The sequence below is a fragment of the Bradyrhizobium sp. 2TAF24 genome, assembly GCF_052115025.1.
Lineage (GTDB): Bacteria > Pseudomonadota > Alphaproteobacteria > Rhizobiales > Xanthobacteraceae > Bradyrhizobium_A.
Genome location: NZ_JBFRFW010000018.1, coordinates 1 through 112,616 on the forward strand (window position 1 = coordinate 1; position 112,616 = coordinate 112,616).

Here is a 112,616-nt window from a genome sequence, read left to right on the forward strand (position 1 = left end):
CAGCCGCGCTGAAAGCTCCGCCGCGTCCGCATTGATGAGCGACCGGAGATCACTCAAATTCTCGTCTAGGGTCTTGGTCGACGTCGGCATTCTTGATCTCTGCATCTGCGGATTTTTGAGCAGTTGGCCCCAAAAAGCGCTGATCGCGAGTAATGCCCGATTCTTTTGAAGCCGCAAGGATTATTGAGTTAACGAGAAGTTAATGGCTGCGTCTCGTGGAGGGGAATACTGACAGGGCCTCGCAACGAAGCGGCCAGAAAAGCATGCAGTTGTACGCTGACAACTTAACGGCAGCCCGAATCACTTCGCCCTTCCGGGGTAACATATTATCAACGCGCAAGTCTGGACGCACCAAACGAGGCCCGCAGGGCGTATCGAGGAGTTGTACGCTGACAACTGAGCGACAGTTGCTAGATGCCAAGGCGCACGGCTCGCCCCTGTCTGCGCTCAGCGTCATTGTAATAACTGGCCGCCTGTTGCACGGATCGATGCTGGGATTGCTGCATAGCCTCCGGCAAAGAAACACCGCGTTGCGCGGCTTCCGTCAGATACCCGGATCTCAGGCCGTGCGCGGAAAACTCCCTCGCATCGAGCCCCGACATTGCGCACCGCCGCTTGACGATCAGGTTGATCGACTGCGGCGTCAGCGCCCTCTCCTCGATCGCCTCCCAGCGATCGATCGCGCGGAAGATCGGCCCCTGGCTGACGTCCGCCCGCTCCAGCCATTCGCGCAGCGCCTCGACCGGCGGGCCGACCAGCAGCACCCTGCCCGCCTCGTCGTCGGCGTTGCCGGTCTTGGTGCGGCCGAGCTGGATCGCCACGCACGGCAACGTCTCGGATTTTGGGTCCTGTGGATCGAGCGGGACCGGTGCCTCGTCGCTGAGCTGCTCGACCCGCAACCGCGCCACCTCGCTGCGCCGACGCCCGCCGGAGGCGAAGGCGAGCAGCAGGATGGCTAGGTCGCGGGTGTCGGCCAGCCGATCCGACGAGCAGGTGGCGAGCAGGCGATCCAGAACATCCCGGGTCACGGCGCGCTTGCTTTTGCGCCGACGCGGTCGCGTGCTGGCTCGCACGGCCAGCCGGAGCGCCGAGCGCAGGCTCGGCGAGGCGAATGGACCCTCCTGCCCTTTCCACCGATGCAAAGTCCCCCAGCTTGCAAGCCGCCGTTTCACCGTCGAAGGCGCATGCGGGCCGGTGCTGCGCAGCATCTCGCTTTCGCGTAGCGCGGCCGCCGCGTCGGCCGGCATGCCGTGCTGCGGATCAGTCTCGCGCCTGGCCGGGTCCCAGAGGTGGTGCGCCACAAACTTCAGAGCCAGGCTTTCCGAGGCCGGCCATGGCAACGCGGCGCCGGTCGCGGCCAGGGCCCAGGCTTCAAGGTAGGCAAGGTCCGACGCCAGGGCCCGCAGGGTGTTCTCGCCCATGCCTTCCTGGGCGAGATGCTTGAGCGTCGCGACGTCATCGTCGGTCAGGAGCTCGGCGAGCCGGTCGCGCCGCTCCATCGGCAAGATCGCCGAGAGCGTGTCGAGTTGCAGCGCGCGCCGAGTTTCGAGATCGGAGATCAAGGCGCGGGAGGTGATGTCGTCCATCGGCGGTGCTCCGTCAGAAACCGTAAGTGCGATCCGCCCAGCGCAGCAGCACGCCGGCGTCGGGGTCGGGAAGCCGCACGCGCTGCGCCTTCAGGCCTTGCGCGATCGCCAGGCCGACATCGGGATCGACCCAGTGGCCGTGGGTCATCAGGAAGAACCAGCCGAAGGGCAAGCCGATCTCGCGGTCCACCGCCTCGATCCGCTCCATCAGCAGATGGACCGAGGCATCTGGCGTCATGAGAAGACGTTCTTTCGGCGGCCGCAACGGCCGGGGAATGAAGCCGACCTCACGCTCGCCCTTGTGGGTGTAATCCCGGATATCGAGTGCCCAGTGGGCAAAGACACGATGCGGCCTCGCGCTCGAGTCCTCCCAGTCCTGAAAGAACCGCAGCTCTCTCGGCACAAAGCCGAAATAGTCCGGGACCGCCTCCATGAAGGGCGTCTCGCGCGTTCCGCCCGGCCCGACCTCGCGGATGACGCGCCGCTCCAACTCGGGCCGTTTGGCCTCCCGCTTGCCGCGCTCGATGCGGTCGCAGCGGTCGAGAAAACTGCGGACGTGGACCACCGCCCCGCCGGCGCGGCCGAGGAGGCGATAGACCGGACCGGCGAGGCGATCCGAGTCGGGAAGCTGATCGGTGCGAGGCCAACTCGGATCGAGCAGTTCCTCTTCGCCCCAGGGTCGATAGTCCGGGTTGACGATCCGGCCGGCGCGCCATTCGATCTCGCGGCCGAGCGCGATCTGAACGTAGTCGGCAGCGCCCGGCCCGGTCGGCGCGGAGACGAAGGCGCTCGTGCCGCGCCATTCGGTGATCTGGAGATCGGTCTCCTTCAGGCGCTTCCAAACCGCGGACGCATCACCGTTTTCCTTGGCCAGTTCGGCCATCATCCACGGGCGCAATTCGCCAAGCCGTGTGCCGTCGGGACGAATCACCGATCGGGTGTCGCGCCAGTAATCGTCGTCGATCTGCGCGAAGCCAAATTCAAAGCCCGGGAAGGAAGCGGCGAGGGCAGGGAGCAGCGCCGCGTCGGCCGAGGCGGGGTCTAGCCCGGCCAAAACGGCTTCGAGCGACGCGGCATCGGGGAGGCGGGCAGGGGCGGTCATCCCGGCGTTCCTTCATCGGTCCAGGGGTTGAACAACGGCACGCCGAGGGGCGCAAAATCCTTGGTGTTGCGGGTCGCGAGCACGAGCTCACGGTCAAGCGCTGTGGCCGCGAAGAACCCATCCATCACGGAGAGCGCAAAGCCGCTCTGGCGGGCTTGCGCCATCAGATCGCCCCAGCGTTCGGCGATCGCGGGATCGATCGGCACGATCCGCCCCGCGAAGCGCGCTGGCAGATCTTCGGCGAGCCAGGCGGTCAGCGCCTCGCGACGCCGGCCGTCGTCCATCAGCGCGATGCCGCGCCGGAGCTCGGCGATCGACGCCACGCTGATGAAGGCGCGGTCCTCGTCGATCGTGTCGAGCCAGGCGAGCACCTTCGGGTCGGGCGCCGGCCGGCGAACCTCCGACAGCACGTTGGTGTCGAGCAGGACGTTCATAGATCGAGGTCGCGCGGCTGATCGCGGACCCGATCGAGGTCGAGCTCGGCGTCGCGCAACGGCGACGCCATCAGGAATTCGGCGAGCGAACCTTTGCGGACCGTCTTGCGCGCCCACTCCTCGGCCGAGACAATGACGACGCTCGGCTTGCCGTGGCGGGTGATGATCTGGGGATCGGTCTGGGCGCGCTCGATCACCTCGGACAGCCGTGCCTTGGCGCCGGCCACGGTCCAATGGCCCGAGGCGCCCGGGGACTTTTGGGACGTGGTCACGGTTGCCTCCTATGACTATAATGACTAATGTGACTATAAGCGGTGTCCGGGCGATTTTCAACGTAGCTGCGTGCAGAAATGGCGCGGTTCAACTGCTCCCGGAGCGTTGCTATTGTCAGCGACCGAAACGAGAGGCGCGTCATGGCCGAAACCGACAAGCAAAGGGCTCCCCCCATGCCCGAAGCCGGCGGACCACCCGACCAGAACCAGATGGCCGCCAGCCATCGCCGCGCCCTTCGCGCCGAGGATCTGAGCGCGGAGGAGGTCGCGGCGATCGAAGCCAGCGAGATGGAGCCCGGGTTCGAACATCTCGATGCCGAGCTCGACCAGGTTGGGATGTCGTTTGTCGATATTGCGCGCGACTTCGCCCGAAAACTTCGGGCGCGCGGCGATGCCGCCAGGGGACGGCCGGCCGACAAGGCGTTTCGGGACAGCCTGTTCGACGATTCCTGACCCCTATCGCACCCACAGGCGGAGCGCGGGCGCCGAAATCGACCGGAAGGGAAGGGAACAGTCTCTTGCGGAAGAAGGGAGGGCGCTGGCACGGGATGCGGTCTCTCGTCGATCTGAGCCTGGCTGAGGGCGTCAGGAGGCTTCCGGAGGCTGAGAATCGCTGATTTGCGGATTCACGTCCAACACTATCGATAAGAGGTAGTTATCGATAGTGACACACGTCGGGTGCCCCACCTCGCTATGACGGAAGTCAAGGCCATGATAGCTTCCGTATCGATGATTCCTGTTAAGGTTATCAAGCCCTTGCATTCCGGCTACCCGATCCCCGATCCGCTGCCGTGGGCAAAACTCGCCGGGCCGCTCGCCGCCGCCGAGGATTCCTTGGCGCGCCTCGACGAGCGTCTGGCAAAGAGCCCGATCCGCGACGGCTGGGTCGCGCGCACCCATTATACCGACGCCTGCGCCAGTCTGTGGCTCGCGGGCGAACTCGTCCACCTCGAAGATCTGGTTCTCCACGACGCCGGCATGGACGTCCGCACCCCGACCCACGAGCTGACCCGGGCTCGAACCGTGCTGCGAACGCGGCGCCGCATCGCCGGTGCCAAACCGGATTGGGCGCTGTCGCCGGCTGGCGTCGATGGCCTGCGCGGCGGGGGCGGGGAGGGCAACTGGAAAAGAAATGGATCTGTCGCTGGCGAGAATAGCGAACCCGCCGACGATGAAGAGTTCGTCGACACAGCTGCGGCCGATGCGCCCGACGCGCTGTTCGCGGACGCTTTCGCCGCCATCGACGCGGCGGTGGCGCGAACCGAGCGCACCCTCGCGGGAGAAACCCGGCGCCAGGGCGAGCGCGATCCGCTGGTCTACGATCTCGACTGGGATGAGGACGCCAGGATCGAGGATTGGCAGCGTGTCGTCGACCAGACTCGCAAATTGCCGCCGGCGCTGGCGGCGGCGATCACAGCCGATGCCTGGGACCGGATCGAACCGCTGCAGCACATGCCGTGGCTCGGGCGGTTGCTCGCCGCGGCGCTGCTGCGAGGACGCGGCAAAACCCGGACGCACCTGCCCTGCCTGCATGCCGGGCTGAAGACCATCCCGCGCGAACGCCGTCGATCGTCCGACCCGGCGTCGCGGCTCCTGATACAATTCGAAGCGATGACCGCGGCCGCCGACGCCGGCCTCAAGGATCATGATCGCTGGCTTAACCAGCGCACCCTGCTCGCCCGCAAGCTCGTCGGGCGCCGCACCACCTCAAAACTGCCGGCGCTGCTCGACTACATACTGGCCCGGCCCATTGCCTCCGCCGGCATGATCGCGGCGGAGCTGAAGATCACGCCGCGCGCCGCCCAGGACCTGGTGGCCGAACTCGGCCTGCGCGAGGCGACGGGGCGGGGACGCTATCGGGCATGGGGAATTCTCTGATAACCGCGTCCTGGCTGGACCAATCTTGTCCGAAATTTGTATAGGTATTTCGGACATCTGATTTGCAATCTGTCCGAAACAAGTATACAAGTTTCGGACATGAATAGTACCTCACCCGATCTGAAGACAGCCATGCTCGAGCGCATCCGTGCGGACGCGCCGCGCAGGGTCTGGACGCCCAGCGATTTCGTGGATCTCGGCTCGCGGGACGCCATCGATAAGGCATTGCAGCGGCTGACGAAGGCCGAAACCCTCAGGCGAATCGATCGCGGGCTCTACGATCAGCCTGGCTTCAACAAGCTCACCCAAAAACCCAACCCGCCCGATCCGCGCTCGGTCATCGACGCCGTTGGACGACGCGACCAAACGCGGATGCTTGTCGACGGCATGACCGCGGCGAACGATCTGGGCCTGACTGACGCCGTCCCGGCCAAAATCGTAGTGCATACCGACGCCCGTCGCCGCGCGATCAAGCTGGGTAACGTAACGATCACTTTTCGTCCGACCGCGGCCAGCAAGCTGTTCTGGGCCGGGCGACCGGCAATGCGCCTCGTCCAGGCGCTTCACTGGCTGCGCGATCTCTTGGTTCGTGAAGGCGAGAGCGATCAGGTCAAACGCAAGCTCGCCAAGCTTTTCGAGGATCCCACGACGGGGCCGTCGCTCAGAGCCGATCTCACTGCCGGTATGTCAGCGCTTCCGACATGGATGCGGGTGTTTCTCAAGTCGCTCATCGAAAGCGATCCCGGCGTTCGTCGGCACATCGACGATGACCGTAATGCTGATGCTGCTGACGATGCTGATCATGTGGGCGCAGATCATGATCGTCTTCGACAAAGAAGGAGGGACGGTGACGATGATCAGCATCACGCGGCCATCGCCCGACTGAAGCCGAAACCGCTCTCCACCCAGAAGAAACGAGCCGCCAAGCGCGGCGCAACCCGGAGGGCGAAGGCATGAACCCGGCTTTCGATGAGGTTCTCGCCGCCGGGTCCGACACGATGTTGAGCGCCTTCGATACGACGGCGCTACGCCTCGGCACGACATCACAGAATATCGAGAAGGACTTCTGGGTCTGCTGGACGCTGGATGCCTTGTTCAATGGCCTGAAAGAGGGAGGACCGCGCCTACTTTTCAAGGGCGGAACCTCCTTGTCCAAGGGGTTCGGTCTGATCAACCGCTTCTCCGAAGACATCGATGTCACGGTGTTTCGGGACGACATTGGCGAGCCGGCTACGATTGAGGAGCTTAACGCGCTGAGCGGGAACAAACGCCGCGCGCGCCTCGATGCGATCAAGGACGCCTGCCAAGCCTATATCCACGGCCCGCTGCGCGCTGAGTTGACCCTGATCCTACAGGACCGGCTCCAGGCCAGTGGCCTCGATGTGGGGTCGGCACGGGTTGAAACCGACGACGCCGATCCCGACGGACAGACCCTGCTGATCTGGTATCCCGCAGCGACGCCGCGATCGGATTACGTGCGGGCGGCGATCAAGATCGAGTCGGGCGCGAAATCCGCGCTCGACCCGAACAGCGAAGTGCCGATCAAACCCTATGTTGACGATGATCTACCGGCGCTCGATTTGACCGTCCCGGCCGTGCGCACGGTCGATCCCGAACGCACCTTCTGGGACAAGGTTGTCATCCTCCACGGGTTGCGACGCTGGTTCGACAAGCGCGGCGAACTGCGCGGGGGCGGCCAACGCGTGTCCCGTCATTACTATGACTTGCACCTGCTCGCCGGGGACCCGGTCGGCGAAGCCGCCATCGCCGAGACGGCGCTCGGCGCGGACTGCGTCGCGCACGCCCGGATGTTCTTCAATCGACCGGACTTCGATCTCGCGAGTGCTGCGCCGGGCTCGTTCGCGCTCGCCCCGCATGACGCGATGATCGAGCAGTTGCGCCTCGACTACAGGGCCATGCAAGGCATGATCTTCGGCGACCCGCCGGATTTCGAGGCCGTGCTCGACAGCATCAGCTCGCTCGAGACGCGCCTAAACGAGAACGGTGCGCGCGAAAGCGGGGCGGCGCAATGAAGCAGTTTGAGGGAGCTATCGGTACCGGCCAAGAGGTAGAGCGCACCGTCTGGGCGATGGGATAGTAGCACCGCTGCGCGAACGGACGCCTACCCGCTTGAGCGTGTGGTTCAGACGCTTGGCTGGAACGCAGAAACGGCCCCGCCTTTCGGCGGGGCCGTTGCCGTGGGGCGCTTAGTCCCGGTTCGGTCGGGACCAGATGAGCTGGAGGCCCTCCTGGCCTTCCACCTCGATCAGGGTGGCGTAGATCGGGGCCGGGAAGCTCGGGTCGTCCAGCTTGACCGAGAGATAGTCGCGCTCGGTGTCCTTCGCGGTCTTCTGCCAGGCCGCGCCCAGCTCGACATTACCGGCGAAGATGCGGAAGTGCGGACCCTTTTCGGAGGGGGTCTCGACACGGACCAGCTTGGCCTTGGCGTTGAGAGCGAGCGTGCGGACGGTGCCGGTGAAGCCGTTGCCGTTCGAGGTGAAGGTGCCGATGGTCGCCATTGTCGTGTCCTTTTCAGTTTCCCGGGCCGCGCCCACCGCGGCCTCGATGGCTGGCTACAGACCGGAGGCGATCGACCCGCACCCCGCAGGGGCCGGCACGCAGTAGAGGGCAGCCAGGCCACGACTTTCTTGATTTCCGCGAGGAATGGACGCGCCGCGGCCAGGGGAAGAAAGTCGTGGCCGGATGTCGCGGGGATAAGAGCGAGGCGGCGCAAAGCGACGACGGCCTTCGGTCAGACATGCCAAATCGAGGACGCCGTGGGCGAGTCTGATGAAACGGCCGGGTGACACGATAGCGACCTTCGGGGCCAGCGCGACGGACGCGCATTTCACCAACAGCGGACACTCCACAACGTTTCAAGCCCCGCTGGTCGAGACCTCGACCGAAAATGAACGACCGCGCCGCTTCTCCATCAGGCGTCAGGGCGCGGCCTATCAAACGAGACTGCGGATGGAAGCGACGTTCGCTCAATAGAACGACGACCCGCTAGCGCCGGAATGCGACCCCCGGGGAAGAAGTTCGGTAAGGCGGAGTATCAGGTCACGACAATTGACGGGAGGAAAACCCGGCGAGAACCGCCGAAGGACGAGGCCGGTTTACTGCACGCGTGAAGGTGGGAACGGATTCCCACCGCTGACCGCCAGCAGCGCTGATCAGATTCTCTCGAATGTTGCCCACCGATACGATGTAAACAAAAAACGGCAATACATTCGGCGATGTCAGCGAGGCAAGGTGATCCTAAACGACGGTCGGCTTCCAGCCGGTGTCTGCGAAGACCGCACAGTCGGGCATCGGATCGATGATGCCGTGCGCGGCCATGGGAGCGAGGGTTGTGGACTGGACGCCAGCGCCGGGCTGAGAACCCGCAACCTGATCGTGCTTCGAGTGGGCAGAGCTGTCGCACGTCGACAGGGATCGACTCGCTGTCTGCTCATCATGCAGCCTCCCCGACCTCGAACGCTTTCGGTTGCAGGCCGTGCAGGTAGGCGACGGCGCGCTGCGCATGCGCGGCGGCCGAGAAGATGAAGCGCTTCTCGTTTGACAAGACCTCAAGCCAGGACGCGAGGTAGCTCGCGTGATCCGGGCGAGGTTCTAGTTCGGGCACGACGCCGAGGTCCGCGCAAAGGAAGCAGCTCCCGAGTTCGGCGATCAGTTCCTCGCGCGCGCGTTCGCTACGATCCTTGCCGTAGCGGCTGAGATCTCGATTGACGCGGTGGGAAGGAGCGGTCCAGTGCACGTTATGCCGATATCGGCATAACGGTCATTATGCCGTAAGCTGGATTATGCCGCATGGCCGAGTTCGGCGGCTGCTGCGTCTGCTGTCGGCCATGCGGCAGTTCGGCATAATCAGAGCGCTTTGAAGAAGGCGAGTATGGGGTGGCAAGCTGCCCGACCGCTTCTGGGCGCCCAAGCCGGGAAAGCGGCCGTTCAGCAGGCTACTGTACTTTGACCGCAATGCGCCCCCTTTCCGGCCGTTCGACTGCCGCTTGCGGCGTCCCGAAAGCCGACATTGCTCACGGCGTAGCCAAGCGCAAGCCGATTACTTCGGCGTATATGTTCGAATCCCACCCGGTCCGCCACTTCAGTCCCTGAGTGGGCACTGAGTTCACGCCAGTTTTTCCGGTGAGCGCCTGGTGCAGCCGGGTCTTCGATCCCATGATCCTGACTTCGCCGTCCGCGACCTCGACGCGCTGGGCGAGCGCGCGCAGGTGGTCGCGGCGGTAGCCGCCGCCCTCGAGGCGGATGCGCTGGCGGGCGGTCTCGGCGAAGGCGCGGACCATCTGCGGGGAGATGGCCTTGGAGCCGGAGTTGTCGAGCATGGCCTGGGCGCGCTCCGCATCGGCCTTCGCCTGATCGCGGATCGCCATCAGGCCGTCGATGCGGTCTTTCAGGGCCGGATCGTCGATGTCGGCCACGCCCGCCTCGATGGCGTCGTAGAGGCGCTTCAGGCGCAGTTCCGATTCGGATGCACGCTTGTTCAGTTCGGCGATGTGCTCGCGCTGGCGCTCGCTTCGCTCCTGCCGCCGGTCAAGAACGCTGGACAGGATTGTTTCCAGCCTTTCGGGCTGGAGAAGCTGGCTTTCCAGATGGCTGGCGACCAAATCGTCCAGCTTGTCCATCGGCACGGCCATGCCCTCGCAGGCAGTCGGCCCCTGCCGTGCTCTCATGGAACAGGCGTAGTAGCGATAGCGTCCGCCCTTGCCGGTACGGATGGTCATCGCCCCGCCGCACTTCGCGCAATGGATCAGGCCGGTGAGCATGGTCGGGCCGCTGATGACGGCGGATGGCGTGACCTTGGGATGGCGGGCTTTCAAGAGCGCCTGCACCGTGTCGAACGTCTCGGGGTCGATGATCGGCGGGACCGGAACGGTCACGATTTCGGCGACGGGTTTCAGTTCCTTGGTCTTGCTGCGCTTGTTGAACTCGTGCTCGCCCATGTAGGTGCGGCGGGTCAGGATGCGGTGAACCTGGCCGATGCCCCAGCGCCCGCCGTCGCGGGTGAAGATGCGGCGGCTGTTGAGGTAGGAGACGATGTTCTTGACGCCCATCTGGCCGGTCGTGCCATCGCCTTCCAGCGCCAGCCGGTAGATCAACCGCACGGTGTCGGCGTGGAGCGGGTCGATCTCCAGCTTCTTCTTGGTCTTGGCCCCGCGCTGCTCGGCCGCGACGACGCGGTAGCCGATGGGGGGAAGCGACCCGTTCCAGAAGCCTTGGCGGGCGTTCTCCTTCAAGGCCCGCATGACGTGCTTGGCGTTTTCCCTGGACTGGTATTCGTCGAACAGGGCCATGATCTGTCGCATCATGACGTGCATGGGGTCGTCGCCCATTTCCTGCGTGATCGACACGAGCTTCACGCCGTTCTTCGCCAGCTTGCGGACATAGAACTCGAGCTCAAAGTGGTCGCGGAAGAACCGGCTGAACGAATGGACGATCACCACGTCGAACGGCGCGGGCTTCGACGTACCCGCCTCGATCATGCGCTGAAACTCGGGGCGGCGGTCGTTGGTCGCCGACGCGCCGGGCTCCACATAGGTCTCGACGAGCTGGTAGCCGCGCGAAGCGCAATAGGCTTCGCCCTGCCGCTTCTGGTCGGGGATGGAGACATCATGCTCGGCCTGCCGCGCCGTCGAAACGCGCAGGTAAAGGGCGGCGCGTTGGGGGATTGTCGAAGCGGTCATGCCTGGTCTCCTTCGGTAGCCGCCTCGTCAGGCGACAACACGGCGACACCGAACGGCAGGAAATGCTTCGTGTTGCGGGTGACGATGACGAGTTCATGTGCTGCGGCGATACCGGCAATCACGGCATCAGCCATGCCGGGGTCGTGACCGGCCGCAAGCGCCTTCGCCTCCAGCCGCCCGCCGATCGCGGCGGCCTGCGCGTCGACGCCAATAATCTTGTCGTCGTATGTGGAGACAAGGCCACTGAGCCATGCTTTCATACTCGCGGCCTTCGCCGTTGTCCCCTTGTGGTCGAGGAGCGCGATTCCCTTCTCGATCTCATGGATGGAGACGACCGACAGGAATAGCTGTCCATCGGCGTCCATGCGGTCCAGCCAGGTGAGGAAGTCAGCGGATGCCTCCGCCTTCGACGGCGCCAGCATGGAAACGACGTTGGTGTCGAGAAGAAAGCCGCTCAAAGCTCGACATCCCGCGATGGCCTGCGATTACGCGGGAACTCTCCGCCTGGGAACGTCCTGAGATAGCTGACAAGGCCCGCCCGTTTGCGCGTCAGCGCCTTGCGCGCGATCTCCGCCGCCTCGACCGAGACCAAGGCCGCGACAGGCTTGCCATGACGGGTGATGGTCACGATCTCTCCTTTGATGGCTTCATCAACTAGGCTGGAAAATCCAGCCTTGGCGTCTCTGAGGTTGATGGTCAGCATGTTGCGCCCTCACATATGTAGCTATATGTGACTACATGTAATCCATTGAAGGGCGGATTTCAACGCCGATTTCAAATCCCCGAGGTGTTAGCCCTCGGAGCCGAACAACTCGTCGAAGATGTCGCCGAACCATTGCTCGAACACCTCGATCTCGGCCTGCGTGACCGGAACAGGATGGGGCCAGTCGTCAGTGACGGTCCATGTGGACAGGTCATGTTTGGGTGGCCTGCCGGGGAACGGCCACGGGTAGCCCAATAGCGCTTCAAGCTGCTCCGATGCCGTGGGTGGCCTCACATGCGGGGAACGGGACACGATGCCCACCCCCTCATTATTCGTTTCGCCGTCGGTCATCGAAGCCGGCCTCGCCTTTCGGGCACCACGCCACGGGGTTGGCGACCCAGCGGTCGATGTCGGATTCCCTCCAACCAGCGCCGTTGACGCTGATCCTCAACTGGGCGGGGAACGTGCCCTCGGCGATCTTGCGGTAGATGGTGGACCGGGACAGGCCGGTCCGCGCGAGAACGGTTTTGAGGCGGACGATACGGTCTGGTGCGGGCATGGCTGCGCTGGCTCCTGCCGGTTGTTTCTGACGGCTTCCGGGACCAGACAGAGCGATGATTTATTGTTGTGCAATAGTGATTTAGGCGTCGTAGTACTGTGGCGTGGAGGCGGCGGAAAATAGGATAGTTCTACAGTCCGATACTCCGGCCTCTACCGAGGTCGATACCGTGGCTGAAGGCGAGTTCCCGGCCAAGGCTACGGCCCGAGTCGATCCCAATGCCGAGGTCGCGCTTGCGACCCTCAAGGATGGATTCAAGCTGGGGATCGCGTTCAAGGCTCTTTGCCATGTCGCCCATGGCTGCCCGCGTGGACTTGTAACCGGACATGTCGCCCGCCTGGTACTGGCGCTGGCTGGTCTGGCCGAGTTCCCGCCAGCGTTCCACGAAGCGGTCGGCTCGCAGGCTGGGATCGGTGCGAAGCTCGGTTTCCAGTTGCAGGGCGCGGATTGCGCGCCGGGCGTCGCCGGACGCTGCCTCCGCCGCAAGCTCCGGGTTTTTCTTGTAGGCGGCTTCGGCGTCATGCGGGCCGTAGGGGCGCACCTCCTCAAATCGCTGGCGGGCCTCCTGCAATTCCCTGATCTGATCGGGGCTGGCCTGGCCGCCCAGATCCTGTGCCGCGAAGATCGCATCCACGGCGCGGGCATGACGGACGAGCGCCCGGCCACGGGCGCGGCGCAACGCCGCCTCCGGGTCTTCCTCCACCTTCCTTTCCGGCCCCTGTCCGCCCTCAGCGGGCGGGCGTAGGCCGTCGAACAGGCCGCGAACCTTCTCGGGAACTTGGCGGACGATCTCGACAACCCGTTCCACGCGCTCGCGAAAGGTGATGCCGCGCCGCTCGGCATAGTCTCGGGCGGGTTCGTAGTCGCTCGCCATGTCCTTGGCGCGGTCGCGCGACAAGACGTTGATGAGCTTGTCCTGACTGGCGAAGTCGTCGCGGCCATAGTGCAGGTCCATACCGTCGCGGTGGCGCGAGAGGGCGACATAGCTGCCGTGAGCGTCCATGCCCGGTGTCGCCAGCACATGGGCGTGGTCCACGGTCATGCCCTGCGCCTTGTGGATCGTCGCGGCATAGCCGTGGTCGATCTTGTTGTAGTCCTTCAAGTCGAACGAGACATTGCGCCCGTCGTCCGTGCGCACGGTCATGCTCTGGGCGCTGACCTGCTCGATGGCCCCGAGCGTGCCGTTCTTCACGCCAAGCCCGCGCTCGTTTTGCAGGAACATCACGCGGTCGCCGGGTGCGAAGTTCCGCGCGCCGCGCTCGACGGCGACACGCACATCGTCGCCAAGGTTTCCGGCCTCGCGCATCCGTTCGCGGGCAGCTTCGTTCAACTCCCGCACCTCGGCATTGGTGTGGGTGAGGATAATGCGGGTTGCGTCCGGGTTCGCCTTCCGCTCGCGGTCCCAACGGTCGATCAATTCGCCGCGCGCTTGCTCGCGAGATTCTGCAACATGCACCATGCCGTGACGGTCATAAGCATGGATCGCAGCGCCGGTTCTGCCGGTCGCCAGGTCGCGGGTGGCGTCGCGCTGCCAGTCTTCACGCTGGCGTCGCACCTCGCCTATCTCCGCGCCGCCGTGGCGTTCAAAGATCGAGCGGAACGCCGCGCCGGCCTCTATTGCTTGCAACTGCTGCGGATCGCCGACCAGCACCACCTTGGCCCCGACCTCGGCGGCATGAGACAGCACGCGCTCCAACTGCCGCGTGCCCACCATGCCCGCCTCGTCGATCACCAGCACATCGCGGGATGTGAGCATGTTACGGCCCTGCGCCCAACCATGTTCCATGCTGGCGATGGTGCGCGAGGCGATGCCGGAACCGTTTTCCAATCCCTCGGCCGCGATACCGGACAGGGCCGCGCCGCGCACGGTGTAACCGGCATCCTCCCAAGCCTCGCGCGCCACACCCAGCATCGCGCTCTTTCCCGTCCCGGCATAGCCGACGACAATGCCGAGACCGCGCCCGTCCGTGACATGCGCCAAGGCGTCGGCCTGCTCGCCGGACAGGACAAGGCCGCGATCCGCCGCGCGTGCCAGCGCACGGCCCTTATCCTGCTCGCCGACGCGATAGCGCTCCCGTTCCGCCATGAGTCCCGCCGCGCGGTGCAGGCGCTGTTCGGCCTCGATCATCTCGCGGGTGGTGAAGCGATCCTGCCCGGCATCGTCCTTGCCGAGTTCGACCAGCTCGGGCGCGCTCCGCATAGCGCCCATGACCTCGTTGAACTGGTCGATCCCGTCGCTGTGCCGGTGCGCGAACATCGCCATGTCACGCCGGGTGAAGGTCGATTGCTGCTGTGTGATCGCGTCGAGAGCGGTAGAAGGATCGGCGACGATCCGCGCGCCGTTCTCGCGGGCGATGCGCCGGTGATCCTCGGCGCGGTCGGCCTCAAGTCCGGCAGCCTCGATGCGCTGCGCGGGCGCGCCGATCTTGGTCTGCGGTTCAAGGCCGATGCCCTGGGCCTCAAGGCTGCGATGGTCGATCCGCGCGTCGATGTCGAGTTCGACCAGCCGCTCGTTGACATGATCGGCCCAACGCTCGCGCCAATGCTCCACAAACTCCGTGCGGTTCCAGTCCCGCGCCTTCGGGCCGAAACCGTTTTCGTCCAGCGACCGCATGGTCAGCATGACATGAGCGTGGGGCTTGGGCTGGCCGTCCTCGGCCACGTCCCAATGCACGTTGAGGTCGGCGATCATGCCCCGATCCACGAACTCGGCCTGCACGAAGTCGCGGGCGAGTGCGACGCCCTGCGCCTGTGTCATCTCGCGGGGGATGGCGAACTCCACCTCGCGGGCAAGCTGCGCGTCCTTGCGTTTCTCGAATGCCTCGACATCGTTCCAAAGCCGTTCGCGGTCGTTCCATTCTTCCGGCGCGTTCTCCGGCAGCATGACCTCGGAATGGACGACGCCGCGCTTGGCGGAAAAGTCCTGATCGCGGCCCAGCCGGTCGTCGCGCAGCCGCGAGGCCGAACGGTAGGCGGCGGCTGCGACCGCGCTGCGGCCCGCCGCGCGTCCGATGACCTGAACGGAGAAATGGTAGATCGCCATGGCGACCGACCAGATACTGCCCTCAAGCGCACGTCGGAACGACGTATAAGCGCGCCCTCGAAACTAATTTCTCGGGACTGACCGCGCCGTTCCAGCCCGTCCCGGCAACCTTACAGCATTGCGGCAGGCGCTCAACTATTATCGTTCCATCGACAGCTTATGGAGACGACGGTGAAAGTAGAGATGAAGCGCTCCATCTCCTTGCGGAGACAAGTTTCTCCATCCCTCTTCCCGAACCGGACGTGCAGGTTTCCAAGCATCCGGCTCTCTATGCATGGGCGCTCGCGCGCCTATGGGTGGGCCTCAGATATGTCTGAGACGTTGGAACGCATTCCAGAAGCCGCGCACGCTTTCGCGTTGCTGGTGCTCCCCGTCTGTGGTCCATCCGTTCGGTTTCGCAATACTCTGGTCCGGGTAACGCATGGTCCCTCCGTCACAGAGAAACCGCAGGCGTTTGGTCCCTTCGGTCCATTGCCGTCGTTGTCCCGGGGCGCTGAGATGATAGCGGCGGCGCAGCATCGGCCACGTCGCTTTTCCGTGCTTTCTTCTCAGCCAGCGCCCCACGCGCTGCCATATCCAGCGATCGAGGTGGTTGAACTCCCGATATGCTCTTATGGCGTATCGGTAGTAGTTCCTCCATCCCACGATGACCGGATTGAGGTTGCTGACGACTTCGGCGAGAGAGCATCCGGTGGGGATGCCTTTCACCATGACTTTGATCTTGTGACGCAGGTCGTTCAGCTTGCCCTTCGGTATGAAGAGCTTGCCGACCCAATGCCCCGTGTGGAGCGCTTTTGCCTGCACCACCCGATAGCCAAGGAAGTCGAAGCCTTCCCTGATGTCGGTGACCCGAGTCTTTTCCATCGACAACTCCATGCGAAGCTCCGTTTTCAGGAACTCCGCCAGCGCGAGCTTTTCCGCTTCCGCTTGCTCTCTCGTGCCGTCAACGAGAACGACGAAGTCGTCCGCGTAGCGCACCATGTAGAACGCCGTCTTGCCCTGTTTGCGGTCTCTCGCCCTTCGGGCAGCAGCATTTATACTTGGTTCACGAGGGCGCATGGACCATCGTCCGTAACGTTCGTCGATAGCTGTCAGGTAGATATTCGACAGCATCGGCGAGATGATCCCGCCTTGCGGCGAGCCTGTTACGGGGTGACGAACGGTCCCCTCGATCATCACGCCCGCCTTCAGGAATGCGAAGATCAGCCTCAACACCTTGCGGTCACTGATGCGTCGTCGCACGCCCTCCATCATGACGTGGTGATCAATGGCGTCGAAGCAGCCCTTGATGTCGCCTTCTATGACGTAGCGATAGACCGAGGGTCCGCGCCTTGTCGGATGAAGGACTTTCTGGATTCTCACCAGAGCATCGTGGGTGCTCCGTCCTTTGCGGAACCCGTAAGAGGTCGGATAGAAGTCCGCCTCGAAGATGGGCTCCAGGATCAGCTTCAAAGCCATCTGTACCAGGCGGTCGATCAGCGTGGGAATGCCGAGTGGCCGGAACTGCCCCGGCTTGCCGGGCTTCGGGATGAGCCGTTGCCTGACAGGCTCCGGGCAATATGTTCCGTCGCGGAGCGCCTCTCGGATTTCTTCGAGGAACGCCGCTGCGCCACCGGGACGCCGTTCGACCGTGAGCCGCGTCATCCCATCCGTGCCCGGTGTCCGACTGCCGCTGTTGCGGGAGAGCCTTCGCCAAGCCTCGTTCAGGGTTCTGCGGTCACATACGAGATTGAACAGATCAACAAAGACCTTATCGGGGTCTTCGTTGCTCCACCGATACAGCTTGCGCTGCATGTCGAGGACAAACGAGATATTCACCTCGCCGGACATGCGTCCACCTCCTGCCTGCTTGCTGTATCCACTGCCTCCCTTCGCCATGTGGACGGCTTTCCCGTCCTCGGACTACTACGAAGGCTCCGTCCCTTATCGTCACGATCGCTGGTCACTTCAGCCATCCGGTGTCGGAAACTGCCGGAAGCAACGACAAGGTTCTTAGGTTCCGTAACTGATCTCTCGCCTGCTTTAGGCGCCGACTCTACCCCGTGTGAAATCTGGCCTCGATACCACGCAAACCCATATCGAGGCTGGCGCGCAGCATGCTGCGTGCCCCCGGTCCATGTACGCATAGGACGGACCAACACTTCACCGATCCGTGGTTCGCACCATGGATCGACCCGCCCACTTCCGAGTTGGCGAGTTCGCGGTTCTACCGGGGCGTCCACCATCGGTTCGGTTTCCCTCGCCATGGCAAGCTCGCTGGCCGGACCGACTACGGGATCGGAAGTCCCCGTCCGTCCGACTTTGATGAGTTCTGCTGATTTATGGCTCCCCGGAAGCACCCGGTTTGCCTCACCCATCTGCTCACCGCCGCATGTTGCGTCATACGGCGTGCGGGGTCTCTCACCCCGCGAGATCAGAAACGACTGTAAAATCAAAGCACTCCTCTCTTTGATAGGGACCTAACGCACATGCGCAAGCCACGGGACTTCGACGCGGAACTGAAGTCGCTCGAAGACAAGACGCGAGACCTGAAAGCCCGCAAGGTGCAGCAGCTCGGCGAGCTTGTCATCTCGACCGGCGCCGACGCCCTCAGCGCCGACGAACTGGCGGGCGCGCTGATCGTGCTGGCCGAAACCAAGGACGCCGGAAAGAGGGAGGCATGGGCGAAACGCGGGGCCGCGTTCTTTCAAGGCCGGTCGCGGCGACCTGCATCGGCGCCTGACCGCGACACGGGCGGCGCTGCGACGCAACCGGGTGGCGCGCCATCGGCATCAGGCGGCGCTGGCGCGGCATGACATGCGAACCTGGCAGGTCGATCGCCGCAAGCGCACACGGCATCTGATCGAACTCGGCGGCCTCGTCGTCAAGGCCGGGATCGTGGACCTGACCGGCGACGACCGCGCCATGATCTACGGCGCGCTGCTTTGGATGGCCGACAAGCTCCAGAGCGATCAGGGCGAACATGCGCGAAGGCTATGGGCCGCAAGGGGGAAGCAAGCGCTCGAGGATCACTGAGCATCATATCGTCAAACGACAGCCCCCTTCGATGTACGCCTGGTTATGGAATGAGAACGCGCTCCAAGGCATCGACCAACTCGCGCCGTTTGCCCATCCCACGGTTCGCAAGATCATCGTCACCGGCTCGGTCGAGGTAGGCAAGCAACTGGCCGCACTGGCGGGTCGGCACATGAAGCGCACAACGATGGAATTGGGCGGACATACCCCGTGCTTGTGTTCGACGATGCCGATGCAGAGGCCGCGGCCCGCGCGCTTGCGGCCAAGAAGTTGTGCAATGCTATTCAGGACTGCATTTCGCTCACGCGCTTCTTCATCCAGGGGGCATTCTCGACCGCTTCCTCTCCGAACTGGTTTCGGCTTTCGAGACGGTGAGGGTCGGGGATGGACTGAACGATGGCACCCAGAAGGACCACTTTGGCATGCCGGTCACGTGCCGGCGACAGAAAAGCTGGTTGCCGACGCACGAAAGCGGCACCGAAGTGCTGACCGGGGCAAGCGGATCGGCAATGTCGGCAGCTTCTACGCGCCCACGATCGTGCACACGCCCGATGATCGCATCGCGCTGATGCGCAAAGAGCCGTTCGGATCGGTTGCCGTCGTCTTTCCCTTCCGGGACATCGAAGACGGCCTGGCACGCGCGAACGGCCTGCCCTTCGGTCTTGTCTCCTACATCTTCTCCAACTCGCTGGAACGGACCGACATGGCAGCGGCAGCTCTTCAGGCCGGCATGGTGAGCATCAAACATTTTGGCCTTGCGCTTCCCGTGTCCCCTTTCGGCGGAGTGCGCGACAGCGGCCATGGCAGCGAACGCGGGACCGGCTCGATCCACCCCGGTGTGCGCCCCAGTCGAGCGCTGCATAGATCTCGCACGCCACGATGGCGCCGAGCCCGCGCACCTGTCCCAGGTCTCCGGGTCAGCGCGCGCAGGGTCGAGAGTTTCCAGCCCGGGCGATCACCCGGCTCGCGATCAGCGCCGAGGCGAGATCGTGCGCACGCGAACCCCGGCGCCCAAGCAGGCGCGGGCTCTCCAGCTTGTGCATCATCCCTATTACCGCCGCCACATGGCCATGCGGCAGTGATGGCTGCGCCCTGGAAGCGGAGCTGCCCCGCTCGGCCCGGCCAAGATTCGACCGAACGACCCAGCAAGATTGTTCTATATGGCCACATTGAATGTTCCAGACTGCCCGGAGGCCGAGGCATAAACTCTCCGCTCATCGAGGTTGGATGGCGCCCACGCGTGAAGTTCGGGGCCGAGCTCAGGGGGAACGGGGCTAAATGAAGACTCAGTTAGTTGATGCAAAAGCCCGCCGGGACCGTGCGGCATCGTTGTGGTGGAAGCTCGGCCTGCCGAGCTGTACGCCGTGCACCAGCTCCGTAACTGGTGTCAACTGGCGTTCCGTCTAGACCGCAGGTATGATTTTTAGGGCGACAGCGATGCAGCTCACTCTGAAGACCTTCCTGGAGCGCACGGAGTCTTTCCTCCCGCAGAACGAGATCGTTTCGAGACAAGCCGACGGCCAGCTTTTTCGCTATCATTATGCTGATTACTGTCGGCGTACTCGGCAGCTTGCGAGCGCCTTGGCTCGGCTCGGGGTCAAGCCGGGCGACAGAGTCGCGACGCTGGGCTGGAACACATACCGGCACATGGAGCTCTACTTCGCCGTTCCGTGCCTCGGCGCTATCCTGCACACGGTGAACATCCGCCTAAGCGACCAGCACATTGCCTATATCATGAACCACGCAGAAGACGTGGTCCTGTTCGTCGATCCGGATCTCTTGCCGACCGTGCAACGAGTCGCTTCTTCTGTACGCAGTCTTCGCCACATCATAGTCATGGACGATCGGCCTGCGTCTCCTGACGACCTTGACTATGAGAGTTTTCTCGCGACAGGCGATGCAGACTTCGCGTTTCCCGAGATCGAGGAGAAAAGCCCCTGCGGCATGTGCTTCACGTCCGCCACGACGGGCGATCCTAAGGGGGTCGTCTACACCCAACGCGGGCTATACCTGCATACGCTCGCGGTTTGCCTTCGTGATGTCCTTGCCATCGGCGAGCATGACACGGTCCTGCCGGTCGTGCCCATGTTCCACGCCAACTCGTGGGGACTGCCCCACGCTGCGGTCGCAGTTGGCGCGACGACCGTGCTGCCGGGCCCGCATGCGACTGCGGCCGACATTCTCGACCTGATCGAGGCCGAGCGCGTCACCTTCTGTGCCGCTGCAGTGACGATCGGCGTCGAACTCTACGCGCAGCTCCAGAAGAGGTCGCGAGATATCAGCAGCTTGCGCGGCCTTATGCTGGGAGGCTCGGCCACGCCCGAGGCGCTCATGAGGCGCTTTCAGAACGAGTACAACGTTCCCATCATCACTGCTTGGGGCGCGACAGAGGCGGCGCCGCTAGCGACGATCACGCATGTTCGGCGCAGTGTGTTCGAGGCCGGATCCGAGGAGCGGATCAAGACGCGGGTCCGGCAGGGCATTCCCATACCCGGAGTCGAACTTAAGGTACTGGACGATAGCGGAAAGCCTGTGCCCCGCGACGACCGTCACCCTGGCGAGGTGTATGTGCGGGGTCCCTGGATCGCCACCGAATACTACCGCGATAGTCGTAGCCGCGACAGCTTCGCCGATGGGTGGTGGCGAAGCGGCGACATTGCGACGCAAGGCTCCGAGGGCTCGATCCGTCTCGTCGACCGCGCGAAGGATCTCGTAAAGTCCGGCGGCGAATGGATCTCCTCGGTGGATCTCGAGAACGAACTTGCTGCCTGTCCCGGCGTTTTGGAGGCGGCGGTCGTGGCGATGCCGGACGCACGCTGGCAGGAGCGGCCAGTGGCCTTTGTTGTGCCCTTGCAGGAGAGTGGAGAGCTCGACCCAAACATGCTGAGCGCGTGGCTCGCGCGCCGCTTCGCGAAGTGGTGGATACCAGACCGCTTCGTCGTGGTCGCGGCGCTGCCGAAAACCGGTGTCGGCAAGGTCGACAAGCGCACGCTGCGCCAGCGTGCGGCGGGACTCGCCCTGTGACCGTCCGTGCCATCCGCATGCCGCTCGTGTTCCAGACTAGGAGGACTCTCTAAAATGTCTGCTACCGGCCGCGTCGCTTTGTTCCGGGGGCCACGACAGCCCTTCGATATAGTCGAAATGCCGGTGCCGGAGCCCCGGCCCGGCGCGGTCCTCGTGCGTGTGCGGATTGCTAACATCTGCGGCTCGGACTTGCATGCATGGCGCGGCGACTTCCGGCTCGCTGGCCTCGGCGGCAAGCTGCCCACGGTGCTCGGTCACGAGATGACGGGCACGATCGCCGCGCTCGGCCGGGACCTGGATCGCGACAGCAACGGCGAACCGCTTCACGAGGGCGACCACGTTGTCTTCGCCTATTTCACCGGCTGCGGCCACTGCCCTTCGTGTCAGCGCGGACGCCGCGCCGCCTGCGACAACATGGACATGGCGATGACCGACGACGCTACCGAATGGCCGCATTTCGTCGGGGGCTACGGCGAGTATTTTTACGTGAAGCCGGGCTCGACCATCTACAAGGTGCCGCCGAAGCTTCCCCTCGAAATCGTCGCCGGCGCGAACTGCGCCCTGTCGCAGGTCATCGCCGGGTTCGAGCGGGCGAATCTTTCTTTCGACGAGACCGTGGTGATCCAGGGCGCCGGCGGCCTCGGCCTCTATGCGACGGCGGTCGCGAAAGCCTTCGGGGCGCGACTCGTCGTCGTGCTCGACGCAATCAGTGACAGGCTCGCGATGGCGAAGCTGTTCGGGGCTGACGCCACCATCAACATTGCCGAGGAGACGGACGAAAAGTCACGCGTCAACCAGGTCAAAGCGCTTACCGATGGCCGCGGCGCCGATATCGTCATGGAGCTCGTCGGGCACGCTGACGTGGTGCCGGAAGGTATACGCATGCTTGCGCAGTTCGGCCGCTATGTGGGCATCGGCAATATCAACGCCGGCCAGAGCCATACGTTCGACCCATCGCGCCTCGTCATGACCAACAAGTCGATGCTCGGCGTCGCGCTCTACGAGCCGTACACGCTGGGCAAGGCGCTGCGCTTCCTCGAGCGCAACCGCGACAGGCTGCCGCTCGACCAACTGCTCAGCGCCAAATTTCCGCTGGACCAGATCAACGAGGCTTTCGCTCAGGCGGACAGGCGCTCCGTGCTGCGCGCAAGCCTCGTTCCGTAAAGGAACCCTCCGCGTGCCCGCACGCGCAGGGGACCGAATACCTACCGCTCAACCAAGGAAGGAAGCACCGATATGCCAAGCAAGGAATCCGCAGAACTCGCCGATCTCTACCGGTCATGGGTCGCCGCGATGACGGCCAAGCCCGACATGGGCCTCGACGAGATCCGACGTCTGTTCAGCCATTGGGGCGACGTGACCGCCGATCCGAGGGGCGTCGACTACCTGGAGATCGAGGTCGAAGGGATTCCGGCGATGTGGGCGATGCCCCACGGTGCCGTGCGTGATCGCGTTCTGCTTTGCTCGCATGGCGGCGGTTATGTCGTCGGCTCGATGTACACCCACCGCAAGCTCTTTGGACATATCGCCAAGGCGGTCGGTTGCCGGGCGCTGATCGTCGATTATCGGCGCGCGCCCGAGAATCCGCATCCAGGTCCCGTCAACGATATGGTCACCGCCTATCGCTGGTTACTGGAGCGGGAGGGGTTGAAGCCGCAACATATCGCGTTGACGGGCGACTCCGCCGGCGGCGCGCTTGCGCTCACGACAATCGCCGCCGCGCGGGATAAGGGGTTGCCGCTTCCGGTGGCAACCATCCCGATGTCCCCTTGGGCCGGAATGGACACCTCGGGCCAAACGTACGACACGAACAAGGACAGGGACGCGCTGGTTTCTCGAGACACCACCACGGGCTTAGGTAGTCTTTTCATCGGTGAGAAGGGCAATCCAAAGGATCCTTTGGCAAATCCGCTTTACACCGAATATTCGAAATTCCCACCGATATACATCACGGTCGGAGACGCCGAGACTCTTCTCGACGACAGCCGGCGGATAGCGGAGCGAGCGAAGAAAGCGGGCGTGGACGTTAGAATCGATGTTTTCCCCGACATGCAGCACGTCTTCCAGTTTCTCGCGGGTACTGCGCCTGAAGCCGACGATGCGATTAAGCGCATGGCCGAGTGGGTTCGCCCGAAGCTTGGTCTGAGCTGATTCCCACAGGGAGAAATGCACCAATCGCGCGAGCCGGATGAATGCAAGTCTGTGCTCCGCGACGATGCTCTCTTGGAATCGAAATACCCGCGCCCAGACCCTTCGCCAGGGAAAAGGGAGTGCACAAAAATATTCATCACATAATAAGTGGGAAACGAACATGGACGCTCAAGTCAAGAAGGCAGCCGATCTGGATGTGTTGGTCGTCGGGGCTGGATTCTCTGGCCTTTACATCCTTCATGAACTGGTGAAACGAAACTACAAGGTCCATCTATTCGACGATGGTGAGGGGCCTGGTGGAACTTGGGATAAGAACCACTACCCCGGGGCACGCGTTGACTCTGAGGTGTGGGTCTACCAGTACACCGACCCGGCGCTTTGGAAGGATTATTATTTCACGGAGAAATTCCCAGGCTGGAGGGAGCTGAAGTCCTACTTCAACTATGTCGCGGACAAATGGGGCATCCGTCCCTACATGACCTTTAAAACAAGGGTCGTCGGCGCGACGTTTGACGAGACAACCGGTGTTTGGCACGTACGGACGAGCGACGGCCAGAACCTTACGGCCCGATATCTTGTGCTCGGGATGGGGTCGACAACGCAGCCGGTCACGCCGTCCTTCCCCGGCGCGGAGACTTTTAAGGGGCAATCCTATCATTCGGCACGTTGGCCGCGCGACGGCGTCTCGATGAAAGGCAAGCGAGTTGCCGTCATCGGGACGGGTGCTTCAGGCGTACAGATCATCCAGGAAGCATCACGCGAGGCGGACCATCTCACCGTCTTCCAGCGGACTCCGAACCTCGCTCTACCGATGGGGCAGGAGAAATATACTCGCGAGGAATACGACAAGATTAAGCAGACTTTCCAGCCAGTGATGGAGAGGACAAAACAAACCTTTGCCGGCTTTGCCTATGACCTGATCTATAAGCCGTGGAAGGAGATGAGCGCAGATGAGCGCCAGCAAATCATGCGCTTTAACTGGGATCAGAAAGGCTTCACCTTTTGGCTCGCCGCGCCGGCGGATTTATTCTTCGATGAAGAGTGCAATCGTGCGCACTACAACTTCTGGCGTGATGAGACGCGCAAGCTGATCAAGAAGGAGCATTTGGTCGAAGTTCTTGCCCCGACCGAGCCGCCCCACCCGTTCGGAACAAAACGTCCATGTCTACAGCAGTGGTATTTCGACCTTTATAACCAGGATAATGTCGATCTCGTTAACCTCAAGGCTACACCGATTGAACGGATCACTGAGAAAGGAATTGTATCTGGAGGCAAGGAGCACGAGGTCGATATAATCGTTTATGCCATCGGCTTCGACACATGTACCGGCGCTATCTCTGCGGTCGACATCAAGGATGCGCGTGGCCGGACGGTGGGCGATCTGTGGAAAGAGCAGTCTCTGACGTATCTAGGCAAGGCAGTGCCCGGCTATCCAAACCTTCTCTACACTTACGCGCTTCAGTCCCCCTCGGCCTTCGTCAATGGGCCGACTGGCGCTGAACTCGAGGGCGACTGGGTGGTGAAGTTCATTGAGAACATGGACAAAATGGGCGTCCGCCGATTCGAGGCTAGTCGCGACGCGGCCGAAGCATGGGGCAAGCGCTGCCATGACCTAGGCGAAATGAGCCTCTTTGTAAAGGCGAAATCGTGGTACATGGCTGCGAATGTCCCTGGTAAAAGGCCCGAGATCCAGCCATTTATTGGTGGACAGCCGGCATATCGCGCAGCGTTGTACGAGGAGATGGACAAGGGTTTTCCGAACTTCGTTCTCGTCAAGAAGCACGCCGATGAAATGCTCGCTGAGTGATTTCTTCTCTGTCAATGATCACTCAATCGCGACCCAAGTTGTGCACTGCACGCCGAAACACATTCGGGCGCGACGTTTTCATTCATGGCGCGACCGGCAGAGCCAATGGCGTCTTCCGTTGCACGTTGGACGGCTCCGATATCGCGCGGTCGCTGGACATTCCGACCTGGATGTTCGACCGCGGCGCATGTGCAGTCATGCCGATTGCTGGCGGCCGATAGGCCAAGCCGCCAGCAATGATCAATTCGGGACTTGGCGGGTCCGCAACGGGCGCAGAAAGGGTCAGTTGGCGGTGTAGCCACCATCGACCACCAGTTCCGCTCCATGCACGAACGAGGACTCATCCGACGCCAGGAACAGCACTGCCTTCGACACCTCGCTTGGCTGGCACGGCCGGTCGAACAGCGTGGCGCCCATGATCGCCTTGCGGGTCTCGGCGTCACCGTGCAGAAGATCCTTGGTCATGGGCGTGTCGATGACGCCGGGATGGATCGAGTTCACGCGGATGCCGAACCGAATCAGATCGACCGCGCAGGACTTCGTCAGCAGCCTGACCGCCCCTTTCGAGGCGATGTAGGCCGCCGCCGAGGGCGCGCCCACGATGCCGTAGATCGAGGAAATGTTGATGATCGAGGCGCCAATGCCCTTCATCAGCGGGACGAAGGCCCGAATGCCAAGCCATACGCCACGCACGTTCACGTTGAAGACGCTGTCCCACTCTTCGTTCGTGGTTTCATGCGCGGGCTTCAGGATGAGAATACCCGCGTTGTTGACCAGGATGTTCAGTTTCCCGGCCTTCGCCTTGACGGTATCGACGGCAACCGCCCAGTCGCTTTCTTTCGTGACGTCCAGCGTCAGGAACTCGGCCTTGCCTCCTGCAGCAACGATGCCGTCGACAACCGCCTTTCCTGCAACCACGTCGCGGTCGCAGACGAAGACATGGGCCCCTTCAGCCGCCAGTTGCTCGGCATGGGACTTGCCCATCCCCATCGCACCACCAGTGACCAGAGCCACCTTGCCTTGAACGCGTTTCATTGGTCTTCCTCCCTTGATTAGCACAGTCTGGAATGCCGAAAGCCATTGTCTGGCTTTCGGCAAGGCGAACTCAGGCCACGCTTTCCGCCGCTCGATCGAAGATCATGGTCTGATAACCGCCATCCTTCACCGCGTTGATGGCGTTGCGGTAGTTGCCGATGCCCGCCATGTAGAACATCACCGCGTTCTTCTTGCCGGGGATGTTGGCACCGAAAATCCAGCTTTCCGCCTTGGGAAACAGGGTCATGTCGGCGATCGTGCGGCACAGGGCCACCCATTCGTCGCGCGCAGCTGCGGTCGGTTCGATGGAGCTCAGGCCCTTGGCCTCCATCATAGCGATCACATCGGCGATCCATTCCACCTGCGTCTCGATGCTGGGCGGAAGGTTGGTGAAGGGACCGTTGGGGCCGAGGATCATGAACAGGTTCGGGAAATCCGTCTCCATCATGCCAAGATAGCCGAGGGGGCCGTCCTTCCACTTGTCGCGCATCGTCACGCCGCCCCGGCCGTGCATGTCCATCTTGGTATAGTTGCCGTCCACCGCGTCAAAGCCGGTCGCAAAGATCACCACGTCCAGCTCGTGCTCCGCCCCGCTTTCCAGACGGATGCCGGTCGGCGTGAATTCCGCGATCGGATCGGCCTTCACATCCGCCAGCGTGACGTTGTCGCGGTTGTAGACGCCGTAATAGTCGTTCCCGCACAGAGGCCGCTTGGCGTAGATGTCCCGCGGTGTCAGCGCCTTTGCTGTCTCGGGGTCCTTCACGATCTCCTTGATCTTCTTCTTGATGAAGTCCGCCGCCGCGTCATTGGCGATCTGGCTTGTCGCGATGTCGCAGAACGTCCCGAACATGAAGTAGAAGCCGCCGCCGCGCTGCCAGGCCGCCTCGAACACACGGTCGCGCTCTTCCGCCGATGCGGTTTCCGCCGGGATGGTGCTTTCCTGAAAGCCGAAGGCCACGACCGACGATTTCACCTGCTTCCAGATTTCCTCGTAGTTGGCTTTCTGCGCGGCGATGGTCGCGTCGTCCTGCGGGGTATTGCCGATCGGCACGACGTATTGCGGAGAGCGTTGGAACACGGTCAGGTGCTTGGCGATGGGGGCCGTGGCGGTGATCACCTGAACGCCGGTCGAACCGGTGCCGATGACGCCAACACGTTTGCCGGTCAGGTCCACACCATCGGGCCATGCGCCGGTGTGCAGGATCTTGCCCTTGAAGCTGTCGATGCCCTTGTATTTCGGCGTGTTCGTCGCCGACAGCAGCCCCAGGGCGGTGATCAGGTATTTGGCGGTGACGGTCCGACCCTTGTCGGTCGTCACATGCCACAGGCCGGTTTCATCGTTGAAACGGGTCGCGGTGACGCAGGTGTTGAACTCGAAGCTGCGCCGCAGGTCGTAGGTATCGGCGACCTCGTTCATATAGGCGAGAATCTCGGGCTGAGTCAGGTAGCGGGTCTTCCAGCGACCCTTCTGCAGCAATTCGCCGCTGAAGGAATAGCGGTAGACGAAGCTTTCGGTATCCGACAGCGCGCCGGGATAGCGGTTCCAGTACCAGGTGCCGCCCACATCGCCCGCACTGTCGAAGGCCATGACGTTCAGGCCCTGCTCGTTGCGCAGCTTGTAGACGGAATAGAGCCCGCCGAACCCCGCGCCGATCACGACGGCATCATAATCCGCGCCCTTGGTCCGGGTCCTTTCAAGTGTCTTCTCCATGATCTTCCTCCTTGGACATGGCTCCGCAGTCGCGACGAAGACGCGGTTGACGGACCATTCGACTGTGATGGATGGGTAGGACCCCACGTCCGACCAGGACGCAGAGCCACTCGATCAGAGCGAGCGATACCAGGCGGCGATGCGTGCCAGTTCCTGATCCGCCTCGGGGGCCGCGGCCCGACAGGGCCAGGAAGACGTGCTGCATGCCCGGCACGACCGAAAGCGTCGTCTTCACACCCTGCGCCTTGGCCTTGGCAAAAAGCGTCTCGGAATCGCTCTGAAGCGTCTCAGCTCCACCGCAGGTGATATAAAGCAGCGGGAAGCCTGCGAAATCGTTCTCCAGCGGGTTCGCCAGCTTGTCCAGCGGATCGGTCTGACCGCCAAGGAACATGCCGGCCATCGCTTCGAGAATCGGCTTGCCGACCAACGCATCCGTGGCAAGCCAGGGCGAATAGGCGATGACCGCGCCCGGCAGGGGCAGGCCAAGATCGCGGAACTTCAGCACCGAAGCGATGGCAAGGTTGCCGCCGGCGCTGTCGCCCGCCGTCAGGATGTTCTTCGCGTCAAAGCCCTGGGCCAGCAGCGCCTTGTAGGCGGCCACCGCATCCTCGATCTGCGCGGGGAACGGATGCTCGGGTGCCCGGCGGTAATGCAGGATGCAGGCTGTCACGCCCAGGGCCTTTTGGCCAAGTGGCCCGCCATCTTGCGGTGGCTGTCGGCGGAGCCCACGGCAAATCCGCCGCCATGGGTGTAGACGATGACGCGTGACATATCCGCGCCTTACGGCAGCGCCCAGATCGCCTCGACTCCGCGAACATGATCGCTCTTGTAGCTGACGTTCTCGGGTTCCAGCGCGGGCTGGCCCCATTCATCGAACATGCTGCGCAAGTTCAGAATGGTAAGGCTTGGATTTGCGACCATCTGGTCGGTCCAACTCTGATAAAGCGCGCGCAGCGCGTCGGCTTCCTTGCTGATTGCCATATTTCTCCTCCCAGAGATCGGTTTGTCTTGCAGATACCTCGTTCGCCCGGCCGATATCCCACTCGGCACACGCTGGTCGTGCGCCCTTCGACCAGTTTTTCAATCCTAGAAAGCGTTGAAGTGGCCTGTATTGGATACTCTTGCTCGATCCATTTTATGTTCTTGCTGCCCGGGCGAGGCGCGCGGCCTTCGGCCTCCGAAAATCTCGGAGACCAGTCTGGACCCGTCGCCACGGAGTCCCGATTGGATGCACATCAGCCCCGTAGCAGGGTTCCTATTCCATGGAAAAACACATTCTTCTCGATGCAGGCGTCGGCAAGCTCATGCTGTCGCCCGTGGTTCCAACCGGAAGAATTCGCGAGGCAAAACAATATATCGCGAACAAAGTAGCGATCGTCACTGGCGGCGGGTCGGAAATCGGGCGAGCAACTGCGTCGCTCTTGGCTGATAAACCCAAACGCGGCGGGAATCTGTGTTGGTTACGCCTCGATGAAGTGGAAGCGGTTGGTGATGAGGGAGGCAAGTTCCGCCTTCCACTGTGCCTGGTTGCTGAAGAAGTGGCGGATGGCGGCCTTGAAGTCGGCCAGCGTCGCGTAGTGGGTATTCCACAGCGTCTTTTTCTTGAAGAACCACCACAGCCGCTCGATCAGGTTCAGGTTCGGCGCGTAGGGCGGCAGGTAGAGCAGCTTGATGCGGCAGCCCTCGGCCGCCAGCCATTCCCGCACGCTGGCGGCGCGGTTGTAGGTGGCGTTGTCGACCACAACGCCGATCGCCTCGGCCTGCGGGTGACGTGCGGCCAAGTCCTTGAACAACGCGATCATCTCGGCGCCGGTGATGCGATCCGCCTCGCGTATCACCACCTCTCGGCCTGGCCAGCTGAGCGCGCCGTTCATGGTCACGTTCACCCGTCCGTGGTTGCTCTTCAGCGTTCGCGTCTCGCCGCGGCGGATCCAGCCGCATGCGGGATGGGCATCATAGGCGGGATGCGTCGCGTCCACGAAATAGAGGGGCCGCGCCGGATCGCTCTCGGCGGCGGCCATTAGGGGGGCCAGCGTGGTCTCCAGGAAAGCCCGCTGTGCGGCGGCATCGGCCTTGGCCGGGATGCATTTCGGGCGCTTCCAGACAAAGCCCATCCGGCCCAGCAGACGGGCCATCGCATGCGGCGTGTAGGCCAGCTTGAAGCGGTCGGCGACGAAACCGCAGACCGCCTTGGCCGTCATGTAAAGCCGCGCCGACAACTCGGCAGCCAATGCCGTGCTCTGTGCCTCCGTCAGTACCGGGGCGTGTCCGGCATAGGCCAGGTGCTCGATCCCCTTGCAACCATCCGCCAGGTAAAGCCGCCGGTGCGCGCGCACTGTCTCCGCCTCGATAAACAGTGCCTCCGCCACCCGCTCCGCCGTCCAGCCGTCGTCGAGCAGCAACAGCGCGTTCATACGCCGATGCACAGCGCTGTTCGTATGGCGCCGTAGCATCGCCAGGAAATGGGCGCGGTCTTCAGGTGTCAGCACAACGCCAGCCATGCCCGACATCGAGTCAGATGTCGCCGCGTCGCCGCAAGCAAAATCCGTCGGAGTCGGGGTTTACCAACCTGCGGGGTGGCTGACTCATGTGAGGGATTCCCGACGCGGGGGAATGTAGGTAAGCGTGATCTAATGGCCGCGAGCGGCTATGCGGCGATGGCCTGAGTGGCGGGGCGGGTCTTCTACGGCGTGACGCTGGGTCGGACCGAGCTGCCGGAGCGGATCGCGTATGCTCGCGAGCCGCGCAAGCTGCCGCTGGTGCTGAGCGCAGATGAGGTCGTGCGCTTTCTTGAAGCGGTGCCCGGCTTGAAGAGCCGCACGGCGCTGACCACGGCCTACGCTGCCGGACTGCGGGCCTCGGAGGCGGTGCGGCTGAAGGTCAGCGATATCGACAGTGGCCGGATGATAATCCGGATCGAGGAGGGCAAGGGCGTGCCGCGCGACAAACAAGATGATCCGCTCGGCGCCGTTTTCGAGCAGGAGGTCGTGCCGATGCTGACCGCGGCGCCCGGCTTGCGGCCCATCGCGATCTTCGAGGAACTGATCCGGCGCCATCCCGAACTCGGGGCCGGGATCCGGCGCACGCTGGAGCGGCGCATTCGCGAGTGGCGCGCGCTGCATGGCGCCGAACGCGAGGTGATTTTCCGCCAGACGCATGAGCCGGGCCGCATGGGGCTGTCCGACTTCACCGACATGAGCGCCTTCGCCGTCACCATCGGCGGCGCGCCCCTCGATCACCGGCTCTATCACTTCCGCCTTGTCTATTCCGGCTTCGAACACGCCCATGTCGTGCTCGGCGGCGAAAGCTTCGTCGCCCTGGCCAAAGGGCTGCAAAACGCCCTGTGGGCGCTCGGCGGAGCGCCGTTCGAGCACCGCAGCGACAGCCTTTCCGCCGCGTTCCGCAATCTCGACCAGGATGCGCGCGAGGATCTGACCCGGCGCTATGACGATCTGTGCGCCCACTACGGCATGACGCCGACCCGTAACACCAAGGGCGTCGCCCACGAGAACGGCTCCATCGAAAGCGCCCATGGCCACCTCAAGAGCGCCATCAAGGACGCGCTGCTGATGCGCGCAAGCGCCGACTTTGACGATCTGCCGGCCTACCGCCGGTTCATCGACGAGATCGTCAGCCGCCGCAACGCCCGCAATCGCCCGCGCATCGACGCCGAACGCGCTCAGTTGAAGAAGCTGCCGGACCGGCGCACCAGCGATTATGAGGAGGTCGGCGTCCGCGTCACCACCTCGGGCGGCTTCACACTGCGCAAGGTGTTCTACACCGTCCCCTCGCGCCTGATCGGCCACCAGCTGCGCGTCCGGCTTTATGACGACCGCCTCGACGTATTCATCGGCGGCACCAAGCTCATGACCCTGCCGCGCGGGCGCGCCCACCCGTCTGGCAAGCGCGCTCAGGCTTCTTCCTGCCGGTGCGCGTGCTCTCGCGGCTCTTCCGGCGGCTGGTCCTGGAGCAGCTCCAGGCCGCACGGCAAGCTCGGCTTCTACGGCGACCTCGCCGGCTTGGCCAACCAGGCCGCCTTCGCGCAGCAACTCGGCGGATTGCGTCGGCTCGAATGGGTCGTCTACGCCAAGCCACCCTTTGGCAGCGCCGATCGGGTCACAACGCCCACAGGCTCACCTTGAAGGGAGACTCCATGCGCAAAGCCGCCGCCAAGACCGCCCCGCTTGACCCGGGCTCCGCCGCCTGACTTGATCACAATGCCAACGACGGAGAGCATTGGCCGGGATCATCGGAATCCTTGGCCGCCATCAATCGGAAGCGATGGCCGCCTTCGTTCGGAATCGGTGGCCCGCTTCGTCGGAATCCGCATTCCAGACCCCGAAGAAGCTCAGCTCAGCAGTTACTTCGGTCTCGCGCCTCGGATCCGTCAATCAGGCGATCATCCCGCTCGCCACGGGCGCATTACGAAGCAAGGGAACAGCGGCGCACGACGCATGCTTGTTGAGGCGGCCTAGTCGGCGAAGACGGCGCCAAGACCGCTGCGCGCCTTCTTTGCGCGAGTGCAAAACAAGCGTGGTGCGCCAGCCGCCGCCGTGGCGACAGCGAGAAAGCTGGCGGTGCTCATCTGGCATGTTCTCGCGACCGATCAGGACTATGTCTACGCACGGCCAGCCTTCACCGCTATGAAGCTGCGGAAGGTGGCCTTGAAGGCCGGGGCGCCGAGAGCTTATGGAAAGGCTGGTCCCGGCAGAGACTATTGGATCAAGGAAATCCGCGAACGGGAAGCTCGTTACGTTGAAAGCGCCGAGCGTGCTTACGAGAGGATGGGCGGCGTGGGAGGCAACGCCGCCAAAACTGGTGGAAAAATGACAAATCCTCCTTCTCAACACCATCCGTAGTTAGAGCCGGTCACGTCATGTCCAAGCGCGCGCCTGCCATCAGTCGAAAGTCCGCCGGTATTCAGCGGGCGTCATTCTGTAAAGCCGGCGGAAGAGCCTCGTCATGTGGCTCTGATCGGCGAAGCCCGCCTCGTACGCGACTTCCTTTAACGGCAGACATTGCCGCTTGATCAACTCGCTCGCGCGCTTAATCCGTTCGCGTACCAGCCACTGATGCGGCGGACAGCCGAACTCCGCACGGAACTTGCGCGAAAAATGGAATACGCTGAGCCCTACCGCGCCAGCCATATCGGTGAGCGAGACATCACCTCCCAAGTTCTCGGCCAAGTACTCGGTCAGGATCCTGCGCTGGGCCGGGGTGAAGGTACCCGAACTCCTTGGCTCGCGGAATTCGGTGTGGGCAAAGCTACGCAGGACATGCACGCAAGCCTGCGTAAGCAATGTCTCTACCATCACGCGTCCGCCAACCTCGCCGCCGCTCAGTTCCTGCCGAAGCCTGCGGCTGACCCAAGGGAAGAAGTCGTCGACCGCGCGGACCTTATCGCCGATTTCGACATCCGCTATGTTGCGGTCGTAAATGTCGCCGGCAACCTTGGTGATCGCGTCATGGGAGAGATAGATGTGGGACACCGAGATCGGCCGTGACCACGCCCATTCCGACTGTTCCGCGCGCGTCAAAAGAGAAACTACGCCAGGCTCGACCCGATGATACTCCCAAGGTCCCCCGCATCGTCGTCCCATGCGGGCTGCTTCGCCTTCGTAGACAACGATCATGTAGTCACGCATCGACGGAATGGCGACATGAAGGTCGGCGTACTCATAGCCTTTCAGTGTCACGCCACGCCACCGGGATCCGCTGCTGTCCAGCGTCAGTTTCCCCGGGATCCAGCGCGGAATATCGTCCGGCGGAACCAGCCTCCCCATGATTTTATCCTCCCATCAAGTTTTTCTTCTACTATCGAGTCATTCGGCAAAGTTGTCAAAGGCTATCCGGAGCGGGTGTCGCATCCGGAGCGGGCCGGGTTGCGAAGACGGGGCGAGCGCGGCGGGCAAATGGATAGCCAGTCCGGCACTGGGTTGGTTAGTATTTAGAGCACCGTCCGATCGCGAAAGCGCTTCCCCGACGCGGAAGTGGTCTGATTCTCATGTTCGCTGTCAACCTGCTGGGGCGCAGGTTTCCGCCGCGTGTCGCGGTGTCCGGCTGGTTGGGTTGCACAGGGGAGGACGCGGCGGCGCAAGACGACGGTTGATCAGACTCTGATGCGCGGGTTGGTTACCGCAGGACCGGTGTTCGTCTTGGGCCTTCCTCTGTCTCAATGTCGCGGGTTGGTGCCGCCGAATCAGATCGAGGGTTGCCCTGACCTGCCGCCGCGCCCACCGCTGTGCAACGAAGGATCCTCGCTCTTCCTTTCCTGGTCGCCACTTTTTGCTCTGGCAGGGACTGCCCTATGCGGGCTGCGCCATGCGAGCGATGGCCCAGACGAATGCGGCCATCTCGCGGGCGATTGCGACGACGATGACGTTCTGCGGCTTGCCGGTGTTCTGGAGGCGCCGGTAGCGGGTGCACAAACGGACCTGCGCTTTCCAAGCAGCCGCCCTGATCGCTTCGGGCAGGCCATCGTTGCGCCGGGTGATGTCCTCGCCCATGCGGGCAGGGAGCCGGTAGGTCCACGCCCCTTCGACCAGCACCCGACGAGCCCGGATGTTACCGGCTTTGGTGATGTTGCCGCGGGCGACCTTGCGTCCTGAGGAGTGCTCCTTGGGCACGAGACCGAGCCATGCCATCAGCTGCCGCGGCGAGGCGAAACGGCCGAAGTCGCCGATCTCGGCCACCAGCGTCACGGCCGACATCAGCGCCACGCCCCGCATTGACTGAACGGCGGCGACCACGCCCGCCAACGACCAAGCCGGCAGCAGTCTGCGGATCGCGTCCTCGTGGCGGCCTTGCCGGGCACAGGCCACCTCCATCCGCTGGATCAGTTCCTCGAACACGATCTGTTCGGCGGGATGGGAGAAGCTCTGCCGGGCCAGCCAGGCCCGATGTGCCCTGGTCCAGTGCTGACGGGTGGATATGGCACGGTCGTGGCGCAGTAGGAACGACAACACCAACTGGCGTGAGCGCCGGACCTCCTGCATCGCGGTCTGGCGGCCGCGAATCAGCTCGCGCATGGCCTCGTGGTCGGCATCGGGCACCCACACGCCTTGCAGCTCTCCGGCGCGGAACAGCGATGCCAGCATCGTTGCGTCCCGGCGGTCTGTCTTGATGTGCCCGCCAGGCTTGGTTGGGATTAGCGAGGGTGCAACCACCAGGCATGGATGGCCGAGCGCCAGGATCTGCCGGTACAGCCCATACCCGCATGGTCCGGCCTCATAGCAGAAGCTCAGCACCGGGTGCTTCGCCGCGAGTTTCGTCACCAGCTTACGCACGGCCTCGGCCTGGTTCGGGATCGTGCCCCAGAACCGCACCTCCTCACGCAAGCCGCCGTCGGCAATGGCCACGTCCAGCGTGTCCTTGCTGTTGTCGAACGCCACGTACGTTGTCGTATGCTCCACCACGGCTCGTCCCCCATGCCTGAGGCTCTGGACCGCCAACCGGCCCAACCCTCGACCCAGCATGACAAGGGACGAGCCACCAAGCTCGGCGAACATGCGGTCTCAAGCTGTCTGCCGGGAAGGCGGGCGGCAGGGATGTCGAAGGCGCTTTCGCTGGATTTGCGGCAACGGACGCTGGCTCCCGTGCGCGAGGAAGGGTTGAGCCATCGCGAGGCGGCGGTGCGGTTCAAGGTCAGCGCGGCGAGCGTCAGCCGTCGGCGGGCCTTGGCGGCCAAGGGCGGCGAACCGGTTGCGGGTCCGTTGGGCGACGATCGGCGCAGCCAGGCGGTCGAGGCAGCGGCCGAAACCATCCTGGAGGTGTTCCACGCGCAGCGTGACATGACGCTGGCGGAATTGCGGGCCGAACTCGCCAAGCAAGGGCTGTGCTTCGGCTACGGCACGCTGTGGCGCTTCTTTGACCGGCGCGGCTACACACACGAGACCGCGCACGCGGCCGAGCAGCAGCGGCCCGACATCCTGACCCGGCGCGAAGCCTGGTTCGAGAGACAGCTTGACCTCGATCCCCAGCGCCTGGTGCGCGAGGCCGCGAGAACCATCGACACCCTCTGGGCCGCCATCGGCCGCATCCTTGATCTCGTCACGAGAATACCAGAACATGTTCGCCGCAGCAGGATATGGTCCAGACCGGAGGGATTAGGCTCTAGCCGCTCTTATTCACGGCATGGCAGGGATTCGGCTGGCGGGTGTCGCGTAAGCTGTTGATTGTGTTTATGGATTGGGTGTCGAAACCATCCTGTCCACACGATCATGCCGAGCCACACCCGCCATGCACGACGATACGATTGAGGCGTTCGGCTTTCCAGCCATCGGACGCAAGAAGCTCACCGCTGCGTTCGACGGCGGACGCATCACCTCGGACGGCGGGGTCCTGCTGCTGGCAGCCGCCGAGCGGCGCCTGGGGATCGCCGAGAAGCTCGCGGGGCTGATCGCCGATCCGCGTAATCCCCTGTTCGTCACGCATAGCGTCGCCGACATCCTGCGCGCCCGCATGCTCGCCATCGCCTGCGGCTACGAGGATGCCGACGACCTCGATCATCTGCGCAGCGATCCCGGCTTTAAGCTGGCCTGCGGGCGACTTCCGGACAGCGGCCGCGACCTGTGCTCGCAGCCGACCGTGTCGCGCTGGGAGAACGCGCCCGACCTGCGCGAGGTGGTGCGCATGACCTACGCCATGGTCGACCTCTACTGCGCCAGCTATCGCCGTCCGCCCGGCGCCGTCACGCTGGACATCGACGACACCGTCGACGTCGTGCATGGGCATCAGCAGCTCTCGCTGTTCAATGCGCACTACGACGAGCGCTGCTTCTTGCCGATCCATGTCTACGACACCGCGACCGCACGCCCGGTGGCGATCCTGCTGCGTCCGGGCAAGACGCCGTCCGGGCAGGAAGTGCGCGGCCATGTTCGACGCCTGGTGCGCCGCATCCGCAGCCATTGGCCGGCCACCCGGCTGACCCTGCGCGGCGATGGTCACTACGCCCGCCCCGAAGTGATGGCATGGTGCGAGGCCAATGCGGTGGACTTCATCTTCGGCCTGCCGGGCAACGCCGTGCTGAGCCGCCTGGTGGAGGCCACCGCCGACGATGTCCGGGTGCGCCGCGCCGAGACCGCGGCCCCGGTGCTGCGTCGCTATGCCGAGACCCGCTACGGCGCCAAATCCTGGACCTGCGAGCGGCGCGTGGCGGCCCGGATCGAGGCCAGCACGCGAGGGTTGGACATCCGCTTCGTGGTGACCAACTTGGCAGGAGGCAGCGCCGAATGGCTCTACGACACGCTCTACTGCGCCCGCGGACAGGCCGAGAATCTCATCAAGCTGCACAAGAGCCAGTTGGCCTCCGACCGCACCAGCTGCCGCTCGGCGCTCGCCAACCAAGTGCGCCTCGTGCTGCACACCGCCGCCTACTGGCTGATGCTGACGGTGCGCGACGCCATTCCCAAACCGCAGGCGCTGGCCATCGCCGAGTTCACCACGCTGCGGATGCGCCTGCTCAAGATCGCCGCCCGCATCACCGAGACCGCGACACGGGTCCGCATCGCCTTTGCCGCCGCCTGCCCCGAAGCAGCCCTGTTCCGTGGCGTCGCGCTCGGCTTTCAACCCACCGGACCGTGACGCACGGGGCGAGTGCCCCGAATGCACCAGATCCCGAAACCCCAACGCCCATCACGTCCAGACTGGGCGGCGGCGATCAAGGTGAGACTTCAGCGACAATCAGGATGAGACTGCGCCGATGGGGCCGGACCGAAGGGAGGGCGTAGCCCGACCGGAGGACCGGCCCCATCGGCGACGCGCTTTACGGACCCGTCTGGCGGCCGGGTGGTGCTGGTGCAGGCTATTGATTCGTCTCGATAAGAGGGAATCGACGCCTTGCCTGGCCTCCACATCACCGACCACCAGATGAGGCTGTACATGAACTACCGACTGACATTGTCCCCCGAGGCCGCCGCGGCGAAGGCAGGGTTCTCGAAGGCGAGTGCGTATCGGATAGAGGGCGATTCGCTCCTGCCATCGCAGAAGAAGACGCCGAGAGGCCGGCGACGACCCGATCCACTCGCGCTCTACTGGGACGCCGAGATCATCCCGATCCTGAAGGCTGCGCCCGGCATTCGCGTGATCGGCGTACTCGACGAGATGCGCCGGCGCCACCCCGACCTGAACCCAAACATCCGACGCACGCTGGAGCGGCGCATCAATACCTGGCGGGCGCTCAACGGCCCCGAACAGGACGTGATCTTCCGCCAGGAGCACGAGCCCGGCCGTCTGGGTCTGTCGGACTTCACCGACACAAGTGCGCTTGGCATCACCATCTCGGATGAGGCGCTCAGTCACCGGCTCTATCACTTCCGGCTCGCGTTCTCTGGCTTCGAGCATGCCCATGTCGTGCTCGGCGGCGAAAGCTTCGTCGCCCTGGCCGAAGGCCTGCAGAACGCCCTGTGGGCGCTCGGCGGCGTGCCGCGGGAGCATCGCAGCGACAGCCTGTCGGCGGCATTCCGCAATCTTGCGGCCGACGAACGCGAGGATCTGACCCAGCGTTACGCCGCGCTGATGGGCCACTATGGCATGGCGCCGACGCGCAACAATACCGGCATCGCCCACGAGAACGGCTCGATCGAGAGTGCGCACGGTCATCTCAAGCGAGCACTGGAGGATGCGCTGTTACTGCGGGGCACGCGCGACTTCGCCACGCTCGATGCGTACCGGGCCTTTGTCGACGAGGTCGTCGGCCGGCGCAACGCCAACCTCGCCAAGCGGATCGCGCTCGAAAAGGAGGTATTGGCGTCGCTGCCGAAAGGCCGCACCACCGACTTCGAGGAGAAGGTGATCCCGGTGACGTCGTCAGGCGGCTTCATCCTGCGGCGCGTGTTCTACACCGTTCCTTCAAGGCTGATCGGGCATCGCTTGCGCGTGCGCATCTTCGACGACCGACTCGAATGCTTCCTCGGCGCCACGCCGGTCGGCACACTGCGGCGTGGCCGGCCTGTGTCGGAGAGCCAGGGCGGGCATGTCGTTGATTACCGGCACGTCATCCATGCCCTGCGGCGCAAGCCGATGGCGTTCGCCAGCCTCGTCTATCGCGACCAACTCTTCCCACGTGCGGCTTACAAACGCCTGTTCGACACCTTGCGGGAACACGGTGACGACCGGCGCGCTTGCAAGGTGACAGTCGAGCTCCTGGCACTGGCCCACGAGCGTGGCTGCGAAGCCGAGCTTGCCGTGGCGATTGCGGCCGATCTCGACGCCGGACGGATACCCGATCTTGCCGCACTGCGCGACCGCTTCCGACCCAAGGAGACCTCGATCCCGAGTGTCGCTGTCAAGTTGGCACCGCTGGAAGTCTACGATGAGCTCGCCTCGGTCCGCATTGTGTCGGCCCAACCGGATCTGGGAGAAGCGGCATGACCAGCATGGCGAACTCCATCGATACCATTCTGCTAGCACTGCTGCGCGCCCTCGAAAGCGAAGCGGCATGATCAGCATGGCGAACTCCATCGATACCGCGCGCGTCGAGTTGCTGCTCAATGAGCTGCGCCTGCCCGGCGTCAAGGCGATCTGGCCAAAGCTCGCCGCGCAGTCGGACAAGGAAGGCTGGCCCGCTGCTCGCTTCCTCGCGGCCCTTGCCGAGCACGAGGCCGCGGATCGTACTCGCCGTCGCATCGAGCGACACATGGCGGAAGCGCGTCTGCCTGCCGGCAAGACACTCGCTACCTTCGACTTCGAGAGCGTGCCGATGCTGTCGAAGGCACAGGTGATGGCGCTCGCCGCCGGCGACGTTTGGCTGAAGACCGGCGCCAATTTGCTGCTGTTCGGTCCACCTGGCGGAGGCAAGACTCATCTTGGCGCAGCGATCGGCCTGGCCCTCGTCGAGGACGGCTGGCGAGTTCTCTTCGCACGCACCACCGACCTGGTGCAGCGGCTGCAGGTGGCGCGGCGCGAACTGGCGCTGGAGTCCGCAATCGCCAAACTTGACCGCTATGACCTCCTGATCCTCGACGACATTGCATACGTGAGCAAGGACCAGGCGGAGACAAGCGTGTTGTTCGAGCTGATCGCCGCGCGCTACGAGCGACGCTCGCTTCTGATCACGGCCAATCAGCCGTTCGGCGAGTGGGGGCGCATCTTCCCCGATCAGGCAATGACACTGGCGGCCATCGATCGCCTGGTTCACCACGCCACGATCCTCGAGATGAACGTCGAGAGCTACCGTCGAAAAATTGCGCTCGATCGCAGACGCAGCCCGGGCCGGCCACCCGTTCACGCCACTCCAAAGGAGCTCGACAAAGTGGCGATTGACGCTGGTAGTGCCGTTTGATTGGCGCGCAGCGTCAATCACGCCTTGCCAAACCCACGGCCAGCGTCAATTATCAACTGGCCCGGCCGCCTCGTCTCATCTTGATTGACGCGCCGCTCTCATCCTGATTGTCGCGCCATATCCAGACCAAGACAGCGATGCAACAGGCGCCAAGCCGACGTGCGTCCGCCACTCAGGCAGCAGGAAAAGCGTCAGCACGCTGAATAGGATGGGTTAGACCGAATGAGTCCACCGTGCGAGGTATCGCGGAGCAGACATATGGCATACGAAACAGAGGTGCTCATTATCGGAGCCGGCCCGACAGGCTCGACCACCGCGCTTGCGTTGGCCAATTGCGGCGTCCGCTGTCATATCGTGTCGCGCGGCAACTGGATGGCTGATAGCCCGCGGGCGCATATCACGAACCAGCGGGCCAACGAGGTCTTCCGCGACCTCGGAATTGCCGACGATGTCGCGAAATATGCGAGCCCATGGGAGCTGATGGGTGATACGACGTTCACGACCAGTCTCGCGGGGCCCGAGCTGCTCCGAATGCGAACGTGGGGCACAGGAGACGATCGCCGCGGCGATTATCTTCGGGCGAGCCCCTGCGGCATGGTGGACATCATTCAGCCGCTGCTCGAGCCTATCCTGTTTCAGAAGGCGGCGGAGAAGGGCGCGACATTCGCATTCAACACCGAGTACGTCAGCCACGAGCAGGATGCGGGCGGCGTGACGGCGACGCTGCGGGACCGATTGCACTGCCGCCAATACAGCATCCGTGCGCGCTACATGGTGGGCGCCGACGGCGCACGCTCGATGGTGGTCGACCATCTCGAGTTGCCGATCGAAGGCCGGATGGCCCGCGCGGGAACTGTCTACACCATCTTTAATGCCGATCTTTCGAAATACAGCCGACATCGCCCCAGCATCCTGAACTGGATCGTCACCCCGGACGCCAGCTTCGGCGAGATCGGCATGGGGCTCCTGCGCGCCGTGCGCCCCTGGACGCAGTGGATCGCCGGCTGGGGCTTCGACATCAGCAAGGGAGAGCCAGACCTGTCGCCGGAAGCGATCGTTCCGAAGATCAAGGTGCTGATCGGTGACCCGACAATCGAACTCGATATCGTGAGGACATCGATCTGGTACGTGAACCAGGCATACGCGACTGAGTATTCCAAGGGCCGGGTATTCTGTGGCGGCGACGCGGTCCACCGGCATCCACCCTCAAGTGGTCTTGGCAACAACACCTGCGTGCAGGACGCGCATAATCTCGGCTGGAAACTTGCTTACGCTGTCAAGGGCTGGGCTGGCCCGAAGCTTCTGGAGAGCTATTCGCAGGAGCGGGCCCCCGTCGGAAAGCAAGTGGTGCTGCGGGCGAACCAGTCGCGGCTCGATTACGCCCCCTTGAACGCGTGCTTCCGAGTCGAGGGCGCAGAGAATCCGATCGCTACAGGAATTGCGCGCTTCCGCGATCCAGGGCCGGAGGGCGTTGCCTCCCGCAAAGCCGCTCAGGCCGCGCTCGATCTCAAGCAGACGGAGTTCAACGCCCAAGGCGTTGAGATGAACCAGCGGTACGAATCCTCGGCCGTGATTCCGGACATGGGCGCTGGCCCGGAGAAATTGCTCCGAGATCGCAACCTCTACAATCAACCGACGACGCGGCCTGGAGCCAAGATCCCGCACGCCTGGCTTGTCGGTCCGGACGGTGTGCGGGTGTCGACGCTCGACGTGACCGGAAAGGGTCTTTTCACCGTGGTGACCGGCCTCGCCGGTACGGCCTGGAAGGACGCTGTGCGCCGGCTCGATCTGCCCTTCCTGCGGATCGTTGTGACCGGTTCGCGCGAAACGCAGGACCTCTACTGTGAGTGGCAGCGCATCCGCGAGATTGACGAAGCCGGAGCGCTGCTTGTCCGACCGGACGGGGTGGTGGCTTGGCGCGATAAGGACGGCACGCCCGACGTCGGCGAGGCCACAGAACGGCTCAGCGCGGCGATCCGAACGATCCTCGACCTTGCGGACCTTTCGGCGGTGACGCGCGACAGCCCGCACGAACCATCGAAGCCCAGCGGCACGCCGCTGTTCGCCTGACAACCAGCCAGCGAGAGTCAGTTATGAGTGACACACGTCCAGCGAACTTTTCCAGCGTCTGGGCTGATCTGAGGGGTGTCTCCTTCAAGCAGCATTACATCGACGCCGGCGGCATCCGGACCCGCTGCATCGAGTCGGGTGACCCGTCGAAGCCGCTCGTCCTTGCGCTGCATGGCGTTGGCGGCCACGCAGAGGCATACTCCAGAAATTGCGGCCCGCATGCCGATCACTTCTGGTTCGTCGCCATCGACATGCTGGGACATGGATGGACCGACAAGCCCGCCATTGACTACCAGGTCAAGGATTATGCCGATCACGTGCTCGCCGTGCTCAAGGCGCTCGGCAGGGGCAAGGCCATGATCAGCGGTGAATCTCTCGGCGGTTGGGTCGCGACCTATCTCGCCGTACATCGTCCCGCCACTGTGGAGAAACTGGTCCTCAACACCGCCGGCGGTTGGACCGCGCACCCGCAGGTGATGGAACGATTGAAGAAGCTGTCAAACGAAGCTGCTTCGGAACCCTCATGGGAGCGGATCAAGACGCGCCTCGAATTCCTGATGTGCGACAAGAGTATGGTCTCCGACGACCTGATCGAGACCCGCCGGGCGATCTACGCCCAGCCGGGATTCGCCGACACGATGAAGCGGATCATGTGTCTGCAGGAGATGGAAATCCGCCGGCCCAACATGATCACCGCCGACCAATACCGTTCGATCAAGGCGCCGACCATGGTCGTCTGGACCTCGCATGATCCGACCGCGACGCCCGAGGAAGGGAAGCAGATAGCGGACATGATCCCGGGTTCGAAATTCGTGGTCATGAACCGCTGCGGCCACTGGCCCCAGTTCGAGGACGCCGAGCAGTTCAACCGGCTCCACATCGAATTTCTCCGGACCGGCAAGTAAGGATCGTTCAGATGAACCAGCAAAACAAGCACAGCGAGTTCGCCGCCCAGATCCGCGCAGCTTACGCCGGCACTCCGATCGCGCCTATCCGGACGCAACTCGCCGAGCTCGACGTCGATGCGGCCTATGCCATCCAGCAGGAGAACACCGCGCACTGGCAGGCCGAGGGACGTGGCCTGGTCGGAAGCAAGATCGGGCTGACCTCCCGCGCCGTGCAGAACCAGCTGGGCGTCGATCGGCCTGACTTCGGCGTCCTGTTCGCCGACATGATGGTCGCCGAGGACGAGCCCGTCGCCGCCGGTCGTGTGTTGCAGCCGAAGATCGAGGCGGAGGTGGCATTCCTGCTCGATCGCGACGTCGACGTCGAAGCTCCAACCGTCATCGACGTGCTGCGCGCCGTCGCGTATGCGATGCCCGCGCTCGAGATCGTCGGCAGCCGGATCACCAATTGGGATATCGGCGTCGTCGACACCGTCGCCGACAACGCCTCCTCGGGACTCTTCGTCCTGGGCGGTCCCATCCGTCGCCTTGACGGCTTAAATCTCCGCGCTCTGCAGATGCAGATGACGAGGCGGGAAGAGATCGTTTCGAAGGGGACGGGCGCTGCGTGCCTCGGTAATCCCCTCAATGCGATGGCCTGGCTGGCCAGCGAACTGGCCAGCCGTAAACGACCACTGCGCGCCGGCGACGTTGTGCTCTCCGGAGCGCTCGGCCCATGGTGCCGGTCAATTCGGGTGACGCGTTCGAAGCGAACATCGCGGGTCTGGGGACGGTGTCCGCCCGGTTCGCGTAGCTAAAACGTCACCGACGACGTCGGTCTTAGAGGCGGTGATCCTAGCGCTCGACATGGGCGTCACCATCGCGCGCGACAAGAAGTTTCTCGAACGCCTGCGGGCGATCGCGCCGTCCCGGATCCATGGGATGTCGGCTGGTTATCGCCCGATCGACGAGTGGGGAAGGGAGCACACAGACGGCTTGGGCGCATTAGCTTTTCGATGTGATATTGTGCCCTCATAGCGCTATGGCGTAAACATAGTGATCATCACTATCAGTCGCGGCCCGCCACTTTGGTAAAAACCGGGAACGCCGATTCCCGCCGACTTTCCTCCTTTGGTGGCTACCGGCGTCCTCAATAGGGTGTTTTTTGCTGCCCTCGATGTAGATCGCGTCGTCCGCGATCTCGGCGTGTTGGGCGAAGGCGCGGACATGTTCCCGCCGATAGCCGCCCTTTCCAAGCCGGAGGCGAGTGCGAGCTTCGCTTGCCAGTTCCGGCACGGCCGCTTTGGCGTGAATCTAAATTCAAACAGCAAAGCGCCCGATGGATTGCACCGGGCACTTCTTTCTCAAGTCACCTCGAGATTACTTGGTAGCGAGGATTTCGAAATTGTGGACGTTTGCCACCACACCGTCGTCCCATCCACCTGAGATCAATTCTGAAGCCTTTTCATTCAGGAGTCCGGCGACTTGTCCGGCAAAGTGCGCTTCGCGGCCAGAGTTGTCGGCAAAGATGTCGAAGATGGCGAAGTTGTTCCCGTCAATCTGCAGCGCCGCCCAGAACAATGTCTTGGGTTCAGTTTCTGCGACGATGGGGCCGGCGGCGGTCAGCAAGGCTGCCAATTCGGGGCCTTTACCTGGAGCAGCTTCGAGCTTGATGTAAGTTGCGGTCGTTGCCGTGTAGAGATCAACCGGCGCCTTTACCGACAGGACATCGGAGTTGTTGATATTCGCGACAACACCGTCGTCCCATCCTCCGTCGACCAGCGCGTCGGCGTTTTGCTTCAAAGCCGCAGCAACCGCTCCTGAGAAGTGAGCGTCGCGTGCTTCTTCATCTGCGAAGATGTCAAAGATTGCGAGCATATCGTCGGCTTGCAGAGCAAACCAAAGTACAGTTCCCGTCTCTGTTTCCCGCACGATAGGTGCGGCACCTGCCAGAAACTCCGCGAAGGCTCCGGTCTGGCCTTCGGCGGCGGGCATGGCGATGTAGCTGGCAGTATGATTTTCCATTGCGTTGTCCTGTGCAGTTGCAGAAGTTGTGAACAGAGCCAGTGCGGCGAATGTCTAAAGGATTTGCGCTTTCATGGTCGTCTCCTGATTTGAAGTGCATCGTGTTTGGTTTCGATGCACTCTTGTCCCATGCTGGGTGCGCCGGGCTCCAATTCCGAAATTCTATTCTTTGATAGACGTGGACTATCGAACTTGTTTTGATGGCCTGAAATGAGATGTGACGGAGAATGTGGCGATGGAAATGAACCAGATCAGGTATTTTCTCGCCGTCTGCGAGCACCGAAACTTCACCCACGCAGCCAGTGCCTCCAATGTCTCCCAACCTTCCTTGACGACTGCGATCAAGAAACTTGAAGACGAGCTTGGAGGTGACCTGTTTGTCAGGGACCGTGCGGGATGCAGGCCTACGTCCCTCGGTAAACTCATGCAGCCAAGGTTGCAGAAGGTTCACGATGAGACGCGACAGGCTAAGGCAGAGGCGGTCCGTCATATGCGCTTGGAGCGGGTTCCAATCTCTGTCGGTGTCGGCGAAACGATTGGCCACAACAGGATTTCGGCAGCTATGGAGCGTACTCGTACGCGATTGCCGCAAGCCGAAATCGAATTGATCGTTGCGTCAACCTCCGAGCTTCTTGCCGGGTTACGAGATGGTGAATTTGACGTTGTAGTCACCGCAGAGAAGGTCAGTGAAGACCTCTATCGTATAGACCATCTCTATGAAGAGGACTACAAGGTCGTGGTGTCAAAGTCGCATCCGTTGGCTGAACTAAATGCGATCTCTCTTTCGGCTCTTGCTAAAACTGACATGCTTGACCGCCTAAATTGCGAAATGCGGGATGTTTTGCATGGAACCTGCGCGGATCATGGTCACGAACTCTACGCGGCCTATCGGTCAAATCGCGTGGATTGGTTAGTTGAACTTGCTCGGCAAGGGTCAGGTGCGGTGATCCTGCCAGCCACCGCTATTCCTTCGGACATGGGCCTGGTGTCGAAACCCATCGATGGCCTTGAAATATCAAGAACTGTTTTGGCCCTTCGATATCGGCACCAAACGACGAGACCAGAGACAAATGATCTGATCCGTGAGATGACGCGCACGCTGGCGTAGTGAGGTCGGTAATCGACATTCGCCCATCGTGCAGCATTCGTCACTTTGGGCTCAGACCAGACTTTCGCGGCATCACGCTCGAACGTCCGTTCTACTTTTCTTCGAGATCTCGCCCGCAATCCGCCACTTAGCGCTGGAGAAATTGCGCCAGATTGCGGTGAAGGTCACAGCGAACCACACCCATTGTGTGCGGTGATAGTCGTCGGTGACGAGGCCGTACTCTTCAAGAAGCCACCGCGCCGCGTGAGGCGACCTTCGGCGCGGGTAACAGTGGGTGGGTTCTTTTCAATCTTGAAGAGCCGCTTGATTTCCCTGATGACCTCTTCAGCAGACGGCCCCGACTTTGCCGTCGGGTGGAAGTGAATGAACGGCAGGTTTCGGGCGCCGAACGCGGCGCTCCGAACGGCGACAATGGGGTCGGAAGCTGTCGCAAAATATGGTCGAAAGATATGTCTTTGTCGTGAAGGTTGTCGCTCCAACAACATGGAGCGCAAGAAATGGAAATATCAGATCAGACTACCTCCCTTGATCCCTACTTCGCGTCGTTCGAGGACAGTCTTTCTGCAAAGAACTACAAACCCGATACCCTGGCGAATTACCGATACCTGCTTCGCCGCTTCGGGCGATTGCTCGAAACCGAGGGCATTGCACCCTCGGCGTTGACGCCAGAACTTGCCGTCGAACTAGGGCGACGGTTGCCGGTCACACCAAAAAGCCAGATCAAGGTTCCCAATCTTGCCAGGCTGTTTGTCGCGCATCTGATTGAGATCGGGGTGGCGACACGGCCACCGTTGACACCTGCGCAGGCCGAACGTGCAGAGTTGCTGAGCAATTTTGAAACCTATCTTCTGCAGCAGCGCGGCCTCAGCCCGCGAACGATTTATCATGTGCTGCGGTTCGCGGATCGCTTCCTCGATCATCGCTTTGGTGACAATATGCTCGATCTTCCGGCGATGAACATCCGGGATGTCGTGGCGTTCATGGAGCACCTGCTCGCGCGCAAGCACCCGTTCCGCGACAAGACGCCGGCCACGCATCTGCGCAGCTTCTTCCAGTATCTGTTCGCACAGGGCCTGACGACGACCAACCTGTCGCTCAGCGTGCCTAGGACGCATAAGCCCTGGGGCGCCAGGCTTCCGCGTCATCTGTCTCCCGATGAGGTGGAGGCAGTTCTGGCCTCGGTACGGGTCAATCCGCGGCGCGGCGCCCGCGACTACGCAATGCTGATGCTGATGGCCCGCCTCGGCTTGCGCGCACCGGAGGTCATCGCGATGCAGCTTGATGACGTGGACTGGCGGGCCGGCGAGTTGCTGGTCCGTGGAAAAGGCCAGCGTCATGATCGGTTGCCAATCCCGCCCGACGTCGGCGAAGCCATCATCGGCTATTTGCAGCAGGAGCGAACGTCAACGACCACGCGCACGCTGTTCGTGACGCACCGAGCGCCAAACCGCCCATTCAAGGACAGCCAGGTCATAAACGACATCTTGAAGGAAGCGTTCGCGGCGACGGGCGTGAAGCCGCCGACGCCCTATGTGGGCTCGCATGTTCTGCGCCACAGCCTAGCGACGAATATGGTGCGCTCCGGCGCATCGCTTGAGGAAATCGGCGATCTGCTACGGCATCGGTCGCGGGCGACGACGATGATCTACGCGAAACTCGACACGGATGGCCTACGCTCCATCGCCCAATCTTGGCCCGTCGCGGAGGAGGCACGATGAGCTTCCTTGCCGAACTTGACCGCTACGTGACTCTCAGAAGCGTCCTCGGCGCCGATCTGAGTACCGATGCACGGATACTCCGTCGCTTCGCCACCTTCGCCGACAGCGATGGCGCGCAGCACGTGAACACCAATCTGGTCATGCGCTGGCTCGAGAGCCTGCCATCCGCCAGTCCCGGAACCCGGGCAACACGCTTCAGGGTGGCCCGTCAATTTGCGGAATGGTTGCATGGCATTGATCCGAGGCACGAGGCTCCACCCCGAGGATTGGTGCCTGGCCGCCTTCAACGCGTGCATCCATATATTTATAGCGAAGCTGAAATCGTTGCGATCATCGATCAGGCGCGGACGTTACCATCGGTCTACGGCCTGCGTGGCCTGACCTGCTCGACGCTCTTCGGGCTGATCGCCGTGACCGGACTTCGGATCAGCGAAGCTCTCGGTCTCGATCCTGCTGACCTGGAGGTTGAATCCGGCATTCTTCACGTCCGGCAGGGCAAACTCGGCAAGGAGCGATTGCTGCCGCTGGATCATAGCGTCGTGCAACGGCTCGAAAGCTACGGCCGCGAGCGGGACCGGCTGCTCGGGCGCAGGCCGGGAGCATTCTTCGTGACCTGCGAGGGGCATCGTCTTGGCGATTGCAGCGCCCGCTACAACTTCGCGCATGTGTGCCAGCAGATTGGGCTACGAGAGCCGCAGCTTTATCTTCGACATGGCCGTGGGCCGCGCATTCACGATCTTCGCCACACCTTCGCGGTGCGGACCATGCTGAACTGGTACCGGTCGGGCAAAGATGTCAGCCGCGAGATGATCAAGCTCACGACATGGCTGGGTCATGCAAGCCCTGCCAATACCTATTGGTATCTGGAAGCGGTCCCGGAACTGCTGGAACTGGCTTCGTCCCGAATGACTGGCGTGGCGGCGGAGGCGGGAATCCGATGAAGGCGACCAACTTCCCCGCGCTGATCCAACGCTTCTTCACCGACCGGCTCTCTACGCAAATGGAGGCGAGCCGCCACACCGTCGCTGGCTACCGGGACACATTCCGGTTGCTGATCCGGTATGCGAGTTCCAGGTGCGGGAAGCCGCCGACGAAGCTCACGATCGAGGATCTCGACGCCGATCTCGTTGCCGACTTCCTGACCCATGTGGAAACGGCGCGCGGCAACACGGCGCGCACCCGCAATACACGCCTTGCCGCGATCCGATCATTCTTCCGCTACGTCGCAATGACCGATCCGAGCTGGCTTCTTCATTGCCAGCGTATTCTCTCGATGCCGAACAAGCGGTATGTGAAGCGAAGCGTGACGTTCCTTGACGCTCAAGAGATCGCGGCGCTGCTCGCAGCACCAAATCGAACGATATGGGTGGGACGCCGTGATCACGCTCTGTTGCTGCTTGCGCTTCAGACCGGATTGCGAGCGTCAGAACTGATCAATCTGCGCTGCAAGGACGTGGTTCTTGGGACTGGCGCCTACATCCGCTGCATCGGAAAGGGGCGGAAAGAACGCAGCACTCCTCTTCGTCGCGATACAGCTAAGCTGATTCAGGGCTGGATAGGCGAACGCCGTAACAGCGATGGGCCATTGTTCCCGTCGATCCGGGGCGAGCGGCTCAGTCGCGATGCGTTGGAACACCTGGTGCGCAAGCATTGCCTAGCAGCATCACGAGTTTGCCCGAGCCTCGCAGGCAAGCGCGTCACGCCGCACACGTTGCGGCACAGCACGGCGATGGAATTGCTGCATCATGGTGTCGACCAATCCGTGATCGCTCTATGGCTTGGGCACGAATCCGTGGAAACAACCCAGATCTATATCCACGCCGACATGCGGCTGAAGGAAAAGGCGCTCGCGCAGGTTGCCAGCCCAGAAACGCATACCGGGCGTTATCGCCCAAGCGATGAGCTGCTCGCTTTCCTCGAAACGCTCTGATTATGCCGAACTGCCGCATGGCCGACAGCAGACGCAGCAGCCGCCGAACTCGGCCATGCGGCATAATCCATCTTACGGCATAATGAACGGTTTCATGCGCTCGGACGGCTACATAGGACTCCGCGTCGCGAAAACTTTCGAGCGGCGGCATTTGGATGTGATCGGAGGAGGGCGCGTAGAACGCCATCGTGCCGCCATGTCGGACGACGGCGCCGGTGTTGGCGAAGAACGCATCGGCGTGCGCCTTGCATTCGATCGGTGTTGAGACAGTCGCCGGCCGGCCATAATAGTGCTCGGGCAGGCCATCGATCTGATCAACGCAGAAAACGGTATAGGCCTTGAGGAACGGGATGTCGCGCTCGATCCCATCGCCATTGACATCTGTTTCGGTTTTCGTGAACCGACTGGCGTAGACGACAGCGCTGCCCGCCTCGCCCTTGCGGACGTGGCCGCCTAACTCAAGGGCCTGTTTGAAGGTCATCCAGATCGGCGAGGTGAAGCCGCGCGCGACCGCCTCGGACCACAACAGGATGACGTTCACACCGCTATAGGGTTGGCCGTTGTGGCGGAGCGGCCGAGTGATGCGGCCAGCGGTGTTGGCAACAGTCCATGGCCGCATCCATGGACGAACGCCGCGCTCGAGATCGGCGACGATGCGATCGGTGATGCGCGCATAGATGTCCGCGCGGGATTTTTCCACTTTTCCGTTCATGATCATGACCTCCGTTGGAGGCCGCGCCCATCGCGGCCTCGTCACGGGGTCCGCCGCGCAGGACTGGGAGGTCCGCGCACCCACGTCGGCGCAATCGCAAATCAGAGTTGTGTCGGGAGGGCCGCAACGCAGTGGAGGACGGCGCAGCCGTTGCGCGAACAAACCAGCCGGCGCAGGACCATCACTCGGGACGGGACCGCGATGGGTTTCGGCTGATCTTCCATTTTCTATTGATTTTCAAATTGCAGCGCCGCCGCCGCGCGTGACATGTAAAATGGCCGGCCCGCGAGGACCGGCCTTTTCGTCGGGAGTGAAAAGGGCGGGGCCATGCCCCGCCCGAATGGCTAACCGAAAGACTCCATCTGAAGTTTGGCAGCCTTGCGACCGACGGTCTCGCCGGCGTGCTCGATCTGCCGTTCGAACGGCTTCCAGGTTTCGCCAATGATCTGCTCGTAGGCGGTGACGGCGCCCTCGGCCGCCATGCGGAGCGCGTGGGCCTGGAGGGCCATGTCGGCCGCAAATTCTCGTTTGCGCTGGGCTGCGCTGTCGAAACCAACGGGACCGTCGAGATCTTCGTCACGGCTGTCGTTGGCAAGCTTGGCGGTCGCGTCACGCGCTTCGGTCACGGCGCGGGAGTAGAACTGGCCGGCGCCGTGGGCCGATCCGACATAGGCGCCGACGATGCGCTGCAGGTGGATCTGCATGGCGCGCTCGCTCAAGCCGTCTTTCAGCGCTTGGGCGGTCTCAATGATGAGCCGTTCGTGGAGGTCACAGATGCCGTCGCTGTCGAGCGTAGCAAGGCCGAAGCTCTCGGAGATGCGGTTGGCCTGCGCGGCGTCGGGACAGGCGAGCCGGACCATCTCGAGTGTGGTGCCGCGGCGGAGCGGAACGACGGCAGCAGATGAGCGAGGAGAACGGGCGGTCTTTGACATGGTGAGGTCCTTTCTCGGTTTCGCCGGGAGAGGCGATCGGCCCGTGCCGGCGCCCCCTCGGGTGCGGTCGCCAAGAACCGGCGCAAGCGGACCGCTTCAAGGGGCGTAGACCGTCAAGGCGAGCATGGTCGGGTTGCGGACAAGCGGGGCCGCAGGCCCTGCGCAGGACGCGGCCTGGCCATGACGAGACGGCGGGCGACGATCGACTGCGACTTGCCCTTGAAGCGGGCCGTCGACGGTTCAGACCGCAGCAAACCCGAGGGGGCACCGGCACGGGTTGACGCCAAAAACAATGAAGCCGAGATGACCTGCATCCATGACCAGCCCGGTTTACTGGCGTTCGTCGTGCTCTTCCTCTACCTGCCGCGGCGCGCGAGGTGCCCACCTGCACGCCATCTTCGCAGGCTCTGCTCCGGGAGCGCCGGTGGCAGTACGCGGAGAGCGGAGGATCGGAGCTCAAGGGTCACTCGGACAGCCTGGCTTGCGCTGCAGAAGCGCGGGCCGATGAGCCCGCGGCATGATTAGCTGTCAATCGTCATGGTGCAGGCTGTTGCCTCCCGGTCTCCGAGCGCAGGCTCGATCCCGTGGCGCCGCCGGAACGCCGCAATCGCGCTCTCTTGCCGCGTGAGCTTGCGAATCAACGCGTCGATCTCGGCGCGCCGCGTGAGGGCAAGCGCCGCTATATTTTCGCGGAAAGCCCGTTCGTCCGCGCGCGTCCATCTCGAGGTGCGACGGCCGGACTGCCGACGCTTGGTGCAGGACGTGATCGTCATGCGCTCGGCGCGAGCTTCGATCTGCCGTTCAATGATGCCGAGATGACGGCTTGTCTCGAGAAGTGCATTTTCCATGCGTAGAAGTAAGGCCGATTGAGGCGTGAGCGACATCAGAATGCCCTCCATGGCCAGTGGGGAAACGCTATCCTGTCGGGTGCATACTCGTCGAGGAGCGGGACCTGCACGATCGACCACGGAATGTCGTCGCCGACTATCGCCCAGTCGATCAACGCCGAACGTTTCCCAGCGTATATGCGCATCTCGTCCGTGAGGACGCTCTGCAGCGCCTCGGCGACCTGGCCCTGCGGGTGCTCATGCGCCTCAACGAAGAGGTAGCTTGTGATGAATTGAGGGTTCATGGACGCCTCCTGACTTTTGAGGGCGACGGAAGGGATGTGTCAGGCGCACGCACCGACAAGCGGACCGCGCGCTTCCAGGCGTCGGCGCCCGTGAATGACGTCGTAGGCGCGGGTGCCAGACGACGAGGGGCGGCATGCAGCGGTCTTGATCCGTTGCCGCACGCCATCCGAAGGTGAGGGCGATGAGTTGCCAGGGCATGTGGCACCTCACCGATTCCAGCCAATGATGCTCGACGGACCGTCGTAGAGACGGTGGCGAGCCTCATCGATTACGAAGCCGAAGCGACCGACGTGATATTCGCCCGACGGGACGAGGTAGCGGCGCTGCTCGGGGGCGGCTCGATCGCCGCCGAGCGTGGCGACGCATTCGGTCATGTCGACGTGCCGGTCGCACCGGATCGCCGAAATCACAATCCAGTCGGATGCGTGATCACGTTCAAAGGCGCGACGATCCTTCTCGTGAGATTCACCGGGCTTGAGGCGCTTTCCATGGATCGCTTCCCAAGCGTCCGGGTGCCAATCGCGGATGGTCCGATCCGCGCAGCGCCGCTCATAGTCAGTGAATAGCTCAGGAAAGGCCTGTGCCACGGCCGCCCAGGCGCAATCTTCCTCATACCAGCCGCCGGGCGTGCGAAGGCCGGGATGGACCTTCGCGTTATGCTCAGCATCGAGATGGAAGCCGCCATGGCTTGCCGTCGAATAACAGATGACGCCGTCGGCATAGATGGTGGCATGCTGGGAAGTGCCCCATGGGGTCGACGCGCGCGAGGAGACTTCGCGTCGCGCCAAGGCGGTGCGCTGGCGCTGGTGTTCGGCGTTTTCCGCAACACGCGCTCGGAAAGCGGTCTCATCTTCGACATCACCGCCGTGAACGTAGAAGTCCGAGCGCTTCCATTCTTCCATCGGGCCGCGAAGACGCCAGGCCGACGCGAGCAAGAACCGGCCATCCGAGGCGGTCAACAAGGCAAACGCACTGTCGCCGACCTCGGCCACGAGCAGGCCTTCATGGGTGCGTGCGAACGTGACCCCCGCCGGAGCACGAGTTTGGTTGTTCGTCGAAGTGGAATCGGAGAACGTGCTCATGCAGCCCTCCCTTCGATCGCAGCCGCGCCGACCTCGTCCGTCGTGACGTCTTCCAGCACGGCGCCGGGATAGCGGTGCGCCGCGAGCCATGCTTGCGCCGCGGTGCGGTCGGCGGCGAGATGGAGCAGCTCGGCCGCCTCGCCCTCGCGGTCGAGAACGCGGACCGAGCCAGGCTTCGGAGCCTCGGTCACGATGAACGTGAGCGCGCAGTTGACCGAGAAGGTCTTGTAGACCCGGAGAACGACGACCCCGGCGCTGCCGGAATCGCCCTGATGCAGCGTGATGCTGGCGGGTAGAAAACAGCTCGGCATATCGCGAGACGGAGTTTTCTTGACCAGTCTGCCGCCGCCGTTTTTGTTTTCCCATGCGGCAAGCTTGCGCTTGAACCGTGCGGGTGGCCTCGGTGTGCCGTCTGAATAGCGAACGATCGAGCCGAGTGGAGCAGACACGTAAACGTGTTGTGCGGACATGATGTCCTCCTGTGGGGTTTGCGAACGAAAGCCGCCGACTCGGGGGAGCCGGCGGCGGGGATTGATCGGATAGAAGGTGAGGCGCGGGTCGTTATTCCGCCGCTTCGGCGTATCCGTCCGCAGGTTGCACGGCCTCAGCCTCATCGGACTCATTTAACGCGTCAGCACCGGACTCCTCGTCGTCTTCGGCGCGGCCGTGTTTGTCGGCCCAAGCGGCGATCTTGTCCGGCGCGGGAGCGAATAACGCGGCCCGATGCAGGAACCGGTTCTCGGCGTAGTGCTGAACCAGCGCCGTGCGCGTATCCTTGACCCGTTGGCGCGGAAGCACCGACGCGTCCTTACACACGGCCTCGATCGCGGCGCGTGACAGGCACGACAGAAAGTCGTCAGTAGCCATGTTCGGCAAGAACGTATCTGCGCCGATAGCGTCGCCTGCGATCCGCGACGCGACGCCGCTGTCCGAGCGATTCTCCCGGCACGACAGCACGTCCATCAAGGTCACACGCGCGACCTGTTGCAGGGTGTCGCGACCGAAGGCGAGTTTGCCGTCCTCCCCGATCAGTCGCGCGGCGTGTCGGCTAATTTGCGCATAGCCGTCGGCGTTGCCGGAGGCGATGGAGACGTTCTGGCCGGCGAACGCCAGCACGAGCAAGGCGAGGAGCGTATCATCCTCGATCGGCGCCCGGGCGAGGGCTTCATGAAGGGCGTCGGTGCGCAGGTCACCAATCATCTCCATGCCCTTGCGCGTCACGTCGGGCCGCGGCTTCGCCGTTGTTTCGGCTGCGGCCTCTTCTGTCTCGCCGGCTTTGTCCTTCGCCTTCTTCACCTGCGGCACGCGATAAGCGACGGACTGAATCTGGCCGTCGCGATCGAGATACCACCCGGTGCAGTCGGACTTCCCCGGCTTGCCCCAGACGCGTTCGGCCTTGGGCGGCAGCTTGGGCTGGCCCAGCTCGTTCACCTCGATCACGGTGCCGCGCTTGGGTAGATGATTGGTCATCCACTCGTTTTGTGCGCCAAGGAATGCCTCCACGGCGGTCGTGTAGCGGCTGTCCTCATCGGCCGGCGCGAACAGGTCCTCGACCCATGCGATGCCATAGGCCGTGGCAAGCTCATCATCGAAGCTGGCGTGGCGCGCATACATGCGCGTCTTCATCAGCGCACGGGCGACGTCGTGCCAAGAGACCTGAGGGTCCGCTTTCCGCGGCTTGTATTTCTTCCAGACCTCACTCTGTTCGTCGATCGACGCCGCGGCGATAACACGTAGCTGCGGCTCGCCGGGCATGTCGCCCTTCGCCATCTGGTCGAGCATCGCCGGCAGCACGTTGGCGAGCAGTCTTAACTTGCGGACCTGGCGCACGGGCAACGCGAGCGCCAGCGCGATCGACTCCTCAGTCCAGCCGAGTGCAACCAGACGCTCGATCGAGCGCCAGAGGTCGACGGGGTTGAGCGGTTCGCGCGCGACGTTTTCGACGAGGGCGCGCATCGCGTCATGATCCGCGTCGGAGTCCGCGACGAGAGCACGGATTTCGGCAAGGTCAGCGGCGATCGCCTGCGCGACGCGGCGATGCCCGAAGTGAATCACGTAGCCGTTGCCCCCATCGCGCGCGGGCAAAATCACCGGCGGCTGCACGATGCCTACGGCTTTTATCGATGCCAGCAGCAATGCATCGGCCTGCGGCGAAGATTTCGAGCGGCGCATCTGATCGGGATTCTCCTTCAGCGCACGCGGATCGACTATCATCAGTTCCATGGGATGCTCTCCATTTTAAGGGGGTTGCGGACCACCCGTTCGGGGTCCTCTCGTCTTCTTCTCGAAGACATCCCCTCGGCCCGCAGGGCGGGCGGAGCGGCGCAACTGCCGCTGAGCATCCCTGCCCGGCAGGCGCGAGCGAGGCGCGAAGCGCTTTGCGAGCCCGCCGTGGCTGGGATCGCGAGACGGTCGGTTGAGCTTCAGCGGCGCCGCTCCGACCGTTCTGCGAGCAGGTTTCCTGCTCACGCAGCTCTTCGGTTTTCCTCTCCCTTCGTCTGCGCCGCTTCATCGCCGCTGGCCGCGAGATCCGCCTCAACCTCCGCAAGCTGCGCGCGCTTGAGATTGAGCTCGGCGGTGAAGGCGAAGGCTTCGCCGACTCGGCCGCGATAGGAGGCAAGGCGCCGCTCGGCTTCGGCAAGACGCCGACGATGGTTCTCCTGCTCACCCCCGAAATTCGTCAGCGGGTGCTCGAGCCGAGCGACTGCGCCGAGCGGCGTCACGGTCATCGGGAGCTCGATCTCGAACTGGGCGCCGGTTCGCTGCAGCATGGTCACGTAGTGATAGCCGTCTCGGCCGATACGCTCGCCCTCGAACGTGACGTCGAAGCCGCCGATCGAGGCGATCACCACGTCGTCTTCGTGCTGAAGCTGGACGAGGGTGAGGATCTCCTGCATCAAGGCGCGACCAGCGAGCTTGCGCTCTTCGAAGCGCGTCCCGTTGACGGCCATCGTGAAAGACTCGCCACCAGTCGGAACGAGACGGGCGATATCCTCAGCAATATTGCCGATCCGGCGCGTCGAGATCTCGATCTCGCGCTCGGCGTCGCGAATTTGCCGCCGGATCGCGTGCTGATCGTCGATATGCGCCGCGTGCAGGCGTTCGAGGCGGGCGATCTCGGCCTCGAGTCCCGCCTTCTGCATGAGGCGTGGATCGCCGGACGCGATCGCCTTGGCCATGGCGAACTGGTTGGCCTGACCTTCGCCCAGGTCCTCGAGGCGGCGCACGCTCGTATCGCCTGACAGCGCGGCGGCGATGAAACGGGCCTTGCGCTCATTGTTTTGCCACATGGTGGCATCGAGGCTGCCGAGCGTGGCATAGGCGAAGATTTCGACCTCGTCATGCTGGTTGCCCTGGCGCACGATACGGCCCTCGCGCTGCTCGATCTGCGAGGGGAGCCACGGCACGTCGAGATGGTGGAGCGCCTTCAGGCGTAGCTGAACGTTGACGCCGGTGCCCATCGTATCGCTCGATCCAAGAAGAACGCGGACCTTGCCGGCATTGAAATCATTAAAGAGACGCTGCTTCGCCTCGGACTTCCTCTGGTCCTGCATGTAGGCGATCTCGGAAGGCGGCACGCCGAGGCGCACGAGTTCATCGCGAATCCAGCGGTACGCAGAAAAGCCGCGGCTGGCCTCGACGCTGAGGGTGCCGAGATCGGAGAAAATGAGCTGGCCGGCGCCGGGTTTGTCGAAGGCCCTGCCGTCCTTCCGCAGATAGGTCGCATCGCTGGTCTCTTGCCAAACGCGAAAAGCATTGGCGACGAGGGCGTTGAGCTTATTGTCCTGCTCGTTCTCCTGTCCGGTATCGACGAGGCGCAGGTCGATCGCGGCGTGGCGGCCGTCGGTGATGACAGACAACAGAATGTCGTCGCCCGGCTCGGGCGCGCGATCCCGCTCCTCGATGGCTTTGATGCGCTGGTCGAGCAGGCGTTGATAGGCCTTGAAGGCAGCCGTGGGCTCGGCGGTGACGATCTGACGTTTGCCACCGGCGACCCCGGGCACCTTGACGTAGTCCTTCAGATCGTCGGGCAACACCACATCCGCGAAGGAGCGGAACATCGCGATCAGCTCGGGGACGTTGACGAACTGCGCGAAGCGCGTGACGGGGCGGTATTTGCCGGAGGGCTGCAATTCGAGCTCGGTCGAGGTGTCGCCAAAGGTCGAGGCCCATGCATCGAATTCGTGCAGGCCGCGCTCCGCGAGGGCGGCGTGATCCATCAGCCGCTGCAAGGTGAACATTTCGCCCAGCGTGTTGGTGATCGGCGTGCCCGAGGCCAAGACCAGTGCCCGCCCTGGATTCTTCACATCGAGGAAGCGGGACTTCACATAGAGGTCCCAGGCGCGCTGCGAGCCGTTCGGGTCGACGCCGCGCAAGCTGGTCATATTGGTGGCGAAAGACAGTTTTCTAAACTCCTGCGCCTCATCGACGATGATCTGGTCGATTCCGATTTCGGCGATCGTCAACAAATCGTCCTTGCGTGAGGCCAGCGATTCGAGACGTTCCTGATGACCCTCCTTCATCCGCTCGATGCGCTTGCGCGAGAGGCGGTCCTGGCTGTCGACCTTGCCGAGCAGCTCTTCATAGGCCTCCAACTCGTCCTGGATCATCTGCGCCTCGAAGGCGGACGGGACGGGAATGAACTTGAAGGCGCTGTGGGTGATGACGATCGCGTCCCAGCTCGCCGTCGCGGCGCGGCTGAGGAAGCGATGGCGCTTCTCCTTCACGAAATTGGTTTCATCCGCGACGAGGATGCGGGCGTTCGGATACAGGGCGAGAAATTCCCGCGCCGCCTGCGCCAGGCAGTGGCCGGGCACGACGAGCATCGCCTTGTTGACGAGGCCGAGCCGCCGCTGCTCCATGATCGCGGCCGCGATCGACAGCGTCTTGCCGGCGCCGACGGCGTGGGCGATGTAGGTGCTTCCGGAAGCGATGATCCGCCAGATCGCCCGCTTCTGGTGCCCATATAGAGAAAAGGCGCCAGAGGCGCCCGGGAGCTGCAGATGATCCCCGTTGAAATGTCGGGGCACGATGTTGTTGAAGGTGTCGTTATAGAGCCGGGCCAACCGATCGGTTCGGTCCGGATCGGACCAGATCCAGGACTGAAACGCCGACTTGATCTTGGCGAGTTTGTCTTTCGCTGCCTCTGTCTCGACGGTGTTGAGGATGCGCCGCTCGCTGTCGCCGTCCTTGATGGTGTCGAAGATCTGCGGGATCGACGAGTTGAGCGCGTCTGACAGAAGAAGTCCGGCGTGGCGACGATGGGTGCCCCAGTCGGTGGTGCCGGCGGCGCTCCATTCGAGCTGGCGCGCATTCACGGTCCAGCATGCGAGCTCGGGCATATGGTGGATTGTGATGTCGGCATCCATCGTCTCCTTCACGAAGGCGATGATGTCGGCGGCGGGAATCCAGGGGGCGCCAAGCCGCGCCGTGATGTCGGATGGACGAAGGTCGGCCGGCTGGACGCGGCCGAGCGCTTCGACGTTACGCGCATAGGCCGGGTCGAGGGCCGCGGCGGCTTCCGCTGTGGCGAGCTTCGAGCGCACCGTACCCGAGAGATAGCCGTCGGCGGTGTGCCACGCGCCGGTCGCGGGATCGCGGAAGATGGCGTCGCCGAGTTCACCGATCACGTCGTCGACACCGCGGTGCAAGAGCTCCGCGATGTGATCGGGATCGACCGTGCCCCGCTCGTTCAACACGACGGCGAGCGCGTCGGCGGCAGAGGCGATGACAGGCGCCGGTGGCGGCGCGATCACGCGCTCGGTGAAGATCGGCCCGGGTCTCGCCGTGTTCGTCTCGAGGTCATACTCTTCGATCGAAGCGACGAGCCAGCAATCCGGGTCATCCGCGAACGGAGCCAGATTGGGCCGGCGGTGCGTCTCGCGCACTTCGCCGCTCTCTTCGTCCTCCATCGACGATACGACCGTGGTGTTGATCGGCCCGAAGTCGCGGACGAAAGAGCTCCAGGCGATGCGCAACCGGACTTGCGCCTGCTTCCACGGCTGGTCGGCTTCCTGGCACTTAAGGATCTCGCGCACGGCGTCGCGGATTGGGATCAGTTTGCGGATGATCCGCGCATGCTTGGCAAAGACGCCGTCTGCATTCCTGCCCTTCTTCACAGGAATGATGACGGCTGTGCCGTCGACCATCTGCATCAAGGCTGTGTTCTTGCCGACGAAATAACTGCCTTCGCGGATGCCGACGCCGACAGCGGTTGCGACAACCGTCTGCGTCTTGTCACCATCGAAGCCGGTCGTCTCCGGAGCGCCATCGTAGACGGCATCCGGAAGATGGAGGATGGTGGCGGTAAGTACGTCTTCAAGCACGACGGCCGGGCGCGGCACGCAAGTGTACGTCTCACCGTAGGGGCCAGACCCGAGCGCATGCTCACCGAGCACCATCTCGGGATGCTCGGCGAAATGGCGGTTCACCCGGATAGCGCCCTCGTGCTCGGCCGCGGGATGGATTTCGGCGAGATCGAGCCAGGCGTCGGCGCCGGGAGCATCGCCATCGCGCCGCTTCCGGAAGAAGAGGATGTCGACGCCAACGTCGGTGCCGGCGTCGGCACGGAAACTTCCCTCGGGAAGCCGGATCGCGCCGACAAGATCGGCGCTGCCGGCGATGTGCTCACGCGCGGACGCGTCCGCTTTGTTCATCGTGCCATGCGAGGTCACGAAAGCGGCGAGACCTCCGGGCTTCAGCCGGTCGATCGCCTTGACGATGAAATAATCGTGCAGCCGAAGGCTGAGGGACCGGAACGCCCGGTCGCTGCGCACCGTGCGATCGGAAAATGGCGGATTGCCGATCGCGAGATCAAAGTGCTGGGGGAGTTCGGTTCGTGCGAAGTCCTGGTTGATGATGTTGGCGCGAGGATGCAGCAAGGCTGCGATGCGCGCGGTGACCGGATCGAGCTCGACGCCGGTGAGATAGCACGCCGCGCGTAGTTTCTCGGGCATCAGCGCCGGAAACAGGCCCGTGCCGATACCAGGCTCGAGCACACGTCCGCCACGAAAGCCGAGCCGCGTCACGCCGGCCCAGACCGCGCGCACGATGTATTCGGGCGTGAAATGGGCGTACTGGGTGCAGCGGGCGAGCGAGGCGTAGTCCCCCGCGCCGACCGCCGATTCCAGCCCCGCGCCGATCTCCTCCCAACCGTGGCGGAAATCATCGTCGCCCGGGCGTTTGAAAACGCCATTGGCGAGTTCGGATGCACCGAAGCCGGTGAAGCGAATGAGCTGCGCCTGTTCGGCGGCGGTGGCGGGACGCTGATCGCCTTCGATCACGGCCGCAAGGCGGATGGCGGAGAGATTGTCGCGCGCCCGATCGCGCCAGGATCTGGCAAGGCCGCGCGTTCCAGCGAGGTAGAACGTCTCGCCCCTAGCTCGGCTGGTGGGTCGATCAGCGGACGGTTCTATACGCGCGACCGCCGGAGGGTGCGGCGCATCACCGTCGTCGCCGTCCGTTTCAAGGGTGGATGGAAGGGCCGTGACGCCGAGGCCGAGCCCCGAAGAGAGCGACGTGTTGCCGAAGAGATCAAGCGTAAAAGGATCGTGTTGCGCCATGAAAGGCTCCTGTCGAACGGGCGCACGCGAACGTCCCGCCGGCAGCAGGCCCGGCAGGCGACGCGATTGCGCGAAGGGGTGAAGGATCGGCTCTGAACGGACGTCAGAGCCGGAACATGCGGACGAGATGCTGATGCCTGGCATGGCAGGCAAGCAATTCGCAGTAAAAGCGCTTGCGCGCCTGCTTCAGCGCCGGATCATGGCGGTGTTGTTTTGCGATCCGCGATCGCGCAGCGCGCACGACGGCACGCCAAGGGGCGTGAATGTAAACTCCGAGGCGGGAGTAGGTCGCTTCCATGGACGGACCCCCCTCTCGCTCACGCTGCGACCGGCTGTGGCAAATGACGCAGCTGCACGGGGAGCTTGGCGGATACTTCGTCGTCCGTGAGGTCGTCGAGCAGTTTCAAAACGGTGCCGCGACCACCGTCATAGACCAGAACGGTTCGCTTGCCGCGCATGGCGGCAAGCCAGCGCTCGCCTGCATAGCCGCGATAATCTTCATGCGTGGTCGACCAGATGTGCTCAAGCCGCTCTTCGCGGGTCATGGCGCGCACCGGCCGCGTCTCGCGGTCGACGATCGCGGCCTTCATGCGATCGGGCGAGCCGCGATCGGAAAGGTCGCAATAACCGTGAAACCAGCGGGCGCGGCCATCGATTGTGAGCGCGAAGAAGATGCTGGTGACGCTGCAGGTCACGTATTCGCTGAGCGCGAACATGTCACCCCGCATGAACAGCGGCGGCAGGATGTCGAGCATATACTCGTAGTCGCACTCGGCGATCTCGAACCACTCGCCGGCGAACAGATCGCCAGCATCGCCGGCGGCCACGGCGGGTGCGCCGCGATGACGGTTGAACATATGGTGCATCTCGCGGCGCGACGTGACGCCTTCGAAAACCTTGCGGATTGCGGATGAGGTGTGCATGGGCGGCTCCTGGCCTGTTGCGGCTGAAGCGCGAGCGATCCGCCTGATCTCCTCATCACTTCAGTCCTTCGTCCACCTCTCCGGCGGCCGCCTCTCCGGCCGGCGGGTCAAGGGCCGCGGAACGCGGGCGAAGCTTCACCCTTGACGCGCTGGCCGGGCATGCGGCAGCGGGGTTTTCCGTCTTCTGTTCTCCTCCTTGCATTTTTTTGCGGGGGTGAGCGGGCGAGGCAGGTGCTCACCCGGCGGCTTTGACGCGCCGCCACCAGGCGATCCGCTCATCGCGCGTCGCATTGGCGAGCCGCAGCAGCAGATCGCCGTGGCACGGCCGCGGCGCGCACCAGCAGACGAGATCGCGACTCCGCAACTCGTCCAGCGCGCGCAAGAGCTGATGTTGATCCGCAAGCCAGCGCTCGTATTTTGCGATCACGGCTGCGCGATCGCCGTCCGGACCGATCCGAAACGGATTGCCCCACTTGCTGCCGCGCCCGATATAGACCGCGCCCTCGGGCACGCCTGCTTGATGTTTGTTGAGAACCCTGCACATCGACAGCGCCTTTCGATCTCCGTTGCGGTGAGCGGTCCGCGGGACGGGGTTCAGGCGCGAGGGTCACCAATCGCGTCTCGCGATGGGGAACGGCTTGCCCGTTGACCGCAGGGCCGCCGCGTCCAGCAGGTCCGCAATCGAGACGGAGATCGCGATGCGCGATCCGGCAGGGTTTCAGATGCGACACGCGAGATTGCTGCGCCGTCAGCCGGCGCGCGCAGGAGCCTCGTCAGTCCGGGTCGCGGGAGCCGGCGAGTATTGCCTCCGCCTTGGCAATCGCCGGCTGCGCGCGCTCGAGCCAGAAGGCGCGGTCGAATTGCTCGGTGTCGCTTTGGCTCGCGAGAACCTTGACGAGGCCGAGCAGAACCTCAAGGTGCACCGCGATGCGCCGCGGCGCCTCGACGTAGTGAGCGGGAATCGGCTGTGCGGCTCCGCTGTAGGCGGCATTCTCGCCAGACCAGATGCCCGTCACATAGATCTCGCCGGCGGACTCGTAGTCGCGCTTTTCGGTCGACCAATCATCGTCGTCGATGGCGCGGCGGCAAGCCTCATCCATGGTCGCGGCCTTATAGGTCTGGTGGCGATAGACCGGCAGGCGATAGGTCGTCTCGATCGTGAAAACAGGCATGGGTTGGCCCTTCCTTTTGGGTGTTGCACACACCCTCGGGCGGCCGCGTCTCCGGTCCGACGGGTCAAGGGCCGCGGAACGCGGGCGCAGCTTTCCTTGACGCGACGGACGAGCATGCGGCACAGACCCATGCTCGCCCTTGGGGTCCTCCGTGCCGCTCGCTGTTGCCCGTCTCACGCGGCGCAAAGGTCTTCGTTCCAATCGTCGGCACGCGGCCGGGATCGCGCAAAACGGGATCCGGTTTCCTCCGCGATGGACAGAATTCGCCCGGCATACACCTCGCCCTGCCGATTGTTGTCGGTCGCGGCCACCAGCAGGACGTTGGCGCGTCTGGCCAAGGCCCGGATTGCGTCCTCCGTCGCCGGAGCCCATCCGCCTCCCGTGCTGGCGTAGAGCGTGTCATCACGCAGTTCTTCGAGCGCAGCAAGGCTCATGGCGTCGACCGCCGCTTCGGTCACGCAGACGCGTGCGCAATCAGAAGCACCGAGGCGAAACAGCTCCTTGGCGCCGCCGGTCGCAAAGCCGCGCCAGCTCGGGCCGCGCTCTTCCCAGCCGGTGACGGTGTCGCTGGAATCTGTGTGCGCCGCCCACATGCTGCCATGCGGACCTTCCCGAAGTCGGCCATCGGCAACAATACCGGCGATGATGCGATGAGGGATGTGCCGTTCGTCGGTCAGATAACGCCAGGTCGGGGAGCCGGGCCGAGGTCCAAAGCGATGTCGCCAACGGACCGCGATGGACCCGATCGCCTTCGGCTTGGCAGGACGCTGCCAGACCGGCGCGCTTGGGATGAAGCCGACGACATCAGCTACACGATCGTACGCGTCGGTGAAGCCGCCAGCACCGAGGTGCTTGGCGAGCGAAAACACGTCCCCTTTTGCGGTCGACAGCGGATCGAACCAGCCGCGGCCGTCATGGATGACAATCACGATCTTGCTGTCGCGTCGATATTTGATCGCGCGGCGGGTGCTTTCCTTGATGTCGACTTTCCAGCCTTCTTTTTCGAGCAGGGCCGCGCAGCCGACCTTTTCGCGCAACCCTTCAATTTCTCTTTTGTCCATCTTCCTTCACCGGCCTCGCCGCAGGCGGCGGCCGGCCCTTTCCTCGGTTGGTCTCGCTAGTTCCAAGCCTTGCGGAACATTCCCGACCGGCCGCGAAGCCTGCCGGATGCAAGGGCGCGTTGACATGCCATCAATCGGCGGATCACGAGCGCGGCGAAGCTTCCCTTGCAGCCGGCAAGGCGCCAGCGGCAGCCGGTCACCCGGCTCAATGAGCCGGGGACCAGGGGTCGTACTCATGAACGATGGCGTTCTCTTCGCCATCGTATTCGCTGGAGACCATGACGCCGAATTCGTCATCAACCTCAAAGAGCACGACCGGCACCATCAGTGTGCGGGCCAGATCGAAGGCGTGATTCTGTGCGAGGGTGAGATTGTGCGACATCGTGAGGCTCCCGTCTTGTGGCGGGGACCATCCCCGCTCGACAGGCGCCGACGTGTTCATGGGAGGCCGCGGTCACCTCGCAGGCGAAGCCGAAGAGGTCGCACGCTTGCGTAGCGAACCCCTTGCGGGTTGATCGTGGAAGGCCGCGCTTGAACCAAGGAAAGCCCATTCGAGAGCGGGGTGGTCCCTTCCCGGAAGCCGGGCCTTGGCGAACCGCACATCTTTCATCCGCGGGTCCATGCCGTCGTGATCAACACGCAAGAACAAGTGCTCCTCTTTCGTTGAACCGGTGAAGACTGGTGGTGACGGATGCGGGCTAACGTCGGTGACGTTGACAAGCGCAGATTCGTCGACGGCGCGGTGCCCGCAGAGCTTGCTTGAATCGGCAAACTGGTCCCTCGCAGCGACCGTGAAGCAAGGCGTGATCGATCAGCGAGTGTTGGTATTTACGTGGATTGGTGCGGCAAGTGGCTGCGTTCGGCGAGGTCGAAGAAGCGGGTGAATTCGCCTTGAAATGTCATAGCCACCGTGCCCGTCGGACCGTGCCGCTGCTTTGCGATAATGACCTCCGCTTTGCCGCGAGCGTCCCTCATGTCAGAATCCCAAGTGAGGTGCTCCTCGGTGCCCGGCCTGGGCTCTTTGTTCTTGAGATAATACTCTTCGCGATAGACGAACATGACGACGTCTGCGTCTTGTTCGATCGAGCCTGACTCGCGCAAATCCGAGAGTTGCGGCCGCTTTTCGTCGCGGTTTTCGACCCCGCGCGAGAGCTGGGACAGCGCAACGACCGGGACGTTGAGCTCCTTGGCCAGCGCTTTCAACCCGGTCGTGATCTCGGTGATTTCCTGAACTCGATTCTGCGCAGCGCGCTGGGATCTGCCCTGCATGAGCTGAATATAGTCGACGACAATGAGGTGCAGGCCTCGCTGTCGTTTCAGACGGCGCGCGCGGGCCGCGACCTGGGCAATGGAGAGCGCGCCGGTCTGGTCGATGAAGAGGGGCAGCCGTCGCATTTTCTGGCGGCAGTCGAGGAGTCTGCCGAAATCGGTCTCGCCAATGTCGCCACGCCTGATGCTCGAGGAGGGGACTTCCGACTGTTCGGAGAGCACGCGCGTGGCAAGCTGTTCCGACGACATTTCCAGTGAGAAGAAGGCGACGATGCCCCCGGCGACGGGCCGTGGCGAGCCGTCGACCTGTTCTGTCGCGTCGTAGGCGCTTGCGACGTTGAACGCTATATTCGTGGCGAGTGACGTCTTCCCCATGCCTGGTCTGCCGGCGATGATGATGAGGTCCGTTGGTTGAAGACCGCCCATTTTGGCATCAATATCCTTGAGGCCAGTAGCAAGCCCCGAGAGCCTGCCATCGGACTGGTAAGCTTGCGCGGCCCTGTCAATGGCGTTGTCCAGCGCGGTCTCAAACGTCTCGAAGCCGCCGCCATAGCGTCCCGTTTCGGCGATTTCGTATAGAAGCTGTTCGGCATGCTGGATCTGATCTTGCGGAGCGCAATCGACGGCCGCGTCAAAGGCGTCATTGAGCATGTCCTCGGCGATCTTGATCAACTCGCGTCGTACCGCGAGGTCGTAGACGGTTCGGCCGTAATCGGCGGCGTTGATGACGGTCGTCGCTTCCGCAGCCAGGCGGGCGAGATACTTCGCAGCCGATAGTCCGGCAATATCGAGCGTTGCTGGAAGGAACGTCTTAAGGGTGATTGGATTGGCAATTTTGTTTGAGCGAATCAGCTCGCTAATCACCTCAAAGATGCCACCGTGCAGAGGCTCGAAGAAATGATTAGCCTTCAGGAAATCGGCAACGCGATGAAAGGCGTCGTTGTTGATCAGCATGGCGCCGAGCAGCGCTTGCTCAGCTTCGATGTTGTGCGGTGGCTCGCGATAGTGTGGAGCTTCCAACGGTTTCAGTTTGAATGCTGCTTCTGACACGTTTGTCCATCCGCCGAGCCAATGTTGAAGTGCAGGACCTACTACCATGCAGGGGACGGGCAACGAATCGCCGCCCTCCCGTGGAGAAGTGTAGCGCCAACGGAGGTAAAACCAATCGATTCGCACCCTTCCAGATCAGGGCAGCCTTCGCGGCTATTGGGTCAAGCACCCGCTCGCGTCAGGGATGGCCGCCCGCGAGGGGGAAGACCCGCATGCGGGGCTTCAGCGCAGCCGCCAGCCCGGCCCCCGAGGGGGACGCCCAATTGCTCTCTCGACGAACCCGCAAACACTGATAATGGGGGCATGTGCACAATTGTGAGCGGCACATCCTGTGGGCAAAATCGATGCAGGCGCCGGAGATCGGCCAATGACCCAGACCTACGCATCGCTTACGGCAATAACCCCTGACGAATCGCAAGCGCAACGGCGTGGGGAAGGGACAATGCGGCAAGATTTCGCCGCGCGTTGTCGAGATGGAACTTCACACCCCGCGGTGTGACGTCGAGAAGAGATGCAATGTCTTGCATCGTTTTACCCTGAGATATCCATGCAAGGCACTGCCGTTCCCGCTGCGTCAGCGCGGTGCCCGTCTGATCGGTCAACGAGGCTCGGCCCATCCTGGCGCTCACATGCGCATGGTAGGTAAGGCCGATCATTTGCAGGAGATCCTGGGAGGTCTCAACAAAACGGTCGAGTCCAAGGCTCCGGTCATCCACCGCCAGCGTGAACGCTGCGGATTGTCCGTTGCCGCCGGGAATCCGAACCGTCAAACCTGTCCTGATCTTGAAACTGAGCGCATCGTCAAACAGACGGCGTTCTCGGGCGGATTTCGCAGATCGCGCAGCTCGTCCGTCCCATTGAAACACTCGGCATGGGGTGAGGGGCTTCTGCAGAACAGGATCGATCTCATCGTATTGTTCATCGAAGTAGTGATCGGTCCAGCTCTTCGGATAGGACGAGATCAGATTGCGGGCATCCGAATGGCGCCCGAAATAAGCAAACCACCGGAATCCCAATGCATGCGCGGTCCGCTCCGCCACGCGACGGAAATCATCTTCGGTGCGCGCAGTGTGAAGACAATCGACAAATTCATGGCAGGCCCTTTGGACATCTTTCATGGCGCCTCTCAATCAAGTTTATATCTATTCTAACGCGACAGGACGCGACTACGTCGACACTCGCGCCCTGCGTGTGCGCCGTCTACGGCGACCTTACGGCGGCTTTGGGGCAGGCCGGTGTTCCCCACACCCCTGTCGAAACTGACAGCTTCAAGCGGTGACCGCTCCTGATTTCGTGGATCTCGAACCTGTGATTCGCAGCTGGAGATCAAGAATGAATGTCATCGCACTCACGCGTCCTGCGCTTTTGAGGAATTCCGCACTGGCGCTCGGGATGCACGGTCTGCGACGGCGCGTCTTTCAAGACCGGTTGGAATGGGAAGTTTCGGTGTCGGATGGACTTGAGGTCGATCAATACGACGTGCTGTCGCCGACCTATCTGTTGGGTATTGATAGGCGGGACGTTGTCGGTTGTGTCCGCCTGCTGCCGACCACCGGGCGCAATATGCTGGCGGATACGTTTCCGGTCTTGCTGGACGGCCGGGCTGCGCCAACAAACCCCAGAATTTGGGAAAGCTCACGTTTCTGCGTCGATACACAGAATGTGGCGGCCACGGCCGAGAATGGCTTGAGGGAAGCAACGTTCCTGCTGTTTGCGGCGATGATTGAATGGGGTCAGCAAAACGACCTTCAGGCGATCGCGACCGTCACTGATCTGCGAATGGAGCGAATCCTGCGCCGGGCCGGGTGGCGCCTCGATCGCCTTGGTGAACCTCGTCAGATCGGAGCCACCAAAGCCGTCGCCGGTCTGTTGCCGGTAACCGATGATGCTCTCGCAGCAATCCGGACGGCAGGCAATATTTCCAAACCAGTCATCGAAACTCCGGCGTCTTTCGCTTTCGCTGCCTAAGCGCAAGCCTCGATTTAATCCTGACCGAAGGCTGAAGAATGGATCCCGCCGCATTCGCTACCCTTGTTGAACGATGTGCATCGCCTGCCATGGCCGCGCCTTTGACCGCGATCGTGCAACAAGCGAGTTCGTTCGAGCCCTTCCTGATCACCCTCGGCGAGCGCAAGCCGATCCGCCTTCAGGCGACCGACCGAAATGAGGCGATCCAGCTTGCGACGGAAGCGGCGGCGACCGGCAAGCCCGTTCGAGTTGGCCTCGGTCAACTCGATCGTGAAGAGATGAAGCTGGCAGGGCTGACGATAGCCACGACGTTCGACGCTTGCCAACATGTGGCGGGCCTCAGCCGATTGTTTCAGGTCCGATTTCATGCAGCGATTGCGGACGGAGGCGATTCTCACAAAGGGGCATTGGACGCTGTCAAGAGCTTTACGGTGAGAGGCAAGCCCACCATGCCCCAGCTGGGGTCACGCGCGCCCTCGCAACCTGCCGCCGACGAACCCGCTGCGAACTTATCCTCCAGTACCGATCTCGCCAGGGAGCGCCCAAGCTGGGACGTCTATCGCGCAGGTCTCGGCATGTCAGCCTTTGTCTATGGGCGGTGACTCGTTTGCTCAATCTCCAACCACACGTTCGATCCGGCCTGGTCCGGCCGCAACACTTCTAGGAAATCTTCACATGCCCTCTCGTCTCAAGAAATCCGCCGCACTTCTTTGCATCGGTCTCGTTGTCAGCATCGGACTGGCCGAACCGGCGCTGGCGCAGACCGCGAATATCGAGGGCGTGCTGCAGAACATCGTTACCATGTTGACCGGCAACGTCGCGCGGCTCCTGGCGACACTGGCGGTCATCATCGTCGGCATCGCCTGGATGTTTGGTTATCTCGATCTGCGCAAGGCCGCCTACGTCGTGCTTGGCGTCGCCATTACGTTCGGCGCCTCCGAGGTAGTCTCGACCTTGACCGGTGGTCGATGATGATCGTGGTCACCCATGACTGAGCCCATGCGTCTCACCGAGGACACTTTATTTCTCGCCTGCACGCGTCCGGCCATGATCGCCGGCGTCACGATGGAGGCGATGGCGCTGAATGTGATGTTCTCCTGCATCCTGTTCCTGGTGGCCGGGAGCATTTTGTACGGCCTGGTCGCGCTTCCTATCCACGGCCTCTGTCGGATTATCTGCCGGCACGATCCCAACATGTTCCGGATTTTGCTCGCCTGGATCGAGACCCGCGGCCGCACGCGCAACGCCCTGTTCTGGGGCGGATCGTCCTGCACGCCGCTGAAGCTGGTTCGGCGTTATCGAGCGAGGGATTTTGGTTATGCGTAACGCAGCGGCGAAAGCTCGCGAGATCGAGTCCGATATCTATTTGCCGTTCGCCCGGCACGTGACCGATACAGTCATTAGCCTCTCGACCCGCGCCTTGATCACGGTGATCCGGATCGACGGCATCTCATTTGAGACGGCTGAGGCGGTCGACCTGAATGATCTTCATGCCAAACTTAACCTCACGCTACGCAATATCGCCGACGACCGGCTGGCGCTTTGGTCCTATCTGGTTCGTCGCCAGACATCGGATTACCCGAGCGGCACCTTCAGCTCGACATTTTCGGCCGCGCTGGATGCGCAATATCGCGAGCGGCTTCGGAGCGAAGCGCTGTTTCGCAACGACCTCTACCTCACGCTGGTATGGCATCCCGGCCGCGCGACGACGGACGCGGCGGCAGCGTTCTTCAAGCAGCTCGGTCGCGCCAGCGGGCGCTCTGTCGAGGTTGACAGCGAAGCCTTGAAACGGCTCGACGATGCGAGGCGCGACGTGGTAGCGGCACTCGAGCGTTACGATGCTCGTGTCGTCGGCTTGGTCGATCGCGACGGCATCGTGTTTTCAGAACCAATGGAGCTGCTCCACGCCGTCACCTCCGGCGAGTGGATGCCAATGCCATTGCCGCAAGGACCGATCGGGCCGGCGCTCTACTCGAATCGCATCATCTTCGGCCGAGAAGCCCTCGAAATACGCAGCGCTGGCGGATCACGCTTCGCCGGTATGTTCGGGATCAAGGAATATCCGGCGTCCACCCGGCCGGGTCTGCTGAACGCACTGCTCTCAGCTCCCTTTGAACTTATACTTACACAATCTTTTGCCTTTTTGTCGAAGGCCGACGCCAAGACGGTGCTGACGCGCAAGCAGAACCAGCTCGTCTCGGCTCAGGATCCGGCGGCCTCGCAGATCGACGAACTCTCTGACGCGCTTGACGATCTCGAATCCAATCGATTTGCCCTCGGTGATCATCACCTCTCGCTGCTCCTGTCAGCTGATACGGCTTCGCAGTTGCAGGGGCACATGAGCGTGGCGCGTCGCGCGCTGGCGGACGCGGGCGCCGTGGTCGCGCGCGAAGATCTTGGGCTTGAGGCAGCCTATTGGGCGCAGCTTCCTGGACTATTCAAATACCGGGCCCGCGCCGGCGCGATCAGCTCCCGCAATTTCGCAGCATTCTCCCCGTTCCACACCTATCCCGTCGGAAAGCCAGACGGCAACCATTGGGGACCGGCGGTTGCGATGCTCAAGACCGCGTCTGGCTCGCCGTTCTACTTTTCATTCCATCATGGCGACCTCGGCAACACTTTTATCTGCGGCCCATCGGGGTCCGGCAAAACCGTCGTTCAGAATTTCCTGCTGTCGCAGGCCGAGCGGCTCGGCGCAACTTATGTGTTCTTCGACAAGGACCGCGGCGCCGAGATTTTCATCCGTGCTGCCGGCGGTACTTATCTGACGCTCCGCAACGGCGTCCCGACCGGCTGTGCGCCGCTCAAGGCGCTGGAGCTCACACCAGCGAACCTCTCCTTCCTGGGCGAACTGGTCCGAAAACTGGTCACACCCGACAACCGCCCGCTGACCGTCACCGAGGAGGAGCGGATCGATTCCGGGTTGCGCGCGCTTAACCAGCTCCGGCAGGAGGAGCGTTCGTTCGGCGCATTGCGCGCCTTTCTCGGTCAACAGGATCGGGAGGGGATTGGCGCCCGGCTCGAGCGATGGTGCCGCGGCGCTCCCTACGGCTGGGTGCTTGATGGCGACCAGGACGCCATCGGCCTCGACGCCCGTTCCATCGGCTTCGACATGACCGATCTGCTCGATCACCCGACCGTCCGGACACCGCTGATGATGTACTTGTTCCACAGGGTCGAACGCCTGATCGACGGCCGGCGCTTGATCATCGACATCGACGAATTCTGGAAGGCGCTGGGAGACGAGGCGTTTCGCGATCTCGCCAACAACAAACTCAAAACCATCCGGAAACAGAACGGCGTCATGGTGTTCGGTACTCAGTCGCCACGCGACGCGCTGGCCTCCCCAATCGCGCACACCATTGTCGAGCAATGCCCGACCCAGATCTTCCTGCCGAATGCGCGGGGAACGCGATCCGACTATGTCGACGGCTTCCACCTCACCGACACCGAGTTCCGTCTGATCAAGGAGGAACTCGCGCCCGAAAGCCGCCGCTTCCTGGTCAAACAGGGTCACAACTCGGTCGTGGCGGAACTGGATCTCGGCGGATTCGACGACGCGCTCACCGTGTTGTCGGGACGAACGGAAACGGTCGAACTGCTCGATCGCATTCGGGAGGAGGTCGGCGACGATCCGGCCCGATGGCTACCGATATTTCACGCAGAGCGGAGGAAAGTTCGATGATGCATCAGCGCATGTCGGTGATGTTCGCGTCCGTGTCAGTCGTGAGCCTCCTGATGGCATCACCTGCAAGAGCTGAGATTGTGTTCGATCCTAACGTCTTTGCACGGCAATTTGAGCAACTGACGGAATTGAAGAAGCAGGTCGATACGCTGACGTCGCAGCTCAAGGTGGCGCAGGACCAGTTGAACCAGGCCAAGCAGCTCTATGACAGCTTCAACAAGCTGACCAATACCAACGACATTGGCGCGCTCTTAAACACACCGCAGTTTCGTAAAGTTCTGCCACAACAATTTTCCGATATCGAAAAGCTGGTGGCGGGGCAGGGCAGCGGCAACTTCGTAAACTCCATCAATCAATATCTCGGTCAGAACCGCGCTTATGCGGGCAACAGCGGCAATTCGTATTACCAGAGCGAGCTCGACCGGATTGCCCGTCAGACCGGGGCCAAGCACTCCATGGGCCAGGCAGTCTACGACACCGCCTCGCAGCGTATCGATGCACTCGAAGAACTGAGAACTCGCATCAGCTCGGCGACCGACGTCAAGGAGATCTTGGATCTGTCGGCGCGGCTGCAAGCCGAACAGGCGCTGCTGCAGAACGACGTGCTTCGCATGCAGGGTCTCGCGATGATCCAGCAGGCTCGCGTGGACATGGATGGACAGCGGGAGCGGGAGAAACAGCGACAACTGGTCGATGAGATCAAGGCAGCCCTACAATGAGAAAGACGACTCCTATTCTACTGTTGCTCGCCGCAACAATCAGCCTCACGGGCTGCAACGAGGCCGACACCAGTCATCCACCGAAAACAGTCGGCTGGTTTTTCGAACATCGCGACGAGCTTGCGGTGGCTCTCAAGGCGTGCCGCGACAACCCGGGCGAACTCGCAAAGACGCCAAATTGCGTCAACGCCAATGAAGCCCGCAACAAGGTCACCGTCCAAGAAATGAAAGACGCCCTGAAATAAGGATCGCCGCGATGGCCGTTAACGTCTTCGACAGCTTCTTGAAAGAGTTCGAGCAACCGATCACGGCATTCGTGTCGACGTCGGTATCGAATCTCGCTTCCTACATCGATGGTCCGCTGCGCGTCGCCGTGATGCTCTACGTTATCCTCTACGGTTTTGCCGTGATGCGGGGCGCGATTTCTGAGCCAATCATGGAGTTTGCCTGGCGCGCAATGCGGATCGTGGTTGTGGTGCTGTTAGCGACGAACTCGAGCACGTTCCAACAGTACGTGACGGGATTGTTCTTCGACTCTTTGCCGAAGGAGATCGGCAATGCCTTGGCGGGGTCGGGACTGAATACCAGTTCCGGCGCTCCGTTCGATCAGCTTCTGTCCAAAGGGATTGACGTTGCTAACAAGATCTACGACCAGGCCGGCCTGACCAACATCGCGCCGGCGCTGATTGCGGCCATTCTCCTGGTCTTTGTGGCCGTCGGATCGTTCCTGCAATTCGCCATCCTGCTTTACGCCAAAGTGGGCCTTGGCGTCGTGATCGCGCTCGGCCCGGTATTCATTGCGCTGGGACTATTTGAGGCGACGCGCCCGTTTACAGAGGCCTGGCTCCGGCAGGTCGCGAATTTCGTGATCCTATTGGTGCTGGTGGTCGCCCTCGTCGGGCTGATGTTAACCACCGTCAGCGGCTTCATCGACAGGTTTGCGGCAAACGCCGGAACAGCCGGCGAGATGGTGGTGGCGGCGGTCGCCATCAGCGCGGTGCTCGGTCTCTCTGGTTACATCGCGCTTCAACTGCCGGTCATCGCTGGCGGTCTCGCCGGGGGTGGCGCGTCGCTCGCAAGCCGGCTGGTGACGAGCCCGCTAATCGCCAATACCACGGCCGCAGCCGGCGGCGCCTATGCCGGCGCGCGCGGGGCGGCCGGTCGAGGTCTCGCGGCAATGCGGGCCAGCCGCCAGGGCGGCAGCATGCGGCGCACCCGATCATAGGGGGCACCGGCCGCCTAGACGACCAAACGACATCGCCGGCATCAGGCCGACCAGGGAAATCAGGGGCATAAGAAGAATGTGGTACCGACTCTCAATTGTGTGTGTGATCGGGATGCAGCTTGGAGGCTGCGCGATCTGGTCCAAGGCACCACCCTCATGTGACGGTCTGGCCCGGCGGCCGCTCAATCGTTCGTTATGGGACTGGGAAACCGGTACGCCTTTGGCCACGCCTGAGCCGCCTATCCCGCCATCCGCACCGATCATGCGCAAAGGCGATGCCAGCTCTAGTCCGCCTTCGACTTCAGCCGTCATGAGTTTCGCGCCAAGCCGCTTTGCCGACGCCAGCGCTTCTTATCGCCCCTGCGGCAAGGAGACGTGAGATGGTCGGGCAGGATGATCTGAAAACCTATTTCGAGAATGCACGGCGATGGGAGCAGGATCTGTTGTTGTCCGCCCATCGCTCGCGGCGAGTAGCCTGGGTGATCGCAGCGGGTGCTTGTGCGCTGGCGGTCGCCTCTGTCGGCGCGGTCGCAGCCCTTGCACCGCTTAAAACCGTCGAGCCGTTCGTGATCCGGGTCGATAATGCTACCGGCATCGTCGAGACGGTCTCCGCGCTCACATCGACATCGTCTCGATACGACGAGGCGGTCACCAAGTATTTCCTCGGGCGTTATGTTCGGGCGCGAGAGGGCTATAGTTACCCAGAGGCCGAAACCAACTTTCGCACGATATCGCTTCTGTCGGGGCAGGGCGAACAGGCCCGTTTCGCGGCCTGGTATCGCGGCTCCAATCCCGAAAGCCCGCAGGTCGTGCAAGGCCGTTTCGGCATCGCCACGGTGCGCATCAAGGCGATTTCGCTGCTGGCCGACAACGTGGCGTCTGTTCGTTTCATGAAAGAGAGCCGTAAGGGCGAGGAAACCCGCGTCACCCATTGGGTCTCGACCCTGACGTTTTCCTATGCCAACGCGCCGATGTCCTCCGCCGACCGGCTCATCAATCCGCTCGGCTTTCTGGTTTCGGAATATCGCGCCGATCCGGAGGTCGTGCCATGAAACGTCTTGCTCTTTTGCTGATATTGGCACTCGGCATTACCGGTCGCGTTGAAGCCCTGCAGCAGCCGTCTCCAGGGCAACGCGATGCACGGGTGCGCACGGTAAACTACGACCCGGCCAACGTGGTCCGACTCAACGGCGTGATTCGCGCCTCGACCCAGGTCGTGTTCGCGGATGATGAGGAGGTGGCGCATGTCGCGATCGGCGACGCGGTCGCATGGGAAGTCGCCCCCGCGGGTTCGATCCTGTTCCTCAAGCCGCGCGAAAAGCATCCGCCGACCAATCTGCAGGTTGTGACCACCCGCCCCGACGGCCGCAAGCGCTCGTACCAGTTCGAGCTGTCGATCGCTGAAACCACGCTGGCGGACAGCTATTTCGTGGTTCGCTTCGCCTATCCCGGTGACGAGATTGAGCGCCGGCGCACCGACGCCGCAGCCCGCGGCGCCGAGCGCGAAGGCGCCCTGATCGAGCAAACGTTCGATCTGCACCATGCCTATGGGGCGCGCAACTGGCGATTTTCGGCGCAGGGCTCGATCGATCTCGAGCCGGAAACTGTGTTCGACGACGGCAAGGAAACTACGTTCCGCTTTGCGGGCAACCGCGAAATTCCGGCGATCTACCTGATCAACTCGGACGGTTCTGAGAGTCTGGTGCCGAAGGATGTCCGCGGCGAACTCGTGGTGGTCCATGCCACGGCGAAGCAGTTTCGGTTGCGCAAAGGCAACGACGTACTTTGCATCTTCAACGAGGCCTTTGACGCGGTCGGTGTCAATCCAGGCACCAACACCACGAGCCCCTCGATTGAGCGGCGGGCGAAGAAGTCTCCTCCGACCCTAAAGTCACGATAGGCGGCGCGATAATGACCGAGCTTCAAAACGAGACACTACCCGATGACCGTGGCATTACTCCGGTGGGAGCAGGGGATAACGGCCGAACGGCGATGCTCAAGCGCGGCTTCGGCGCGCTGGCGCTTACCGCATTTGCGTTCCTGATCATCTGGGGAACCTGGAAAGGCGACAAGCCAGTCACCGATTCCGCCCGTAAGCTCATGATCCGGCAGGCAGCGGCGTTCGAACCCGTCAAGGAGGCACCGGCGGCGCCGATCATCACGGCGTCCATCCCGGTCGCGCCGGTCGCGACCACGCCAACAGCATCTGTGCCCGCACCGGACCAAATGCTGGAGAGTGCGCGGCGCGCGCCAGTATTGGCCTATAACCGGCCGATGTCGGCTGGACATCCCACTCGCGACGGCGTGACCGGAAGCATCAGTACCGATCCTTACAGTTTTGGGCGAGGCGAGCCGCGCAACGACCTTGCCGACAAGCTCAAGCCTACGCCAATCGAAGGGGTACGCGCGGCGCGGCTTCCCAATCGTAACCTGCTGGTCACACAGGGAACATCGATCCCGTGTGTGCTGGAGACGGCGATGTCGTCGGACGTGGCGGGCTTCGTCTCGTGCGTCGTCATGCGAGACGTGATGTCGGATTCCGGCAACGTCGTGCTGATGGAGAAGGGCACGCAAGTGGTTGGCGAATATCGCGGCAACGTGCGGCGCGGATCAAAACGCCTATTCGTATTGTGGACCCGCGCCAAGACCCCGACCGGCGTGATCGCAGCTCTGGCCTCGCCCGCAACCGACGCACTGGGCCGCGCCGGGTTCGACGGCGACATCGAGACCCATTTCTGGGAGCGCGTCGGTTCGGCGCTGTTGCTGTCGATTGTCGGTGATGCCTCATCAATCGGACGCCAGCAGTTGCAGGACAGCTCAATCCAGATCAACAATACCACAGGCGCCACCAACACCGCCGCCGGCATCGCCGTCGAGCAGTCGATCAACATCCCGCCGACGCTGAACAAGAACCAAGGCGAATTGGTCAATATCTTTGTCGCGCGCGACGTGGATTTCTCCTCGGTCTATCAATTGCGGCGGATCGAGACCCGTACGCAGATTTTGGACCGCACCGTCCCGGGAGTCATAGCGGCTCCGGCCATGGTGACAAAATGAGCGCGGTGGCATCGATCGAACGCGATGGCGGCCGGCTCGTGCTGGCGCGCTACCTTGAGCCGCTGGCGCCGTATCTGGCGGATGACACCCTGACCGAAATCGTCGTCAACCGCCCCGGCGAGATTTTCGTGGAAGGACCTGGCGGCTGGACCCGGCATGAAGCGCCAGCACTCACTCATGCTTATCTTATGCATCTTGCGACCGCGGCTGCCGGGCATACGCGGCAAGACATTGGTCCGGAACACCCGGTGGTCTCGACCAGCTTGATCGGCGATGAGCGCTGCCAGATCGTGGTGCCGCCAGCGGTGCCGGCCGGAATGGTCAGTCTCACGATCCGCAAGCCGTCTGTGTTGACAATGACACTCGACGCCTTTCAGCAGGCGAAGCTGTTCGATGAGGTCCGCGCCGCCAGTGACGACCTCACGGCCGACGAGCATCGCTTGCTCGCCCTGAAAGAAGCCGGTGCCTGGCGCGAGTTTCTCGAGCTTGCGGTGCAGACCCGGCGCAACATCATCATCTCCGGCGCGACCGGCTCGGGCAAGACCACGCTGTCCAAGGCGTTGATTGCAGCGATCCCGGCACATGAGCGGCTGATCACGATCGAGGATACCGCCGAACTCGTCGTTCCGCATCACAACTGTGTCCGGCTGCTCTACGCCAAGGATGGCCAAGGTATTGCCAAGATCGGTCCGCGCGAACTGCTCGGATCCTGCTTGCGGATGCGGCCTGACCGCATCCTGTTGCAGGAGCTGCGCGACGGCACCGCCTTCTTCTACCTGAGGAACGTGAACTCCGGGCATCCTGGATCGATCACCACTGTTCATGCCGACAGTGCTCGGCTCGCCTTTGAGCAACTGACCTTGTTGGTGAAGGAAAGCGCGGAAGGCCGCGACCTTCATCGCGACGATATCCGCTCGCTCCTGCTGCTGCTCGTTGACGTCGTGGTCCAGATGCAAAAGCGCGAAGGCCGCTATCGCATTACGGAAATCTACTATGACCCCGTTCGCAAACGCGACCACATCAGCTAAGGCGGCGTTCGGCAGCGCGCTCGCGCTTGCAGCCAGCGCGTTGTTCCTGCTCGTCGCCTCCAACGTTCTGCTGCTCGGGTTGCGGCTGCATGACGGCGGATTCCACTGGTTGGAGATCGCCACGGGGTGGCCGCGTTACGGCGCCGACCCGCGATTCGACCGCTGGCTGACGTTGGCGACGCTCGCCGGCGTCGTTGTGGTGTTCGGAATGCTCGGCGCTATCCTCCGTCAACGTCCTCTCCCTCTTCACGGCAGCGCCCGTTTCGCTTCCGGGCGCGAGATCAAGGCCGCGGGCTTGCGTTCCGCTGAAGGCATCCTGCTCGGACGCAAGGACGGTGCGCTGCTGTGTTTCGGAGGCTCCGAACACGTCCTGGTTTACGCACCGACCCGCGCTGGCAAGGGCGTCGGCTATGTCATTCCGAACCTGCTCAATTGGCCGGATTCGGTTGTTGTGCTGGATGTGAAGAAGGAGAACTGGGATCGCTCAGCGGGATTCCGGGCGGCCCATGGTCAGGAGGTCCATCTGTTCGATCCGCTAGAGGAAAACGGTCGCACCGCGCGCTACAATCCTCTCGGTTACGTGCGCAGCGATCCAGCGGATCTCTATGACGATCTGCAGCGCATCGCTGTGATGTTGTTTCCGGCCGAAAGCCGCGGCGATCCGTTCTGGTTCGAGGCGGCTCGCTCGGCCTTCGTTGCAATCGGCGGCTATGTCGCGGAAACGCCGGACTTGCCATTGACGATCGGCGAAATCCTGCACCAGCTGTCCGCGGCTCCCGACCTCAAGACGCATTTTGGGAAGATCATCGCCGTTCGCAAGTCCGGTCCTTCGCCACTGTCGCGACACTGCATCACAGCCTTGAACGACTTCCTCGCCGCTTCCGAAAACACCATGAACTCGGTGCGCAAGACCGTCACCGCAAGGCTCGGTCTGTGGCTCAACCCTCGCATCGATGCCGCCACATCTACCAACGATTTCGATTTGCGCCTATTGCGGCAACGGCCGATGTCGATCTATCTCGGCGTAACGCCCGACAATCTCGACCGCATGGCGCCGCTTTTGAATCTGTTTTTTCAGCAGGTGGTCGATCTGAATACGCGCGAACTGCCGGAACAGAACCCCAAACTCAATCGCAAGGTGCTACTGTTGCTCGACGAATTTCCGGCTCTGGGCAATGTCAATGTGCTGGCGAAATCGGTCGCATTCATCGCCGGATACGGCATCCGCCTGCTCACGGTGGTTCAGAGCCCGGCGCAGCTACGCGCAATCTATGGACTCGATGCGGCCCGCAACTTCATGACCAACCATGCCGTCGAGGTAGTGTTCGCGCCGAAGGAACAGGACGTCGCTAATGAGCTTTCGGAGCGCATCGGTTTTGACACCGTGAAAGCGCACAGCCGCAGCGGCCCAAAGGGACTTGCAATGCGCTCGACCAGCGAGACGATCTCCGAGCATCGTCGCGCTCTCATGCTTCCGCAAGAGCTCAAACTGCTCCCGAAATCCAAGGCCTTCGTCCTCGGCACCGGCATTCCGCCCATCATTGCCGACAAGCTTGTATATTACGAAGACAAGGCGTTTCTTGCGCGTTTGCTACCGGCACCTGTTCCGGAGATGCCCAAGGGCCGTTCGAATGCGCTGCTTGACGCCGAAATTAAGGAGCTTCGCTCCGAGGTCGCCGAACTCCGCGCGGTATTCCGCACGCGACCGATGACGGATGAAGAGGTGGCTGATCCCTCCACGATTCCCGCAAATGCCAGTTTCGATTTCGGCGATGTGGATGTGGATCTTGAAGGGCTGTCTGAGGACGACATGAAAGCCTGGACCCTGAACTACATCGACGCTCAGGCCATCCCACCGGCGCGACGAGGAAGCCGGAAGCAGAATGGACGACAACATGAACGACACGCGTGACGGCGGCGAGGACTTTAGCCTCAAACGGCGGGATCGCGCCGGGCACGATCCCAATGCAGACAAATCAGGCGAGGGTCGGGCGACGACGTCGGACAAATCACCCTCCGCGATGGTCGATGGCGATGCGCTGCCCGATCGTATCCGGCGCAAATATTATGTGGTGGCCGATGAGCCCGGAAAAGATGGGCCAGGAGGCCAGGCGCGGCTTTATGCCGACCAGCGCGGCGAGTATCTCGCTTTCAAGGTCACCGACGACCGCCTGGTCACGCGTCTGGCGGCGGCCGAGGTGATCCGCGACATGGTCAGTGTGGCACAACATCGGCAATGGGAGTCTCTCCTGGTCCGCGGCTCCGTGGAATTCCGGCGCGAGGCCTGGCTTGAAGCCGGCGCGCGCGGACTAGAGGTTCAGGGCTATCAGCCAACAGAGCTTGACCGGCAGACCCTCGCTGATCGGCGAGAAGTCTGGGACCGGACCCATTCGGCCACGCCGGAGGTCGAGGCTCGTTCGGCTTCCGATAAAGGTGAGCGCACGGATAAGTTTGACTACGACAAAGGCATATCCGGACGCCTGATCGAGGTCGGTCAGGCACCTTACCGCAATCGTACCGATGCCGAAGCGTCCACTTATGTTGCTCTTGAGCTCGACAATGGCCGCCAGCATCAAGTGTGGGGCGTGGGTCTTGAAAAGGCGACGGCCGACAGCAACGCGAAGCCCGGAGATCGCGTTCACGTGCGCCGGGACGGTATCGAGCGCGTCACAAAAGGAATTAAGGTGATGGACGCCACCAGTGGACACGCGCATATCGAACAGCGCCAGGTGCCGCGCAATCGTTGGCAGGTGACAGCTGAGAAATTTCGCACGGTCGATCGGCAGACAGCGGCACGCGATCTCGACCTGGTCGCGGCGCAATCGCAAATGGTGATCGTGGAGAAAGCATTGACACGGGCGTTTCCTGGGGACGAACGCGCGCGTCACAGCATCATGGAAGCGGCGAGGGAACGGATTGCACACCATCTAGGGCGCGGACACTCATTCGGCCGAGCAGCCGTCATGGAACCAGCTCAGGACCGTCATCGATCGGACGGCGATAAAGGTGAGGCGCTCCGAACGCGGATTGATGAGCGCGAGAGAATTCAGCAACGAGAACGCTGATCGCGCCGACTTCTCCGTACTGTTTCAGGTTTTACTCACTGCGTGAAATCCCAGGTTCAAATCCTGTCCCCGCAACCACCGATACCGACACTCCCGCAGCGAAAGCTGCGGGAGTTTCGCGTTTCCGAGTCTTTCCAATGACTTGCGCTTCGATCCAGCCAAGGATCGTGCCCAATTCGCCGTGTAAGGTGGCGTCGATTTCGCCGCGGTTCGGGCCAGGGCGCAGCGTAATTTTCTCAACCAGCCCCCGGATTGCTTCCGCTGCCTCACCACGATCCTCGGGGTTGTTGAGCGCCTCCGCCAGCCGCTCGACCTTCTTCCGATAGACACCCGACACGTTCGGATGGATGTCCGGAATATCTGCCGGCACCTGCGCTAGAGTTTCCTTCAGCACGTCCTCGCGGGCCTCCAATTCGCGCATGCGATCGGTCATGCCGCGTGTGTGGCCGCCTCCTTCAATCACACTCAGCATTTGCTTCAAGGTGCGCTGGATCTTCGCCAACTCCGAGCGGTGACCCTCGCCACTAGCACTAGCCCAGCGTTCCCGGTTAAGCCCGTTCGTCTCCTCCGCGTAAGCGCGTATTGCCTCAGCTGCCATCTGCGGCGCCATCATCCGGTCCTGGAGCCGGCGAGCACGCGCTGCTCAAGGTCAGCCTGTGCGATCGTGCGCGTTGGTAACACGGGCCGAACAGGCATAGCGGTCCTGGCCGCGCAGCGAGTAGGGGCCGCCGCAAACGTCGCAATAGATCAACCCGGAAAACAGCGACTTCGGTCGGTTCAAGCCGTTCAGCCGGTTCGACTGTGCCTCACGCACCGTCTCGATGACATTGACATATTTGTCGGCGATCTCGCTCTGACGCGCTTTCACCGCCTGCCAGAGTTCATCGTCGATAATCCTGAGTTCCGGAACCTCGGTGACGATCCACTCCGATTCTACGTTCATGCGCGACACCCGCCGCCCGGTGCTCGGGTCTTTGAGGTAACGCTGACGGTTCCAGACCAGTCGGCCGATATAAAGCTCATTGTTGATGATGCCGTTGCCGCGCTTTACGTGTCCGCGGATCATGTATTCAACCATGTGAACCTATGTGGCCGGCCGGCGCCGATGTCGGCCACGCCGATCAGCCGCACGGGTTCGCCGCCAATCAGGGTCTGCGATGGACCCGGCCGACGCGCTGCTCTATCAGGCACAGCAGGACAGCTTGGCGACATCCTTGGTGAAGGTCTGCGCGGCAAGCTTCAATCCCTCGACTGTCGTGAGATAGGGGAAGATCGTCTCGGCGAGTTGCTCGACCGTCAGGCCGCATTTGATCGCGAGCACCGCGGTCTGAATGCTATCTGCTCCCTCGGGCGCAAGGATGTGCGCACCAAGAAGCCGTCCGCTACTTGCCTCGGCGACCAGTTTGATCAGGCCGCGGGTGTCGCGCGCGGCCAGCGCGCGGGGAACATACTTCAGATCGAGAGTAGAGGTCTTTACCTTTAAGCCTTGAGCGCCGGCTTCGGCTTCCGTCAAGCCAACGCTGGCAACTTGCGGATCGGTGAACACCACTGCCGGCATGGCGGTCGCATCGTAGCGTTTTCTGTTGCCGTTGAGTGCGTTCTCCGCCGCGATCCTGGCGCCGTAAGCCGCCATGTAGACAAATTGATCGCGCCCGGTGACGTCGCCGGCGGCATAGACGCCAAGCTTTGAGGTGCGCATGCGGTCATCGACGTTGATACCGCCGTTCGAAAGAAGTTCGACACCGCTTTCCGCAAGCCCGAGGTCGTCGGTGTTGGGCCGGCGTCCGGTCGTGATGAGGACACGCTCGGCCGTGATCGTCTCGGCGCGGCCATGGGCTGAAACCAAGAGCGCGATGCCAATCGGCGCTTGTTGGATCTCCCGGTATGAGAGCCCCACGCGAACGGCGATGCCTTCCTCCGTGAAATATTTGGTCAGTGCGGTGCTGATTTCCGGCTCCGCATCCGGCAACAAACGGCGGCGTACCGCGATCGTCACCTTGACGCCGGCGCGGGCGAACATCTGGCCGAGCTCGCAGCCGATGTAACCGCCGCCGATCACCAGCAGGGACTTCGGCAGTTTCTCGAGTTCCAGGGCCGTCGTGCTCGTCAGATACGGTACATTTTCGATCCCCGGGATCGATGGCATCGCCGCAGCGGCGCCGGTCGCGATGATGACCTTGCCTACCTTGATCGGCTCACCGTTCACCATCACGCCGTCGCTTGTCAGCCGGGCCCCGCCTTCCCGATAAGCGACCGTGTTGTAGCTCGGCAGCAGATCGAAATACTTCGCCTGCCGCAACGACGACACCAATTCATCCTTCTGCCGCACGACCGCGGCCCAGTCCGCGATTCCGCCATCCGTCCGGATGCCGGCAAAGCGCGATGCGGTTTCCGCGTGATGAACTGCCTCGACTGCACGGATCATGGTTTTCGACGGGACGCAGCCTACATTGACGCAGGTGCCCCCGATCATCCCGTGCCCGACGAGCGCAACATTGGCGCCAAGCTCCGCTGCGGCAATTGCGGCCGAGAAGCCGGCCGAGCCAGCGCCGATGACGGCAAGATCATATCCGCCATTCGCTTTCGGCGCGTCGGAAGCGCAATAGTCACCAACGGTCATCGTGAAACTCCTGATACTGAATTAGATCGGAGAAAGCCGCGTTCGCCGACGGACGGCGCTCCACCCTATTTGGAATCGTTTGGCTCGCCAGCCGAGCGCCCGCTGTCGGAAGCGTCCTTTACTTTTTGGCGAGCCAAACGGGGTTTTCAGTTCTTGACATGTGCGGGGTAGCCGGCGTTCGTGGCCGCTGCGATCAGCGTAGGAACATCGGCGGTCGCATCGTCGAAGGTGACGGTCGCGACGGCGCTCGCGTTGGCGTTGGCTTCCTTGACCTGGACCGCTGTGACGCCCTTTACCCGCGACAGCGTCTTCTTGACGATCGGCGCGCAGAGTTCGCAGGTGGCGTTATCGACATTGAGGACAACAGTCTTTTCAGCGGCCTGAGCGACGAGCGGCGATAGCGCCATGGCGAGGGCAGCGGCGGCGATACTGATACGAATCATGATCTCTCTCCTTTTGGATTCTGGATTGGGCGACAGACTAAAGAAATAACGGTGCGATTTTTGGAAAGCCGAGTGCCACGATCACCAGAACGGTGGCGACCCAAAGGCCGATCTTGGCCGTACGTCCGGAACTCGGCTTGGCGCAGTAGGAATCTTCGGCACAGTCCACCTTGGGCTTGCGATAGACGAGGTAGAACCCGTAACCGAGGAAGGCGAAGGTAACCACGGCGAAAATCGGCTGATAGGGTTCAAGCGCGGTCAGGTTGCTGATCCAGGCTCCGCTGATTCCGAGCGTGAAAAGAGCAAATGGTACCACGCAGCACGATGCCGCGCCCAGCGCCGCCAAAATTCCGCCAACAGAGGCCAGCCCGGCCTTCCGGGTCGACGAATCCACCCGATCGGCCTCACGCGAGGAGGACGTTGCGCCAGTGAGGTTTTGTTGCACTATTTTGTCCATGTGCTGCGCCCTCCGTGACGCCTTGTAGTGATATGGGGCCTGTAGCAAGTACAGGTTCAAGCGGAAATTTAGGAACCGCCAACACGGTTTTGTGAGGCGGCGCCTCAAGGAAATTGCGCTTGAACCCTACTCGACGGACTACTACGGGCTATTCATTGGCCTCCAGCATCCTCTGCGTCTTCATCAATGCCAGTTTAGCGGCGTGTCAGGCGCTCAAGTCGACATCGGGGTACCGTACCGCGTTTCTTTGCCGAGCAAAGATCTGCGCTTCCGGAAGCGTTACATGTGCTTCCTGCCGAGCTTGCGACCAGGCCGTGAATGTCCGTTCGTCCTTGAACAGGTTGACGTGGTCGCAGAACGCGCTTCGGAGATTGACGCAGCAAGCGTCGCTATCCGGCGCGACGATCGACATCACGGAGCCGGATGGCGGCGTCGAGCGCAACTGGCCGGGTGCCAGCTCGACGGTAAGTTGGGTCCCGGATCCGGGGCAGTGCGTGACCAAGGTCGCCGGCTTGCCGAGAATTTCCGGAAGAAAAAGCGCGTCAAAAACGCACCAGGTATAGAGCCCGGCGTCTTCCGTGTGGAAGCGATGGTGCGTCGGAACGAGGCTCAGACCTCCAAATGCAATGACCTGTCCATGTTCATCGAATCCAACGTTTGTCGGCGGGAATTCGAGCAGAAGCTGGTCGATGCGTTCCGTTGGAAGGTCGCACCCGATGCCGAGTTGCTCGCGCGTCACCGGCACGCCGCGACCAAGCAATCTGAAGAGCTCGACACTCAGTCTCTGCAGTTCTGGAGTATTCTCTGTCAGAACGCGCCGCCTCAAGTAAACGTCGAACGCTTGGCGGCCGGCGTTCGGATCCAAAGCGCGCGATGCGGGCTTCGTGTTATCAGGGGCTCCCTGCGAAGCGCTCTTCATCACGTGATTTCCTTCCTATGTTTCGTCAGTGCCGTAGATGGTTTTCGGCAAGCTCGGAAGAGCGTAGTGGCTGTAGGTAATACAGGCTCAAGGGCGAATTTCGTGGCGATGGCACTTTTCCGCGAAGCGCTCGCCGCAGCGAGCGATGCCGCAAAGGACCTCTCCGGTTCGACTTCGCGCGCAGCCCGGGGTGGGTTGTCCTTGCCAATGGCGGGTGTCGGCGCTATCTGACCTGTAGTCATTACAGGTTCGAGGCGGATACGATGTCGAGCAAGACGACAAACCGGGACGAATTCCTGACTCGCGGTGCACTGGCTGCCCAGACCGGCTGTAACATCGAAACGATTCGGTACTACGAGCAGATCGGCATCCTACCGGCGCCGCCTCGCAGTCAAGGCGGGCATCGCCTCTACGGGCACGCTCTCGTCAGACGCTTGCATTTCGTCCTCCGAAGCCGCGATCTGGGTTTCACTCTCGAAGAAATCCGGGAATTGCTCAGAATGGTGGATGGCGACAATTACACGTGTGGGCAGATTGAAGCGTTGGCACTCGAGCACGTGCAGGCGATCCGCCGAAAGATGGCGGATCTCAAGAAACTCAAAGTCGTGCTCGAGACGATGGCTTCTCAGTGCGGGGGCGGGAAAATACCCAAGTGTCCCATCATCGACGCGCTGTTCGATGCGCGCGCGCCGATACGTTCGGCAAGGTAGTTCGGGCACTTCGGCGCGCGTCTCTTCAGCGTTTTGAAGGCGATCGATTCCCGGCAGGCAGACGCGCGTGACGTTCCGGAGATCGCTCCTGCGATCGTGAACGCAAGCCTCTTGAACGTGTAGGTACTACAGGGTGCACTTTGTTTCTGGACGGCCACAGGAGTGGACCGGCCCGGAGAGGCGTGGCACCATGAACGAACGCACCATAGGTGCAATTGCCGCCATGCTCGCGGTGCTGTGCTGCGGCGGGCCTGTTCTCGTCAGCGCCGCGCTGGGCGCGGCCGGGACCGCGGGGCTCCTGTCGTGGCTTTTCAAGTCCCTCTATTTCGCAATCCCGGCAGTATTCATCGCTCTCGGGCTAGTCGGCGTCTGGCTCCATCGCCGCCATTCGCGGACGAGCGCCCGTGGCCGATGACCGCAATTTTGTGGTCGATCACTTCGTATCCGTCACAAATTCCGCAATGGCGGATGAGGCCTTTCTGAACTGCATCAAAGAGATTAGGAGTGCCGGCTCCTTGTCGATCACGCCTGTGGCGAGCAGGACGATTTTTGCATTGAATTGGACGCCTTCGAGGGTTGCTTCAAACGTTCCGTCCGGCAATTGCTGAAGTTCGGATACGGTGCCTGGAACGATGCGCGCCCCGTATTTCACGGCTTGCGAGCGCATACGGCCCACCAGTTCGCTGCCGGTTACTCCTTCCGGAAAGCCGGCATGATTATGTGATTTCGGAATCCAAAGGGCCCGGCTGGCACCGGCGTCCGCGACGACGAAATCGCGCCGAAAACGGCCCAGATATATTGCAGCGGTAAGGCCGGCAGGGCCACCGCCGATTACCAGACAGTCGAGTTTGGTTGTCATCGTCGAACCTTTTCTACTGCATCAATGTCGAAAGACCCGTCACGGGTGTTCCTCTGCCCCGACGCGCCCTGGATTGCGAATTGGCACAGCCGTCTGGGCCAAGTCCGAGATATTTCGCTTCGTACGGACCGGCCCCGACAATGAGGTCGGAAAGGAGAATGCAGCGTCATCGCGCTCCCCGCACTGCGGGGCAATTCAGCACTCTTTCAGCTATATCCGAACCGCTCGCAGCCGCAGCGCGTTGCCGACAACGCTCACGGACGAGAGCGCCATGGCTGCAGCGGCAATGACCGGGGAGAGCAGCAATCCGAACGTCGGATACAGGATGCCCGCCGCGATCGGAATTCCCGCCGCGTTATAGATGAAGGCAAAGAACAGGTTTTGCCGGATGTTGCTCATCGTCGCCTGAGAAAGACGCCGGGCGCGGACGATGCCGCCTAAGTCGCCCTTCAGCAGGGTGACGCCGGCGCTCTCCATCGCGACATCCGTTCCGGTACCCATGGCGATTCCGACGTCCGCCGCCGCGAGGGCGGGGGCGTCGTTGACGCCATCCCCCGCCATCGCGACGACGCGGCCTTGCTGCTGGAGCTTGCTGACGACGGCGCTCTTCTGATCCGGAAGCACCTCCGCCTCGACGTCTGGAATGCCGAGTCGCCGCGCGATCGCGCTTGCCGTCGTACGGTTATCGCCGGTCAGCATGATGACCTTGATGCCTTCGGCGGCCAGCGACTTCAGTGCATCCGGCGTCGACGCCTTGACCGGGTCGGCGATTGCCAGAATGCCGGCGAGTCTGCCGTCGACCGCGACGTTGATCACCGTCGCGCCGTCGCCTCGCAGCTTTTCCGCCTGCGTCTCCAACAGTTGCGTTTCAATGCCCGCGGATTTCAGAAAATTGGAGTTGCCGAGCAGGACCGAGCTGCCGCCGACCTTACCCGTAACTCCCTTGCCGGTCGGGGAATCGAACTCCCGGACATCGGCGAGAGGCAGATTCCGTTCTTTCGCCGCCCGGACGATCGCGTCGGCGAGCGGATGTTCGCTGGACCGTTCGACGCTCGCCGCAAGCTTCAGAATTTCCGCTTCGTCGAATCCCTGCGCAGGGATGATGTCGACCACCTTCGGCTTGCCTTCGGTCAGCGTTCCCGTCTTGTCGACGACCAGCGTATCGACTTTTTCCATCCGTTCGAGCGCTTCCGCATTCTTGATCAGGACGCCGGCCTGGGCTCCGCGTCCAACGCCGACCATGATCGACATCGGCGTCGCAAGTCCGAGGGCGCAAGGGCAGGCGATGATCAGGACGCTCACGGCCGCAACCAGTCCGAACGCGAGCCGCGGCTCCGGGCCGAACAGCGCCCAGGCGCCGAAGGCGACGAGGGCTGCCGCAATCACGGCCGGCACGAACCAACCGGCAACCTGGTCGGCGAGGCGCTGGATGGGAGCGCGGGAACGCTGCGCCTGCGCCACCATCTGCACGATCTGGGAAAGAAGGGTATCACGGCCGACCTTCTCGGCCCGCATCACGAACCCGCCCGATTGATTCAGTGTGCCGGCGATCACCTTGTCGCCGCTCTCCTTGGAGACCGGCATGGACTCGCCGGTCACCAGCGACTCATCCAGGGACGAGCGCCCTTCGACGATGAAGCCGTCCACCGGGACCTTTTCCCCAGGCCGGACCCGCAGCTTGTCGCCGACGTTCAGGCCGTCCATCGGGACCTCCTGGTCCGCCCCGTTCTCGTCGACGAGGCGGGCGGTCTTGGGCGCCAGATCCAGCAGGGCCTTGATGGCGCCGGAGGTGGCCTCGCGGGCTCGAAGCTCCAGAACCTGGCCGAGCAGGACCAGAACGGTAATCACCGCAGCGGCCTCGAAATAGACCGCCACCGCGCCGCCGTGGCCTCGGAATGCGGACGGGAAGATGCCCGGCGCTATGGTGGCGACAACGCTGTAGGCAAAGGCGACGCCCACGCCCATCGCAATCAGGGTGAACATGTTCAGGTTTCGGGTGACCAGCGACTGCCAGCCGCGCACGAAGAACGGCCATCCGGCCCAGAGAACGACCGGCGTGGCGAAGACGAGTTGGATCCAGTTCGAGGGGTTCTGGTCGATCCAGCCGCGGCTGCCGACCAGATGGCCGCCCATCTCGAGTACGATGACTGGCAGCGCCAGCGCGAGCCCCACCCAGAAGCGCCGGGTCATGTCGCCCAGTTCGGGGTTGGGTTGGTCGTCGAGGCTGACCAGTTCGGGCTCCAGCGCCATCCCGCAGATCGGGCAGCTTCCGGGCCCGATCTGACGGATCTGCGGATGCATGGGGCAGGTATAGACCGTGCCCTCCGGGACGTCGGCGTGCTGCGGCGCTGCCTTCGCCTTATCGAGGTATTGCTCCGGAGCGGCGGCGAACTTGGTTTGGCAGCCGGCCGAGCAGAAATGGTAGGTGACGCCCCTGAAGCCGAAGCGATGCTTGCTGGTTGCGGGATCGACGGTCATGCCGCAGACCGGGTCTACGACGCCGGCTCTGCCCGCAGCGTGATGATTATGGTCGTGCGCGTCTCCACCCCCGCAGCACCCACTCTTCTTGACCGGCGTTTCAGGACCGGCGGCGACCGCCTTTGACGAGCATCCGCATCCGCCTCGGGACATCGCCTTCTGTTCGCTGGCCATTTCGAGCTCCTTGCCTACTTGCAACCCATACCGTGTAGGGGTATATAAGACTCATGCGGAAAGACATCAAGGTATCCTGTCAGAAACGCCTTGGCCGGATCGAGGGCCAGGTGCGCGGCCTCTCCAAAATGGTGGACGAGGAGCGCTACTGCATCGATATCGTCACGCAGATTTCGGCGGTCCGTGCCGCGCTGCGGCGGGTCGAGGAGGAAGTCCTCAAGGACCACGTCTCCCATTGCGTGGAACACGCCATCGCGAGCGGCGACAAAGTAGACCAGCGAAAGAAGATCGCCGAACTGATGGCCGTGATCGGCCGGGCGGACCGATGAGCGACACTACAAGTTCCATCTTGGCGGCGCCGATCTTCGCCGCTATGCTTCCGAGTCTTGGTGCGAAAAGGCGTTAATGTCTCTATGCTCGTCCGGTTGACCAGAACGAAGCGAACAAGGGCAGGGTGGCTGGTAGCCCTCGCCTATCTGCTTTGCGTACTGGCGCCGACAATCTCCTATGCGCTGCCGGGCGTCCATGCTCCGGCCCCGTGCCTGACGGACGAGAATCACGTTCCCGGAATGGTTCATGTCCATTTCGAGCCGCAGCATCTGCATGACGACGGCCAGATCCATGATCATGCCGCTGCGCAAGCACATTTCGGCGGCGGTGACCATTCGATGTCGATGGCATCTGATTCGCAGTCGGCTCCAGAAAAAGCTCCGCATAAATCCGGCGGGGAGTGCTGCGGGCTGATGTGCGTGACCGCTCTTCCGGCGAAGGTCGTCGACATCGTGAAGCCTTCCGCTCCGACGGCGCTTTGCGAAGTCGAAGGTTACCTGAACGTCGCCGACAAGGCTCCCCCCCGGCACTATCGCCCCCCCATTTCCTGACCTGATCAAAGCTACGCGGTGCCGTGCCTGTCGAGGGCTCGCGCGCCTGTGGTCCATCGTCAGTTCAGGAAAAGATAATGTTTGTGCAGCTTGGGGCAATTCTCGCCGCCGTCCGGTCGGTGGTGAAGAGGATATTAGGCAATAGATTTCGGGCAATCGCGGGGATGACCGCCGCGACGTTGTCGCTCGGGGGATGCATTCCGACCGTTCCGCTCGTCGGTGCGGATCCGGCCGACCCGAACGTGCCGGTCGCCGGCGTCAGCTACCGCTCCGGCATCGCGCCCTACACAAGCATGCGGCCGACCGCGCCATCCGGCTGGAAAGAACAGAACCAGCGCGTAACTCCCACGCCCAAATCCGAGCAGTAGGAGGACGCCATGACAGAAAAACTTTTCATCCGACTGCGACGCGCGATGGGCGCCACTGGGGCCAGAACGGCGCTATCGTCGCTGTCAGCCGCGCTGCTGCTCTCGGGCTGCGCAACGTTCTCTCCGGACGGCGGCATGACGGCGGTGGCCGACATCGCCGGCGGCACCATCAAGAAGGACGTGATCTCGATCCGGACCGCTGACGACGTCGTGGTCGCGAACGATGCGGTCAAGCGGCTGCTGCGCCGGACCCTGAACGTCGAAACCGCGGTCCAGGTCGCGCTCCTCAGCAACCGGGGCCTCCAGGCGGCCTACAACGAACTGGCGCTGGCGGAAGCGGACCTCGTCCAGGAGAGCCTGCCGCCCAATCCCACGTTCTCGATTTCGCGGATATCGGGCAACGGAGCCGTCGAGATCGAACGGCAGGTCGTCGGCGACATTCTGGCGCTCGCCACCCTGCCGTTCCGCTCGGAAATCGCGCGTCAGCGCTTCCGGCAGGCGCAGTTGCGGGCCGCCCTCGAGACGCTGCGGCTCGCCGCGGAAGTCAGACGGTCCTATTACCGCGCGGTCGCCGCCAACGAACTCATCGGACTTCTCGCGGACGCCAAATCCACCGCGGAATCCACGGCCCAACTAGCCCTCAAACTCGGCCAGACCGGATCGCTCAACAAGCTCGACCAGGCGCGCGAGCAGGTGTTCTATGCCGAGACCACGGCCGAACTCGGATCGATACGCCAGGAGGCGGCGAGCTCGCGGGAACGCCTCGCGCGTCTGATGGGGCTTTGGGGAAGCGACCTGGCCTTCCGGATTCCCAGCACGTTGCCGGCGTTGCCCCGGCATCCTTCGGCGCTCCCGTTGATCGAGGTCGATGCGGTCAGCCACCGCATCGACCTGCAGATCGCGCGGATCGAACTCGACGCCCTCGCGAAATCTCTCAATCTGACGGAAGCGAGCCGGTTCGTGACGCTCCTCGATGTGGCGGGGATCGACCGCAAAACGCGCGATCCCGAAAGTGCGCCCTTCCGCGAACGCGGCTTCGACATCCAGTTCCAGATTCCGATCTTCGACGGCGGCGAGGTGCGGGTCCGGCAGGCTGCCGAGACCTACAATAAGTCGTTCAACCGCCTGACCGAAAAGGCGATCAACGTACGTTCTGAGGCAAGGGACGCCTACCGCGTCTACAGGGCGACCTACGAAATCGCCGGCCAGTACCAGCGTGAAGTGCTGCCGCTGCGCAAGATCATCACCGAAGAGATGCAGCTACGCTTCTCGAGCATGCAGATCGACGTTTTCGCGCTACTGACCGAGGCGCGCCAGCGCATCGCATCGCTGCGCGCCGGAATCGAGGCCAAGCGAGACTTCTGGTTCGCCCAGTCCGACCTTCAGACGGTCGTCAACGGCGGCGGCTCCGGAGAGTCCCAGAACCAACCCCGTCAGACCACCACCGCCCAGGCCGGCGGGGGCGGCGGCCATTAAGGAGACAATCATGCTATCGCGTAGAGGATTCATCGGAACGGCCGCGCTGATAAGCGCGAGCGCGGTGAGCGGCCGGGTGCAGGCGGCCAACATTCCGGAAGCGCCCTTCATGGAAAAGGCGGTAATGCAGCCGCCGCTGCATCCGACGTCCGGTCCGGACTATCGGCCGGTCGTGACGTTGAACGGATGGTCGCTGCCGTGGCGGATGAACGGGGACTGGAAGGAATTCCATCTCGTCGCCGAACCGGTCGTGCGCGAGTTCGCTGAGGGCATGAAGGCCTACTTGTGGGGATACAACGGGCAATCGCCCGGTCCGACCATCGAGGCGGTCGAAGGCGACAAGGTCCGGATCTTCGTCACCAACAAGCTGCCCGAGCATACCACCGTGCACTGGCACGGCATGATCGTACCGAACGGCATGGACGGGGTGGGCGGCCTCAACCAGCCTCACATCAAACCCGGCAAGACCTTCGTCTACGAATTCCAGATCAAGACGAGCGGGACGTTCATGTACCACCCGCACTCGGACGAGATGGTGCAGATGGCGATGGGCATGATGGGCATGTTCATTGTCCACCCCCGGGACCAGACCTTCCGGCCCGTCGACCGCGACTTCGTCTTCATCATGAGCACGTATCTCATCGACCCCGGCACCTACCTGCCGAAGGTCAACGAGATGACCGACTTCAACATGTGGACGTGGAACAGCCGCGTGTTTCCCGGCATCGATCCGCTGCCCGTCCGCCTGGGTGACAAGGTACGGGTGCGCATCGGAAATCTCACGATGACAAACCATCCGATCCATCTGCACGGGCACAGCTTCGCGGTGACCTGCACCGACGGCGGCTGGGTGCCAGAAAGCGCGCAGTTGCCGGAGACGACGACCGACGTTCCCGTCGGAGCGGTCCGCGCCTTCGACGTGCTCGCGGACAATCCCGGCGACTGGGCATTCCACTGCCACAAGTCGCACCACACCATGAACTCGATGGGGCACGACATGCGCAACATGATCGGTGTGTCGAAGAAGGATCTCGCCAAGGCTGTCGGCAAGCTTGCTCCGGACGCGATGGTGATGGGTTCGACCGGAATGGCCATGGGCGAGATGGAGATGCCGATGCCGGACAACACGCTCATGATGATGTCGGGCTCCGGTCAGTTCGGCCCCATCGAAATGGGCGGCATGTTCTCCGTGATGAAGATCCGGGAAGGAATGGCCCGCGACGATTACAAGGACCCGGGCCCCTACAAAAATCCGCAAGGCACGGTCGCATACGAAGTCGATGCGCCCGCCTCAGCGGCTCCCCGCCAGAACGGCGGCAAGGAGGAAGGCGGGACGACGCAAATGAAGGGCATGAAAGGAATGAAAGGCATGAAGGGCATGTGATCCGGACGCCTTTTCGAACTCAACATCAGACAGGAGAAGACTAATGAAGACCATCAATCAAGCCGTCGCTTCGGCATTCGCGGGTTTACTGCTGGCAGGCGGTACCGCCGTTTGGGCGGGCGAGGGTCCGGCCGGCCACAGCCACAGCCACGACGAGACGTTCTCCGCCGGCGAGCCCGGCGATGCCAAGAAGCCCGCCCGGATCGTCCAGGTGACCATGGGCGAGACGGGCGGGAAGATGATGTTCATGCCCGCAAAACTGGAGATCAAGACGGGCGAGCAGGTCAAGTTCATGCTCCGCAACAATGGCGAACTCGACCATGAATTCATCCTCGCGACGACCGCCGAAAATCTCAAGCATGCGGAGGCCATGAAGAAGAATCCGGACATGGAGCACGACGACCCGAACGGCAAGCGGCTTGCCCCCAAGAAGACCGACGAGATCGTCTGGAAGTTCAGCAAGCCCGGAGAGTTCGAATATTCGTGCCTAATCCCGGGTCATCGCGAAGCCGGCATGGTCGGCACGATCGTCGTCAAGTGATCCCGACAAAGCCAAGGAAAACATCATGAAGAACAAACTTCCAGCAGCGGTTTTCGCCGTCGTTCTAGCGACAATTTCGACCGCGGCGTTCGCCCAGAACGCAATGGTCAACGGCGAGGTGAAGAAGATCGACGAGACCGCCGGCAAGATCACGTTGAAGCACGGCCCCATCAAGAACCTCGATATGGACGAAGACGGCATGACCATGGTCTTCCGGGTGCAGGATCCGGGGATGCTCAAGCAGGTCAAGGTCGGCGACAAGGTCCAGTTCGAAGCCGAACGGGCGACCGCCGGCATCACGATCACGAAGATGCAGAAGGGCAAGTAACCCCGGAACGGCCGGTGCCGCCGCGCTGCGTGAGCCGGCGGCACCGGGTCGAGAAGCGGATCTTGGAGGAAAGGATGGAGGCGTCGTTGCGCCAGGCTGACGGAGTTGCGGCCGAACGGCCGCTCGCTTTCGATCGCAAGAGCGGAAGGCTGAGCGGCGCCGGCGTGATCGACCGCGTCGCGGTGCTGGCCCTTCAGGCCGGATCCGTCATCACGCGACCTTACGGACATCGCGGCTACAGGCACGGTTGCAAGGCGGTCGCGACCGTCGTTGCCGATCGCGACATCATCGTCCGGTTGAACGAGGATGCCGACTTCGCCATCCCGTTCTGCGACGGATACTGGAGCAGAATGCTTAATCCGAGATACGATTATGAAGAGGAAATCGAAGCCTTCTTAAGGTGCGCGGCAGACCTCAGGTACTCCTTCGTCGACTGCGGGGCGAACTTCGGTTACTGGTCCGTGCTGGCGTCCAGCCGGCCTTTCGGCAGGCAGCCCACGCTCGCCATCGAATCGTCTCCGGAAAACGCGAAACGGCTTGGCGCGAACGCGCTCCTAAACGGCGACCGTTTCCGATGGCTCAACGCCGCGGTCGGTGGACAGGCGGCCGGTTTTGTGAGGATCACGGGCGCAAGGCATGAAGCCTTGGAGACCCTCAGGCTGACCGAAAACGAGCCGGACGCCGTACCTGTCGTTTCGCTGGACAGCCTGGTTGCGGGCGGGCTCGTCGATGCATCGCTTCCGGTGGTGGTCAAGCTCGATGTGGAAGGCGTGGAAATCGAAGCGCTGACCGGCGCGGAACGGCTGATGCACCGCGATTGCGTGGTCATCTGCGAGGAGCACGGATCCGACACGACGCATGGCATCACGCGTCACCTCCTCGAAGAGATGTCGCTCAGAGTATTTGTGTTCGATCCCAGGGCGTGCCGGTTCAACCGTCTCGACGGAATCAAGCGGCTGGATTCGATCAAGAGGCATCCGTGGGTCGGCTACAATGTCTTCGCTACCTCCAGCGCATTGTGGGAAGAGCGACTGCTCGCTGCGACGTGGAGGTACCGATGATCGGTTCGAGCCAGCGCGCATCGCCGCCGCAGCACGATAGGCTTAGCAAATACCCAGGCTGTCCGGAGAGTGCTTTTCCGCCCGCCGCGGCGACATGCCGTTGCGTGAAATTGCAGGAGGTCTGCCGCGCACGTCGGCCATGAATCCGGTTTTTTAGAAAATGCTCAGTCCGGCGAGGTCCTGTCGACAGCGCGTGCTCGTGCTTGAGCAAACGCTCGTCGCCAAAGCCGGAAATGTCGTCGCCACATCCGCGGAACAACAATATGTGCCGGCCGTTTGCGAATGTGTTTTCAAACAATGGAGAATGAGATGACACGAAACATCCTGAAGATTTCGGCCGCGTCTGTCGCGGTGCTGTTTGCGCTATCGATGCCTTCGTACGCCGACGACGCCGGTCCGGCCTACACAAAGTCCATGGAAAAAATGAATGCCGACATGAAGAAGGGAATGGATCCCGACCCTACGAAGGCGTGGGCGAAGATGATGGTCGCTCACCATCAGGGCGCGATCGAGATGTCGCAGACGGTGCTGAAGGAGACTAAAGACCCGATGATCCGCGAAATGGCCGAGAAGACGGTCAAGGATCAGACCAAAGAGCAGGCCATGCTCAAGGACTGGATCGGCAAGCACGGCGGCTGAACAGCCTGAACACCTGACCGCGAGGACTTCATGATCGCACTTCCCTACGATTATTTTCTGATCGCATGGTTCGTCCTCGCGGCGGGCTCTACGGCCTACGTCGCGTTCGACCAGTTCAACGGCAATCCCGAGCCGACGGTGATGAAGTGGGGTTTCATCCTGGTCACCCTCTACATGGGCCCGTTCGGATTGCTGCTCTACGTGCTCGCGGACAAGGAGCCCCGTCCAGGGGAGCATGAGCACTTCACATCGCCCCTCTGGAAGCAGGGCGTCGGGAGCACTATTCACTGCGTTGCGGGGGATGCCACCGGCATCATTCTGGCGGCGACCGTGACGGCACTGCTGGGCCTTCCGATGTGGATCGACCTTATCGTCGAATACATTGCCGGTTTCTCGTTCGGTCTGTTCATTTTCCAGTCCCTCTTCATGAAGAAGATGATGGGCGGCACCTATTGGGAAAATGTCCGCAAGAGCTTCATGCCGGAATTCATCAGCATGAACGCGATGATGGCGGGAATGGCGCCGACGATGAGCCTGCTGATGATGGGCCGCGACATGCGCGCCATGGATCCGCTCGAATTCGTCTTCTGGGGCGTGATGTCTCTCGGTGTCATGGTCGGATTCACGACGGCCTATCCGTTCAACGTCTGGATGGTGAAGAAGAAGGTCAAGCACGGCCTGATGACCGAACGGCCGGAGGCAGCCGGCCAACAACGCGACATGTCCGGAATGAAGTCCGAGACGGGTCAAATGTCGGATGAGCAGATGAGCCACATGGAGGGACATGGGGGACAACAGAAAGCAAAAAAGTCGGGCGACCGCGAAGCGTCCCCTGGCGGGGGCCATCAGATGGGCGGCGACGCGACGACTCCACAGTTGGCGGCGCTCGCCGGCGTGACGTCGTTCCTTCTGATCTCCGGAATGGTGATACCGGGGTTTTCCGTCAACCTCGGTCTCAGCGCCCGCGACGTCGACGGCTCCATCATGCCGCCGGGGATGATCAACACCTTCGATCTGCCCGGCGAGGCGATGAAGGACATGGCCGCCGTGAAGCCGCGTCAAGTCGCCTACGTGGCGGCGCCCGACGCGAGGGGCGACAAGGTCCTTGCGCCGCGCATCGAGAACGGGGTCAAGGTCTTCGACATCAAGGCCGAGATCATCCGATGGAACATCCTTCCGGACGTGGCGGTCGAGGCCTACGCGTACAATCGTCAGGTCCCGGGACCGCGGCTGCAGGTGACGGAGGGGGATCATGTCCGCATCAACTTCCGTAATGCGCTTCCGGAGAGCACCACGGTTCATTGGCACGGACTGATCGTCCCGAATGAGATGGACGGGCCAGCCAACGTCACCCAAGACCCGGTGCCGCCGGGCGGCTCCTACACCTACGAATTCGACGTGGGCCAGAGCGGCACGTACTTCTACCACAGCCACGATCATCCGGACCGCCAGCAGGCGCTCGGGCTCTACGGGGCGCTGCTGATCGCGCCGAAGGATCCCTCGGCCGAGGTGAAGGCCGACCTTGATTACACGATTCAGCTACAGGAGTGGCTGAAGCGCGAATGGCTGACGTATCCAGCGATGCTGATGGAAGGGGCGCTACCGAACTACTTCACCATCAACGGCAAGGCCTATCCGTCGACCGACACCGTCGCCATGAAGGTCGGGCAGACCATCAAGCTCCGCTTCATCGGCACGAACAACAACTTCGTGCATCCCATGCATGTGCACGGCGGACCGTTCGAAGTCGTCGCCGTGGACGGGGTGAACCTCAAGGAAAGCGCGCGATACCAGGCGGACACGGTCAACGTCGCTCCCGGACAGCGCTACGACGTGGTCTGGACGGCGCGGAAGCCGGGCAAATGGCTGGTGCACTGCCACATCCCGCATCACACGGCCAACAACAACGTTGAGCAGCACGGCGGCGGCGGCCTGATGCTTGTCCTAAACGTCCAGTAGGGCCGGCGGAAAACAAAGGAGAGAATGAGATGAAGACGAGCAAGGAGATGCAGGCGTGCATCGACGAATGCCTGCGCTGCTACCAGATGTGTCTCGGGACGGCGATGACCCACTGCCTGGAAATGGGCGGCGAACATGTGGAGCCGCCGCACTTCAGGCTGATGATGGCCTGCTCCGAAATGTGCCGCACCGCGGCGCACTTCATGCTTCTCAACTCGCCTCACCATGCGCACGTCTGCGAGGAGTGCGCCGAGATCTGCGCCGAATGCGCTAAGGACTGCGAGCGCGTCGGCGGGATGGACGACTGCGTGAGGGCATGTACGCGTTGTGCCGAAAGTTGCCGGGCGATGGCAGGCTAATCGATGCCGTCTTTACAGCCGGTCAGAATATCGCCGCCTGACGAACCGTCGACAACAGTGGCTTCGTCGGAGCCAGCATCGTCGGACAATGTCAAGAGTTCAATGCCAGCTTCCAAGGCCGTTTCGCCGCGAGGGCGGGATCTGCGTCTCGACCTATTTCGCGGTCTCGCGAACTGGGCGATATTTCTCGACCATATCCCCAACAACTCGATCGCTTGGCTGACGACGAGAAACTACGGTTTCAGCGACGCCGCCGACATCTTCGTCTTCATCTCCGGCTACACGGCGGCGTTCGTGTACGCTCGAAAGATATCCGCACAAGGAATGCTCGCCGGAACGGCTCTGCTGATGCGGCGCGTTTGGCAGCTATACGTCGCCCACGTCCTGCTGTTCGTCTTCTACGCCGCGGCGATCGGCTACGTGGCACAGCGCTACGGGCATTCGCACCTTCTCGACGAATTCAATGTCGCCGGCCTGATCGAGCAGCCGGTCGCCACGCTTACGCAAGGGTTGATGCTGAAGTTCAAGCCGTTGAACCTGGATGTCCTTCCTCTCTACATCGTTCTGATGGCCGGTTTCCCGCCGCTGCTGATCGCCATGATGCGGTGGCCGAATGCGGCGTTGGCGGCTTCGATCTCGGTCTACCTGTCTGCGCGTCTATTCGGTTGGAATTTCTCGGCATATCCTTCCGGCGACTGGTACTTCAATCCGTTCGCCTGGCAGCTTCTGTTCACGCTGGGTGCATGGGCGGCCCTGGGCGGTCGCACGCGCATGCAGGTACTGGCGCGGTCCCGTGCCGTCCTTGCAGCGAGCATCGCTTTCGTCGTCTTTGCCGCTGTCGTGACGCTCGCTGACCGTCTCGGGACGACAGCGTTTCTGCCGACCGGCATGCTCGAATGGTTCGTCCCGAACGACAAGACGAACCTCGCGCCTTACCGGGTGCTGCACTTCCTTGCGGTGGCCGTCATCGTGGTCCGTCTGGTTCCGTCCGATTGGAGCGGGCTGCGATCCGCGGCGCTGCAGCCGTTGATCGTCTGCGGCCAGCGGTCCCTCGAAGTGTTCTGCGTCGGTATCTTTCTGTCGTTCGTCGGCCACTTCATCCTTGAAATGTATTCGGATGGGTTGGCCGCTCAAGTCGCGGTCAGCGCGGGCGGCTTGGCGCTCATGACGTGCGTCGCTTTCTACCGGAACTGGTCGCGTTCGCTGGACCGGCCACCGTCATCCGCAAAACGAACCGCCGTACTTGACGTCCGTCGGCGAGAACCTTCAACAGACCAAAAGGTGGATGCTAAATGACGAGACGGTTGGGTGTTGCGGTCCTCGCTGCGTTGGCTCTATTTGGCGGAATTCTATTCTACGTGGGCTACGGCTTCTACGATGTCGGCGCGGACACGCCGCATTGGGAAATCACCCGAAGAGTGATGGAGACCGTTCGTAACCGCTCCATCGCAGTACGCGCCAGCAGGATCGAGCTACCCGACCTCCAGGACGAACAGCTTGTTCTCAAGGGAGCAGGGCAATATGCGGCAATGTGCGTCAATTGCCACCTTGCGCCCGAGCAATCGGATTCGGAAATCCGGCCTGGCCTTTACCCGAAGCCGCCCAATCTTTCCGAGCAGCGTTTCGATCCCAAGACCGTGTTCTGGGTCACGAAACATGGGTTGAAAATGAGCGGCATGCCGGCGTGGGGTCTCGGACATGACGATGCGACCATCTGGAGCATCGTCGCATTCGTCACCAAGCTGCCCGGCCTATCCGCCGAGCACTACAAGGACATGGTCGCGAGGGCGCCTCCGGACGAAGAGATGGAGTCCATGGACAAGGGGGACGGCAAGAAGCCGGAAAAAAATGGCGAGAAGCCCGGGGCCGGGATGCCGATGCAAACCGAGCAAAAGGGTGAACACAAACACTGAGCCGACAGCGGCCTATCGTCGGCCGAAGACAGGTGGAGGATGTGGATGGAAGACGACAACAGGTCTGCGCCGCGTCACAAAGTCCTGAAGGCCGCGATGATTTCCTTCGGGGGAGGGGCCATTAGCTGTACCGTCCGGAACCTTTCGGACAGTGGTGCCTCGCTCGAAGTGGCGTCGCCGATCGGAATTCCAGATTCCGTGGTCCTTGAGCTCGAAGGCGGCGGCCGCCGATGCCGGGTGGTCTGGCGGAAGGAGAAGCGGATCGGCGTCCGGTTTGTAGACCGGAAGGACAAGCCCGAAGTGTCGTCTTAGCTGTGCGGAAAGGGACAAGTCCGGTATATTGGTTGAGCTTGAACGAGAGTTCGGGTACCGGGCGCGAGGCCAAATGGCCTGCCGCCGAAGTTAGAACGGGTGGTTTAGCGAATGGAGCAGGCTTGGGTCGGAGATCTTATACAGCATTGGAGGAATGACGAGGGGGGGACGTACCGGACGTGGTTTCTGTGGGACGCGCGGATCAAAAATTTCCGATCTATCAGGCGCGGACTTCAGGAGGTGATCGCCGAGATCAAGGCTGACACGTTCGGAAACGCCTATCGCGGCTCATCGCTCGAAACGGTGCTGGATTCGATCGCCGAGCAGCGGCAGGTCTTCAAGGGCGCCGACCATGCATTCATGTGGAAACCGAAGCTCCGTATCCCGGACATCTACGAAAATCGGCCTAACCAGGTGGCCTTCGGGAATTTCCTCGATACCTGTCTTTGCTGCAATACCGAGGAACACGTGATCGAAGCGATCCAGAAGCTCGACCGGGTGACCATCAAGGGGCTCGGTCCCGCAGCCGCAAATCTGCTGTATTTCCTGCATCCGACGATCGCGCCGCCGTTCAACACCGCCATCGTGAGAGGATACAATGCCCTGACGGGAGCGGACGTGAAATTGGGCCGTTGGGAGCAGTATCTCGCCATGCGCCGAGGAGTCCTGGCGCTGAACTCGCAGTATCGGAATCTGCTTTCCAACGATCTCGGAGCCGCGGCGGCGTTCCTGTTCGAGGTCGGCACCGGACGCTATCCGCTTCCGGAACGCGAAGAAGACGGCTCCCTCGATCGCTGGAGGTCCGATCTCGATCAGGTCCGCGCGGATTCCGCAGCGTCTTCGAAAGCGGTGGCAGCAGCCCGTGAGGCGGACCATACCCATACCGAGATCCAAGGGTGGCTGCGGGACTTGGGTTTAGCCCTTGGATTCCAGGTGTGGATAGCCTCGAACGACGGAGCGCGATCCTACAAGGATGGGCGGCTGGCGGACGGCTGTCTCGACCGCTTGCCCGCGGCCTTGGCCGAGGCCGGCGCTGCGGACGCCATTCGTCTCATTGACGTGCTCTGGATCGAACAAGGCGGCGATGTGGCTGCCGCTTTCGAAGTCGAACACACCACCAGCATCTATTCCGGCATCGTCCGGATGCTCGACCTTGCGCTGGGCATCGATGGTGCCGCAGCGCGCAACTTCTTCCTCGTGGCTCCGGACGACCGCGAGGGCGAAGTTAGAGCGCAGTTTGCCAGGCCGGCGTTCTCACGGGTCGCCGAACTCAACCTTCGTTATCTGCCATACAGCGAGTTGCGGGACCACCGCGACGCCATTGCCCGCTTTGGAAACGGCATCAAGGGAATCCTGGCGATTGCTCGGCTGATCAGGCCGATCATGTCGACCGCGCAAGACGCCACCGGCAATGTTTCAGGCTGCTGACTCTTGCCGACCGCAAGCTACGACACTCTGTCCTTGGCAATGCCGGCGGGATTCGAACGCGCGCGCTTCGATCCGACCTTAAGCGGCCAGCCCGCGGCCCGCGACGACGTCACTGCACCCGACTAACTCGGGCAAAGGCGCGACCGATACGCCTGTGGGCCCGCCGCGACCTCGGTGGGAGGCTTTCCGATGCAGGCGAGGGTGCGCCCGGCAAATCCCGGACGCTTTGCGAAACCGGGGGCTCCTGGGGCCCACAGCCCTCGGGAGGGAGCAACAGGGACCGCTAGAGACGCCCCCGAACAAAGACTATTTCGGTTTCGGCCCGGTTGCGCGTTCCCGTCGGCAATCGTCGATCTCGTCGACGAGACGGCGCGCAAGAGGATGAAGACCGACGCCGTGGGTTGGCTCGCCGGCAAACTTCGTCAGCCGCGCTGACAACGGTCCGGACACAACCGCCCTCGGTTTTGCTTCAGGAGGCCATCGCGCTTCTCACCGGAGATCCAGAAACCTGATATCGCGGACGATTCAGTCGGGGACGGTTCCTAGCTTGTTCAGATCGTCGACGCTCTGCGAATTCTTGAGGAGCCCACCTACCTGTTCGTAGGACCTGGTCACCTCGCTCAATCGGCTCATCTCCTGGACGTTCTGGACATTGGATTTCTCCAAAGCGCCGACCGACAGTTTCACGGACCCCGTCGGAATATCGAGGGCAGGAGTCTGGCTCTGAAATAGGTTAGACCCCACCGCTTGAAGAGGGCCGTCGAACCGAACGAGGCGAAGGCTGCCGAGAATCCGTTGCCGGGAACTGATGGTGCCGTCGGCGGCGATCGTCAATGAGCGCTCTTCGGGTGCGATCGTGATCGGACCAGTCCGGGAAAGGATCGGCTGGCCTTCCATAGTGACCAAGCGTCCGGTGGCATCGGTGGTAAGCGCGCCGGCCCGCGTGTAGCGCTCTCCCTGCGGCGTCTGGACGGCAAAATAGCCGTCTCCGACGATGGCTACGTCGAGAGGATTTCCGGTGAGTTGAATGGGGCCCCCGGAGACGTCCGGATACTGGAATCCGGCATTCACCAACGAGACCGGGCGCTCCCTTTTTCCGTCGGCTTCGCCCTCCTTCGCCGGCGAGAGATATTCCTGAAAGGAAAGCTGGCGCGCACGAAAGCCGGTCGTGTCAGCGTTGGCGACGTTGTTGGCAACGTTGTCGAGCCTGCGTTCCAGCGCGATCAGTCTCGACAGATGAATAATCGTGGTCTCGCCCATGCGATCGCCGAATCAGCCGGTTCAGTTGGACCGAGTGTAGCAGATTTCCGAATCCCAGCCCTCTGGAGTGTTCGGACACTACGGGGCTTGCGCCGCGCGAGAGGAGCAAACGCAACCAGATGACGAGGGCAGCGAAAGAATGCTTTGCGGCTTACATCGTTCGAAGACGCAGCTTGCCGAGCCACCAGGAAAACGAATACTCATAGACCGGCTTGGATGGCCACGCGCAAAAGAGTCAATTGGTGGGCATGCTGATTTGCGCGACCATCCGCAAGAATTGGTTATGCGAAGTCTCAGCCATGAAGGGCAACGCGATCATAAAAGTAACGAATGTCGCAAGGATCTTGGGGGTTTGAATGAGCGTCTGCTCTTGGATTTGCGTAAGGGCCTGGAACAGCGAGACGGCGACGCCAACGACGGTACCGACGATCAACAAGGGTGCCGAAATCACGACAACCGTGATGATGGCATCGTGCGCAGCGCTCATCACTTCGAGACCGTTCATGAAGAATCTCCCTGCTGCAATATGGTCTTTTGCATCTGCGATGGTTAACAACTGGTTAATGGCCATCCTTTGCAGAGGGGTCACCGCCAGCCTCAAATAAAGCAAGCTGCTCGCGGCATGAGGCCGATGGCCGGCCGACTGTTTCCGAGGGCGAAAGGGACGCTGATCACGCGGATTTGGGCCCGCGGTCGCGAAGACCTAGATATGATCCTTGCTGAACGTCAGGGGATGTCCAGAAGATGTACAAATTAAGCACAGTGACTCGGCGAAGTGCGCTCGCGATCTTCGCAGCGGGACTGGTTGCGCGGGGGTATCCCGCCTCGGCGCAGACGCCAGCCATCCTCGTTCACAAGGATCCGAATTGCGGATGCTGCACGGGTTGGGTGCAACACCTCAAGAACGCTGGATTCACCGTCACTGTCCAGGAGACGGCGCAGCTTCCGGCAGTCCGGAAGCGCCTCGGCGTGCCGGGCGACCTTGCAGCGTGCCACACTGCGGAAATCGGGGGGTACGTCATCGAAGGCCATGTACCCGCTTTGGCCTTGCGACATTTGTTGGAGAAACGGCCAACCGCCATCGGACTTGCGGTTCCAGGCATGCCGGCGGGATCGCCGGGAATGGAGGGCGGACCCGCCCGGAAGTACGACGTGGTCCTTTTCGGGGCCACCGGCCGGCGGTCATTCATGCAGTTTATCGGCTCTGAAATCGCTAGTTGAAGCGCTTCTTCGGTTAACCGATAACCCTCATTTGGCCTGGAAACGCCTCTGGCGAAGATGTGAAGGGATAGTCCTTCTCAAGTTCCCTATCCCGTGGGATGGTAGGCAATGAATCTTCGCCGACTCATCGGTCGTTTGCTGGCGGTCTTCGTGATCGTAGGGCTCGTCTTTGCGCCGCTGGTAACACCGGCGGCGGCAAAGCGTCTGGCTGCCGCTGAGATGACCGATATGGCCGCGCTGTCCGGCGACATGCCGTGCTGCCCGGACGGCCAGAAGAGCAATAACTGCCAGGATTGTCCGCTTGTCGCGATGTGCATGCTGACTATCGCCCAGGCTGAGCCGTCCTCGACAAACGCTATCCAGGTTTCCTTCCAGACTCGCAGGCTGTCTTTCGCCCTCGACGACTTGATCGCGGACGGCCTCATGGGTTCCCCTCTGGATCATCCTCCTCGAATCTCGATCTGATCGGCGTCACCACGCCGTCTGCCGCTGCGCGGTCCTTGGGTCGCGCGGATAAAGCATGCCGCCGTTCGGCGGCACATCAGGACATCGAGGATCTGCAAAATGAAGAATTACAACTACGCGCGTGCGCTCCAGGCGGTGCTAATCGGCATTGCAATGACCGGTTCGGCCACGCTCGCCCGCGCCGACATCAAGGACTATGAATTCCAACTCATCGACAAGGCAGTCAAGAAGGGGGATGCGACCATCTCGGTCCGCCTGATCCACAAGCCCGATGGCAAGCCCGTTCCCGATGCGGTGATCTTCGCCAAGAGATTGGATATGGCGCCGGACGGCATGGAGACGATGAAGACCTCGATCGAGGCGATGCCGAGCACGGAGCCGGGCGTCTACAAGTTCAAGGCGGCCATAACGATGGAGGGCGGCTGGCAATTGTCCCTCGGCGCCAAGGTTCAGGGTGAAACCGGGACGGTCGAAAGCAAGCTCGTCCTCAAGGCCACGCCGTGATTCGCTCAGCCGGAATCACTCGCTTCGCTGCAATCGGAGCAACCATAGCTATGCTGTGGTTGTCCCCGGCTATGGCCGCCGACCAGATATTGCCGGGAACGACCGCCGAAAGCGTCGTCGCGGTCGCGAAACGCCTCAACCCGACGGTGGCGGCGGCCGCGCTCGAGTTCGATGCCGCGGTCCACAAGATCGGGACAGCAGGCGTATTGGCTGACCCGACCCTCATTCTCGAAGCCTGGGACGTAAACCGGCAGGGCGTGGGACAGCGCCGCATAGGCATCGACCAGGAGATCAAGCTTTGGGGCAAATACGGCCTCGAGCGCAATGTCGCCCAGGCCGACGCCGATGCAGCAAAATTCCAGGGTCGTGCCACCGTGACCGAACTCATCGCGCAGGTCATTGCAGCGCATGGCGAATACAATGCCGCGTATGAAGCCGTTGGAGTCGCCACCGAAATCAAGCGGCGGTACGACGAGAAGCTCGGATTGTTGCGTTCGCGATACGGCACGACATCGGTCGACCGGCAGGACGTCATCAAGGCCGAGATCGAAGCGGCTACCGCCGACGGCGACGTCGTCCGCCGACAAGGCGAACAGAAGGCAGCGGCGGCCAGGCTGAATGCCCTGATCGGCCGTCCGTCCCTGGCGCCCTTGGCTCCGCCGACCGGCTTTCGAGCAATCAAGGCAATCAGCCTCGCGCAGGTTCAGGCACTCGCGCGCTCTGCTAACCCGATGCTGGCGCTGGCCGGAGCACAGAGCAATTCCGCGGCCCAGACCAAATCCCTTACCGACCTCAACTACTATCCCGACGTCACGCTCGGCGCGAAATACGTGCAGCGGCCCGGGACCGAGGATACCGGCGAGTTCATGCTCGGCGTCAAGCTGCCGCTGCACTATGAAGTCAAGGACGCCGAACAGCGGGCGGCGGGCGCGCGTCTCGGCGCCGCGCAAGCCCGCAGCGAGGCGCTGCGGCTGCGGGTCGACGGACAGATCGCCGACGCATGGTTCAGCGTCGATGCGCTGCGGAAGGTCGTGCAGATCTACGCGTCGCGCCAATTGCCGCCTGCACGATCATCCCTCGACAATGCGCGGAACGGTTTCCAGGCCGGCACGTCCGATCTTTCCTCGGTCTTCGAGGCGGAGCGCAGGCTTCGCGCTGTCCAGCTCGACCTGCTGAAGCTCAAGGTAGAACTTCAAACGAAATACGCCGAAATGGAACGTCTGGCCGGAGGTTCGCTATGAGACGGCCAGTAGGTGCTTTGTTAGCCTTTACGGCGATCCTGGCCGCCGGAGTGGTCGGATTGGCCGTCGGACGTTCGAGCGCTCCGCTTCCAGGATGGCTGTCCGCCGTACTTCCCGCAGCGGCAAAGCCAAGTTCCGCTCAATTGGCTGCGACAGGACCGATCGTCTACTACCGTGATCCGGACGGCGCGCCCGATTATTCCATGACGCCGAAGAAGACGCCGTCGGGCAAGGAATATTCAGCGGTCCGCGCCAGCGAAGATGTGAGCTTCGAGGAGCACGCTCCGGAAGCCATGACTGCGAAGGGCGGCGAACGCGGGCGGATCAAATTCTATCGTAACCCTATGGGCCTTCCGGACACGTCGCCGACGCCGAAAAAGGATTCGATGGGGATGGATTATCTCCCCGTATATGAGGGCGAACAAGACGACAACTCATCGGTCAAAGTGAGCGCGGGCAAGCTGCAGAAGGCAGGTGTCCAGACCGAGGTCGCGGAGCGCCGCACCTTGAATACGATGGTCCGGGCACCGGGTACGGTACAGCAGGACGAGCGGCGCGTGTCCGTCGTCTCGCTCAGGTTCGAGGGCTTCATCGACACCGTCGACAACGTCACGACCGGCATGCACGTCCGCAAGGGCCAGCCGTTGATGCGCATCTACGGCCCGAACCTGTCGAGCGCCGCCGCCGAATATCTCTCGGCCCTTAACGCCCGTCCGGAAGCCGGCATCAGCGGCCAGGCCCTGAAAGGGGCGCGTCGCCGCCTCGAAAACCTCGGTGCGCCCGATGGGTTTATTGCCGACATCGAGCGGACGCGCGAGGTCCCGGTCTACCTGAACTGGCCTGCGCCGCAGGACGGGGAGATCGTGGAGCGGACGGCCGTCAACGGGATGCGTGCAGCGCCTGGAGACGTGCTTTTCAGGATCGTCGACCATGATGTCGTCTGGGTGATGGTCGACGTTGCCGAACGCGATCTTGCGCTCATCGAAGTCGGACAAACCGCCACCGTGCGTCTGCGCGCCTATCCGAACCGTCCGTTCACGGGGAAAATCACTGTGATCTATCCGCACCTGAAACCGGAAACGCGGACGGCGCGGATAAGAATCGAACTGTCCAATCCGGAAGACGTGCTGCGGCCCGACATGTACGCCGACGTGGAAATCGCCACGGGGACGGACGCACCCGTCGTGACAGTCTCCAGCAGCGCGGTCATCGACAGCGGCGAGCGGCAGCTTGTGCTTCTCGACAAGGGCGAGGGCCGTTTCGAACCGCGCGCGGTCAAGCTGGGGCGGCGCGGCGGCGGCCTGACCGAGATCAAGGAAGGGCTCGCCGAAAACGACAAAGTCGTCTCTTCCGCCAACTTCCTGATCGATGCCGAAAGCAATCTCAAGGCAGCGCTCAAGGGCCTCGACACCGGAGAGAAATCACAATGATCGCGCGGCTCATCGATTGGTCGGCCCGGAACCTGATGCTCGTTTTCATCGGCGCAGTCTTCGCTGTTGCGGCCGGGGTCTATGCCCTGCAGCGCTCGGCTCTCGATGCGATCCCCGACCTCTCCGACACTCAGGTCATCGTCTACACCGAGTACAAAGGTCAGGCGCCCCAGGTCATCGAGGACCAGGTCACCTATCCCTTGACGACGGCCATGCTCACGGTGCCGAAGTCGAAGGTGGTGCGCGGGTTCTCCTTCTTCGGCGTCTCGTTCGTCTACATCATCTTCGAAGACGGCACCGACATCTACTGGGCTCGTTCGCGTGTGCTGGAATACCTCAACGCCGCGGCGCGCAAATTGCCCGCCGGCGTGACGCCGACGTTGGGGCCCGATGCGACGGGCGTCGGCTGGGTCTATCAGTACGCGCTGCAGTCCAAGGACAAATCGCTGGCCGATCTGCGATCGATCCAGGACTGGACCATCCGATACGGAATTTCCAAAGCGGAAGGCGTGGCCGAGGTCGCAAGCGTAGGCGGCTTCGTCAGGCAATACAACATTATCGTCGATCCGAACCGGTTGAGATCGCTCGACATACCGCTTGCGAAGGTGCGCGATGCGGTCCGCGGCAGCAACATGGACGTGGGCGGGCGCACCGTCGAGCTTTCCGAGTTCGAATTCGTCGTGCGGGGCAGGGGGTACGTCAAGAGCCTCTCCGACTTATCGAACATCGTGCTGAAGGTCGACAAGGGCACGCCGGTCCTGCTGAAGGATGTCGCACGGGTCGAGCTCGGCCCGGACGAACGCCGGGGCATAACCGAACTCAACGGGGAAGGCGAGGTCGCCAGCGGCATCGCCCTGCAACGCTTCGGACAGAATGCGCTCGATGTCATCGACAATGTGAAGGCGCGGCTTTCCGATATGGCGTCGGCGCTGCCAAAAGGCGTCGAGATCATCCCGGTCTACGACCGTTCGAACCTGATCCACGACGCGATCGAGACGCTCAAGCGGACGCTCACGGAAGAGAGCATCGTCGTTGCCCTGGTCTGCATCGTCTTCCTGCTGCACGTCCGCAGCGCGCTGGTCGCCATAGTCATGCTTCCGGTCGGGATCCTGATGGCGTTCGGCGCCATGAAGGTGCTGGGGATCGGGTCGAACATCATGAGCCTGGGCGGGATCGCCATTGCCATCGGCGCCATGATCGACGGCGCCATCGTCATGATCGAGAACGCCCACAAGCATCTCGAGCGCGCGCCGCCGGACAAGCCGCGCCTCGAAGTCCTGATCGAGGCGGCGAGCGAGGTCGGCCCCGCTCTGTTTTTCAGCCTGCTGATCATCACGGTGTCGTTCCTGCCGATCTTCACCATGGAATCGCAGGAAGGCCGGCTATTCAGCCCGCTGGCGTTCACCAAGACGTTCTCGATGGCTGCGGCGGCGATCCTGTCGATCACGCTGGTGCCGGCGCTCATGGTCCTGTTCGTGCGCGGCAAGATCATTCCGGAGCACAAAAATCCGATCAATCACTTCCTGATCTGGGTCTATCGGCCGCTGATCCGTGGTGTGCTGCAGGCCAAGACGCTGACGATACTTCTGGCACTCGCCGCCTTGGCCGTCAGCCTCTGGCCGGCCCGTCAACTCGGAACGGAATTCATGCCGAGCCTGAACGAAGGCACGCTGATGTACATGCCGACGACGTTGCCTGGCTTATCAGTAACCAAGGCGGCGGAAATCCTGCAGACGCAGAACAAGGTCATCAAGACCTTTCCGGAAGTCGCGTCGGTCTACGGCAAAGCGGGGCGCGCCGAGACTGCGACCGATCCTGCGCCGACCGAGATGTTCGAGACGATCGTCAATCTCAAGCCCAAGGCGCAGTGGCGTGCCGGGTTGACTGTCGACGGCCTCATCGCCGAACTAGACAAGGCGCTTCAGTTTCCGGGCGTTTCCAATGCCTGGACCATGCCGATCAAGGCCCGCACCGACATGCTCGCCACCGGGATCCGCACGCCCGTCGGTATCAAGGTGCTGGGTACCGACCTGGTCGAAATGGAGAAGCTTGCCCGCCAGATTGAAGCCGTCGTGAAAGCGGTGCCTGGCACATCGAGCGCTTACGCGGAACGCGTCATCGGAGGCTACTATCTCGATGTGGTTCCGGATCGCGAGGCGCTTGCGCGCTACGGTCTGATGGTGAGCGACGTGCAGGACACGGTCTCGTCGGCGCTCGGCGGAGAGACGATCACCACCACGGTCGAGGGTCGCGAGCGCTATGGCGTCAACCTTCGATACCCACGCGACCTGCGCAGCGACCCGCAATCGATTGCCCGGGATGTCCTGGTCGCGATGCCGAATGGGGGGACGGTCCCGCTGGGCGAGGTTGCCGCGATCAAGCTCGCGCGCGGTCCCACGTCGATCCGGACGGAGAACGGCCAACTGGCGGTCTACATCTTCGTCGACATCCGCGACCGGGATCTCGGCGGCTATGTCGCCGATGCCAAGGCAGCCGTGGCTGCAAGCGTGCAGTTTCCGCCGGGAAATTATGTCGTCTGGAGCGGCCAGTTCGAATATCTGGAGCGCGCCACCGCGCGGCTGAAGATCGTGGTGCCGGTTACGCTGCTCATCATCTTCCTGCTGCTGTATCTCAACTTCCGCCGGCTGACCGAGACATTGATCGTGATGCTGTCGCTGCCGTTCGCCCTCGTCGGCGGATTTTGGCTGATGTGGTGGCTTGGTTTCAACATGTCTGTCGCTGTCGCCGTCGGCTTCATTGCGTTGGCGGGCGTTGCGGCCGAGACCGGTGTCATCATGCTGATCTATCTCGATCATGCGATGAAGGAGATTCACGCCCAACGGCAAGCCGAAGGCAAGCCGCTCACGCGAGCGGACTTGAACGAAGCGATCATGCTCGGCGCCGTCGAGCGGGTGCGCCCTAAGATGATGACCGTTGTCGCCATCATGGCAGGCCTCATACCGATCCTGTGGAGCAGTGGCACGGGTTCCGAGGTCATGCAACGCATCGCCGTGCCAATGATCGGCGGCATGATCTCGTCGACGATCCTGACGCTCATCGTGATTCCAGCCGTTTACGCTCTGGTCAAAGGATTTCGATTGCCCCGCGCACCGAACTCGGCCGTGGGTCGGAGCAACAACGAACAGGCGAGCCCAGATGATTTACATCGCTCGCAAGCTGCGGAATGACGGAAGCGCGCACTCGTTCCTCGGCGCCAGGATGACGTGATGGACCAGTGGGACTTCAAGAAGTGGCGGAAGAAGTTGGGACTCAATCAGGTCATGGCTGGAGAGATGCTCGGGCTGAGCCGCGGCGCTGTTCAATACTGGGAAAGCGACCTCAGGCCGGTGCCGCGCGCCGTCGAGCTTGCCTGTCAGGAATTGTTGCGGCGCTGGAAGCAGCGGCCGGAGTACGGGCCCGTAACCCTGCTGTATTCCGACGGTCCAGTATCTGAGGTCGATTCCCGCCCATCCGGCGACCTGGTCCTGCGATGCGAGCCGCATCCGGAC

At 62.6% G+C, this 112,616-nt stretch carries 105 protein-coding genes and 9 pseudogenes (1 of these 114 running past the window's edge); 65 read left to right on the plus strand and 49 right to left on the minus strand.

The annotated features are described in order from the left end of the window. Positions 1 to 410 precede the first annotated feature (410 nt). The 4 genes from AB4Z37_RS25175 to AB4Z37_RS25190 are packed head-to-tail and all read right to left on the minus strand — an operon-like array spanning position 411 to position 3,394. Positions 411 to 1,586 (minus strand): site-specific integrase, encoded by a 1,176-nt coding sequence (locus AB4Z37_RS25175; RefSeq protein ID WP_441519486.1) that lies wholly within the window; start codon positions 1,584 to 1,586, stop codon positions 411 to 413. 13 nt (positions 1,587 to 1,599) lie between these two features. Beyond that, positions 1,600 to 2,688 (minus strand): hypothetical protein, encoded by a 1,089-nt coding sequence (locus tag AB4Z37_RS25180; protein ID WP_441519487.1) that lies wholly within the window; start codon positions 2,686 to 2,688, stop codon positions 1,600 to 1,602. Beyond that, positions 2,685 to 3,122, minus strand: coding sequence for a type II toxin-antitoxin system VapC family toxin (locus tag AB4Z37_RS25185; RefSeq protein ID WP_441519488.1), 438 nt, complete (start codon positions 3,120 to 3,122; stop codon positions 2,685 to 2,687). Before AB4Z37_RS25185 ends, AB4Z37_RS25180 begins: the two co-directional genes overlap by 4 nt. Next, on the minus strand, positions 3,119 to 3,394 hold the full coding sequence (locus tag AB4Z37_RS25190; RefSeq protein ID WP_441519489.1) for a type II toxin-antitoxin system Phd/YefM family antitoxin: 276 nt from the start codon (positions 3,392 to 3,394) through the stop codon (positions 3,119 to 3,121). Before AB4Z37_RS25190 ends, AB4Z37_RS25185 begins: the two co-directional genes overlap by 4 nt. Positions 3,395 to 3,535: 141 nt before the next feature. On the opposite strand from AB4Z37_RS25190, the gene AB4Z37_RS25195 reads away from it, so the two are divergent. From AB4Z37_RS25195 to AB4Z37_RS25210, 4 genes are all read left to right on the plus strand, one after another. Then, a complete protein-coding gene (locus tag AB4Z37_RS25195; protein ID WP_441519490.1) occupies positions 3,536 to 3,847 on the plus strand; it encodes a prevent-host-death protein in 312 nt (103 codons plus the stop codon). Positions 3,848 to 4,105: 258 nt separating this feature from the next. Further along, positions 4,106 to 5,272 (plus strand): RHE_PE00001 family protein, encoded by a 1,167-nt coding sequence (locus tag AB4Z37_RS25200; RefSeq protein WP_441519579.1) that lies wholly within the window; start codon positions 4,106 to 4,108, stop codon positions 5,270 to 5,272. Positions 5,273 to 5,404: 132 nt separating this feature from the next. Beyond that, entirely contained in the window at positions 5,405 to 6,229 is an 825-nt protein-coding gene (locus AB4Z37_RS25205) for a DUF6088 family protein (protein ID WP_441519491.1), read from the plus strand. Continuing rightward, the gene (locus AB4Z37_RS25210; protein WP_441519492.1) at positions 6,226 to 7,305 is read left to right on the plus strand and encodes a nucleotidyl transferase AbiEii/AbiGii toxin family protein; all 1,080 of its coding nucleotides are present in this window, start codon (positions 6,226 to 6,228) and stop codon (positions 7,303 to 7,305) included. The genes AB4Z37_RS25205 and AB4Z37_RS25210 overlap by 4 nt, the downstream gene beginning before the upstream one ends. A gap of 174 nt (positions 7,306 to 7,479) precedes the next feature. Here AB4Z37_RS25210 and AB4Z37_RS25215 read toward each other — a convergent pair whose 3' ends face one another. The 10 genes and pseudogenes from AB4Z37_RS25215 to ltrA all read right to left on the minus strand — a co-directional run bounded on the left by AB4Z37_RS25215 (position 7,480) and on the right by ltrA (position 17,106). Further along, positions 7,480 to 7,791 carry a DUF736 domain-containing protein gene (locus tag AB4Z37_RS25215; protein WP_021078644.1) on the minus strand — a complete coding sequence of 104 codons (312 nt, stop codon included), beginning with the start codon at positions 7,789 to 7,791 and terminating at the stop codon, positions 7,480 to 7,482. 598 nt (positions 7,792 to 8,389) lie between these two features. After that, positions 8,390 to 8,727 (minus strand): annotated as a pseudogene (locus AB4Z37_RS25220) (hypothetical protein); the annotation flags it as partial. Further along, positions 8,727 to 9,029, minus strand: a pseudogene (locus tag AB4Z37_RS25225) (zincin-like metallopeptidase domain-containing protein); the annotation flags it as partial. The pseudogenes AB4Z37_RS25220 and AB4Z37_RS25225, both read right to left, overlap by 1 nt. A 277-nt stretch (positions 9,030 to 9,306) precedes the next feature. Then, positions 9,307 to 10,971: a recombinase family protein gene (locus tag AB4Z37_RS25230; protein ID WP_441519493.1), complete on the minus strand. Its 1,665-nt coding sequence runs from the start codon at positions 10,969 to 10,971 to the stop codon at positions 9,307 to 9,309. Then, entirely contained in the window at positions 10,968 to 11,429 is a 462-nt protein-coding gene (locus AB4Z37_RS25235; RefSeq protein ID WP_307769119.1) for a type II toxin-antitoxin system VapC family toxin, read from the minus strand. The genes AB4Z37_RS25230 and AB4Z37_RS25235 overlap by 4 nt, the downstream gene beginning before the upstream one ends. Further along, positions 11,426 to 11,674 (minus strand): type II toxin-antitoxin system Phd/YefM family antitoxin, encoded by a 249-nt coding sequence (locus AB4Z37_RS25240; RefSeq protein ID WP_085933783.1) that lies wholly within the window; start codon positions 11,672 to 11,674, stop codon positions 11,426 to 11,428. Before AB4Z37_RS25240 ends, AB4Z37_RS25235 begins: the two co-directional genes overlap by 4 nt. Before the next feature lie 87 nt (positions 11,675 to 11,761). Next, on the minus strand, positions 11,762 to 12,025 hold the full coding sequence (locus tag AB4Z37_RS25245) for a hypothetical protein (protein WP_085933784.1): 264 nt from the start codon (positions 12,023 to 12,025) through the stop codon (positions 11,762 to 11,764). Further along, a complete protein-coding gene (locus AB4Z37_RS25250) occupies positions 12,003 to 12,233 on the minus strand; it encodes a helix-turn-helix transcriptional regulator (protein ID WP_085933785.1) in 231 nt (76 codons plus the stop codon). The genes AB4Z37_RS25245 and AB4Z37_RS25250 overlap by 23 nt, the downstream gene beginning before the upstream one ends. A gap of 130 nt (positions 12,234 to 12,363) precedes the next feature. Further along, on the minus strand, positions 12,364 to 15,276 hold the full coding sequence (gene traA / locus AB4Z37_RS25255; protein WP_307769118.1) for a Ti-type conjugative transfer relaxase TraA: 2,913 nt from the start codon (positions 15,274 to 15,276) through the stop codon (positions 12,364 to 12,366). A 303-nt stretch (positions 15,277 to 15,579) separates the two neighbouring features. Next, the gene (ltrA, locus tag AB4Z37_RS25260) at positions 15,580 to 17,106 is read right to left on the minus strand and encodes a group II intron reverse transcriptase/maturase (RefSeq protein WP_307769117.1); all 1,527 of its coding nucleotides are present in this window, start codon (positions 17,104 to 17,106) and stop codon (positions 15,580 to 15,582) included. A 638-nt stretch (positions 17,107 to 17,744) separates the two neighbouring features. Between ltrA and AB4Z37_RS25265 the strand changes: the two genes are divergently transcribed. The 8 genes and pseudogenes from AB4Z37_RS25265 to AB4Z37_RS25300 all read left to right on the plus strand — a co-directional run bounded on the left by AB4Z37_RS25265 (position 17,745) and on the right by AB4Z37_RS25300 (position 25,273). Next, positions 17,745 to 18,071: a conjugal transfer protein TraD gene (locus tag AB4Z37_RS25265; protein ID WP_307769113.1), complete on the plus strand. Its 327-nt coding sequence runs from the start codon at positions 17,745 to 17,747 to the stop codon at positions 18,069 to 18,071. Position 18,072: 1 nt separating this feature from the next. Continuing rightward, positions 18,073 to 18,291, plus strand: a complete 219-nt coding sequence (locus AB4Z37_RS25270) for a conjugal transfer protein TraD (RefSeq protein WP_307769112.1) — start codon at positions 18,073 to 18,075, stop codon at positions 18,289 to 18,291. A 31-nt stretch (positions 18,292 to 18,322) separates the two neighbouring features. Further along, a pseudogene (locus tag AB4Z37_RS25275) lies at positions 18,323 to 18,666 on the plus strand (aldehyde dehydrogenase family protein). Then, positions 18,569 to 19,573, plus strand: coding sequence for an aldehyde dehydrogenase family protein (locus AB4Z37_RS25280; RefSeq protein WP_374050132.1), 1,005 nt, complete (start codon positions 18,569 to 18,571; stop codon positions 19,571 to 19,573). Before AB4Z37_RS25275 ends, AB4Z37_RS25280 begins: the two are co-directional and overlap by 98 nt. A gap of 155 nt (positions 19,574 to 19,728) precedes the next feature. Next, positions 19,729 to 21,315, plus strand: a complete 1,587-nt coding sequence (locus tag AB4Z37_RS25285) for a long-chain fatty acid--CoA ligase (protein ID WP_307769110.1) — start codon at positions 19,729 to 19,731, stop codon at positions 21,313 to 21,315. Between the two features lie 117 nt (positions 21,316 to 21,432). Then, positions 21,433 to 22,479, plus strand: coding sequence for a zinc-binding dehydrogenase (locus tag AB4Z37_RS25290; protein WP_307769109.1), 1,047 nt, complete (start codon positions 21,433 to 21,435; stop codon positions 22,477 to 22,479). A 72-nt stretch (positions 22,480 to 22,551) separates the two neighbouring features. After that, positions 22,552 to 23,466 carry an alpha/beta hydrolase gene (locus AB4Z37_RS25295; RefSeq protein ID WP_307769108.1) on the plus strand — a complete coding sequence of 305 codons (915 nt, stop codon included), beginning with the start codon at positions 22,552 to 22,554 and terminating at the stop codon, positions 23,464 to 23,466. Between the two features lie 160 nt (positions 23,467 to 23,626). Further along, complete coding sequence (locus AB4Z37_RS25300) at positions 23,627 to 25,273, plus strand: flavin-containing monooxygenase (protein WP_307769107.1); 1,647 nt, start codon at positions 23,627 to 23,629, stop codon at positions 25,271 to 25,273. A 282-nt stretch (positions 25,274 to 25,555) separates the two neighbouring features. On the opposite strand, the gene AB4Z37_RS25305 is transcribed toward AB4Z37_RS25300, so the two are convergent. From AB4Z37_RS25305 to AB4Z37_RS25330, 6 genes are all read right to left on the minus strand, one after another. Next, a complete protein-coding gene (locus AB4Z37_RS25305) occupies positions 25,556 to 26,308 on the minus strand; it encodes a glucose 1-dehydrogenase (protein ID WP_307769106.1) in 753 nt (250 codons plus the stop codon). A gap of 70 nt (positions 26,309 to 26,378) precedes the next feature. Further along, entirely contained in the window at positions 26,379 to 28,019 is a 1,641-nt protein-coding gene (locus tag AB4Z37_RS25310) for a flavin-containing monooxygenase (protein ID WP_307769105.1), read from the minus strand. Next, on the minus strand, positions 28,003 to 28,689 hold the full coding sequence (locus tag AB4Z37_RS25315) for an alpha/beta hydrolase fold domain-containing protein (protein WP_307769104.1): 687 nt from the start codon (positions 28,687 to 28,689) through the stop codon (positions 28,003 to 28,005). Before AB4Z37_RS25315 ends, AB4Z37_RS25310 begins: the two co-directional genes overlap by 17 nt. Beyond that, positions 28,686 to 28,790 (minus strand): alpha/beta hydrolase fold domain-containing protein, encoded by a 105-nt coding sequence (locus AB4Z37_RS25320; protein WP_316148506.1) that lies wholly within the window; start codon positions 28,788 to 28,790, stop codon positions 28,686 to 28,688. Before AB4Z37_RS25320 ends, AB4Z37_RS25315 begins: the two co-directional genes overlap by 4 nt. Before the next feature lie 9 nt (positions 28,791 to 28,799). Then, positions 28,800 to 29,000: a hypothetical protein gene (locus AB4Z37_RS25325; RefSeq protein ID WP_307769103.1), complete on the minus strand. Its 201-nt coding sequence runs from the start codon at positions 28,998 to 29,000 to the stop codon at positions 28,800 to 28,802. Positions 29,001 to 29,479: 479 nt separating this feature from the next. Beyond that, positions 29,480 to 30,520 carry an IS630 family transposase gene (locus AB4Z37_RS25330; protein ID WP_307769102.1) on the minus strand — a complete coding sequence of 347 codons (1,041 nt, stop codon included), beginning with the start codon at positions 30,518 to 30,520 and terminating at the stop codon, positions 29,480 to 29,482. A 174-nt stretch (positions 30,521 to 30,694) separates the two neighbouring features. Here AB4Z37_RS25330 and AB4Z37_RS25335 point away from each other — a divergent pair. The 4 pseudogenes from AB4Z37_RS25335 to AB4Z37_RS25350 form a co-directional block, all read left to right on the plus strand. After that, positions 30,695 to 30,952: pseudogene (locus tag AB4Z37_RS25335) on the plus strand (tyrosine-type recombinase/integrase); the annotation flags it as partial. Continuing rightward, positions 30,941 to 31,906: pseudogene (gene istA / locus AB4Z37_RS25340) on the plus strand (IS21 family transposase); the annotation flags it as partial. The pseudogenes AB4Z37_RS25335 and istA (AB4Z37_RS25340), both read left to right, overlap by 12 nt. A 20-nt stretch (positions 31,907 to 31,926) precedes the next feature. Further along, positions 31,927 to 32,137, plus strand: a pseudogene (locus AB4Z37_RS25345) (transposase); the annotation flags it as partial. Positions 32,138 to 32,344: 207 nt separating this feature from the next. Then, positions 32,345 to 32,849: pseudogene (locus AB4Z37_RS25350) on the plus strand (transposase); the annotation flags it as partial. 68 nt (positions 32,850 to 32,917) lie between these two features. Here AB4Z37_RS25350 and AB4Z37_RS25355 read toward each other — a convergent pair. Then, a complete protein-coding gene (locus AB4Z37_RS25355; protein WP_307769101.1) occupies positions 32,918 to 33,802 on the minus strand; it encodes an AraC family transcriptional regulator in 885 nt (294 codons plus the stop codon). Positions 33,803 to 34,324: 522 nt separating this feature from the next. Next, the gene (locus AB4Z37_RS25360) at positions 34,325 to 35,431 is read right to left on the minus strand and encodes an IS110 family transposase (RefSeq protein WP_307769114.1); all 1,107 of its coding nucleotides are present in this window, start codon (positions 35,429 to 35,431) and stop codon (positions 34,325 to 34,327) included. 390 nt (positions 35,432 to 35,821) lie between these two features. Between AB4Z37_RS25360 and AB4Z37_RS25365 the strand changes: the two are divergent. The 7 genes and pseudogenes from AB4Z37_RS25365 to AB4Z37_RS25395 all read left to right on the plus strand — a co-directional run. Next, positions 35,822 to 36,007, plus strand: a pseudogene (locus AB4Z37_RS25365) (IS630 family transposase); the annotation flags it as partial. A 250-nt stretch (positions 36,008 to 36,257) separates the two neighbouring features. Continuing rightward, positions 36,258 to 37,601, plus strand: coding sequence for an IS1380 family transposase (locus tag AB4Z37_RS25370; protein ID WP_316147786.1), 1,344 nt, complete (start codon positions 36,258 to 36,260; stop codon positions 37,599 to 37,601). 255 nt (positions 37,602 to 37,856) lie between these two features. Further along, complete coding sequence (istA, locus tag AB4Z37_RS25375) at positions 37,857 to 39,389, plus strand: IS21 family transposase (protein ID WP_441519494.1); 1,533 nt, start codon at positions 37,857 to 37,859, stop codon at positions 39,387 to 39,389. A 67-nt stretch (positions 39,390 to 39,456) separates the two neighbouring features. Further along, on the plus strand, positions 39,457 to 40,299 hold the full coding sequence (gene istB / locus AB4Z37_RS25380; RefSeq protein WP_307769086.1) for an IS21-like element helper ATPase IstB: 843 nt from the start codon (positions 39,457 to 39,459) through the stop codon (positions 40,297 to 40,299). Positions 40,300 to 40,557: 258 nt separating this feature from the next. After that, positions 40,558 to 42,369, plus strand: coding sequence for an FAD-dependent monooxygenase (locus AB4Z37_RS25385; RefSeq protein WP_307769087.1), 1,812 nt, complete (start codon positions 40,558 to 40,560; stop codon positions 42,367 to 42,369). A gap of 23 nt (positions 42,370 to 42,392) precedes the next feature. Continuing rightward, complete coding sequence (locus tag AB4Z37_RS25390) at positions 42,393 to 43,274, plus strand: alpha/beta fold hydrolase (RefSeq protein ID WP_441519495.1); 882 nt, start codon at positions 42,393 to 42,395, stop codon at positions 43,272 to 43,274. 11 nt (positions 43,275 to 43,285) lie between these two features. Then, positions 43,286 to 44,071, plus strand: coding sequence for a 2-keto-4-pentenoate hydratase (locus tag AB4Z37_RS25395; RefSeq protein ID WP_307769089.1), 786 nt, complete (start codon positions 43,286 to 43,288; stop codon positions 44,069 to 44,071). 562 nt (positions 44,072 to 44,633) lie between these two features. Here AB4Z37_RS25395 and AB4Z37_RS25400 read toward each other — a convergent pair. Further along, the gene (locus AB4Z37_RS25400) at positions 44,634 to 45,278 is read right to left on the minus strand and encodes a hypothetical protein (protein ID WP_201744720.1); all 645 of its coding nucleotides are present in this window, start codon (positions 45,276 to 45,278) and stop codon (positions 44,634 to 44,636) included. Between the two features lie 235 nt (positions 45,279 to 45,513). Between AB4Z37_RS25400 and AB4Z37_RS25405 the strand changes: the two genes are divergently transcribed. The 4 genes from AB4Z37_RS25405 to AB4Z37_RS25420 all read left to right on the plus strand — a co-directional run bounded on the left by AB4Z37_RS25405 (position 45,514) and on the right by AB4Z37_RS25420 (position 50,034). Further along, positions 45,514 to 46,386: a LysR family transcriptional regulator gene (locus AB4Z37_RS25405; protein ID WP_183754598.1), complete on the plus strand. Its 873-nt coding sequence runs from the start codon at positions 45,514 to 45,516 to the stop codon at positions 46,384 to 46,386. Positions 46,387 to 46,883: 497 nt separating this feature from the next. Then, on the plus strand, positions 46,884 to 48,104 hold the full coding sequence (locus AB4Z37_RS25410; RefSeq protein WP_024897184.1) for a site-specific integrase: 1,221 nt from the start codon (positions 46,884 to 46,886) through the stop codon (positions 48,102 to 48,104). Next, on the plus strand, positions 48,101 to 49,045 hold the full coding sequence (locus AB4Z37_RS25415) for a tyrosine-type recombinase/integrase (protein WP_441519496.1): 945 nt from the start codon (positions 48,101 to 48,103) through the stop codon (positions 49,043 to 49,045). Before AB4Z37_RS25410 ends, AB4Z37_RS25415 begins: the two co-directional genes overlap by 4 nt. Then, the gene (locus tag AB4Z37_RS25420) at positions 49,042 to 50,034 is read left to right on the plus strand and encodes a tyrosine-type recombinase/integrase (protein ID WP_024897186.1); all 993 of its coding nucleotides are present in this window, start codon (positions 49,042 to 49,044) and stop codon (positions 50,032 to 50,034) included. Before AB4Z37_RS25415 ends, AB4Z37_RS25420 begins: the two co-directional genes overlap by 4 nt. 40 nt (positions 50,035 to 50,074) lie before the next feature. Here the strand turns inward: AB4Z37_RS25420 and AB4Z37_RS25425 are convergent. From AB4Z37_RS25425 to AB4Z37_RS25500, 16 genes and pseudogenes are all read right to left on the minus strand, one after another. Then, a pseudogene (locus AB4Z37_RS25425) lies at positions 50,075 to 50,746 on the minus strand (ArdC family protein); the annotation flags it as partial. 344 nt (positions 50,747 to 51,090) lie between these two features. Next, the gene (locus AB4Z37_RS25430) at positions 51,091 to 51,678 is read right to left on the minus strand and encodes a hypothetical protein (RefSeq protein ID WP_441519497.1); all 588 of its coding nucleotides are present in this window, start codon (positions 51,676 to 51,678) and stop codon (positions 51,091 to 51,093) included. A 521-nt stretch (positions 51,679 to 52,199) separates the two neighbouring features. Beyond that, positions 52,200 to 52,562 (minus strand): hypothetical protein, encoded by a 363-nt coding sequence (locus AB4Z37_RS25435; RefSeq protein WP_441519498.1) that lies wholly within the window; start codon positions 52,560 to 52,562, stop codon positions 52,200 to 52,202. Further along, a complete protein-coding gene (locus tag AB4Z37_RS25440; RefSeq protein ID WP_441519499.1) occupies positions 52,562 to 52,810 on the minus strand; it encodes a hypothetical protein in 249 nt (82 codons plus the stop codon). Before AB4Z37_RS25440 ends, AB4Z37_RS25435 begins: the two co-directional genes overlap by 1 nt. A 207-nt stretch (positions 52,811 to 53,017) precedes the next feature. Further along, the gene (locus AB4Z37_RS25445) at positions 53,018 to 53,893 is read right to left on the minus strand and encodes a DUF7007 domain-containing protein (RefSeq protein ID WP_441519500.1); all 876 of its coding nucleotides are present in this window, start codon (positions 53,891 to 53,893) and stop codon (positions 53,018 to 53,020) included. Then, positions 53,890 to 54,363: a hypothetical protein gene (locus AB4Z37_RS25450; protein ID WP_441519501.1), complete on the minus strand. Its 474-nt coding sequence runs from the start codon at positions 54,361 to 54,363 to the stop codon at positions 53,890 to 53,892. The genes AB4Z37_RS25445 and AB4Z37_RS25450 overlap by 4 nt, the downstream gene beginning before the upstream one ends. Positions 54,364 to 54,454: 91 nt before the next feature. Beyond that, positions 54,455 to 56,116, minus strand: a complete 1,662-nt coding sequence (locus AB4Z37_RS25455) for a ParB/RepB/Spo0J family partition protein (RefSeq protein ID WP_441519502.1) — start codon at positions 56,114 to 56,116, stop codon at positions 54,455 to 54,457. A gap of 242 nt (positions 56,117 to 56,358) precedes the next feature. Beyond that, positions 56,359 to 61,455, minus strand: a complete 5,097-nt coding sequence (locus tag AB4Z37_RS25460) for a helicase-related protein (protein ID WP_441519580.1) — start codon at positions 61,453 to 61,455, stop codon at positions 56,359 to 56,361. Positions 61,456 to 61,558: 103 nt separating this feature from the next. Beyond that, positions 61,559 to 61,753 carry a hypothetical protein gene (locus AB4Z37_RS25465; RefSeq protein WP_441519503.1) on the minus strand — a complete coding sequence of 65 codons (195 nt, stop codon included), beginning with the start codon at positions 61,751 to 61,753 and terminating at the stop codon, positions 61,559 to 61,561. Between the two features lie 19 nt (positions 61,754 to 61,772). Then, positions 61,773 to 62,378: a DUF1419 domain-containing protein gene (locus tag AB4Z37_RS25470; RefSeq protein WP_441519504.1), complete on the minus strand. Its 606-nt coding sequence runs from the start codon at positions 62,376 to 62,378 to the stop codon at positions 61,773 to 61,775. Positions 62,379 to 62,613: 235 nt separating this feature from the next. Then, on the minus strand, positions 62,614 to 62,922 hold the full coding sequence (locus AB4Z37_RS25475) for a DUF4326 domain-containing protein (RefSeq protein ID WP_441519505.1): 309 nt from the start codon (positions 62,920 to 62,922) through the stop codon (positions 62,614 to 62,616). Positions 62,923 to 63,151: 229 nt separating this feature from the next. After that, positions 63,152 to 63,550, minus strand: coding sequence for a hypothetical protein (locus tag AB4Z37_RS25480; RefSeq protein ID WP_441519506.1), 399 nt, complete (start codon positions 63,548 to 63,550; stop codon positions 63,152 to 63,154). A gap of 173 nt (positions 63,551 to 63,723) precedes the next feature. Next, a complete protein-coding gene (locus tag AB4Z37_RS25485; protein ID WP_441519507.1) occupies positions 63,724 to 64,611 on the minus strand; it encodes a DUF3991 and toprim domain-containing protein in 888 nt (295 codons plus the stop codon). A gap of 205 nt (positions 64,612 to 64,816) precedes the next feature. Further along, positions 64,817 to 64,993: a hypothetical protein gene (locus tag AB4Z37_RS25490; protein ID WP_441519508.1), complete on the minus strand. Its 177-nt coding sequence runs from the start codon at positions 64,991 to 64,993 to the stop codon at positions 64,817 to 64,819. Between the two features lie 446 nt (positions 64,994 to 65,439). Next, a complete protein-coding gene (locus tag AB4Z37_RS25495; protein WP_441519509.1) occupies positions 65,440 to 66,930 on the minus strand; it encodes a replicative DNA helicase in 1,491 nt (496 codons plus the stop codon). 389 nt (positions 66,931 to 67,319) lie between these two features. Next, positions 67,320 to 68,048: an autoinducer binding domain-containing protein gene (locus tag AB4Z37_RS25500; protein WP_280710577.1), complete on the minus strand. Its 729-nt coding sequence runs from the start codon at positions 68,046 to 68,048 to the stop codon at positions 67,320 to 67,322. Positions 68,049 to 68,262: 214 nt separating this feature from the next. Between AB4Z37_RS25500 and AB4Z37_RS25505 the strand changes: the two genes are divergently transcribed. From AB4Z37_RS25505 to AB4Z37_RS25570, 14 genes are all read left to right on the plus strand, one after another. Continuing rightward, a complete protein-coding gene (locus tag AB4Z37_RS25505) occupies positions 68,263 to 68,898 on the plus strand; it encodes an acyl-homoserine-lactone synthase (protein WP_280710576.1) in 636 nt (211 codons plus the stop codon). 38 nt (positions 68,899 to 68,936) lie between these two features. Next, positions 68,937 to 69,500 (plus strand): type IV secretion protein, encoded by a 564-nt coding sequence (locus AB4Z37_RS25510; protein WP_441519510.1) that lies wholly within the window; start codon positions 68,937 to 68,939, stop codon positions 69,498 to 69,500. Positions 69,501 to 69,573: 73 nt separating this feature from the next. Continuing rightward, on the plus strand, positions 69,574 to 69,870 hold the full coding sequence (locus AB4Z37_RS25515) for a TrbC/VirB2 family protein (RefSeq protein ID WP_021078661.1): 297 nt from the start codon (positions 69,574 to 69,576) through the stop codon (positions 69,868 to 69,870). A gap of 15 nt (positions 69,871 to 69,885) precedes the next feature. Then, on the plus strand, positions 69,886 to 70,224 hold the full coding sequence (locus AB4Z37_RS25520; protein WP_021078662.1) for a type IV secretion system protein VirB3: 339 nt from the start codon (positions 69,886 to 69,888) through the stop codon (positions 70,222 to 70,224). Continuing rightward, positions 70,217 to 72,583, plus strand: coding sequence for a VirB4 family type IV secretion/conjugal transfer ATPase (locus AB4Z37_RS25525; RefSeq protein ID WP_441519511.1), 2,367 nt, complete (start codon positions 70,217 to 70,219; stop codon positions 72,581 to 72,583). The genes AB4Z37_RS25520 and AB4Z37_RS25525 overlap by 8 nt, the downstream gene beginning before the upstream one ends. After that, positions 72,580 to 73,302, plus strand: coding sequence for a type IV secretion system protein (locus AB4Z37_RS25530; RefSeq protein ID WP_441519512.1), 723 nt, complete (start codon positions 72,580 to 72,582; stop codon positions 73,300 to 73,302). Before AB4Z37_RS25525 ends, AB4Z37_RS25530 begins: the two co-directional genes overlap by 4 nt. Further along, positions 73,299 to 73,547 (plus strand): EexN family lipoprotein, encoded by a 249-nt coding sequence (locus tag AB4Z37_RS25535; protein WP_441519513.1) that lies wholly within the window; start codon positions 73,299 to 73,301, stop codon positions 73,545 to 73,547. The genes AB4Z37_RS25530 and AB4Z37_RS25535 overlap by 4 nt, the downstream gene beginning before the upstream one ends. A gap of 11 nt (positions 73,548 to 73,558) precedes the next feature. Beyond that, positions 73,559 to 74,527 carry a type IV secretion system protein gene (locus tag AB4Z37_RS25540; RefSeq protein WP_441519514.1) on the plus strand — a complete coding sequence of 323 codons (969 nt, stop codon included), beginning with the start codon at positions 73,559 to 73,561 and terminating at the stop codon, positions 74,525 to 74,527. Between the two features lie 380 nt (positions 74,528 to 74,907). Next, the gene (locus AB4Z37_RS25545; RefSeq protein WP_441519515.1) at positions 74,908 to 75,579 is read left to right on the plus strand and encodes a virB8 family protein; all 672 of its coding nucleotides are present in this window, start codon (positions 74,908 to 74,910) and stop codon (positions 75,577 to 75,579) included. After that, positions 75,576 to 76,427, plus strand: coding sequence for a P-type conjugative transfer protein VirB9 (virB9, locus tag AB4Z37_RS25550; RefSeq protein WP_441519516.1), 852 nt, complete (start codon positions 75,576 to 75,578; stop codon positions 76,425 to 76,427). The genes AB4Z37_RS25545 and virB9 overlap by 4 nt, the downstream gene beginning before the upstream one ends. Before the next feature lie 11 nt (positions 76,428 to 76,438). Further along, positions 76,439 to 77,584 (plus strand): type IV secretion system protein VirB10, encoded by a 1,146-nt coding sequence (gene virB10 / locus AB4Z37_RS25555; RefSeq protein WP_441519517.1) that lies wholly within the window; start codon positions 76,439 to 76,441, stop codon positions 77,582 to 77,584. Further along, on the plus strand, positions 77,581 to 78,612 hold the full coding sequence (virB11, locus tag AB4Z37_RS25560; protein ID WP_441519518.1) for a P-type DNA transfer ATPase VirB11: 1,032 nt from the start codon (positions 77,581 to 77,583) through the stop codon (positions 78,610 to 78,612). Before virB10 ends, virB11 begins: the two co-directional genes overlap by 4 nt. Next, entirely contained in the window at positions 78,578 to 80,524 is a 1,947-nt protein-coding gene (locus tag AB4Z37_RS25565) for a type IV secretory system conjugative DNA transfer family protein (protein ID WP_441519519.1), read from the plus strand. Before virB11 ends, AB4Z37_RS25565 begins: the two co-directional genes overlap by 35 nt. Beyond that, on the plus strand, positions 80,496 to 81,677 hold the full coding sequence (locus tag AB4Z37_RS25570; protein WP_441519520.1) for an LPD7 domain-containing protein: 1,182 nt from the start codon (positions 80,496 to 80,498) through the stop codon (positions 81,675 to 81,677). The genes AB4Z37_RS25565 and AB4Z37_RS25570 overlap by 29 nt, the downstream gene beginning before the upstream one ends. Positions 81,678 to 81,708: 31 nt before the next feature. Here AB4Z37_RS25570 and AB4Z37_RS25575 read toward each other — a convergent pair whose 3' ends face one another. From AB4Z37_RS25575 to merB, 6 genes are all read right to left on the minus strand, one after another. Then, positions 81,709 to 82,287, minus strand: coding sequence for a DNA resolvase (locus tag AB4Z37_RS25575; RefSeq protein WP_441519521.1), 579 nt, complete (start codon positions 82,285 to 82,287; stop codon positions 81,709 to 81,711). A gap of 39 nt (positions 82,288 to 82,326) precedes the next feature. After that, positions 82,327 to 82,743 carry a recombinase family protein gene (locus tag AB4Z37_RS25580; RefSeq protein WP_441519522.1) on the minus strand — a complete coding sequence of 139 codons (417 nt, stop codon included), beginning with the start codon at positions 82,741 to 82,743 and terminating at the stop codon, positions 82,327 to 82,329. Positions 82,744 to 82,860: 117 nt separating this feature from the next. Next, positions 82,861 to 84,297, minus strand: coding sequence for a mercury(II) reductase (gene merA / locus AB4Z37_RS25585; protein WP_441519523.1), 1,437 nt, complete (start codon positions 84,295 to 84,297; stop codon positions 82,861 to 82,863). Between the two features lie 146 nt (positions 84,298 to 84,443). Then, a complete protein-coding gene (locus AB4Z37_RS25590; RefSeq protein WP_210421963.1) occupies positions 84,444 to 84,740 on the minus strand; it encodes a heavy-metal-associated domain-containing protein in 297 nt (98 codons plus the stop codon). Positions 84,741 to 84,777: 37 nt separating this feature from the next. Continuing rightward, complete coding sequence (locus tag AB4Z37_RS25595) at positions 84,778 to 85,197, minus strand: mercuric transporter MerT family protein (RefSeq protein WP_441519524.1); 420 nt, start codon at positions 85,195 to 85,197, stop codon at positions 84,778 to 84,780. A 205-nt stretch (positions 85,198 to 85,402) separates the two neighbouring features. Further along, positions 85,403 to 86,116 carry an organomercurial lyase gene (gene merB / locus AB4Z37_RS25600; protein ID WP_441519525.1) on the minus strand — a complete coding sequence of 238 codons (714 nt, stop codon included), beginning with the start codon at positions 86,114 to 86,116 and terminating at the stop codon, positions 85,403 to 85,405. A gap of 263 nt (positions 86,117 to 86,379) precedes the next feature. Between merB and AB4Z37_RS25605 the strand changes: the two genes are divergently transcribed. Together AB4Z37_RS25605 and AB4Z37_RS25610 are read left to right on the plus strand one after the other, a co-directional pair. Then, the gene (locus tag AB4Z37_RS25605) at positions 86,380 to 86,826 is read left to right on the plus strand and encodes a MerR family transcriptional regulator (protein ID WP_441519526.1); all 447 of its coding nucleotides are present in this window, start codon (positions 86,380 to 86,382) and stop codon (positions 86,824 to 86,826) included. Between the two features lie 190 nt (positions 86,827 to 87,016). Continuing rightward, the gene (locus tag AB4Z37_RS25610) at positions 87,017 to 87,241 is read left to right on the plus strand and encodes a hypothetical protein (protein WP_441519527.1); all 225 of its coding nucleotides are present in this window, start codon (positions 87,017 to 87,019) and stop codon (positions 87,239 to 87,241) included. An 18-nt stretch (positions 87,242 to 87,259) separates the two neighbouring features. Here AB4Z37_RS25610 and AB4Z37_RS25615 read toward each other — a convergent pair whose 3' ends face one another. Both AB4Z37_RS25615 and AB4Z37_RS25620 read right to left on the minus strand, forming a co-directional pair. Beyond that, positions 87,260 to 87,685, minus strand: a complete 426-nt coding sequence (locus AB4Z37_RS25615) for an NAD(P)/FAD-dependent oxidoreductase (protein WP_441519528.1) — start codon at positions 87,683 to 87,685, stop codon at positions 87,260 to 87,262. A 210-nt stretch (positions 87,686 to 87,895) separates the two neighbouring features. Next, a complete protein-coding gene (locus AB4Z37_RS25620) occupies positions 87,896 to 90,337 on the minus strand; it encodes a heavy metal translocating P-type ATPase (protein ID WP_441519529.1) in 2,442 nt (813 codons plus the stop codon). Between the two features lie 53 nt (positions 90,338 to 90,390). On the opposite strand from AB4Z37_RS25620, the gene AB4Z37_RS25625 reads away from it, so the two are divergent. The 15 genes from AB4Z37_RS25625 to AB4Z37_RS25695 all read left to right on the plus strand — a co-directional run bounded on the left by AB4Z37_RS25625 (position 90,391) and on the right by AB4Z37_RS25695 (position 102,986). Beyond that, positions 90,391 to 90,666 (plus strand): metal-sensitive transcriptional regulator, encoded by a 276-nt coding sequence (locus AB4Z37_RS25625; protein WP_441519530.1) that lies wholly within the window; start codon positions 90,391 to 90,393, stop codon positions 90,664 to 90,666. Between the two features lie 96 nt (positions 90,667 to 90,762). Further along, positions 90,763 to 91,218 carry a hypothetical protein gene (locus AB4Z37_RS25630; RefSeq protein WP_441519531.1) on the plus strand — a complete coding sequence of 152 codons (456 nt, stop codon included), beginning with the start codon at positions 90,763 to 90,765 and terminating at the stop codon, positions 91,216 to 91,218. Positions 91,219 to 91,295: 77 nt separating this feature from the next. Continuing rightward, positions 91,296 to 91,586 carry a hypothetical protein gene (locus AB4Z37_RS25635; RefSeq protein ID WP_441519532.1) on the plus strand — a complete coding sequence of 97 codons (291 nt, stop codon included), beginning with the start codon at positions 91,296 to 91,298 and terminating at the stop codon, positions 91,584 to 91,586. A gap of 45 nt (positions 91,587 to 91,631) precedes the next feature. Further along, positions 91,632 to 93,062, plus strand: a complete 1,431-nt coding sequence (locus tag AB4Z37_RS25640; RefSeq protein ID WP_441519581.1) for a TolC family protein — start codon at positions 91,632 to 91,634, stop codon at positions 93,060 to 93,062. A gap of 10 nt (positions 93,063 to 93,072) precedes the next feature. After that, positions 93,073 to 94,446: a multicopper oxidase family protein gene (locus AB4Z37_RS25645; protein ID WP_100554761.1), complete on the plus strand. Its 1,374-nt coding sequence runs from the start codon at positions 93,073 to 93,075 to the stop codon at positions 94,444 to 94,446. A gap of 43 nt (positions 94,447 to 94,489) precedes the next feature. Next, the gene (locus tag AB4Z37_RS25650; RefSeq protein WP_441519533.1) at positions 94,490 to 94,987 is read left to right on the plus strand and encodes a cupredoxin domain-containing protein; all 498 of its coding nucleotides are present in this window, start codon (positions 94,490 to 94,492) and stop codon (positions 94,985 to 94,987) included. A gap of 25 nt (positions 94,988 to 95,012) precedes the next feature. After that, a complete protein-coding gene (locus tag AB4Z37_RS25655) occupies positions 95,013 to 95,315 on the plus strand; it encodes a copper-binding protein (protein ID WP_441519534.1) in 303 nt (100 codons plus the stop codon). A gap of 74 nt (positions 95,316 to 95,389) precedes the next feature. Then, positions 95,390 to 96,376: an FkbM family methyltransferase gene (locus AB4Z37_RS25660; protein WP_441519535.1), complete on the plus strand. Its 987-nt coding sequence runs from the start codon at positions 95,390 to 95,392 to the stop codon at positions 96,374 to 96,376. Positions 96,377 to 96,685: 309 nt separating this feature from the next. Then, positions 96,686 to 97,015, plus strand: a complete 330-nt coding sequence (locus AB4Z37_RS25665) for a DUF305 domain-containing protein (RefSeq protein WP_441519536.1) — start codon at positions 96,686 to 96,688, stop codon at positions 97,013 to 97,015. Positions 97,016 to 97,045: 30 nt separating this feature from the next. Beyond that, complete coding sequence (locus AB4Z37_RS25670) at positions 97,046 to 98,974, plus strand: DUF4396 domain-containing protein (protein WP_441519537.1); 1,929 nt, start codon at positions 97,046 to 97,048, stop codon at positions 98,972 to 98,974. Between the two features lie 29 nt (positions 98,975 to 99,003). Continuing rightward, positions 99,004 to 99,333 (plus strand): four-helix bundle copper-binding protein, encoded by a 330-nt coding sequence (locus tag AB4Z37_RS25675; RefSeq protein WP_441519538.1) that lies wholly within the window; start codon positions 99,004 to 99,006, stop codon positions 99,331 to 99,333. 102 nt (positions 99,334 to 99,435) lie between these two features. Then, a complete protein-coding gene (locus tag AB4Z37_RS25680; protein ID WP_441519539.1) occupies positions 99,436 to 100,629 on the plus strand; it encodes an OpgC family protein in 1,194 nt (397 codons plus the stop codon). Further along, on the plus strand, positions 100,626 to 101,246 hold the full coding sequence (locus AB4Z37_RS25685; protein ID WP_441519540.1) for a c-type cytochrome: 621 nt from the start codon (positions 100,626 to 100,628) through the stop codon (positions 101,244 to 101,246). The genes AB4Z37_RS25680 and AB4Z37_RS25685 overlap by 4 nt, the downstream gene beginning before the upstream one ends. A 45-nt stretch (positions 101,247 to 101,291) precedes the next feature. Further along, positions 101,292 to 101,558, plus strand: coding sequence for a PilZ domain-containing protein (locus tag AB4Z37_RS25690; protein WP_441519541.1), 267 nt, complete (start codon positions 101,292 to 101,294; stop codon positions 101,556 to 101,558). A 111-nt stretch (positions 101,559 to 101,669) separates the two neighbouring features. Beyond that, a complete protein-coding gene (locus tag AB4Z37_RS25695; protein WP_441519542.1) occupies positions 101,670 to 102,986 on the plus strand; it encodes a type II restriction endonuclease in 1,317 nt (438 codons plus the stop codon). A 525-nt stretch (positions 102,987 to 103,511) separates the two neighbouring features. Here the strand turns inward: AB4Z37_RS25695 and flgF are convergent. After that, the gene (gene flgF, locus AB4Z37_RS25700) at positions 103,512 to 104,246 is read right to left on the minus strand and encodes a flagellar basal-body rod protein FlgF (RefSeq protein ID WP_441519543.1); all 735 of its coding nucleotides are present in this window, start codon (positions 104,244 to 104,246) and stop codon (positions 103,512 to 103,514) included. A gap of 235 nt (positions 104,247 to 104,481) precedes the next feature. After that, entirely contained in the window at positions 104,482 to 104,751 is a 270-nt protein-coding gene (locus AB4Z37_RS25705) for a flagellar biosynthetic protein FliQ (protein WP_441519544.1), read from the minus strand. 239 nt (positions 104,752 to 104,990) lie between these two features. On the opposite strand from AB4Z37_RS25705, the gene AB4Z37_RS25710 reads away from it, so the two are divergent. The 7 genes from AB4Z37_RS25710 to AB4Z37_RS25740 all read left to right on the plus strand — a co-directional run. Continuing rightward, positions 104,991 to 105,467 (plus strand): DUF411 domain-containing protein, encoded by a 477-nt coding sequence (locus AB4Z37_RS25710; protein WP_441519545.1) that lies wholly within the window; start codon positions 104,991 to 104,993, stop codon positions 105,465 to 105,467. A 108-nt stretch (positions 105,468 to 105,575) separates the two neighbouring features. Beyond that, positions 105,576 to 105,932 (plus strand): hypothetical protein, encoded by a 357-nt coding sequence (locus AB4Z37_RS25715; protein ID WP_441519546.1) that lies wholly within the window; start codon positions 105,576 to 105,578, stop codon positions 105,930 to 105,932. 99 nt (positions 105,933 to 106,031) lie between these two features. Further along, positions 106,032 to 106,436, plus strand: coding sequence for a FixH family protein (locus tag AB4Z37_RS25720; RefSeq protein ID WP_441519547.1), 405 nt, complete (start codon positions 106,032 to 106,034; stop codon positions 106,434 to 106,436). A 71-nt stretch (positions 106,437 to 106,507) separates the two neighbouring features. After that, positions 106,508 to 107,677, plus strand: coding sequence for a TolC family protein (locus AB4Z37_RS25725; RefSeq protein ID WP_441519548.1), 1,170 nt, complete (start codon positions 106,508 to 106,510; stop codon positions 107,675 to 107,677). Then, positions 107,674 to 109,107 (plus strand): efflux RND transporter periplasmic adaptor subunit, encoded by a 1,434-nt coding sequence (locus tag AB4Z37_RS25730; protein WP_441519549.1) that lies wholly within the window; start codon positions 107,674 to 107,676, stop codon positions 109,105 to 109,107. Before AB4Z37_RS25725 ends, AB4Z37_RS25730 begins: the two co-directional genes overlap by 4 nt. Beyond that, the gene (locus AB4Z37_RS25735) at positions 109,104 to 112,295 is read left to right on the plus strand and encodes an efflux RND transporter permease subunit (RefSeq protein ID WP_441519550.1); all 3,192 of its coding nucleotides are present in this window, start codon (positions 109,104 to 109,106) and stop codon (positions 112,293 to 112,295) included. The genes AB4Z37_RS25730 and AB4Z37_RS25735 overlap by 4 nt, the downstream gene beginning before the upstream one ends. A gap of 39 nt (positions 112,296 to 112,334) precedes the next feature. After that, a protein-coding gene (locus AB4Z37_RS25740) for a helix-turn-helix domain-containing protein (protein WP_441519551.1) crosses the window boundary here: on the plus strand, positions 112,335 to 112,616 show its 5' portion. Its footprint extends 168 nt past the window's final position; only the first 282 of its 450 coding nucleotides appear in the window; it begins with the start codon at positions 112,335 to 112,337; its stop codon lies off the right edge, out of view.

Bases quoted from the DNA above. Each gene is read 5' to 3' on its own strand.
- AB4Z37_RS25535 (WP_441519513.1), top strand. From the start codon at position 73,299: ATGAGAAAGACGACTCCTATTCTACTGTTGCTCGCCGCAACAATCAGC.
- AB4Z37_RS25195 (WP_441519490.1), top strand. From the start codon at position 3,536: ATGGCCGAAACCGACAAGCAAAGGGCTCCCCCCATGCCCGAAGCCGGC.
- AB4Z37_RS25540 (WP_441519514.1), top strand. From the start codon at position 73,559: ATGGCCGTTAACGTCTTCGACAGCTTCTTGAAAGAGTTCGAGCAACCG.
- AB4Z37_RS25475 (WP_441519505.1), bottom strand. From the start codon at position 62,922: ATGTGCAGGGTTCTCAACAAACATCAAGCAGGCGTGCCCGAGGGCGCG.
- AB4Z37_RS25205 (WP_441519491.1), top strand. From the start codon at position 5,405: ATGCTCGAGCGCATCCGTGCGGACGCGCCGCGCAGGGTCTGGACGCCC.
- AB4Z37_RS25565 (WP_441519519.1), top strand. From the start codon at position 78,578: ATGACCCCGTTCGCAAACGCGACCACATCAGCTAAGGCGGCGTTCGGC.
- AB4Z37_RS25405 (WP_183754598.1), top strand. From the start codon at position 45,514: ATGGAAATGAACCAGATCAGGTATTTTCTCGCCGTCTGCGAGCACCGA.
- AB4Z37_RS25430 (WP_441519497.1), bottom strand. From the start codon at position 51,678: ATGTCAAAGACCGCCCGTTCTCCTCGCTCATCTGCTGCCGTCGTTCCG.
- AB4Z37_RS25620 (WP_441519529.1), bottom strand. From the start codon at position 90,337: ATGGCCAGCGAACAGAAGGCGATGTCCCGAGGCGGATGCGGATGCTCG.
- AB4Z37_RS25355 (WP_307769101.1), bottom strand. From the start codon at position 33,802: ATGGGGAGGCTGGTTCCGCCGGACGATATTCCGCGCTGGATCCCGGGG.
- AB4Z37_RS25710 (WP_441519545.1), top strand. From the start codon at position 104,991: ATGTACAAATTAAGCACAGTGACTCGGCGAAGTGCGCTCGCGATCTTC.
- AB4Z37_RS25395 (WP_307769089.1), top strand. From the start codon at position 43,286: ATGAACCAGCAAAACAAGCACAGCGAGTTCGCCGCCCAGATCCGCGCA.
- AB4Z37_RS25320 (WP_316148506.1), bottom strand. From the start codon at position 28,790: ATGTCACGCGTCATCGTCTACACCCATGGCGGCGGATTTGCCGTGGGC.
- AB4Z37_RS25685 (WP_441519540.1), top strand. From the start codon at position 100,626: ATGACGAGACGGTTGGGTGTTGCGGTCCTCGCTGCGTTGGCTCTATTT.
- AB4Z37_RS25325 (WP_307769103.1), bottom strand. From the start codon at position 29,000: ATGGCAATCAGCAAGGAAGCCGACGCGCTGCGCGCGCTTTATCAGAGT.
- AB4Z37_RS25645 (WP_100554761.1), top strand. From the start codon at position 93,073: ATGCTATCGCGTAGAGGATTCATCGGAACGGCCGCGCTGATAAGCGCG.
- AB4Z37_RS25240 (WP_085933783.1), bottom strand. From the start codon at position 11,674: ATGCTGACCATCAACCTCAGAGACGCCAAGGCTGGATTTTCCAGCCTA.
- AB4Z37_RS25625 (WP_441519530.1), top strand. From the start codon at position 90,391: ATGCGGAAAGACATCAAGGTATCCTGTCAGAAACGCCTTGGCCGGATC.
- AB4Z37_RS25175 (WP_441519486.1), bottom strand. From the start codon at position 1,586: ATGGACGACATCACCTCCCGCGCCTTGATCTCCGATCTCGAAACTCGG.
- AB4Z37_RS25230 (WP_441519493.1), bottom strand. From the start codon at position 10,971: ATGACCGCTTCGACAATCCCCCAACGCGCCGCCCTTTACCTGCGCGTT.
- AB4Z37_RS25390 (WP_441519495.1), top strand. From the start codon at position 42,393: ATGAGTGACACACGTCCAGCGAACTTTTCCAGCGTCTGGGCTGATCTG.
- AB4Z37_RS25200 (WP_441519579.1), top strand. From the start codon at position 4,106: ATGATAGCTTCCGTATCGATGATTCCTGTTAAGGTTATCAAGCCCTTG.
- AB4Z37_RS25460 (WP_441519580.1), bottom strand. From the start codon at position 61,455: ATGGCGCAACACGATCCTTTTACGCTTGATCTCTTCGGCAACACGTCG.
- AB4Z37_RS25520 (WP_021078662.1), top strand. From the start codon at position 69,886: ATGACTGAGCCCATGCGTCTCACCGAGGACACTTTATTTCTCGCCTGC.
- AB4Z37_RS25605 (WP_441519526.1), top strand. From the start codon at position 86,380: ATGTCGAGCAAGACGACAAACCGGGACGAATTCCTGACTCGCGGTGCA.
- AB4Z37_RS25545 (WP_441519515.1), top strand. From the start codon at position 74,908: ATGGTCGGGCAGGATGATCTGAAAACCTATTTCGAGAATGCACGGCGA.
- AB4Z37_RS25695 (WP_441519542.1), top strand. From the start codon at position 101,670: ATGGAGCAGGCTTGGGTCGGAGATCTTATACAGCATTGGAGGAATGAC.
- AB4Z37_RS25595 (WP_441519524.1), bottom strand. From the start codon at position 85,197: ATGGACAAAATAGTGCAACAAAACCTCACTGGCGCAACGTCCTCCTCG.
- AB4Z37_RS25300 (WP_307769107.1), top strand. From the start codon at position 23,627: ATGGACGCTCAAGTCAAGAAGGCAGCCGATCTGGATGTGTTGGTCGTC.
- AB4Z37_RS25295 (WP_307769108.1), top strand. From the start codon at position 22,552: ATGCCAAGCAAGGAATCCGCAGAACTCGCCGATCTCTACCGGTCATGG.
- AB4Z37_RS25245 (WP_085933784.1), bottom strand. From the start codon at position 12,025: ATGACCGACGGCGAAACGAATAATGAGGGGGTGGGCATCGTGTCCCGT.
- AB4Z37_RS25210 (WP_441519492.1), top strand. From the start codon at position 6,226: ATGAACCCGGCTTTCGATGAGGTTCTCGCCGCCGGGTCCGACACGATG.
- AB4Z37_RS25610 (WP_441519527.1), top strand. From the start codon at position 87,017: ATGAACGAACGCACCATAGGTGCAATTGCCGCCATGCTCGCGGTGCTG.
- AB4Z37_RS25665 (WP_441519536.1), top strand. From the start codon at position 96,686: ATGACACGAAACATCCTGAAGATTTCGGCCGCGTCTGTCGCGGTGCTG.
- AB4Z37_RS25265 (WP_307769113.1), top strand. From the start codon at position 17,745: ATGCGCAAGCCACGGGACTTCGACGCGGAACTGAAGTCGCTCGAAGAC.
- AB4Z37_RS25725 (WP_441519548.1), top strand. From the start codon at position 106,508: ATGGCCGCCGACCAGATATTGCCGGGAACGACCGCCGAAAGCGTCGTC.
- AB4Z37_RS25455 (WP_441519502.1), bottom strand. From the start codon at position 56,116: ATGGAACTGATGATAGTCGATCCGCGTGCGCTGAAGGAGAATCCCGAT.
- AB4Z37_RS25615 (WP_441519528.1), bottom strand. From the start codon at position 87,685: ATGACAACCAAACTCGACTGTCTGGTAATCGGCGGTGGCCCTGCCGGC.
- AB4Z37_RS25720 (WP_441519547.1), top strand. From the start codon at position 106,032: ATGAAGAATTACAACTACGCGCGTGCGCTCCAGGCGGTGCTAATCGGC.
- AB4Z37_RS25730 (WP_441519549.1), top strand. From the start codon at position 107,674: ATGAGACGGCCAGTAGGTGCTTTGTTAGCCTTTACGGCGATCCTGGCC.
- AB4Z37_RS25450 (WP_441519501.1), bottom strand. From the start codon at position 54,363: ATGTCCGCACAACACGTTTACGTGTCTGCTCCACTCGGCTCGATCGTT.
- AB4Z37_RS25435 (WP_441519498.1), bottom strand. From the start codon at position 52,562: ATGTCGCTCACGCCTCAATCGGCCTTACTTCTACGCATGGAAAATGCA.
- AB4Z37_RS25285 (WP_307769110.1), top strand. From the start codon at position 19,729: ATGCAGCTCACTCTGAAGACCTTCCTGGAGCGCACGGAGTCTTTCCTC.
- AB4Z37_RS25415 (WP_441519496.1), top strand. From the start codon at position 48,101: ATGAGCTTCCTTGCCGAACTTGACCGCTACGTGACTCTCAGAAGCGTC.
- AB4Z37_RS25480 (WP_441519506.1), bottom strand. From the start codon at position 63,550: ATGCCTGTTTTCACGATCGAGACGACCTATCGCCTGCCGGTCTATCGC.
- traA (WP_307769118.1), bottom strand. From the start codon at position 15,276: ATGGCGATCTACCATTTCTCCGTTCAGGTCATCGGACGCGCGGCGGGC.
- AB4Z37_RS25575 (WP_441519521.1), bottom strand. From the start codon at position 82,287: ATGGCGCCGCAGATGGCAGCTGAGGCAATACGCGCTTACGCGGAGGAG.
- AB4Z37_RS25330 (WP_307769102.1), bottom strand. From the start codon at position 30,520: ATGGCTGGCGTTGTGCTGACACCTGAAGACCGCGCCCATTTCCTGGCG.
- AB4Z37_RS25185 (WP_441519488.1), bottom strand. From the start codon at position 3,122: ATGAACGTCCTGCTCGACACCAACGTGCTGTCGGAGGTTCGCCGGCCG.
- AB4Z37_RS25670 (WP_441519537.1), top strand. From the start codon at position 97,046: ATGATCGCACTTCCCTACGATTATTTTCTGATCGCATGGTTCGTCCTC.
- AB4Z37_RS25280 (WP_374050132.1), top strand. From the start codon at position 18,569: ATGCTATTCAGGACTGCATTTCGCTCACGCGCTTCTTCATCCAGGGGG.
- AB4Z37_RS25400 (WP_201744720.1), bottom strand. From the start codon at position 45,278: ATGGAAAATCATACTGCCAGCTACATCGCCATGCCCGCCGCCGAAGGC.
- AB4Z37_RS25690 (WP_441519541.1), top strand. From the start codon at position 101,292: ATGGAAGACGACAACAGGTCTGCGCCGCGTCACAAAGTCCTGAAGGCC.
- AB4Z37_RS25470 (WP_441519504.1), bottom strand. From the start codon at position 62,378: ATGCACACCTCATCCGCAATCCGCAAGGTTTTCGAAGGCGTCACGTCG.
- AB4Z37_RS25180 (WP_441519487.1), bottom strand. From the start codon at position 2,688: ATGACCGCCCCTGCCCGCCTCCCCGATGCCGCGTCGCTCGAAGCCGTT.
- AB4Z37_RS25530 (WP_441519512.1), top strand. From the start codon at position 72,580: ATGATGCATCAGCGCATGTCGGTGATGTTCGCGTCCGTGTCAGTCGTG.
- AB4Z37_RS25445 (WP_441519500.1), bottom strand. From the start codon at position 53,893: ATGAGCACGTTCTCCGATTCCACTTCGACGAACAACCAAACTCGTGCT.
- AB4Z37_RS25440 (WP_441519499.1), bottom strand. From the start codon at position 52,810: ATGAACCCTCAATTCATCACAAGCTACCTCTTCGTTGAGGCGCATGAG.
- AB4Z37_RS25705 (WP_441519544.1), bottom strand. From the start codon at position 104,751: ATGAACGGTCTCGAAGTGATGAGCGCTGCGCACGATGCCATCATCACG.
- AB4Z37_RS25420 (WP_024897186.1), top strand. From the start codon at position 49,042: ATGAAGGCGACCAACTTCCCCGCGCTGATCCAACGCTTCTTCACCGAC.
- flgF (WP_441519543.1), bottom strand. From the start codon at position 104,246: ATGGGCGAGACCACGATTATTCATCTGTCGAGACTGATCGCGCTGGAA.
- AB4Z37_RS25490 (WP_441519508.1), bottom strand. From the start codon at position 64,993: ATGTCGCACAATCTCACCCTCGCACAGAATCACGCCTTCGATCTGGCC.
- AB4Z37_RS25590 (WP_210421963.1), bottom strand. From the start codon at position 84,740: ATGATTCGTATCAGTATCGCCGCCGCTGCCCTCGCCATGGCGCTATCG.
- virB11 (WP_441519518.1), top strand. From the start codon at position 77,581: ATGAGCGCGGTGGCATCGATCGAACGCGATGGCGGCCGGCTCGTGCTG.
- AB4Z37_RS25485 (WP_441519507.1), bottom strand. From the start codon at position 64,611: ATGGACAAAAGAGAAATTGAAGGGTTGCGCGAAAAGGTCGGCTGCGCG.
- AB4Z37_RS25715 (WP_441519546.1), top strand. From the start codon at position 105,576: ATGAATCTTCGCCGACTCATCGGTCGTTTGCTGGCGGTCTTCGTGATC.
- AB4Z37_RS25680 (WP_441519539.1), top strand. From the start codon at position 99,436: ATGCCAGCTTCCAAGGCCGTTTCGCCGCGAGGGCGGGATCTGCGTCTC.
- AB4Z37_RS25735 (WP_441519550.1), top strand. From the start codon at position 109,104: ATGATCGCGCGGCTCATCGATTGGTCGGCCCGGAACCTGATGCTCGTT.
- AB4Z37_RS25505 (WP_280710576.1), top strand. From the start codon at position 68,263: ATGAATGTCATCGCACTCACGCGTCCTGCGCTTTTGAGGAATTCCGCA.
- AB4Z37_RS25660 (WP_441519535.1), top strand. From the start codon at position 95,390: ATGGAGGCGTCGTTGCGCCAGGCTGACGGAGTTGCGGCCGAACGGCCG.
- AB4Z37_RS25655 (WP_441519534.1), top strand. From the start codon at position 95,013: ATGAAGAACAAACTTCCAGCAGCGGTTTTCGCCGTCGTTCTAGCGACA.
- AB4Z37_RS25525 (WP_441519511.1), top strand. From the start codon at position 70,217: ATGCGTAACGCAGCGGCGAAAGCTCGCGAGATCGAGTCCGATATCTAT.
- AB4Z37_RS25510 (WP_441519510.1), top strand. From the start codon at position 68,937: ATGGATCCCGCCGCATTCGCTACCCTTGTTGAACGATGTGCATCGCCT.
- AB4Z37_RS25305 (WP_307769106.1), bottom strand. From the start codon at position 26,308: ATGAAACGCGTTCAAGGCAAGGTGGCTCTGGTCACTGGTGGTGCGATG.
- istB (WP_307769086.1), top strand. From the start codon at position 39,457: ATGATCAGCATGGCGAACTCCATCGATACCGCGCGCGTCGAGTTGCTG.
- AB4Z37_RS25675 (WP_441519538.1), top strand. From the start codon at position 99,004: ATGAAGACGAGCAAGGAGATGCAGGCGTGCATCGACGAATGCCTGCGC.
- merB (WP_441519525.1), bottom strand. From the start codon at position 86,116: ATGAAGAGCGCTTCGCAGGGAGCCCCTGATAACACGAAGCCCGCATCG.
- virB10 (WP_441519517.1), top strand. From the start codon at position 76,439: ATGACCGAGCTTCAAAACGAGACACTACCCGATGACCGTGGCATTACT.
- AB4Z37_RS25410 (WP_024897184.1), top strand. From the start codon at position 46,884: ATGGAAATATCAGATCAGACTACCTCCCTTGATCCCTACTTCGCGTCG.
- AB4Z37_RS25370 (WP_316147786.1), top strand. From the start codon at position 36,258: ATGCACGACGATACGATTGAGGCGTTCGGCTTTCCAGCCATCGGACGC.
- AB4Z37_RS25515 (WP_021078661.1), top strand. From the start codon at position 69,574: ATGCCCTCTCGTCTCAAGAAATCCGCCGCACTTCTTTGCATCGGTCTC.
- AB4Z37_RS25465 (WP_441519503.1), bottom strand. From the start codon at position 61,753: ATGGAAGCGACCTACTCCCGCCTCGGAGTTTACATTCACGCCCCTTGG.
- AB4Z37_RS25310 (WP_307769105.1), bottom strand. From the start codon at position 28,019: ATGGAGAAGACACTTGAAAGGACCCGGACCAAGGGCGCGGATTATGAT.
- AB4Z37_RS25250 (WP_085933785.1), bottom strand. From the start codon at position 12,233: ATGCCCGCACCAGACCGTATCGTCCGCCTCAAAACCGTTCTCGCGCGG.
- merA (WP_441519523.1), bottom strand. From the start codon at position 84,297: ATGACCGTTGGTGACTATTGCGCTTCCGACGCGCCGAAAGCGAATGGC.
- AB4Z37_RS25270 (WP_307769112.1), top strand. From the start codon at position 18,073: ATGCGAACCTGGCAGGTCGATCGCCGCAAGCGCACACGGCATCTGATC.
- AB4Z37_RS25290 (WP_307769109.1), top strand. From the start codon at position 21,433: ATGCCGGTGCCGGAGCCCCGGCCCGGCGCGGTCCTCGTGCGTGTGCGG.
- AB4Z37_RS25580 (WP_441519522.1), bottom strand. From the start codon at position 82,743: ATGATCCGCGGACACGTAAAGCGCGGCAACGGCATCATCAACAATGAG.
- virB9 (WP_441519516.1), top strand. From the start codon at position 75,576: ATGAAACGTCTTGCTCTTTTGCTGATATTGGCACTCGGCATTACCGGT.
- AB4Z37_RS25500 (WP_280710577.1), bottom strand. From the start codon at position 68,048: ATGAAAGATGTCCAAAGGGCCTGCCATGAATTTGTCGATTGTCTTCAC.
- AB4Z37_RS25215 (WP_021078644.1), bottom strand. From the start codon at position 7,791: ATGGCGACCATCGGCACCTTCACCTCGAACGGCAACGGCTTCACCGGC.
- AB4Z37_RS25650 (WP_441519533.1), top strand. From the start codon at position 94,490: ATGAAGACCATCAATCAAGCCGTCGCTTCGGCATTCGCGGGTTTACTG.
- AB4Z37_RS25570 (WP_441519520.1), top strand. From the start codon at position 80,496: ATGGACGACAACATGAACGACACGCGTGACGGCGGCGAGGACTTTAGC.
- AB4Z37_RS25385 (WP_307769087.1), top strand. From the start codon at position 40,558: ATGGCATACGAAACAGAGGTGCTCATTATCGGAGCCGGCCCGACAGGC.
- AB4Z37_RS25635 (WP_441519532.1), top strand. From the start codon at position 91,296: ATGTTTGTGCAGCTTGGGGCAATTCTCGCCGCCGTCCGGTCGGTGGTG.
- AB4Z37_RS25640 (WP_441519581.1), top strand. From the start codon at position 91,632: ATGGGCGCCACTGGGGCCAGAACGGCGCTATCGTCGCTGTCAGCCGCG.
- ltrA (WP_307769117.1), bottom strand. From the start codon at position 17,106: ATGTCCGGCGAGGTGAATATCTCGTTTGTCCTCGACATGCAGCGCAAG.